Genomic DNA, 81,196 nt, shown 5'->3' with positions numbered 1-81,196 from the left:
ATTCGTCCGTCCGTTTCAGTCCCATAGTTCGTCTCCTTTGCTGCAATAAATGCTATCAAAGGAGCGGCAGCAAACCGCGACACGTCCAATGCAAAAGGCGTACCGATGGGTGCCGACCTTATGACCCCCTCCGAAGGTGCACAGGCACCAAGGTTCATGGTGGCAGCCCTTCGTGATCCAATTGGCGCTAACCTCGACCGCGTGCAAATCGTGAAAGGTTGGCTCAATGAGGACGGGACGACCGATGAGAAAGTCTTTGACGTCGCCTGGTCAGACGAACGCGAAACTGGCAGCGACGGAAAGGTTCCGCCCGTTGGTGACACTGTGGATGTTGCTTCCGCAACCTGGACCAACACCATTGGTGCCGCGGAACTTGCGACAATCTGGATTGATCCTGAATTCGACCCGGCGCGCCCGGCTTTCTATTACGCGCGTGTGCTCGAGATTCCGACACCACCCTGGTACGTCTACGACGCATACCGCTACGGTATCGACATCCCTGAAGGCGCTCCTACTTCGCAGCAGGAGCGTGCCTACACGTCTCCAATCTGGTACACGCCGCAAGGCTGACTGATTGCCAAGTTTGGGTTGAAAATAACGCGATCGACTGTTCGATGGTGCGGTTGAGAGTGGTACCGCCTCTCGTGCGAAAACAGGTCTCGGTGGAAAGACACGACACAACCTGAACAATATGCTGGCGGCGGCGCTCGGAAAGGGCCATTTGGAAAGCGTCGGACCTGTCTCACTTTTGGTGATCAACCCGAACTAATCCTTAGCAAAGTTGACGCCACTCGGACATTGATGTGCCAAAACGCGCAGCGGTGTCAGAGCGAATGGCGGCTAAGCGCAAAGTCTGCGACTGCGGTTCGATAGACAGAACCTCCGAGCTTCTGAACAGCGAATGTTGCCCCTTTTACAGGCGGCTTGCGCGCCCGATTAATTAAAAATCAGAAGAAAACAAGCGCCTTGGTTGCTTGGCACAACACTGAGTTGCCCACCAATTGCTTCCATGGTCGCTTTGACAATATTCAGGCCCATACCTGTGCCACCGGCCTCTCTTTTTGTCGTAAAGAAGGGCTGCAAAACCTTGTCCTTGTTCCCTTCACTGATACCGGCGCCATTATCCGCAATTTTCAGACATACGACACCGTCGTTTTGATAGGCTGTCAGCACGGCATTCTGCGCGCCGTGTTGCTGAGCGTTCTCGAGCATATGTGTCAATATGATGTGCAGGGTGGGTGCCGCGACGGGCAAGGGCAGGTGATCGTTCTCAGTCTTGATCGCAAGCGCGGGGAAAGTCTGGACGACCTGATCAGTGATGTCGTTCAGACAGCATGTACCGTTAATGGCGCTCTGATCGGCCAGGCTGAAGGCGCGCATGTTGGCCAGCAGATCCTCCATCCGCTTTCCGCCCTTGTCCACAGTGTCCAGCAGGCGGTGTTTCTGCGCTGGTGACAAATCATCGTCGCGCAGCAGCTCTGCCGCGCCTTTCAAGGCGGTGAGGGGTGACTTCAGCTCGTGGGTGACATGGGCGGTGTACGTTTTCAATCCGTCCTGCTTGTCCTGCAAGCGTTCCGTCAGCGATTGAAAACTCTGGCTCAGATCCGCAATTTCCCGCGTGCCAAGCTGGTCTGGTGGTTCCCATGCCTGACCACCATGGCCCGCCATCTGGCTGCGCTGGATCAACAGGTGGATCGGCCGGGTGATGAACCGCCAGAACACGTACCCGATTAGCGCCGCGGACAAAGCAACAAATGCCGCGGCTTTGGCAAGGTTGAAACGTTCGCCGTACAGAAAGCGGAAAATATGGTTCGGGGTACGGCTCAGGTAAACCGCCCCGATAAGGGTCTGATCCACGAACACTGGCATCGCCACGAAAACGCGCACGCGGGCACCGCGGCTGAGGGTATAAAGTGCAGGTGTTGCATCCTCGCGCACGCGGGTGCGCGCGACCGAGACGGTTTTCCCTGAAAGGGCCTCGCGAACCTCGTCAACATGACCCAGCTTTTGGCTGATTTCCGCAGTACCGGCAAACACGTTCCCATCGAGGTCCAGCATCCGGTAACCCGCAAGGGTTTGCGCCTGTGCGGCGTTGGCGATGCGGTTTAGCGGGGCGGCGATGGCCTGATAAACCGAACCGGGTCGGACGGTTGCCGGTCGCGCGTCCGGGCGCGGCGGCAGAACCGTTTCGCGATTGACCGACAGCGATGGAAACACCGCGTGCTCGGTTGAGATTGCACTCGGGCGGGGCGGCTTGATCCCGGCTGCATCTGCATAAAGCTCGGCATACGCCGCTGACATGACCGCAGCCTGTGTCAGCAGGCTTTCTTCGGTCTGTTGCACCAGTTGACTGTCGTAAAAACGGAACAGGATCAGCCCGGCAAAGGGCAGGCACAGGACAATGCCCAGCACCAGCAGAACGATGGTCCACAATCTGGGGCGCCATTTGCGGTTCAGCCGGGCGTGCATGCACCCATCCTGAGGCCGACACCGTGAATGGTCACGATCCCTTCGGCACAGCCGGCCTGGGCCAGCTTGGCACGGACATTGCGTATATGGCTGTCAATGGTGCGGTCCGAGACGTGGATGTTGTAGCCGTAAAGCGCATCGATCAGCTGCGCCCTTGACAGAACACGGTCGGGACGGGCCATCAGAGTTGCCAGCAGCCGAAATTCCGAACCGGTCAGCGTCACGGGCGTTGAAGCGAACCTGCACAGGTGACGCTCTGCATCCAGGTGCAGGCTGCCTTGCGACAACACCGGATCGGGCTGGGCAGGTGTCGGAGCGCTGCGTTTCAGAATGGCCTTGATCCGGGCCACCAATTCGCGTGGGGAAAAGGGTTTCGTCAGATAATCATCGGCGCCCAGCTCCAGCCCGACGATACGGTCGACCTCGTCATCGCGGGCGGTCAGGAACAGGATCGGCACGTCCGAGGATTTGCGGATGTCCCTGCATACTTCCAGACCATCCTTTTCGGGCAACCCGATATCCAGCACGATCAGATCGGGGCTTTCCTGACGGTTTGTATCAAGCGCGGTCAGGCCGTCGCTGGCCAGAAGTGGCGCATAGCCTGCCTTTTCAATCGCGAACCTTGTTACCTCAAGGATATCCGGATCATCGTCGACAACAAGAATGCGTGCAGGCATCAAATGGGGTCCTTCAACTCTGCTGCCGATAATAGGCTTGGATTCGCCATCTCCGAAAGCCCCATTCGCGCCAGTTGGTGATTGCATCCTTTTTCAGATCATATCGCATCCATACGTCACAGACTTGCTGTCCGGTTCTGGTTTCATGATCGCGGATAGCGGGGTAAGCATCAGCACCAAGGCTGCATATGTAACCGGTATCCTGTTGCGTCAGAGCGCTGCCGTGGCTCAGATTGTAGCTGGCAATGACTGATGCGAAATTCACAAAGTTGCAGATATACAAGACCACCAGAAGCGCTGCAAAACAACGCCGCAGAAGCCAGGTTGTACCAAAGCCGCGTTGGATTTGCACCACGATCAGCAGCAAACCGGTGAAAACCAGCGCCATCCATATGAAGGCGGCCACCCGCAAATAGGTAAGCGCATAGGCGTCGACGTAATGATGCAGCCGGATGGCAGCTGTCAGCACCAGGAACACGTTTTGCGCCAACCACATATAGATCAGAATGCGCAACGTCCGGTCCGCGCCGATCATGCTGTGAGTGACCAGAGTGAATACGCCCGCCATCAGGGCCGTCGCCACCAGCGGATAAGCGCCCCGATGGGCATAAGCGGCATAGCTCATCCCTTGAGGCAGGGATACACCGCCGGTCAGGATACCAAGGTCCATCACGGTTTGTACAAGGAACATCAGGTTGAACAGCAACAGCGAATTGCGCACCGATATTGGATTGATCAGAAATGCAGCCCGGCTTGGGCCTGTCTTCGGCATGGTGGCTGGGCGGGCAATGCCGCCCAGCCATGGATCGCTGAGGTTTAGGAACGGCCACAGCAGCGAGGCCATAACACCCCAGAACAGAAGCCGCAGCCAAAAGTACCCTTCGAACAGAAGACTTGGGTCCAGCTCTGCCAGAAGATCTTCCAGCACCGGATTGGCGGCGGCCAGTAAGGCAAGGAAGACCGTACCCAATAGCAGCGGCAAGGCCAGCGAGGCTGCGTGGCGGCGGCTGTCGGACCCAAGATCGGCGGCCACTGCGGTGCGACATGTGTCGCGCAGCAAAAGCGTCGCGCCGATGGAAGGCAGGCGCAGGGCGGAGCGCAGCAGCAGACGTTCGTTTACGGCCTGACCGAATAGCGCCCAGGTGGCCAGACTGACCAAACCAGCAAGGCTGAACAATAACGATAGAAGCTGCAAATCGATGGCCACCGGCAGGTTGGTGAACAAGGCAAATGCGGCGGCTATGAGCCATTCCGTTGCAGTCGCCCGCCGGGGTTTCATCGCCATGATCGCGGCGGACAAGACCAGCGCGAAGACTGAGACAGAAATGCCTAGCGGTTGTTCCCAAAACAACCAATCAGCAAGCGCTACCAGCGATGCAAGAAGCGGGATCGCATGGCGCATTTTCAGCGCGGACATCAGAGAGCCACTCTGCTGTCGTCTGTTGCCTCCCCATCGGGGGGCCTCGTCCATCTTTCCCAGCCACCACGCGTCCAGCACGATGCTGTCCGGCACGCCGCGAATTGTCAGTTCCTGCCTCATGTCCTGTCTCCTGCTTGCAGGTTTCCTTTCCCGGCAGATTGCCTGCGGCGCTTGCATCTTTGGCGCGACGTATCCGCAGCCTTCATGGGGCTTTCGTGCAGAAAATGTGCAGAGGCGGTGAAAGGCATTACCCACCACGGGTTCCGAGCTGCAACTCGCGCCGGGCAATAAAAGCGACGCGATCAGGCATTGAACTGCAAGCAAAAGCGCAGTGTGACACAGTTGAACCTTCCCCTAAGAAGCGGTTCGCCGTTATGGCTGGGGAAACGGAGGATCGAACATGGCTAACCCTCTCTATGATGATTTGTTTGGCATTCACGCCGACAAAGATACGGCTTTCCTGCACCTGACAGACGGGACGACCGTCACCTATCGAAACTTTCTGAGTACAGCCGCCCGGATCGCCCATGTGGCCACGCAACTGGGCCTAAAACCCGGGGACCGGGTTGCGGCTCAGGTCGATAAATCGCCTGAGGCGCTGGCGCTATACGCGGCATGCGCGCAGGCAGGCCTGGTTTTCCTGCCGCTGAACACCGCCTATACCGTGGACGAACTGACGTATTTCATCGAAAACAGCGGCGCGTCACTTGTTGTCTGCGATGGCCGAAGCAAAGACCAACTGACCCTGATTGCCGTGCGTTTTGGGGGCAGGGTGGAAACGCTGAATGCGGATGGCTCGGGCTCGCTGATGGATCTGGCGGTTGCAATGCCAGACAGCTTTGCGACCGTGGATCGGGACGGTGAGGATCTGGCGGCGTTTCTTTACACGTCGGGCACCACCGGACGTTCAAAAGGCGCGATGCTGACCCAGAACAACCTGTTGTCCAATGCGCGGACACTGGTCGAAGAGTGGCGGTTCACGTCGGAAGACGTTCTGTTGCACGCGCTGCCGATCTTTCACACGCATGGGCTGTTTGTGGCCACCAATATCATTCTGGCTGTCGGCGGAAGCATGATCTGGCTGCCAAAATTCGACCCGGATCAGATCATTAACAGAATGCCCGGAGCCACGTCGATGATGGGCGTTCCGACCTTCTATACGCGCCTACTGGCAGACGCGCGTTTTACCAGCGAGCTGACCGAACACATGCGCCTGTTCGTTTCGGGTTCGGCCCCATTGCTGGCGGATACCCATGCACAATTCCAGGAGCGTACCGGGCATCGTATCCTAGAACGCTATGGCATGACTGAAACCAATATGAACACCTCAAACCCCTATGACGGCGAACGTCGCGCGGGTACGGTCGGGTTTCCCTTGCCAGGGGTCGAACTGAAGATATGCGATGCAGACGGCAACCCTTTGCCGCAGGGTGAAGTCGGTGAGATCGAAGTGCGTGGCCCGAACGTGTTCAAGGGATATTGGCAGATGCCGGAAAAGACGGCTGCCGAGCTGCGCGAAAACGGGTTTTTCATCACCGGTGATCTGGGACGGGTCGACGAAGATGGGTATGTCCATATCGTCGGGCGCAACAAGGACCTGATCATCTCGGGTGGCTACAATATCTACCCCAAGGAAATTGAGCTGGTTTTGGACAGCCACCCCGGTGTTCTGGAGAGCGCAGTGATCGGCGTGCCGCATCCCGACTTCGGTGAAACCGTGCTGGGCCTGATTGTTGCCGAACCCGGGCAGTCTCCGGATCTCGACGCGGTCATGGAAGTAGTGCGCGACAGCCTGGCGCGGTTCAAACATCCCCGCACGCTTATTCAACTGGATGAATTGCCCCGCAATACAATGGGAAAAGTCCAAAAGAACATCTTGCGTGACCAGTTCAGGGACATGTTCAAAGCCGGGTCACAAGGCACATAATGGCAGAGCCTAGATAAGCGTCGGAAACTTGATATAGTCCTCAAAACCAATGGGGACAGAAGAATATGAACAATCGTTTGCGCAAAATCACCATCGTAGGTGGCGGCACGGCAGGCTGGATGACCGCGTTGATCCTGGACATGGTGTTTTCACGCACTTCAGCAACAAAAGACCGACCACATATCTGCCTGATCGAAAGCCCCAATATCTCGACTGTAGGTGTGGGTGAGGCTACGGTGCCGCGCATGCCGGTCACGCTCCGTCAGGCGGGCATTTCCGAACGGGATTTTTTCCGCGAGACAAACGCGTCCTTCAAGCTGGGTGTGAAGTTCTGCAACTGGAACAAAGACCCCAAAGGAAAACGCATCGATTACGTGAACCCCTTTGCCCATGGCCAGATGCTGGAAGGGTTGGACGCCGCCGAGTATTTCCTGCGCTTTGGCAATGGAGAGAGGGACTTTACACAGTCCATCTCGCCCCACGATCATCTGGGACGTCTGTGCAAAGGCGCGCGGCAGCTGGGTCAGCCCGAGTTTGAACAGCGTTTTGGCTATGCCTATCATCTGGATGCGGTGAAGTTTGCGGGTATGCTTACCACGGTCTGCAAAAAGCGCGGCGTCGAGCATATCCAGGACGAGGTACAGAAGGTCGAGCTGGATGAACAAGGCAACGTCAGCCATCTGATGCTGGAGCGGGCAGGACGTCATGACATCGAAATGGTCATCGATTGCACCGGGTTCCGCGGCCTGATCATCAATCAGGCACTGGGCGAGCCGTTTTTGGATTATTCGGACTATTTGCCCAATGACCGCGCCATGGCGTTGCAGGTCGAACACCGCAATCCCAATAAAATCGAAAGCCTCACGCGGTCGACCGCGCTGGGCGCAGGGTGGACGTGGCGGGTGCCGCTCTACAATCGTGTGGGTACAGGCTATGTGTTCTCCTCGGCGCATCGAACGGATGATCAGGCGGCCGACGAATATCTTGAATGGCTGGGTGACAGCGGCAAGGGTTTGACGCCGCGGATCATCCCGATGCGCGTCGGGCGCGTGCGCAATGCCTGGGTCAAGAATTGTGTGGCAATCGGTCTGTCAGGCGGGTTTATCGAGCCGTTGGAAAGTACCGCGATCCACATGATTGACCACGCAGTACGCTGGTTTGCAGAACACTTGCCGACGCGCGACGTCGCCCCTTCACTGCGGGCAAGATACAACCGGCAGATGGACAAGCTTTATAACGAGGTTCTGGAATTCATCTGCCTGCACTACCGATTGGGCAACCGAAAGGATGATCCCTATTGGATCGACGCGCGGACAGAGATGAAGATACCGGATCGGCTGGCCGAGAATCTGGAGTTGTGGCAGCACCGTCTGCCGATGGATCACGATGTGGAATTTGCCACGCTGTTTGACCATCGCGTTTATCAGACGGTTCTGTTGGGCAAACAGGTCTATGATACGGGTTACGGTTCCGGCATCCGAGATCGTTTGCGGCCGATGAAGAAGGTGATCTGGTTCCAGGGCATGCAGCGTGCGAAAGAGGATCTTGCGCAGATCGTCAAAGTGATGCCGGATCATAAAACGCTGCTGCGCGATATCCGGGGGGAGCTGGAAAAACCGGTCTTTGGAATGGCGAACGTGGCGAAACCGACGGTTGCGATGCCGGGCACGAAACCCGCACCTGTTACGATTCAGAACATGCCGAATTTTGCTGAAATCCAAAGCGGCGCGAAGGATTTGCAACTGTTCTAACGGTTCTCTGCCCTTACGAAGGAAATTTAAGAAACTGAAGGACGAGGCATTCAGCCCCGGCCTTTAGGGCGGTTTAACGCCAGCTCATACCCCGGTCAGACAAGTGCCTTTGAACCCGACCCGGATAATCAGAAACAATGGCATCCACACGCAGGTCGATCATCCTGGCAATATCTTCAGGGTCATTGACCGTCCAGACCGCAACGCAAAGGTCCAAATCCTTGGCCAGTTCGACGTTTTCAGCAGTTACATCCGCATAATACGGGCACCACAGTGAGCCACCCGCTTGCTTGACCAATCGCGGAATATCGCCTTCGCGGCCGCGAAAATCCGGGCAGACTGCCTTGGACGAATCCTCCCCTACATCCTCGGCGTTTTCGGGAAGCTGGGTCAGATAAGAAGATGGTATATCCGGCGCTTGCCGCTGACATTCTTCTAACAGATTCCAGTCGAAACTGTGCAGCACCACACGCGACGACAGGGCCTTGGAACGAACCTCTTGCAGGACAAGACTGACAAACTTCTCTCTGTAGCGCGCGTCATGGGCCAAATCGGGGTCCGATTTCAGCTCGAGCATCAGACAGGCATCGCTATGTTGGGGGTCACTCACCAGATCCAGCAGGTCAAGCAGTCTTGGAACGCGAACGCCATCTATTAGCGCCTGATCTGGAAATCGCCGACCATAGGCAGAATTCCCATCCAACCGCCCGATATCGAACTTCTGAATCTGCTCAAACGTCAGAGTTGAAACCTTCGGCTCTTCCCCGGTCAAAAACTGGCCGTCAGCATCGCGAAAACTGGGGGCGTGCAGCCGGTGATTATGGGTTATGACGGGGATGTCGTCAGCCGTGAGGACAACATCAAACTCCAGCAGCGGCACGCCAATGGACAGCGAAAAGTCAAAACCAATCATGCTGTTTTCAGGCAATACGCCTCGCGCACCCCGGTGGCCTACGATGCGGATCAGGTTGTCGCCCCCCCGGAAAGCCTCGACCTGTGGGAATGCCATCAGCCTTCCAGCCTTTCACCGGTGGATCGGTCAAACAGATGCATATGGTCTGAGGACACAGAAAACCGCATGTTCGGATGTCGGCCTTCGATCGGGTGCACACCCGGAAGGCTGATCGTGATCGGATCGCCCAAGCCGGTCAGTTGACCGTGCAACAGCGTGTTTGCCCCCAGTGGCTCTGCCATCTGAATCGTAGCCTCAATCGGGCCATTGTCATCCAGCAATAGATGCTCGGGTCGTACCCCCAGCTTGAAGGCAATATCAGGGCCCTGCGACGAACCAACCGCGACCCCACCAATCATGACGGTTCCGTTTTCGCGTTGGGCCTCAAAGACATTCATCGCGGGGCTGCCGATGAACTGCGCCGCAAACAGGGTTCTTGGTGTTTCGTATACCTCTAGCGGTGTGCCTACCTGTTCGGCGATACCGCCGTTCATGACGATCATCCTGTCGGCCATTGTCATGGCTTCAACCTGATCGTGGGTTACATAAAGCGACGTGATCCCCAGTTTTTCCTGAAGCTCACGAATCTCAAGCCGCATCTGCACGCGAAGCTTGGCATCCAGGTTCGAAAGAGGCTCGTCAAACAGGAACACAGCAGGTTCGCGGACAATCGCGCGACCCATAGCCACTCTCTGTCGTTGGCCGCCTGACAGTTGCCTGGGTTTGCGATCCAGCAATGGTTCAAGCTGCAATAGCCTGGCCGCCTCGGTCACTTTTTGATCGATCTGAGCCTTGGGCAACCCTGCGATCTTAAGGCCATAACCCATGTTCTGCCGGACCGACATATGCGGGTAGAGCGCATAGTTCTGGAACACCATGGCAATGTCGCGATCCATCGGCTCTTTTTCGTTGGCCCGTTCCGCACCAATCCGGATTTCACCCGCGGTCACGGTCTCAAGCCCTGCCACCATCCGCAACAGCGTGGATTTTCCGCAGCCCGAAGGGCCAACGATGACAATGAACTCGCCATCTTCGATGTGGATGTCGATGCCATGTATGACATCTGTCGGGCCAAAGCTCTTTTTGACATTCTCCAGGGTTACTGTTGCCATTTTCTATTTCTCGCTATCGACAAGGCCGCGGACAAAAAGCTTTTGCATCGACACCACCACGATGACCGGCGGGATCATCGCCAGAATGGAGGTTGCCATGATGACCGGCCAATCAGCTACATCATCGCCAGACGGGAACATCTGCTTGATGCCCATCACAATGGTGTTCATTTCAGGGTCGGTGGTGATAAGCAGCGGCCACAGATACTGGTTCCACCCATAGATAAACAGGATGACGAACAGTGCCGCGATGTTTGTCCGGCTCATCGGTACGACGATATCGATGAAAAACCGCATAGGCCGGGCACCATCCACACGCGCAGCTTCGGCAAGCTCGTCCGGGATTGTCAGAAAGAACTGACGGAACAGGAAGGTCGCCGTGGCCGAGGCGATCAGCGGAAAGATCAGCCCGTAATAGCTGTTGAGCATGCCGAACCCGGCCACGACCTCAAATGTCGGAACGATGCGCACTTCGACCGGCAACATAAGGGTCAGGAAGATCAGCCAAAAGAACGTTGTTCGACCGGGAAAGCGGAAATAGACGATTGCAAATGCCGACAGCAGTGAAATGACGATCTTGCCCACTGCGATCCCGATGGCCATCACAAGGCTGTTGAACAGCATCGTTGCGACGGGGACATTCACGCCGGAAAACAGGGCTGCCTTGTAGTTCTCCCAGAACTGATCACCCGGCAAAAGCGGCATGGGTGGTGATACAACTTCCGGCTGGGTAACGGTTGAGGCGACAAACGCCAGCCAAATCGGAAAGAAGATGACCAGGACGCCAAGGATCATCAGGGCATGTGTCAGCCAGATACCTGCTCCGCGCTTTTCGACCATTCCGTGCTGTTGGGCTGCCATCAGTAATGCACCCTCTTTTCCACGTACTTGAACTGAATGACGGTCAGCAGGCCGACGACAATCAGCAAAATGACCGATTGCGCCGAAGACGAGCCCAGATCCTGACCGACGAACCCGTCTGAAAAGACTTTGTAAACCAGAATGGTCGTGGCCTGCTGCGGACCGCCACCGGTGATTGTGTGGATTACGCCGAAAGTTTCAAAGAACGCATAGACCACATTCACTACAAGCAGGAAAAACGCTGTCGGTGACAGCAACGGCAGGACAATCGTGAAAAACCTGCGCCAGAACCGTGCGCCATCGATCGCTGCGGCCTCGATGACCGACCGCGGAACCGACTGGAGTGCGGCGAAGAAGAACAAAAAGTTATAACTGATGCGCCCCCAGGCCGAAGCGACGACCACAAGCCCCATCGCCTCGGTGCCATTCAAGACGTGGTTCCAGTCATAGCCCAGCTGTCCAAGATACCACGACACGACACCGACGCGCGTGTTGAACATGAACAGCCATAGCACACCCGCAACCGCCGGTGCGACTGCATAAGGCCAAATCAGCAGCGTCCGATAAGCTCCGGATCCTTTGATCAGCCGATCTGCAATGACTGCCAGAAACAGGGCCGGGATCATGGAGCAGAGCGTAACAAGCGTCGAAAACACGGCCGTGGTTACAAAGGATGCGCGATAAAACTTGTCGCTTAGCAGAAATTCAAAATTGCCCAGACCGACGAACTTGGACGACAACCCGAACGGATCTGGGATGAACAGCGACTGCCACACAGCTTGTGCAGCGGGATAAAAGAAGAATACGGCAGAAATGACGACCTGTGGGGCGATCAGCGCCAATGGCAACAGCCAGCCGCGGAATGTGACGCGTTTTTCCATCCTGATGACCCGCCGGGAAAAGTGGATGCGGGCTCTGCCGAGCCCGCACCGGATTTCAGAGGTTTATTGATTCGCCGATTCGAACCTGCGCAGAAGCGCGTCACCGCGTTCTTTTGCGCTGTCCATGGCTTCCTGGGCAGTTTTCTCACCGGACCAGATGGCCTCAAGCTCCTCATCGATTATACCGCGAATTTGATCGAACGATCCCAGACGCAGACCTTTCGAATTTGCTGTCGGCTCTTTCGCGGTCATCTGGATCACAGCGATATCGGTGCCCGGGTTTTCATCATAGAAACCGGCCGCACGAGTCGCTTCACCGGCTTCTGCGGTAATCGGAAGATAGCCGGTATTCTGGTGCCATGCCGCCTGAACGTCGGACGAGGACAAGAAGCTAAGGAACTCGCCAACGCCTTTGTATTCTTCGGGATCATGACCTTCCATCACCCATAGGGATGCACCGCCGATGATGGTGTTTTGAGGCTCGCTTGTGACCGCTTCCCAATACGGCAGCGGGCGCACATCAAAGTCGAACTCGGCCTCGGCTTTGATCCCGGCATACCCGGCCGAGCTTTCGGTGAACAAGGCACATTCTCCGGCCCTGAAGTTTGCGCCGCCTTCATTTCTGCGACCGGTATAGATGAATTTCCCATCCTTGGCCCAGTCACCCATGGCGCTCAGGTGCGCGACCTGTACCGGGCCGTTCAGCATCAGTTCTGTGTCCAGACCGGCAAAACCATTGTCCTGCGATGCAAACGGAACGTTGTGATAGGCTGACAGGTTTTCCAGGTGAATCCAGCTTTGCCATGCCGTCACCAGCGGGCAGTCCTCGCCTCCGGCTTTGAGTTGCTCCAGCACATCGCCGACTTTTTCCCAAGTTGACAGGTCAGTATCAGGATCAACACCTGCCGCCTGCATGGCGTCGCGGTTGACCCACAAGACCGGCGTGGACGAGTTGAACGGCAGCGACAACATATCACCGTCGGTGGTGGTGTAGTAACCCTTCACCGCGCCGATATAGGCATCGGGATCAAAAGACGCGCCACTTTCAGCCATGACTTCGTAGACCGGCTTGATCGCGCCTTTTGCTGACATCATCGTTGCGGTGCCAACCTCGAAAACCATCAGGATGTGTGGCTGTTCGCCAGCACGGAAAGCGGCAATGCCAGCGTTCAGGGTTTCTGAATAGTTGCCCTTGTGGCTTTCGACCACGACAAACTCATCCTGACCGGCGTTGAATTCTTCAACCTGCGCTTTGACAAGTTCGCCAAGGCGGCCGGTAAAGGCATGCCAGAATTGAACTTCGGTTTGTGCCATTGCCGCCAAGGGGGACAAGGCAGTTGTAACGGCAAGAGCGCCAAGCAAATTCTTTTTCATGATTCCTCCCATGCATCAGGTTTGATGCTTCGTTGAGTACCGACTGCAACGCGTATTCGACACACATGACGATTTCACGACGTTACCGTTACAGAAATATAATTCAAGCCCTACTTATTGGCAAAAAACATAATGCAATGTTATAGATCGTGAATGAAAAAGCGGAACTGGGTCTGCAATGAGACAAACTTTGAGAATTCGGCAATTGGAAGCACTCATGGCGGTGACCACCAATGGTTCGGTCACAGCAGCGGCCGCCGATTTGGGGGTGAGCCAACCAGCTGTCAGCAGGTTGCTGTCGGATCTTGAAAAATCGTTTGGATTTCAACTTTTTGATCGCCGCAAAGGGCGATTGGTGCCAACCCAGGAAGTTCGCTATCTGCAACCCAGCGTGGACCGTGTCCTGGAATTAATGAAGCAGATATCGGACGCGAGTCAGAATATCACACAGCGTAAAGCCGGGCATATCCGCGTCGCCTGCCTGCCCGGTTTCGCCACCAGCCATCTGCCGGATGTTGTGGCAAGTTTTCTGAAAGACCGGCCAGGTGTCACCATGACGATCGAACCGGACAGGCCGGAACGGATATTGGAATGGATGGTTGGCGAACAATACGACTTTGGAATCACCGATGGCTTCAACGGTCATCCGGGGGTCGAAAGCAGAAATGTCGATGTGCGCACGGTTTGCGTATTCCCGAAAAATCACGCGCTTGAGAACCTCTCGGAGGTGACGCCATCCGATCTTGCAGATGAGAACATCATACATACGCGGCGCGACAGCGACTTTTTCGGACGGCTATCGAAGGCATTTCAGCAGGCCAATGTTACACTCAACTCTCATATCGAAGTCCGGCAATTCACGGCGGCATGTGAATTGGCCATAAAAGGCGTTGGTGTCTCAATCGTCAGCGAACTGGACGCTGTCCATTACACAGACCGGGGGCTAAGCTACAGGCCATTCAAGCCGTTTTTGCCGCATACACTTTCGCTGGTACGCCCGGTTCTGAAGCAGCCGTCTTTGATAACACTGGAGTTCATCGAGCATTTCAGCGAAAGTCTGAATGCGTTCAGAACACTTGCGTGAGGCTGCGGTCACCGGGACGAAGGATACCTGCCCGCGTTTCCAGCCAACACTCTCCAGAAAAAGCAGGAGCCAAGGGATCGAATACGCCCAAAGTCGTCGTTATTGTGAGGCTCCGCGTATCTGTTCAATGGCTCGGGCGGCAAATCTACCCGACAAAGACCCGTCTGCGGCTGCTTCCAATGCAGGCAAAGCGGGGGATGCTTTCCCGCCGATTTCACCCAATGCGTTGGCGGCTTCTTTTCTGACAAAAACCGAAGGGCTGCCCAACAGCATGATCAGTTCCGGAACGGCTGGGGCTGCGTCAGCTCCAAAGAGCGCCAAAGACTGAGCCGCGTCACGTTGTTCCTTGGCATCTCCGCGCATCAGATCATCTTTGAGGCTCGCAACTGTCGTGCTCGGCGGAAGCGCGGCCAATTGAAGGCCGTTTTTCAAGCGATTGTTCAAATGCTGATGCTCGCCGATCCATCGCACGATAAAGAAATAATCGCGCACCGCTTCGCCCAGAACCTTCTCGTTTTTTCCATTCTGCCATTGTTCGATCATTGCACGCGCGCTGCTTCGATCGCCATTCAAGGCCAGAACCGACGCTGCAAATGGCATCAACTCAACTGCCTGCGGGTTTCGGTCCAGCTCAGACCTAATAACGGCCTCTGCACCTTTCAGATCATTCATCGCAAACAGCGCAGCACCTTGAAATAGCGCGTAGTGGCTGGGGTATTCCGGGTCGAGGCGCATTGCAGCCTGTACAAATGCCAGCCCTTCTTCTGGCTCGCCACCCGCGATCAAGGCCCATCCCATTGTCACATGCGCTTCAGGGTCGCTTGGTTGCAGGGCAATGGCTTTCGCGGCTTCTTGTCTCGCTTCTTCTGTTCCCCGACTTACACCCTCGGCGCTGTCCCAGTCCGGAAGGTTGAGAGCGACTATTGCCCTGATGACGTGGATAAGCGAGGTGTCCTGATGCGTCAGTTCACGGTAGTATTTATAGAACAGCCCGATATGCATCTGCTCTTCAGCATTCGCAAAGCCTGACCAGTGGTGGAAGATGTGCGGTCGCAAATGTACCATAGCTAACATCGCCCAGGCGCGCGCATAATTCGGGTCCAACTCGACAGCCCGCTCAAAATGCGGAATTGCGGCCAGATTGTCCTGTTCATTGAAGCGTGAATAAAGCGCCCACCCGCGCTGGAACGCTTCGCGCGCCTCGATCTTTTCAGTCTCTATGTTTTCGATAGCAATCCGGCTTTGCGTGTCGAGCGGGACATCCAACTCGCGCGCAATCGCCAGTACAATGTTGTTTTGCAGGTCGAAGATCTCATCGATTTCACCGTCGAAACGTTCCGCCCAGATCAATCTGCCGTTCAACGTGTCCGTCAGGCGGATGTTGACCCGAAAACCTTCTCCGCTACGTCTAAGGCTTCCATCAACGACATAGCGAACGCCCAGTTTCTCGGCAAAACCTGCCACATCAATGTCGCGGTCCTGAAATGCAAAGGATGTGTTTCCGGCGATGACAAATAACCCTGATATGCGGGACAAGTCCGTTATCAGATCCTCGGAAACGCCATCTATCAACATCTTGTTGGACGCGTCGCTGGTGAAATTCGTCAAGGGAAGCACGGCGATCGAGGGCAGGTCCGGCAGAGGGTAAGCCATCTGTGCTTCAGAAGCGCGCAACTGACCCTTTTCCCATGTCTTTGTCCCGATATACCCGGTCGCGCCCAACACGATCAGGATTGCAGCTAGCTTCATTAAACGCGGCGCTTTCTTCGTTTTTTGCTTTACCGCCGGGGTCAACGCATCTGTTTCGACGCGGAACGCCTCAATGGGGTCCGCGATATTCTTGACGGATTGCGGGCCAATTGGCGTAAAGGCGAAGGGCACCTTGTTGCGCGCGTATCCGACAATCGCCTGCGAGGCGATAATCCCCCCGGGTTCTGCCAGCGCCTCAAGCCGTGCGGCAACGTTGACACCATCACCCAGGATGTCATCGGCGTTCGAGACGACATCGCCGACATTCAAACCGATCCGAAAAACGATTGCGCGATCAGGTTCGGTATCCGAGTTTCTTTTCGACAGTTCGGCCTGTATCTCGACTGCAGCGCGAACCGCATCGACTGCGCTGGGGAATTCGATCAGAAAACTATCACCGGCTGTGTTCGCAATGCGCCCTGAATACCCGGCGATCAAGGGCTCGATAACTTCAGCGCGGATCCGGCGCAGCTTGTCGATGGTGCCTTCTTCATCCAAGCCAACCAATCTTGAATAGCCTGCGATATCGGCGGCTAAGATGGCTGCTAATCGACGATTTGGCCGGCTTTCCATAGTCTCGCAGCCTACCATTTAGCCATTTTTCTGGGAACCGGTTTTCAAGGTACCGGTTTTGCTCCGGTTTTTGAAATCCCCCGACCTGTTATCTGGATGGCAATGGAAGCCCGGACTGCTGGGTTTTTAGACAAAAGCGGTCTGGGCAATCTGTCGGCTCTGCGTGTTGTCGGATTTGCATGGCGTCGCGCGTCCTTGCACAATGCGACCAACGCATGGAGGCGAAAATGATCTACGCAATCACAATTTATGGGGAACCGGGCGTGTTCGAGGCATTGCCGAAAGATCGCCAGGACGAAGTGATGTCAGGCCATCGCGCCCTGCAAGCGGTTTTGTCGGAACGCGGAGAGTTTGTGTCGATAAAACTGATGCCGCCAACGTCAGCGGTAATGGTCGAACCGGCGGCGTCCGAAGGTGCTGCCCCCCTGATCACCGATGGCCCGTTTTCCGAGACCAAGGAAAACTTCCTTGGGTTTTACGCCGCTGATTTCAAAGATCTTGAAGAAGCGTTGGAACATGCAAAACTGATCTCTTCACCGGTCGCGCGGCTGGAAGTTCGGCCTGTGGCCTGGGCCGGGGGTGCCATATCGTCGGAATAGATCATGTCAGACTGGCTGGAGGCCACATTTGCTGAACAACGCCCGCGCGCCATTGCTGCCCTGACGCGGGCTTTTCGGGATCTGGACACCGCAGAGGAGGCCTTTGCCGACGCCTGCCTGAAAGCCTTGGCGGTTTGGCCTCAGGACGGGGCGCCTCGTGATCCATTGGCATGGCTTCTGGCCACGGCCCGGAATGCGGGTCTGGATGATTTACGCAAATCCCGGCGGCGCGCGGCAATCCTGTCGCGCCACGCAGAGGAGTTTCAACCGATGCCGGCGGAAACACCCGACCCTGACGAGATGCGGGATGATGTCCTGCGCTTGCTGTTCATCTGTTGTCACCCGGAACTGGACCGGCGGGATCAGATCGCCATCGCCTTGCGGGTGGTCGCGGGGCTGAGCGTCGATGAGATCGCCAGCGGATTTCTGGTCAAGTCCAAGACCATGGAACAGCGCATTACCCGCGCCAAAAAGAAAATAGCAAATAACCCGGTCGCCTTTGAAACGCCAAGCCCGGCTGAAAGACAAGCCCGGTTGGGCGAAGTCTCGACAATGGTTTATCTGATGTTCAGCGAAGGGTGGTCGACCTCGGCCGGGCCGCAGCAAATCAAGCTCACGCTGTGCAAAGAAGCGATCCGGCTTGCCCGCCTTCTTGCCGCATTGTTCCCTGCAATGGGCGAGCAGGCCGCATTGCTGGCGCTGTTGTTGTTTCAACACGCCCGGCGCCGGGCCCGGATTGACGCGGAAGGCAAGCTCGTCGCACTCGACGATCAGAACCGCGATCTTTGGGATCGCTCGAATATCGCTGAGGCTACATCCCTGTTGCAAAAAGCCCAGCGGATTGGCCACCGCGGGGTCTATGTCATCCAGGCTGCAATCGCCCAGGCACATGCCTGTTCAACCTCGTCCGAAGAAACCAACTGGGCGTTAATCGAAAGCCACTACGCCGCCCTTTACGCATTGCAGCCGACACCTGTGATCCGGCTCAACCAGATTGCCGCACAGGCCAAGCTACACGGCGCACAATATGCTTTGAAGGCAATGGATCCTCTGTCACAGGAGCTGTCCAACTATCGTTGGTTTCACGCGATGCGAGGTGGCCTTTTGCAAGAAGCGGGGGATCATAAAGACGCCATTTCCGCCTTTGAAACCGTGTTGGCGCTTTCTCCCACCGCGTTGGAATGCGACGTGATCAACGAAAAAATCAAAATTAGCAAAGAAGAATTGGAGGGCCTGTAGGAAAACACACTCCTCATACGTCCTTGGGTCAGACCCGTATGTGGCGGGCGTAACCAACGGAGGTACCCATGAGTATACTTGAGATGACGGCTGTCGGAAATTCAGGATGGATCGGGCATTCCGGGCCGGATCAGAGCAAGGCCAAATCCTTTTATCAGGATGTGCTGGGCTGGACGATCAGCGATATGCCGATGCAGGATGGGTCAAGTTATTCGGCCGCAGTTGTGGGCGAGACCGCTATCGGAGGCTTTTCACCAATGCCGGAAGAGCGTGGAAGCTGGACGATCTTCTTCACAGTGGCCGACCTGGATGCGAGTGTTGCAAAGGCCGAAGCCAAAGGCGCCACAGTTCTTCAACCCGCGATGGATATGCCGGGTGTCGGGCGCATGGCCACGCTGAACGACCCGCAAGGTGCCCGCTTTGCATTGATCACTTATGAAAGCATGAGACCCTGAGAACTGCCTGAAAGGAGGGCGCAGATGGAACAATATTCGCACATCGTGCAGGTTATTGCGGCGGTATTGGTCTGGGTAACCGTTCCACTGGCGACTGCTTTTGGCCTGCGTCGGTCCAGGGCGGGTATCCATCCGTTATGGGATGGGGGCAACAGGCTCTTGCGCGTAATGCGGTCACATGGAAACTTCGTCGAATATGTTTCGTTCACGCCGTCGATCCACCGGCAGCCTGAGGCATCCAGCTGATGCCGGTGGATGAAACCCTCAACGCACGCATTCGTGACGCTTTGGCCGCGCATGTGGGCATTTCAGAAAAGCGCATGATGGGTGGCAATTGCTTTTTCTTGAACGGCAACATGCTGTGCGGGGCGCGGCGGCATAACGACGGGCTGGGCCGTTTCATGTTCCGGGTGGGCAAGGACAACGAAAGCATTGCGCTGGCGGACCCTGCGGCTCAGGAAGTGATTCACGGTGCACGCAAACTGGGTGGTTTTATCCGCGTGGATGAGAGTGATTGCGATGACGCCGCTTTGCTGCGCTGGTTACACCTTTGTCTCGAACACGCCGCAGCCCTTCCCGCGAAAGACTGAACGGAGAAATCAATGGCCAAATTTGACAGTTTCTCACCCGCAGCGCTTGGTTTTCTCAGGCACTTGCGGGCCAATAACACGAAGGAATGGTTTGCAGCCAACAAAGCAATTTACGAGACCCATTTGAAGGAGGCCAGCAGGCACTTCGCGGATAACATGGCGGATGCATTGCTTGATCTGACTGGCCAGAACCACAGCAGCAAGATTTTTCGGATTCATCGGGATGTCCGATTTTCCAAGGACAAAACACCTTACAACGCACACCTGCATATTGCGTTTATCCCTGACGGGAATGCGGATCAGCCACCGATGTGGTTCTTTGGGCTCTCACCCGATGATCTGGCGCTTGGCTGCGGGGTGTTTCAGTACGAAAAGGAAGCGTTGGATGCCTTTCGAACAGAGATGGCAGGCCCCAAAGGGGCAGAGATGATACAGCTTGCCGCTGAGATGCGAAAGCGTGGATTCCGGGTCGGGGATCCTGAATTGAAACGTGTTCCCTCCGGTTTTGACAAAGATCATCCAAATGATGAAGCATTGCGCCGCAAAGGCTTTACCGTCTGGATGGATCTGGGAAATCCCGCCTTTGCAATCGAACCAAACCTCATTGAAAGAACTATAGAATTGTTCGACGACCTCTTACCTGTTTTTCTGCTGCTTTCTCGGGTCGAGTAACCCCATCTTTCCATATGCCGGGAACATAGGCTCGATGGATATCGCCAAGGTGCCGACCTTAATCGTTCAACGCTGTGTCTGAAAAGTGAGAGATAAGTATGCAGCTTCATTTTGGGTCGCACCTGTGTGCCACGCCGCTCCAGTGTTTGCCCTCTGTTTTTTTGTTTGGATATGGTGGAGCCTGCGGGAAACGCCGCCGAACGCCTGATACACTGATCGTAAATACTATTGTAGATTTCTTGTTTGCACTGTGGCTTCTCTTTAAGTCACACTTGATGTTGCACAACCCGCTACGGTGTACTGTGTACGTCCAAACCTTTACGAGGCCAGCTGTCTTTTACTGGTGGGGAAGGTTGCGGCTGGCCTGCATTTGCTGAACATCGTCGGGCCATGTGGAGCGTATGTAACCCAACACGTCCAAAATATCTTCGTTAGTCAGCGTGCCCTCGAAACCCGGCATACCAATGTTGAAGTCTTTAATGCCGCGTGCTGCCAATGCGTCTGCCCCACCTAGTCTGGTGTACTCGAACAGTAGCTGGTTGTCGTGGTGCCAAGTGTGCCCTGTCACGTCATGTGGTGGCGCGGGCAACACCCCGTCATCGTTGGGTGTTTGCCAGTCAGGTTGTCCTTCCAGATTCACTCCATGGCATGAGGCACAGTGCACTGCGTAGAGTTCCTGCCCATTCGCTAGGTCTCTATCTATCAACTCATGATCTGCAGCAAGGCTCGTACCAATGCTGCATATAGCCAGTGCGCAAAGGTGATTGTTCATCTCTACCTACCTTAACTCGGAAGCGTTAGTACGCTCGTGAGTGTCGCCGTTGTCGCCAGCACCACTAATACGATTATTGCCTCAACCTCGATGGATCGGGCGAGGCGTTGCGCTGCTATTGCCTCTCCACTTTGCATGGCCGGAACAAATCGGAGCTTGTTGGCAGCGGCGAGGATCAACAGCAGTGCCACAAGAAACACCTTGATCAACAGCGCCTGCCCGTAGCCAGTGAACAAGAGCCCTTGGAGATTGCCGACAAGCAACCAAGCCATCCACAGACCCGCCGCGACTAGCGTTGGCACAATAAGTGCAGCAGCCTGTCCAAACCTGTGCCCTAACACTGCTGCATCTGTCAGGTGTTCAGGCATGAGAGCCATACTCCGCAGCGGGCCAAATATACCCACCCAAAAGGCCACACACAGCAGGTGCAACAGCAGCAAGAGTTGGACGCCAACACTCTCCAGTTCCGGCACATGTCCGATCTGTGCAAAGGACCAAATGGCCAATGTGCCACCCAACAGCGCGATCCATAGACCAAAGCGAGGAACAGACAGTCCCACAAGGATCAAAACTGCGCCTGAAAGGCGATAAGCAAGTACGTCGCCTACGGAGGTCTGCCAAAGCAAGCCAAGCATCTCTGGATCGACCATGCCGTCAACTCCGCCCGTTAAGGCGGCTCCTCGGAGCATGAAACCAAATACCGTTGCTGCGAGGGAAAGCCACGCCAAGACCAAGGCTTGGCGCTTCATCGCAAGGCTTACCGGCGCGACTAGTTCGGAATAAAGGCACTTAACGGCGACAAGCCCGGTGGACCCAGCAAAGCCGATGTAGAGCACCAGCTTTGCGAGGATTGCGACAACTCCCCAAATGTCTGGCATGCTCATTCCACGGAAAAGGAAAACTCGCCCTGCATCGCATGGCCGTCTTTACCTAAACCACGCCACTCGATGACATAGGTGCCGGTTCCATTGCCCGGCAGTGGGATCGTGAACTCCTGACTAAAACTTGTCTGGTCCCCCAAATCTAGGCTTACTGCCGAGTGTTCTTCATGGGCCATCTCTATCCGCGTCAGCCGGATGTCCTTGGTGAAGCTGAGGCCAATTTCAGCGGGCACAGAGGTTACAGTCGCCCCATTGGCAGGTGTCGTTTCTTCGGCCTTGGAATGCGCCAGTACCCCGCTGGGAATAGCAGCCATGATTACGAGAGTTACGATCTTTTTCATGGTCCTGTCCTCAATTTATTCCGTTGGCACGTTGAATTTCACGAATGTACGCGATCACCATGGCAACGTCACCTCGCGTCAATCCCTCGACCGGCGGCATGTCACCAAACTGCCAATGATGGCTTCTTACACCTTGTGAAACCGCCCTCTGAAAGGCTTCGTCAGCGTGGTGGCTGGGCTCGTATATCTTGTGGATCAGAGGCGGTCCCGCGCCTTCTACACCGACCGCATTGACGCCGTGGCAAGCAGCGCAAGAGACATCAAAGACACGCTGACCGATTACTGCGTTGCCCTCGATTGGCGGCATCTGAATTGCGACTATGGCGCCGCCTGTGCCTGTCTCTGGCGATGTGGCCTCTTCGATTGGGCCGGGCCGAAGGGTTATGAAAGCGGCGACGGCTGCGACGGTGCCTGCGCCGATGAATAAGAGACTTTTTCTCATGAGTTGATCCTGACTTTTGGAAGCTGGTAGTGCTGCGATTCACTGCGAACAGCGGCACGCGCAGGTCGCAGATGTTCGCAAGGATTTACGCTGCTTCAAAGGTCAGGGGGCTTGTATGGGTTATCCGGTTCAATCGGCTTGGCTTGAGTTCCAATCTGAAACTCTGGATCAATTTCACGTTGATCCTGCGCGGCTTCTCCGTTCTGGGCGAGCAAAACAATGGCTTGGCAGATAGAGGGATTACACTCGCCGGTTCCTGAACTGTCCGGGTCATGGTGGCTGTTTGGGGACGACTTATCGATGCTATTTTTAGCCACGGAAGCGTGTTCTGTTGATTGCATGTGGCTTTCACAGTGAAGGCCGATGCAGCCATCTGATAGCGCATGAACAACGGTGCCAAAACCGGTCAGGGTGACCAGAACGCTGACTAGTAGCACAATTGAGTATCGTCGGATGACCATGGTTCAGGACGCTACTGCAGCAGACCAAGCATGACAACGCCAGCCCTTTGGTTTTTCGGATCACGACCAGTTTTTTGTTCGGACAATTGATTGAAGCTTCCCCTTTTCCTAGACAGCAACACGAGAAGGTCCTTCGTACTAAACCCCTAACTGCAGTGATTTGGGCGACGCTGTGGTTGAGTGTTGACATGTGTCAAAGCGTAGTTTGCCAAGTTGTTGGCAAAGTGCTTCGCAAATGGGTCAGAGCTTCAGCATAAAAGCAACCCGGGGAACGGTGGCGTTTTTGGCTATACTCATAGCTATGGCCGCATGCACGGACAGGCATCACCACGGTGACTGGCATGGCCATGGTGCAGAGGGTTGCTATGGACCTCACCATGACGCTATCGGCGAAGCTCGTTGTGGGGGGTTTGAGTAAGCTACTTAGCAAAGGCGCACTCGCAAACAACCAGTTTAGCCAGTTTATGTTTGGTGATCACGAGGCCGCTGTTGATAGTGAACAGCCTCATCTGACTGGTCCAGTTTGATTGTTAGTGCATCGTCGGCCTCTGATCCGTTGGAATGATGTTTTCCGGGGCTGGTGGGCGACAGATCAATGCACTGCCCGACATTTGGTGCTTGGTCTTGTGTCGGGCAAGGGCCAACGGAAGTAGTAGATGCCGTGTCGGGACAGAGAGAGATATGCATACAGCTTCATTTTGTGTCACACCTGTGTGTCACACCGCTCTAATGCTTGCTATCTGGTTGTATTGTTAGGTTTTGGTGGAGCCTAGGGGAGTCGAACCCCTGACCTCTTGCATGCCATGCAAGCGCTCTCCCAACTGAGCTAAGGCCCCATCATTGTACCATCGGTACGGTGGACGGACGTTTAGGAGACAGCGGCAGCGAGTGCAAGTCCAAAGTTTGAATCGGGCGCGAATTTTCACCCGGGCTGCTCCTCAGGTGAAAAAGGCGACCCTGGGGATCGCCTTTTACTTGGTCAGTTGTCGTCGTCTGATGACATGTCGGTGATGTCGTCCAGAGAAACATCATCATTGTCGTCATCATCATCGTCCAGCAGATCGTCATCCAAATCCACGTCGACGTTGTCATCATCGTCCAGAACCAGATCGTCATCCGCCGTGTTTTCACGTGCTTTGACCGAAGCTGCGTCTTCTGCATCCGCCGAGATCATACGGCTTTTGGATGTTTCAAGCTCCACGATCTCGCCAGTGTAGGGGCTGATGATCGGGTCCTTGTTCAGGTCGTAAAACCGCTTACCGGTTGTCGGGCAAACACGCTTTACGCCCCATTCTTCCTTGGGCATGTCAAATCCCCTTGATATCAGGTGAGTCGTCTAAATGATTCAGCTCACCTGCCACAGGCAGAGGGCACTGTCAAAGTCTTTGCGCAAGAGAGGTCGCGATATGGGAGAGCACGCATTGCCAGGGACACCGCCGGTGCCACTGAGATTGCGCAAATCGGCCCGGGCGCGGCGTATCAGCCTGCGAATCTCCCAGCTGGATGGGCGCGTCACGTTGACTTACCCGAATGGCGTGCCGGAATCTGAGGCCTTGAGTTTTGCGCGCACCAAAGAAGGGTGGATCCGGCAGCATCTTCAGGGTCGGCCCGATATGACCACCGTGCAGTTTGGGCAAGTGATCCCGATCGAAGGGAAAGCGCGCCGAATCGTTCCTGCAACCGGGCGGCGGGTTCTGCTGAATGCAGATGAGGTTGCCGTGCCCACAGGAGCCGAGGCCCGCAGGTTGGGCCGGTTCCTGAAGGAACTGGCGCGGGACCGGTTGACCGGAGCCTGTGATGATTATGCAGCCATGCTGGGGCGTTCGTACACGACACTCAGCCTGCGTGACACGCGGTCGCGTTGGGGGTCGTGCAGCTCGCATGGCGGATTGATGTTTTCGTGGCGCCTTATTCTGGCGCCTCCTGATGTGTTGCACTATGTTGCGGCGCATGAGGTGGCACATCTTGCCGAGATGAACCACTCACCTGCCTTCTGGGCGCAGGTCGAAAAGATATTTGGCCCGTATAAGCCGCCCCGCCGCTGGTTGCGCGACAACGGGTCCGAGTTGCATCGCTACAGATTTGATACCGAGCCGAGTTGACGTGGCGCCTTTTTGTGATCACATGAGCATATGTTGACCGCGCGCCCTTCCGAAACCCAGACCGCAACACATGACCGGGTGTACCGGGCACTGCGATCCCGGATCATGCATGGTGAGATGGCACCGGGGCAGGCCCTGACCCTGCGGGGCATCGGCAAGGAGTTCGGCGTCTCAATGACCCCGGCGCGAGAGGCGGTGCGCCGCCTGGCCGCAGAAGGGGCATTGTTCCTGTCTACATCGGGCCGGGTATCGACCCCGGAGCTGACGAATGACCGGATTGAGGAACTGGCTGCCTTGCGCGCCTTGCTTGAGGTCGAACTGGCAAGCCGGGCCTTGCCCAGGGCACACATGGCCCTGATCGATAGGTTGCAGAGCATCAACATGACAGTTGCCGAGATGGTGACCAAACGGGATGCGGTTGGCTATATCCGTTCGAACCTGGAATTTCACAGAACCCTGTATCTGCGCGCTCAGGCTCCTGCGATGCTGGCCATTGCCGAAACTGTCTGGCTGCAGCTTGGGCCGACGATGCGGGCTCTTTACGGACGCCTCAGACGCGCAGAGCCGCCACATTACCACAAGCTGATCATCGCCGCGCTTAAGGCCGGGGACGAGCCGGGATTGCGGCTGGCAGTGCGCTCGGATGTGACACAAGGGCTGCGTTTGCTGGTCAGCTGAGCGGCTTCCTGCCGACATCGTCAAAGCGCCCTTCCAAGGTGTCACTGTTCTGGCCTGTGCAACCCGGCTGGGTTACTCTTGCGGCAAATCACAAACAAGAGCAGACCCAAACCATGATCACTCGCCGGACCTTTTCCATTTGCCTCGGATCAACGCTTTTGGCCGCCTGCACGGGCGGTGCCGCTCCGTCCGGCACGCCTGCAACCCGGATGCGGGCTGTTCCCAATGCCGGGTGGGATGCCTGGGTTGCCGGTTTCAAGGGCAGGGCAGTGTCGCAGGGGATTTCCCGGACAACCGTTGACCGCGCCTTTCAGGGGGCCGGGTATTTGCCCGACGTAATCGAACGCGATCGAAATCAGGTCGAATTCAAGCGCAGCCTCGAAGATTACCTAGCCATCGCGGCGTCGGACGAGCGGATCAGCACCGGCCAGCAGATGCTGCGGCAACATAACGGCACTCTGTCGCGGATCGAGGCGCAATATGGCGTTGATAAGGAAATCGTCGTGGCCGTCTGGGGGCTGGAAAGCCGCTATGGCGCGCGCCGCGGTGATGTGCCCGTTGTATCGGCGCTGTCTACGCTGGCTTATGATGGCCGGCGCGGGCAGTTCTTTGAAAGCCAGCTGATCGCGGCGATGAAGATCCTCCAGAACGGCGATACCACGCCTGCCAACATGACCGGCAGTTGGGCCGGGGCGATGGGGCACACGCAGTTCATTCCGACCTCGTATCTTGCCTATGCCGTGGATTTCACCGGCGACGGGCGGCGCGACATCTGGTCAGATGATCCGACAGATTCGCTGGCTTCGACCGCTGCTTATCTTTCGCGTGCAGGTTGGGTGCGGGGCCAACCCTGGGGCGGAGAGGCCGGAACCGTTTCCGGTACTTCGGTGGCCGTATTGCAGCCGCAAAAACCTGGCCCCCGCATCGCCGTGTTCCGCAATTTCCAGGTGATCAAACGCTACAACAACTCGGACAGCTACGCGATTGGTGTCGGTCATCTGGCGGACAGGATCGCGGGCGGCGCGCCGTTTCAGGCCTCGTTTGGGCCGGACGCAAGTGGGCTGACGCTGGACGACCGCAAGGAATTGCAGCGCCGCCTGACATCTGCGGGGTATGACACGCAAGGCGCAGATGGCGTGATCGGAAACAACACCACCACAGCCATCAGCGCTTATCAAAGCGCCAACGGTCTGCCCGTGACAGGTGAGCCTTCGGTTGCTTTGCTGCGCAGGTTGGGTGGCTGACGGTTACGCCGCCAGCCCTTTCGACCCGATATCAAGGAATTTCTGACGGCGGTCTTTTATCAGGGCCGCCCCATCCTTGCCGTCCAATTCCGCCAACATGGCGGTGATGGCCGCGCGCACCGACTCAACCGTAGACGGGCGATCGCGATGTGCGCCACCCTTGGGTTCCGGGATGATCCGGTCACATACGCCCAGCTTGTGTAAATCCTGAGCGGTTAAACGCAGCGCCTCGGCCGCTTCACGCATCTTTTCGGCATCTTTCCACAGGATCGATGCGCAGCCTTCTGGCGAGATCACCGAATAGACCGAATGCTCCAGCATCGCCACACGGTTAGCGGTCGCAAACGCCACAGCGCCGCCCGAGCCGCCTTCGCCGATGATGACCGAAACCAGCGGCACGCCGATTTTCAGGCACATCTCGGTCGACCGGGCAATCGCCTCGGATTGACCGCGCTCCTCGGCTCCTTTGCCAGGATAGGCACCAGCGGTGTCGATCAGGGTAATGACGGGCAGGCCAAAACGCCCCGCCATCTCCATCAGGCGCACGGCCTTGCGATAGCCCTCGGGGCGGGCCATCCCGAAATTGCGTTCGATCCGCGACTTGGTATCGCTGCCCTTTTCGTGGCCGATCACCATCACCGGCTGATCGTTAAAGCGCGCAAGACCACCGATAACGGCCAGATCGTCGGCAAAGTTCCGGTCACCAGCCAGCGGTGTGAACTCGGTGAACAATGCGTCCACGTAATCCTTGCAATGCGGGCGTTCCGGGTGACGCGCCACCTGGCACTTCCGCCAGGGTGTCAGGTCGCGATAGAGTTCATCCAGCAGCTTGGAGGCTTTGGCATCCAGCGCGGCGGCTTCTTCGGCCACATCCATTTCTTCGTTGGCACGGGCCAGCGCGCGCAGCTCTTCAGCTTTGCCTTCGATCTCGGCCAGCGGTTTTTCGAAATCCAGATACTGGGTCATGACGCCTCATCTGCGTGAATTTTCCTAGCTATATGCCGCTGGCTGGCCTCAGATGCAACTAGATGACACGGAAGCGGCATCTTTCATGTCAAAAGCCGTTGATCAGATTAAGAGATTCGTTTGCTTGCCAGCACATTCCCGACATGCCCAGCAAAACAATCACTGAAATCGACCATTGAGGAAACTCACCCCGGCCAAAGCACGGGATAGAGCGAAACCACAAGCAGCACAGCCATTGTCCAGTTGAATACGACCAATCGGCGCGGGTTCGTCAGCATCCGGGCCATCTGCTGTCCCAGAACGGTCCATGTGCTGACGGACGGTAAGTTGACGGCTCCGAAGACAAACGCAACGATGGCAATCGCATACATCGTCCGATCTGGTGTATAGGCCGTGGTGGCGGTCAGGGCCATGGCCCAGGCTTTTGGGTTTACCCATTGAAACGCTGCGGCTTGCAGAAATGTCATGGGCACGCCGGTGGCTTCGGCGCTGTTTGCCGGCGCGGCATGCGCGATCTTCCAGGCCAGATAGAGCAGATAGATCACCGACAGGACTTTCAACACCGTATAGCTGACGGGATACCGGTCAAAGACCTGCACCAGACCGGCCCCGACAAGCAGCACCATGAAGGTAAAGCCAAGCCCAATGCCCAACATATGCGGGATCGAGCGTCGGAAGCCGAAATTCGCCCCCGAAGCCATCAGCATCAGGTTGTTCGGCCCCGGTGTGATCGAGGTTACGAAGGCAAAGGCGATCAGGGCCATCAGGATGTCATAAGTCATGGAGCGAAGTATTGTCCGCGCTGCGGCAAATGAAATTGCTTTTTTGTGCGTGTTTCCTGTAATTGTGCAATCAATGATGAAGAATGACCGGATAAACCGCCAGATATTGCAAGAGCTATCTCGCGACGGACGGATCAGCAATCTGGATCTGGCCGAGCGTGTGGGCCTTTCCCCTTCTGCTTGTCTGCGCCGCGTGCAAGAGCTTGAAAAGACCGGGGTGATCACGGGGTATCGCGCAGTTCTGGACCCGGCGGCGATGGGTATCGGCTTTGTCGCCTACATCGGTGTAGGGCTGGGCGAGCATACGAAGGCCGCGCAGGAGGGGTTTGAACGCGCGCTCCAACAAGCGCCGGAAGTTGTTGAGTGCCACAACATCACGGGAACAATCGAATACTTGCTGCGGGTCGAATGTGCAGACCTGCCGTCTTACAAGACCTTCCATACCGAGGTGTTGGGAACGCTGCCGCATGTCACCTCGATCACATCCTATGTGGTTATGGGTTCGCCCAAGAATTTACGGGCGTGACGTCTTGAATTGTGAAGGCACACTCACTTGCAGGGCGAAAACTCACGGCCTAATGTCGTGGAAATGACGTTGCCAGTGGATATGCACAGCCATAACGGCACGCAAACAGGGAGATTACGATGAAACGCGTTCGAACAGTGGCGGCCGCAGTTGCCTTGTCAGTGGTTGCCGGGGCCGCCTTGTCTGCCCCGCTGAAACTGCAACCTGCCAACCCGCAGCCTTCTCCGAAGGCGGGGCTGAATGTGAAATACATTGGCACGGGCAATCAACACAAGAAGATCCGCGATCTGAGTCAGGCAAAAAGCATGCTGTCCAAAGCACAGCCTGGGCAACCGTTGCAGGGATTGGATTACAGGGACACCAATCAGGGTGACAATGTCATGACATTCGACGGAGCTTACAATGTTGCCGCCGAGATTACGGGATATATGCGGTTCGACTCGCCTGGGGTTTACGAGTTGGAAACCTGGTCGAATGACGGGATAGAAGCATTCGTCGGAGGCCAGAATATCGGCTATGTCACGGGTATTCAGGGCTGCGAGGCCAACCAGCGGACCGAAGTCGAAGTGCCCAAGGCCGGGTGGTACCCGCTCAAGATCATCTATTTCCAGAAGCTTGGAACATCCTGCCTGATGATGAAGTCGGGTAAAAAGGGCGAAAGGTTCACCTGGACGCCGAATGCTGTCTTTGGGCGGTGACGCCAGAAAACACCTGAAAAAGGCGCCAGGGCAGGCGCCTTTTTTTGGTTCTCAGCCGTTGGCCGCGATCAGTTCGGCCTGTGCCACGATTACCTCGGCCTGCTTGATCGACGCGATGTCGACCAGACGTCCTTTGTAAACTGTCGCACCTTCGCCATTGGCTTTGGCCTGTTCCATCGCGGTGAGAATTTCTCGGGCCTCTGACACGGCTTCTTCTGATGGGGTGAACACCTGATTGGCCAGCGCGATCTGCTTGGGGTGGATCGCCCATTTACCGACCATGCCCAGCGTGGCCGAGCGTTTGGCCTGCGCAATGTACCCCTCGTCATCGCTGAAATCACCGAAGGGCCCGTCGACTGGCAGCACGCCATGGGTGCGGCACGCGGCAACGATGGCGGCCTGTGCCCAATGCCATGGGTCGGACCAGTGTTTCGCACCCGCGTGCAGCATATAGTAATTTTCCTGCGTGCCACCGATGCCGGTTGTCTGCATCCCCATCGAGGCAGCAAAATCCGCAGCTCCCAGGCTCATAGCCTGCAAACGGGGCGAGGAGGCCGCGATTTCTTCGACATGGGCGATGCCAGCTGCGGATTCGATGATAACCTCGAAGCTGATCGGTTTGGCACGACCTTTGGCGCGTTCAATGGCAGTGACCAGTGCGTCTACCGCATAGACATCCGCCGCGCAGCCGACTTTGGGGATCATGATCTGATCCAGACGGTCGCCCGCCTGTTCCAGTACATCGACAACGTCGCGATACCAGTACGGGGTGTCCAATCCGTTGATGCGAACGGACATGTATTTGTTGCCCCAATCCACGGTGTTCAGTGCTTCGATGACATTGGCGCGGGCCGCATCCTTGTCCGAAGGTGCAACCGAGTCTTCAAGATCGAGGTTGATCACATCTGCGGCGGATGCTGCCATCTTCTGGAACAGTTTGGTGTTCGATCCCGGGCCAAACAGCTGACAGCGATTGGGGCGCGCCGGTGCGGCAGGTTGGATGCGAAAGCTCATCTGGACCTCGTCTGAGTAATGAAATTACGATTTTTCTGCTCAATGAGGTATTAAATTGCGTGGTGCGGCGCAAGAGCGATTGTGCATCTGCGGCAATGCGGTTGCAGAAAGCGGCTTCAAAACTGCCCGACCGGGGCGATTAAAGTTTAATCATTTTGAAAACTTCGAAGATTTTTGCGCATATTGCGAATATTGCACAAGAAACTCGCGCATAGGTCGTGGTTGACGGGCCAAAACGCGAAGCGCTCGTTTTGCCGCTTCTCTAGCCTGCCCCGGAATCAAAGGAGTGACCGCAATGATCGAGACACCGTACCTGCTGTTCCTGGGCGATGCGCCCGACCAATTAGCGGCCAAAGTGGCTGTTGGGATCAAGGACTGGCGTCCGGAAAACGCCGTGGGCCAGTATCGAATGGATGGCTGCAAGGCCGATCTGGGCCTGACTGACATGACCCTGACCGAAGCGAAAGAAGCCGGAGCCAAGACGCTGGTGATCGGCGTGGCAAACCGCGGCGGTGTGATCAGCCAGGACTGGAAAAAGGTTCTGGTTATGGCGCTTGAGGAAGGGTTCGACCTGGCCTCGGGGTTGCATAATCTGCTGCGGGATGAGCCCGACCTGGTAGCGGTTGCCGAAGCAACAGGACGAAAACTGCACGATGTACGGGTGCCCGAGATCGATTACCCGATCGCAAACGGGATCAAACGCAAGGGCAAGCGGTGTCTGGCCGTCGGAACAGACTGTTCGGTTGGCAAGATGTACACCGCGCTGGCGATGGACGCCGAGATGCGTGAGCGCGGGATGAAATCGACCTTCCGCGCGACCGGCCAGACCGGCATCCTGATCACCGGTGACGGTGTGCCGCTGGACGCAGTCATTGCCGATTTCATGGCTGGTTCGGTCGAATGGCTGACACCGGACAATGACGAGGATCACTGGGATCTGATCGAAGGGCAGGGATCATTGTTCCACGTATCCTATTCCGGCGTGACCATGGCACTGATCCATGGCGGCCAGCCGGACGCCCTGATCCTGAGCCATGAACCGACCCGTGCGCATATGCGCGGCTTGCCAACCTATCAACTGCCGACATTGGAAGCCCTGCGCGACACCGCGCTGGCACTGGCCAAAGTGGCAAACCCGGATTGTCAGGTTGTTGGCGTTTCGGTCAACACGCAGCACATGTCCGAGGCTGAGGCGACCGCCTACCTGGCCAAGATCGAAGCGGATATGGGCCTGCCTGCGACCGACCCGTTCCGCTTTGGTTCGGGCAAGCTGGTGGACGCGCTGGCCGCAATGTGATCTGAACAACGCGCCGGTGGCGGGGCTGTTTCACCTCCGGCGTGAGTATTTGGGAAAAGATGAAGGAACGGGTGCGTGCAGATTGAGGTTTCTCGCGATGTGTTCCGGCTGGCGCAGGTCTTCACCATCTCGCGCGGGTCGCGGACCGAAGCAAAGGTGCTGACGGTTCGGGTGTCGGACGGAACTCATCAGGGCTGGGGCGAATGCGTTCCTTATGCGCGTTATGACGAAACGCTGGAGTCCGTTGAGGCCGAGATTGCCGGTCTGCCCGCGGATGTCACCCGCCGGTCGCTGATGGATCTGCTGCCAGCAGGTGCCGCGCGGAACGCCGTGGATTGCGCCCTGTGGGATCTGGAGTGCAAACGAACCGGCAAACGCGCCTGGGACCTGGCAGGTCTGCCCAAGCCCGGCCCCGAGATCACCGCCTACACATTGTCGTTGGACACCCCCGAGGCAATGCAGGCGCAGGCCGCCGGGAACGCGCATCGCCCGCTTCTGAAGATCAAGCTGGGCACACCTGATGATATGCCCCGGCTTGAGGCAGTGCGAGCCGGTGCTCCGGTCTCCAAGATCATTGTGGATGCAAACGAAGGCTGGTCGGCCGAAGTTTACGCCGACCTCGCCCCGCATCTGGTGCGGCTGGGCGTGGCGTTGGTGGAACAGCCATTGCCCGCAGGAGATGACGACGCATTGATCGGTATGAAGCGCCCGGTGCCAGTCTGTGCTGACGAATCCTGCCATGACCGCGCCAGCCTGCCCAAGTTGAAGGGCAAATATGATGTCATCAACATCAAACTCGACAAGACCGGAGGCCTGACCGAGGCGCTGGAGTTGCGCAAGGCGGCGATTGCCGAAGGCTATGACATTATGGTGGGATGTATGGTCGGCAGCTCGCTTGCCATGGCACCTGCGACATTGCTGGCGCAGGGTGCGATGGTAACGGACCTTGACGGCCCGCTTCTGTTGGCCGAAGACCGCGACACCCCGCTGGATTTTGACGACGCCGGAGTGCACCCGCCTGCGGCCGCACTTTGGGGTTGAGGAGACGAACATGACCCGCACCGTTTACGTAAATGGCGAATATCTGCCGGAGACCGAGGCCAAGGTTTCCATTTTTGACCGTGGCTTCCTGTTTGCGGACGCGGTCTACGAAGTCACCAGTGTGCTGGACGGCAAGCTGATCGACTTCGAAGGTCACTCAGTCCGTCTGAAGCGCTCGCTGGACGAGCTGGAGATGGCCGAGCCCTGCACCAAGGATGAACTGTTGGAAATCCACCGTAAGCTGATTGAGCTGAACGGTATCGAGGAAGGTTTGGTCTATCTGCAGGTTTCGCGCGGCAGCGATGGCGACCGGGATTTTGTGTTTCCGTCGGCAGATACCCAGCCCAGCCTCGTTCTGTTCACGCAGAACAAGCCGGGGCTGGCTGACAGCCCGGCGGCAAGGAAAGGCGCCAAGATCATCTCGATCGAAGACATCCGCTGGGGCCGCCGCGACATCAAAACGGTGCAATTGCTCTACCCGTCGATGGGCAAGATGATGGCCAAGAAGGCAGGTTGCGACGACGCATGGCTGGTCGAGGAAGGCTTTGTGACCGAGGGCACCAGCAACAACGCCTATTTCGTCAAAAACGGCAAGATTGTCACCCGCCCGCTGTCCAACGATATCCTGCACGGCATCACCCGAAAGGCCGTGCTGCGCATGGCGGCTGAGGCGCAGATGGAAATCGAAGAGCGTCTGTTCACCATCGACGAAGCCAAAGAGGCGGACGAAGCATTCACCACCTCGGCCAGTGCCTTTGTAATGCCGGTGGTTGAAATCGACGGAGTTGCGCTGGGTGACGGTACGCCGGGGCCGATTGCAAAACGCTTGCGCGAGATTTATCTGGACGAAAGCCGCAAGGCGGCGATCTAAAGAAAAAGGCCCGCCAATCTGGCGGGCCTTTTTCGTATTGGGCCTAGCCCTTTTTCGTTACATTCTCTTCAAACGCGACCTTGAAGGCGGCCTGTTTTTCAGCGCTGGCCTCGGTTTGATAATTGGCTTTCCATTCATCCATGGTCATGCCGTAGAAAAGTTCTCGGGCCTCGTCCTTGCCCATCTCGATGCCTTTTTCAATGGCCGCTTCCTGATACCACCGTGACAGGCAGTTTCGGCAGAACCCGGCCAGATTCATCATGTCGATGTTCTGCACATCGGTGCGGTCTTCCATCAGGTGCTTTTGCAGCCGACGAAAGGCGGCAGCCTGAAGTTCGATTTCGGTTTGCTTGTCCATCTTGTGGCTCCGGAAGGCAGTGTGTGTTGCGTCTGACCTAACAATCCTGCCGTGTCGTTACAACAACGGCGCTTGTGGTCAGCGCTACCTACATCAGTTTCAAGGCCAGCCAGGGCACGATGCAAAAGATCAGTGTCAGGATCTTGTAGTTGGCAAGGTATCTGAAATAGGCACGTTTCACGTCGGCGCGATCCATCTGAAACATCCTGCCGTGAATGCCAGCGATCCAGTCCTGCAAAAGCAGAATCATGACGGTGGTGAACAGCAAAACCGCGATATTAAGCGTGGCCATCCAACCGAAAAACGTTGTCAGAAACTCATGTGTCATGACGATCCCCTTTCCCGCATTATATGGGGATCAGAGGCATTGCTCACAATGGCGTGAGGGGTGGAACGTCCCTGAAAACCTTGCGGTCAAAGGTCGCTGGCGTCCAGCGCTTCTTGCAGGATTACCGCCAGCCGCTCGGCCCAATGCCGTTGTCCGGCATGATCGGCGATCAGATCATTGCGTAGCTCGATCAATGCATTGGGACGGCCAAAAGCGGTGCAGTGCTTGTCAATCGCATCACCCGGCAAAACGCCGGTATAGGGTTCATTAACACCAACGCACAGGTCATCTTCCTGTTGCAGCCGTTCGATCAAAGGACGCGAGAACCGCTCGTCCGGCGTGTGCAGCACACCAATGTGCCACGGACGCGGATCACGTCCGCGCAGCTGACGCGTGAAGGAATGCATCGAAACAATTACCGCATGTGGCAGTGCTGCCATCTCGGACAACGCTGTGTGGTAGGGGCGATAACACATGTTCAGGCGGTGTTCGCGCTCGGCGGCATCGGCATGGCGGTTGCCGGGAATGATCGACCCGTCATACAGTTTCATCAACAACGTGGGGTCATCTTCCCCTCGGTTCGGGTCAATTACGAGGCGCGAGAAATTGGCGGCAATCACTGGCGCGTTCAGAATCTCGCCCAGATGTTTTGATACCTCATACGCGCCGACATCATAGGCGATATGGCGCTCCATATCCTCGCGCGGCAGGCCAAGGTCTCCGTCATTGACCTCGGGGGGGACGATGTTGGTTGCGTGGTCGCATGTGATCAGCCATCGGGACGGGCGATCCGCGCCGTGAACAAAAAACGGGGTGTAAGTCATAAGCCTGTCATCTAGTTTGTCGCAGGTGTAGGGCAGTTGCTTTAAAAAGGGAATTGCGCAATAAGCGCCACAGCAGTGTTTGCGGTAACATTTTGCAAAAGCTGATCTGCGCAATCTGAACCGGCATGAGGAGGTCAAGACCAATGCGACGCCTGAGGAATGTAAAAATCGTGGCGACGCTGGGACCGGCGTCCAGTGACTATGACACCATTCGCGCCCTGCACGAGGCCGGGGCGGATGTGTTCCGTCTGAACATGAGCCACGGCAGCCATGACGAGATACGTGAACGCCACAAGATCATTCGGCAGGTTGAAAAGGATCTGGACAGCCCGATTGCCATTCTGGCTGACCTTCAGGGTCCCAAGCTGCGGGTTGGTGTTTTTGCAAATGATGCGGAGGATCTGGAAGAGGGCGCGGCGTTCCGTCTGGACCTTGATCCAGCTCCCGGCGACACCACCCGCGTGTGCCTGCCGCACCCCGAGATCTTCGCGGCCCTTGAACCGGGCGCGCGCCTTCTGGTCAATGATGGCAAGATCCGTCTGATCGTTCAAGATTGTGGTCAGGACTTTGCCAATTGCACAGTTGAGGTCGGCGGTGCGATCTCGAACCGCAAGGGTGTGAACGTCCCGGATGTGGTACTGCCGCTTGCGGCCTTGTCGGAGAAGGACCGTGGTGATCTTGAGTTTGTCTGCCAGTTGGGCGTTGACTGGCTGGCGCTGAGTTTCGTGCAACGCGCCAAGGATGTGTTCGAGGCCAGGGCGCTGGCTGATGGACGCGCTGCGATCCTGTCGAAGATCGAAAAGCCGGCGGCGGTCGAGGCGTTCGACGACATCCTTGATGCGTCGGACGGGATTATGGTGGCGCGGGGCGATCTGGGTGTGGAACTGCCGGTATCTGCGGTGCCGCCCATTCAAAAGAGGCTGGTCCGCAAGTGCCGTAGTGCCGCCAAGCCGGTCATTGTCGCCACCCAGATGCTGGAAAGCATGATCGAAAGCCCGATGCCCACCCGCGCCGAAGTGTCGGATGTGGCCACCGCGATCTATGAGGGCACGGACGCCATTATGCTCAGCGCGGAATCGGCGGCAGGTGCTTATCCGGTTGAGGCTGTGCAGACCATGAATAAGGTCGCCATCGAGGTCGAGGCCGACCCGACCTATTCCCAGATTATCGCCGCGTCCCGCACGGCAAAAGGAAGCACTGTGGCCGATGCCATTGTTGCGGCTGCCCGCGAGATTGCTGAAAAGACCGATATCAAGGCCATCTGCTGCTTTACGCAAAGTGGAACCACCGCCTCATTGACAGCCCGTGAACGTCCCGGTGTTCCGATCATTGCGATGACATCGCTGATGGGAACTGCGCGAAGGCTTTGCCTGAGCTGGGGTTGCAATTGCGTCATGACGCCAGAACTCCAGCGGTTCAAAAGCGCCGTGGTCAACGCGGCCCGCGCGGCGCGGGCAGGGGGGTTTGCAACCGAAACCGATCAGATCGTGGTTACGGCCGGTGTCCCGTTCAACGTACCGGGCACGACTAACATTCTGCGCGTGGCCCCGTGTGATGAACGGCTGATCTACAGCACGGATCCGGAATAACCGAAGGCCGACACTCGGGCCCGAGTGTCGTGTCAGCCAACCGGCTCTTTTACAATCTCCATAACTGTAAAAGAGCTGGTCTGGTGTATGCCCGGCAGCTTGTTGATCTTCTCGCCCAGCACCAGCCGGAAATGCGCAATATCGCGCGTTCGAACGGTCAGAAGATAATCAAACGAGCCCGCCACCATCAGGCAGCTTTCGATTTCCTGAACACTCCGAACGGCTTCATTGAATTTCACAAGGGATTGTTCCGCAGTTGCGACCAAGGATACCTGCACCACGGTCAGCAGTGCCAGCCCCATTCTTTCTTTGTCGACAACGGCTCTGTACCCTTTGATATAGCCATTCTTCTCAAGTCGTTTTACACGCTCGGAACAGGGCGTATTGGTCAGGTTCACACGCGCCGCCAACTCAACTATCGAGAGCCTGCCATTGGCCTCCAGCTCGTGCAGGATGCGTTGATCGATATTGTCTAAATCTCTGCTAATCAGTAAAATTCCCTGTATTTTTGGCGTAATACGATAAATTACACTGAAATTGGCCCAAAAAAATCTCCAATTCCTAGTGAAATTTCCTAATACTTACCAAAGGGCGGTCTTGTTGAAAAGTTCCAAGTTCCGGCCGCCCTGCCGGGGGCGTGGGCCCCGGCCTTAACAACAAAAACGGAGGAACGAAATGACAACAAAGATTGTCATAGGACTCGACGGGACTGAAACCGGCGAGCGTGCGATTGCCTTTGCCAAGGATTTGGCAAAGCTGATCGGAACGTGCGATTTGCTGGTCGCTTATGTGATCGAATGGTCACCTTACACATTCCAGACACCTGAAGAAAACGCCCAGCGCCACAAGCGCCGCGAAGAAGAGGTTGATCTGGCAATGTCGCGTGTCGTGACACCTGCTGTTGAGGCCCTCAGGGCTGCGGGATTCGAAGCGCAGGGCATTGTGCGCCATGGCGATGTTGCGGAAACGCTGAACGCCATCACGGTCGAAAACGGAGGCTCGCAAATCGTCGTGGGTCGGGCATCTGCGGACGGGATCAAGAAACGCCTGTTCGGCAGTTCGACGCAATATCTGGTAATGCATGCCGACGTTCCGGTTACGGTCGTGAACTGAGGGGAGGGCTAAAATGAGAACGCTAAAAACACTTGGCGCCGTAACGGCCGCCACCATTGCCGCCAGCCCTGCCCTTGCACAAGAGGCGCCGGGACTGGATGAAAAAATCAATCAGGCCTTTGCGAACCTGACCGGACCGTTTGTCAGCTTCATCTTTGCGCCGCTGCCCGGAACCAGCTTTCCGTGGATCGTTATGTGGCTGGTGATCGCTGCAACGGTTTTCACGTTGTATTTTGCCTTTGTGCAGATGCGGTTCTTTAGCCACGCGATCAGCCTTGTCAAAGGTGATTACTCCGATCCCAACGATGCGGGCGAGGTCAGCCACTTTCAGGCATTGGCCACGGCGCTGTCCGGAACTGTGGGCTTGGGGAATATCGCGGGCGTGGCCGTTGCCGTTGGCATCGGCGGCCCGGGCGCAACCTTCTGGATGATCCTTGCGGGCCTTCTTGGCATGGCGTCGAAATTCACCGAATGTACGCTGGGCGTGAAGTACCGCAATGAATACGAAGACGGTACAGTATCCGGTGGCCCGATGTATTACATGTCCAAGGGCTTTGACGAGCTGGGCCTGCCGGGCGGCAAGATCCTGGCGGTACTGTTCTCGATCTTCTGTATTCTGGGCGCATTGGGCGGCGGGAACATGTTCCAGGCCAACCAGGCACATCAACAGATCGCGGGTATCGTTGGCGACTATCCGGGCTGGATTACCGGCATTGTTTTTGCTGGTGTCGTGTTCATGGTCATTGTTGGCGGCCTGAAATCCATTGCACGGGTGACCGAAAAGGTCGTGCCGTTCATGGGTGTGCTGTATGTCGCCACCGCACTGGTCATCATCGCGATGAATGCGGACATGATCGGCTGGGCCTTTGGTCAGATCTTTGCCGGTGCCTTCACGGGGCTGGGTGTTGCAGGGGGCATGGTCGGTGCGCTGATCCAAGGCTTCAAGCGCGCGGCATTCTCGAACGAGGCGGGCGTGGGCTCTGCAGCTATCGCGCACTCGGCGGTTCGGACCAAGGAGCCGATCACCGAGGGTTTTGTATCGCTGCTTGAACCCTTCATCGATACCGTCGTGATCTGTACCATGACGGCGCTGGTGATCATCATCACGCAACAGCTGATCATCGATCCTGAAACCGGCAACTACATGCTGAACGAAGCGGGTTCCGCCATCGCAACAGTGGATGGAAATTCCGGTGTCAGCCTGACTTCTGCCGCGTTTGGCAGCGCGTTCAGCTGGTTCCCGTACATCCTTGCGATTGCGGTGATCCTGTTTGCCTTCTCGACCATGATCAGCTGGTCCTACTATGGCCTCAAGGCCTGGACCTACCTGTTCGGAGAAGGACACACAAAAGAGCTGATCTTCAAGGTCATCTTCTGTGTCTTCGTGGTGATCGGCGCTGCGGCCAACCTCGGCCCCGTTATCGACTTCTCGGATGCGGCGATCTTTGCGATGGCGGTTGTGAACGTCTTTGCTCTCTACTTCCTGATGAAAGTGGTGCGGCAGGAACTGGCGTCCTACTCCGCAAGGCTGAAGAGCGGTGAAATCCGCAAATTCGAACACTAAATCCAATCACCGGGGCGGCTTGTGTCGCCCCGGTGCCTGACCAGGCTGCAAAAAGCACAGATTCTGGTCCAAACCCCCTTGCCAGTATGACCGAACTTGCGTAAACGGCGCTTCTGATCGCGTGACCGGCCGAGATGGCATGCCGAGTCGCGTCTGAAACCGAACCCGAAAAAGGAGACGGAAATGCCTAAGATGAAGACCAAATCAAGCGCCAAGAAGCGCTTCAAGGTGACTGCGACCGGTAAGGTCCTTGCTGGCCAGGCCGGCAAACGGCACGGCATGATCAAGCGGACCAAGAAATTCATCCGCGACGCCCGTGGCAACACCACCCTGTCCGCCCCCGACGCAAAGATCGTCAAGGGCTACATGCCCTACGACCGCTAAGAGGAGATGTAAGAGATGTCCCGCGTTAAAGGTGGAACCGTAACTCACGCCCGTCACAAGAAGATCATCAAGGCCGCAAAAGGCTATTATGGTCGTCGCAAGAGCAACTTCAAAGTCGCAACTCAGGCCGTCGACAAGGCCAACCAGTACGCGACCCGTGACCGCAAGAACCGCAAGCGCAACTTCCGCGCGCTGTGGATCCAGCGGATCAACGCTGCTGTGCGCAGCCATGACGAGGCTCTGACATATTCCCGCTTCATCAACGGTCTGAACCTGGCCGGTATCGAAGTGGACCGCAAAGTTCTGGCCGACCTGGCCGTGCACGAACCGGAAGCGTTCGGCGCGATCGTCGCCAAAGCTCAGGCTGCTCTGGCTGCCTGAACCTCTGAAAAGAGACAGTGAAAGAAAGGCCGTCCCTTTGGGGCGGTCTTTTTTGTTGCAACATGCGGTGCATTCCAAGCGCTTCTTGGATCAGGGCATCCATCCCTTCTGCATTGGGATGACGCCAACCAGTTTCAGGCATGACCGGTTTGATCTAGATCATGTAACAGCCCTCGGATCATATTATATATGATTTTATGAATATAAATGAAAAGGGTGAAATCATGACACTAAACTGGAAAGTTGGAGGTGTTTTGCTAGGGCTCGTGTTCTTCGGGGCGGTTCTTCTGGTGAAGCCGATCGGTGTTTCGACCCAATTCGTCATCCTTGACGGAATTATCGCGGACACCGTCAATTCAGAATTCGTAACGCAGACGGATGACGGTTACAGTTCAACCAACGCATACATGGCGAAATCCAATGGCAAATACGCCAAATACGTATCCAATCCGTTGAACTACAGCTTTGTCTTCGTTTTGGCTATGGCCGCGGGCGCGTACTTGTCGGTCAAGGCGCGAGGTGGTCTGGAACGCGGCGAGGGCAAGCTGCCCATGATCTGGCGCGAAAACTATGGCGATACGCCCTTGGCCCGAAACCTGGTCGCGCTATTGGGCGGCTTTGTCGTCCTCTATGGCGCCAGGTTGGCAGGTGGGTGCACATCCGGTCACATGATGTCCGGTATGATGCAGACTGCCCTGTCAGGCTACATCTTTGCAGCCGGGGCATTTGCAGCGGCAATTCCTACGGCAATGCTGATCTACCGGAAAGGATAAGGCGATGGAAATCATTCTTGCGATCATCATTGGCGCCGCTTTCGGAGCCGTACTTGACCGGATTGGCGCAGCGAATCCAAATTGGATTGTGGGCATGCTGACACTGCGTCGACTCCAGCTGATGAAAACGATCCTCCTGGCAATCGGAACCGGTTCGATCCTCATGTTCGGCGGGCAGATGCTGGGGTTTGTGGATGTCGGCCATATGTCGGTGAAATCGGCCTATGTTGGTGTCTTCATTGGCGGATTGTTACTGGGTGCGGGCTGGGCTGCATCGGGCTACTGTCCGGGAACAGGGGTCTGCGCCGCTGCGTCCGGTCGCCGTGACGCCTTGTTCTTCATCGTCGGCGGTTTGTTAGGCGCTGCGGCCTATATGGCGACATATCCGGCCTGGAAGGCCACGGGCCTGCTCGATGAAATTGCTGGCGGCAAAGTCACCTTGGGTACAGTTCCGGGATCCACTTACGAAGGTGTTTTGTCACTGTCCGGCGATATCCTCGGTATCGCACTGGGTGCCGTCTTTGTTCTGGTTGCATTCGTTCTTCCGGACAGCCTGATCGCAACTGGCGAAAAGGTTGGTGTTGCGGCCGAATAATCACGGCTGAGCGTACACATTCACGACCGGCATCCCGACAAAAAAACCGGCGCAACACGCGCCGGTTTCTTTTTAGCCAATATCGGTGATCTTACCCGAACACACGCCCCAGCGCGCCGTCAACCGCGTCGGTGATCTGGTCGATGTCGTCGGCCGTAGCGATCAGCGCAGGCGAGAAGCACAGCGTGTTGTTGCGACCGGGGATCGAGCGGTTGGTCACGCCGATGATCACGCCCTGCGCCATACAGTCGGCGGTAACGGCCTGCGCCAGTTTCTCGTCCACCGGCTCTTTGGTGCCACGATCCACAACCAGTTCGGCCCCCAGGAACAGGCCTTTGCCGCGCACATCGCCGATGACCTTGTGCTTGTCCATCAGCGCCAGAAGGTTGTTCGTCATACGCGCGCCCATGTCCGTGCAGTTCTGCAACAGGTTTTCATCCTGAATGATGCGCATGTTCTCGATGGCCGCTGCCGGACCAGCGGTGCACCCACCAAAGGTCGAGATATCGCGGAAATAGTTCATCGGGTCCGCGGCATCGTCTTTGAACAAGTCAAAGACTTCCTCGGTGGTAACCATGCAGGCAATCGCGGCATAACCCGATGCAACGCCCTTGGCCATGGTCACGAAATCGGGTTTGATACCGTATTGCTGGTACCCGAACCATGTGCCGGTGCGGCCCACGCCACAGACAACCTCGTCGATATGCAGCAGCACATCGTATTTCTTGCAGATCTCCTGCACGCGCTGCCAGTATCCTTCAGGCGCTTCGATTACACCACCACCCGCTGTTACAGGCTCAAGGCACAGCGCACCTACGGTATCGGGGCCTTCGCGCAGGATGACGGCTTCAATCTGATCTGCGGCCCATTCGCCGAAATTCTCTTCGGGTGCGCCATCCAGCTCATGCTTGCGATATTCCATGCAATGCGGCACGCGCACGAAATCAGGTGCGAAGGGGCCGTATTGCGCCGTGCGCTCGTCCTGACCGCCTGCCGACATGGTCGCCAGCGTCGAGCCGTGATAGTCCCGATCGCGGTACAGGATCTTGGTTTTCTTGCCGCCATATTTCTTGTGCGCGATCTGGCGCACCATCTTGAACGCCTTCTCGTTCGCCTCGGAACCTGAGTTGGTGTAATAGACCCGGCTCATGCCCGGCATCTTGTCGATCAGTTGCTCGGCAAACAGCGCACCCGGGATCGAACCGGCCGAATTGGCGAAATAGCACAGCTTCATCAGTTGGTCGTAAACCGCCTTGCAGATCGATTCGCGGCCATAGCCGACGTTGACGGTCCAGACGCCGCCGGAAACCGCATCCAGATGCTCTTTGCCTTTCTGGTCCCAGACACGCATGCCCTTGCCCTCGACAATGATGCGTGGGTCATTGGTTTCAAAGGGTTTATGCTGGATCAGATGGTGCCAGATATGGGCGCGGTCGGCCTCGACCACGCGGGAAAGATCGTTTTCGTTGAACGTGCCGTCCATGACATGTCCTTTCAGTGAGGAAGCGGTGCACGGGATATGGAAATGCCTCATCCCGGCATGTGTTTAAGATGCTTCAGATCACCGCGAAAGCCCGGATGTAGATAGGGCCAGATCGTATCATCCCGTATCGCCAGTCAGTTTTGCCGCCGTATTTCTACGGGTTTGTCAGAACGCGAACTTTGTGCTCAATTCGCCCAAACTGCGTTTCGGGAGGACAGCGGATGGCAGCGACACATATCTACGAGCGTCATTTGGACAAATGCCGGGCAAATTACACACCCCTGTCGCCCCTTACGTTCATTGAACGGACGGCGCAGGTCTACCCGGATTATCCATCCGTGGTTTATGGGGATCGCCGGTATTCCTGGGCTGAAACCTATGCCCGTTGCCGGCGTCTGGCGAGTGCGTTGACAGCGCGTGGGATTGGACGGGGCGATACCGTTTCGATAATCGCGGCCAACATCCCGGAAATGTACGAGGCGCATTTTGGCGTGCCCATGACGGGCGCTGTTCTGAACGCAATCAACACACGGCTGGATGCGCCGATTGTCGCATTCATCCTGAGCCATGCCGAAGCCAAGGCGCTGCTGGTCGACCCCGAGTTTTCGGATGTGGTGAAAGATGCGCTGCAACAGGTCGATCATGACATTCTGGTCATCGATATCGAAGACCCCACCTTCGACGGCGGTGAAAAGCTGGGCCGCCTGACCTATGATGCCCTGCTGGCCGAAGGCGACCCCGCGTTTGACTGGTCACTGCCAGCGGACGAATGGGACGCGATCACCCTGAATTATACCTCGGGCACCACGGGCAACCCCAAGGGCGTGGTTTACCACCATCGCGGCGCGACCCTGAATGCGCAGTCCGATTTGCTGGACTGGGATATGCCCAAGCATTCGGTCTATTTGTGGACCCTGCCGATGTTCCACTGCAACGGCTGGTGCTTCCCGTGGGCCATGGCAGCCAATGCAGGTGTTTCCGTTTGCTTGCGCGCGGTGCGAGCCGAACCGATCTATGCTGCTTTCCGGGACGAGAAAGTGACCCATTTCTGCGGTGCGCCGATCGTTCTGAACATGCTGGCCCACGCTCCGGATGAGTTGAAGGACTTTGACCACCAGATCAAGGTGATGACGGCAGGTGCCCCGCCGCCTGCGGCCGTGATCGAAGCGATGGAGGCGATGGGTGTCGAGGTCACGCATGTCTATGGCCTGACCGAAACCTATGGGCCTTCGGTTGTCTGCGCATGGAAAGACGAATGGAACAGCAAAGGACCTGAAGACCGCGCCGCGCTTAAGGTGCGGCAAGGCGTGCGCTATACCGCGTTGTCCGGACTGATGGTGGCCGACCCGGAAACTCTGGAACCGGTTCCGGCGGATGGCGAAACCATGGGTGAGATATTCATGCAGGGCAACGTGGTGATGAAAGGATACCTCAAGAATCCCGAGGCCACCAACAAGGCCTTTCACGGCGGCTGGTTCGCGTCCGGTGATCTGGGTGTCATGCACCCCGATGGCTATATCGCGCTCAAGGATCGTTCAAAGGACATCATCATCTCGGGCGGCGAGAATATTTCATCTGTCGAGGTCGAAGGCATCCTCTACAAGCATCCGGCGGTGATGGAGGCTGCTGTGGTGGCCCGTCCCGATGAGAAATGGGGCGAAACGCCCTGCGCCTTTGTCGAGTTGAAACCCGGCGCGGCCGTAACCGAGGCAGAGCTTATCGCCTTCTGTCGCGACCGGATGGCCCATTTCAAGGCACCCAAAACGGTTGTGTTCGGCACTCTGCCCAAGACATCTACCGGCAAGGTGCAGAAATTCGTTCTGCGGGATCAGGCACGGGCGCTGGGTTAAAGATTGTCGAAGATCGACAGGTCCAACGCCAGCATCTCACCCATCCAGAGCGCGCGGTCGCGGTGATCCTCCAGATGTTCACCGGTTTCCGGGTGCGTGAAGACCGTCAGGCCCTGCCGGTTCAGCATCAGCCATGGGATGACTTGGTCGAATGCGCTTGCAGCAAAGCCCAGCTGGCAGCTCCAGCGCGAATGGGGGCCGACGTTTCGGGCGTGCATCCGGCCCATTTGAACAGGGAACAGGCGGGCCGCCTCTTCACAGACCTGTCGCGCGGTGTCCTGCGTGTCGGCGTCGAAATAGACATGGGCGTGATAGCCGGTGATCTCGGGCATAGGAACCTCGTCTGCTTTGTTGGCTCAAAGCTAAGGCCTAAAAGGAAAAAAACCTAGCTGCGCATGCACACAGGGTCTGTGCAATGTTAACCCTGCGCATGTGCGTCGGGATGTGCCGCGACAAAGGCCGGGTGATTGGCGCAGGCCTCTTCAACCCGCAGCAGGCGGGGCATATCCGACAAATCAACCTGCCACCGGCGCGCGTTATAGATCTGCGGGATCAGGCAGAGGTCGGCGAGACCGGGCTTTGACCCAACACAGTAGGGGGCCTGTTCGAAATCACCCAACATGGTTTCGAACGCCTGCAACCCGGGTTTGATGAAATTCCGCATCCAGTCGCCGGGCATGTCGGGGGCGTTATGGCTCAGGGTCGTGGCATAGCGCGCAACCGACAGGTTGCAGACTGGGTGGATGTCGACGGCGATCGCATAAGCCAGCGCCTGAACACGCGCGCGTTCCGCCGGATCATCAGGCAGAAGGTTCAACTGCCGGGTCCGGTCCAGATAGTCGAGGATGGCCAGCGATTGCGTCAACCGCAGCCCGTCAATATCCAGAACCGGCACAAAGCCCTGCGGGTTTCGCGCGATATGTTCATCGCCCTTTTGTGCGCCGCCCACCAGATCGACAACAACCGGGCGATACGCGATCCCGGCCAGATTCAGGGCGATCCGCACCCGGTAACTGGCCGAGGATCGCCAATAGTCATAAAGGACGACGTCGCTCACGTCCGGGCCTGTCAACTGTCAGTCAAAGCGGCAGCGCGAAGGGCGTCCGTCAGCACCGTACTGTCACCGATGTGGTTGGCCAACACCAGTACCAGCCGCGCATTCAGCGCGTCGCTGTCTGCTTTTTCCAGGCCTTCATGCGCGGCCAGAAGTTCGGCATAGAAGTCATCGGCGTTTTTGATGTTCGGGGTTAGGATCAGGTCTGACATGGGGCTTACTCCTTACCGCAGGCTCTGCGGATCGCGTGCCGGAAGGTGTTTTCTTCGTAACTGTCACGCCGGGCGGCCACATGCTGGTCCGGGCGGATCAGGTAGACTGCGCTGGTCGCGTCGCCCAGATAGCGGCGTTTGAGGGCCAGCGTCATATCATCCTTGACCGACAGCGCCAGTCGCGTGACCTCGATCCCATCTTCTTCCAGGGTATCTGGGGCGTCTGCATCGATAGTCAAAAGCGTGAACTTGCCTGCAAGCTTGGGCAGCAGAAACTCGTCACCAAGCGGAGCGTCTGGACAGGCCGAACCCGGGCGCGTTCCGGCGGGGCCGTTCAGCGCGTCCGCAGAATTCAGCGAAGATCCATCATAGGTGCAGGGCTGGCTCAGGCGGCCAGAATTCACCAGCGGGCGCGCGAAGTCATAATGCTCGCTCAGGTCCAGTACCGCATCGCGCAGGATCCGCGACATCTCGGATTTCGGGGTGATGAAATCGGTCGACCGGCTGGAATTCAGGATGTTCTCGTCCGCCCCGTACACGCGTTCGGCGTTGTAGCTGTCCAGCAGAGTTTCAGGTGCTTTCCCGTCCAGAACCAGCTTCAGTTTCCAACACAGGTTGTCGGTGTCCTGAAGGCCGGAATTGGCCCCGCGCGCGCCAAAGGGGCTGACCTGATGCGCGCTGTCGCCCGCAAACAGGACACGGCCCTTGCGGAAGCTTTCCATGCGACGGCACTGGAACGTATAGATCGAGACCCATTCCAGCTCAAATTCGACATCATCCCCAAGCATCGCCTTGAGGCGGGGGATCACGTTCTCGGGGCGCTTTTCGCGTTCCTTGTCGATGTCCCAACCCAGCTGCAAGTCGATGCGCCACACATTGTCGGGCTGTTTGTGCAACAACGCGGATTGCCCGCGATTGAACGGCGGATCGAACCAGAACCAGCGTTCAGACGGAAAATCCGCATCCATGATCACGTCTGCAATCAGGAAGTTGTCTTCAAATATCCGTCCTTCGAAATCAATGCCCAACATCCGCCGGGCAGGGGATGTCGCGCCATCACAGGCAATCAGCCATTCGGCTTCGATTGTGTAAGGTCCTTCTGGTGTCTCGACCTCCAGCCGCACGTGATCGTCATGCGTGCCAATCGCCTCGACCTTGTTGCGCCCGCGTATCTCAATCGGTGCGCCTTCTGCCTGCAACTCGCGGACCCGTTCAACGAAATAGTTCTCAAAATGGTATTGCTGAAGGTTGATGAAGGCAGGGTTGGCATAACCTTCATCCGGTTGCAGGTTGAAGTCATAGACCTGCCGATCATCGAAGAAGACCTTGCCCCGGTCCCACAGGACGCCCTTGTCGACCAGTCGGCCCCCGCATCCCAGCCGGTCGGCAATTTCCAGCGTGCGTTGCGAGAAACAGATGGCGCGGCTGCCGAAACTGACCTTGTCATTCTCGTCCAGAACCACGACGTCGACCCCTTGCTGCGCCAGATCAATCGCCGCGGCCAGACCAACCGGGCCCGCGCCGATCACGATAACCTTGCGCCGAACTGGCGTCGGGCTGTCCTGATCCGGACTGCGTTCATAGCCGTAAAGCGGAGTTTCAAAGATCTTGTTCATGGGCTTCCCCCCAAGCAGATGGGCCAAAGTGCTGCATGTCCTGTGCTCCGGCAACATGTGCCGAAGCCTTTGGCATATGGTTTCATTGAATCCCGCCGCCTAAAACGATCTGGATCAAACTGGGTCGTTTTTCCTTACCCCTGCAGGGCCTCCCACATCTCAAGATCGCGCTGGGCGGTCCAGATGCGAGGCGTGTCGATACCACGGGCTTCGTCGTAGGCGCGGGCGACGTTGAACGGCAGGCAGTGTTCGTAGATCGCGTAATTGGCGAATTTCGGGTCACATTCGGCGCGGACTGCATCCCATGCCTCTTTCAGGCTGCCACCGCGCGCCGCAACCCTGGCCGCCGGGCGGTAGGTGCTTTCGACGAAATCGCGAGTGTTTTCGATGGCGGCATTGACCATGTCCTTGCCAACCAGCGCATCGCCGCGTCCCGGTGCGATGGCGTCGACATCGAACCACTTGATCTCGTCCAGCGTGTCGCCCCAGTCGTTGAAATGCCCGTCACCGCAATAGCAGGCCGAGTGATATTCGACGATGTCGCCGGTGAACATCACGTTCTGGTCTGGCACGTGGATGACGATATCGCCGGCGGTATGGGCGCGCCCCAGATGCATCAGGTCGATCCGGCGATTGCCCAGATAAACGGTCATCGTGTCGCTGAATGTGGTGGTGGGCCAGGTCAGGCCGGGGATGCTTTCATGCCCTTCGAACAGGCGCGGGAAGCGCTGGAATTCGCTGTCCCAGTCTTCCTGACCGCGTTCCACCACCATGGCGCGGGCCATGTCGGACATCAGGATCTGTTGCGCGCCAAAAGCGCTGGCACCCAAAACCCGCACTGCGTGGTAATGGGTCAGCGCCACATGGGTGATCGGCTTGTCGGTCACAGACCGCACGCATTCGATCACCTTGTTGGCCAGGCGCGGGGTCGCCTGTGCCTCGACGATCATCACGCTGTCATCGCCAATGATCACGCCCGAGTTCGGGTCACCCTCGGCGGTGAAAGCATAAAGCCCTTCGCCCACTTCAGTGAACGAGATTTTCTTTTCCGACATGTCCCCCTGGGACGCGAATGCTTTGGCCATCTTGGTTTTGTCCTTTTGCGGTTGCGCGGAAGGCAGAGGTTGGATGCCTCCGGCGGGAGTATTTGGAAAAAGATGAAGCTCAGTGCGTCATCGCCCGAATGGGGAATTGAGTGCAGGCAGAACGGTGCCGGTGCAATCGCCAAAGCCAATGGTATAGCCATCGCCCCTGGCAGCGCCGGTCAGGGTCATTGTGTCGCCGTCTTCGATAAAGCTGCGGGTCTCGCCGGTCTCAAGCGTAAATGGCTCGCGCCCGGCCCAGCTGAGTTCCATAAGCGAGCCGAATTCGCTGCGTTCCGGCCCCGAGATGGTGCCCGAGCCCAACAGATCGCCCGGGTTCATCGCGCAGCCGCCAATGGCGTGATGGCACAGCTGCTCAGCCGCCGAATAATACATGCGGTTATAGTTGGTCCTGGCGATGACCGAGGCGCGGTCGGCGCCTTCGGGCTGCATCAGAACCTCAAGCTCGATGTCGTATAGCCCGTCCTTGCTGCCCTTGAGATAGGGCAAAAGCTCTTTCTCACGCGGGGGGGTGGGCGCGCGGAACGGCTCCAACGCGGCAGCCGTCACGATCCACGGAGAGATCGAGGTGCCGAATGCCTTGCCCTGGAACGGCCCCAGCGGTTGATACTCCCAGCCCTGGATATCGCGCGCCGACCAGTCGTTCAGCAGCACATAGCCAAAGATCATCGCATCGGCCTCGTCCACCGTGATCGGCTGGCCGAACTCCGACCCGGTGCCGACGATGGCGCCCATCTCCAGCTCGATATCGAGCCGTTTCGAGGGGCCAAAGGACGGCATCTCGGCATCGGGGGCCTTGGTCTGGCCATTGGGGCGGTGGATCGGCGTGCCCGACACCACGACCGAGGAGGCTCGTCCATTGTACCCGATCGGGATATGCAGCCAGTTTGCCGGCAGATCGGGCGAGCCGCGCAGGATGGCGCCCATGTTCTGGGCGTGTTGCTTGCCGGCGTAAAAGTCTGTGTATTCGCTGACAACCAGCGGCATATGCAGCGTGGCTTTGGCCATCGGCACCAGCAGCGGTTCAACAGTCTCCTGCTCTTTCGACCCTTTGGACAGAAGCGCGGTCAGCCGCTCGCGCAGGGCGGCCCAGACGGCGGGGCCTTCTTCCATCAGATCGTTCCAATAGGGCACGTCGAACAGCGGATAGTCGTTCAGCGCGACAAGACCCTCGGCCTCGGCCGCGGCCATGTCGAGGATCATGTCGCCAATGGCCACGCCGCAGCGCGGATCATCTCCTTCGGTCGAGAAAACACCGTAAGGCAGGTTATTCAGTGGAAACGGATGCGCCGCGTCGTTGGCCGAGGCCACCCAGGATTTCATCAAAGGCATATTTTGCCCCTATATTGTTGTATTTGGTACGTGGTTCGAAACGATCATAACCCCGAATAGACAGGCGCCAAAGCCCAGAGCGGGCGCGGTTGCAGCAGGTTGGCTGCCGAGGCTCCGTCTTTGTTTTCCGGTTGCAGCGACGGTACGCCTGCAACCGGAATGGGAATGCTTATCGCCATCAGGACGGGTGCCGTCTGGGGAGCCCAGTCTGAGGGTCATTTCTTGCCCGGTGTGCCGTCGAACTTCTTCTCAAGCGATGTCCAGCAGTCGATATAGTCGTCCTGCAACGGTGCCTCATTGGCGGCAAACGGTGTCAGGTGCTGGGGGAACCGGGTTTCGAACATGAACGACATCGTCTGGTCCAGCTTTTCCGGCCCCAAATTGGAATAGGACGCCTTGTCAAAGGCTTCCCTATCGGGGCCATGCGGGATCATCATGTTGTGCAGACTGGTGCCACCGGGAACGAAGCCCTGCGGTTTCGCATCGTATTGACCGTAGATGTTGCCCATCAGTTCCGACATGATGTTCTTGTGATACCACGGTGGGCGGAACGTGTCTTCCATCACCATCCAGCGTTCGCGGAACAGGACAAAGTCAATATTTGCAGTACCAGGCTGGCCGGAAGGCGCCGTCAGAACGGTAAAGATCGACGGGTCGGGATGGTCAAACAGGATGGCGCCGACCGGGCAATAATTGCGCAGATCGTATTTGTAGGGTGCATAATTGCCGTGCCACGCCACCACATCCAGCGGGCTGTGTCCGATTTTCGTGGTGTGAAACTGGCCACACCATTTGATCGTCACGGTCGACGGGGTTTCACGATCCTCATAGGCAGCGACCGGAGCCTTGAAATCGCGCGGGTTGGCCATGCAGTTGGCCCCGATCGGACCACGACCCGGCAGTTCGAATTTCTGGCCGTAATTCTCGCACACAAAGCCACGTGCCGGGCCTTCCAGAACTTCAACCCGGTAGAGCAGTCCACGCGGGATGATCGCGATTTCCTTGGGCTCAAGGTCAATGATTCCCAGTTCAGTCGCAAAGCGCAGGCGCCCTTCCTGTGGCACCACCAGCAACTCGGAATCGGCCGAGAAGAAATAGTCGTCGACCATGGATTCGGTGACCAGATAGATATGGCAGGCCATGCCAACCTGGGTGTTCACGTCCCCCGCCGTCGTCATGGTCCGCATCCCGGTCATCCAGTTAAGACCTTCGTCGGAATGCGGCACCGGATCCCAGCGATACTGACCCAGGCTGATCACATCCGGGTCGATGCAGGGGGCCGATTTCCAATAGGGCAGGTCGATTTTTTCGTAACGGTGCGAATGCTTTACCGACGGGCGAATACGATAGCACCAGGTGCGTTCAGGCGGGTTGGCGGTAAAGGCCGTGCCGCTCAGCTGTTCACCGTAAAGCCCGTAGTTGCACCTTTGCGGGCTGTTCATCCCCTGCGGCAGCGCATCGGGCAGCGCCTCGGTTTCAAAGTCGTTGCCAAAGCCGGGCATGTAACCGGCGTGGGTACCAACAGGCGTTGCTGCTTGCGTCAATGAATGCGGATCCGTCGGACGGTTCATTACGTATTCCTCCGTTTGCTGCTTGTCGGTTAATAGTTGATTTTGTAACTAACAAGCATGACACATGACGAATCTGAAAAAAATGATGACTTTTTCCTGCAGAATTTTCTGCCGTTCCTGCTGAACCAGGCGGCCGAGCGCGCCTCGTTGGAATTTCAGGCTGTCTACAAGGGGCGGTACGGAATGCTCAGAACCGAATGGCGAGTGCTGTTCCATCTGGGGCTGTTTGGCGAAATGACCGCCAAGGAAATTGGTGAACGGGCCAGAATGCACAAGACCAAGATCAGCCGTGCAGTTGCCAAGCTCGAGGAGCGCCGATACCTGAAACGCACACGGGACGAGGCTGATCGTCGGGCGGAATGGCTGACACTGACACCCGCCGGGCAAGCCGTGTATCGTGACTTGTACGGGGTGGCTGCAAGCTATGACGCAAGGCTGTCGGACCTGTTCAGCGAAAAAGAGGCCGCCTTGCTGCGCCAGATGTTGCGACGGTTGGCTGGCGTGGATTGACCACTGGTAATTAGCACCTGCCGTCCCCAGATGTGTTTCATGCTTGATACGGAATTTGAAATGACGTCATTCGAACCTGCCAAGGTATCCACACACACCCTGATTGACTGGTTGGTCCAGAAGGGGCTTGAGGGTGCCGGGCAGGAAGAGTTGCTGGAAGGCTTCTGCACCAGCCTGGTCGATATGGGCATTCCGCTGATGCGGTTTCATGCGGCGCAGTCGACCTTGCACCCGGTTTATGGCGGAACCGGATATAGCTGGTACAAAAGCACCGGCGGTGAGTCCGAGAAGTTTGAAAACACGGATACGCCCAGCCCGATGTGGCAACAAAGCCCGCTCTATGCGCTGCTGAACGAGGATCTGGATGAAATCCGGGTCAAACTGGTGGACCATAATGAACCCAGCCGATTTCCGTTGTTGAACGACCTGAGAGAGGTTGGGGCGACCGATTATTATGCCACCGGCATCTCGTATGAGGGGTCGGGGAAGATGCACCCCGACGGTACCAAAAAAGTCAGTGATGGCGTCCTGATGTCCTGGGCCAGCGATGCGCCGTCCGGGTTTGATGACAGCGATCTCAGGCACATTCATGCGGTATTGCCGCATCTGGGGCTGGCGCTTAAATCCGCCAAGAACCAGAACCTGACCGAAGACCTGATGCGGGTCTATCTGGGTCGTGATGCCGGGCGCCGCGTCCTGTCGGGTGAGATTCGTCGCGGATCATTGCAGCAGATCGATGCGGTGATCTGGAATTTCGACCTGGAAGGGTTCACCAACCTGTCAGAAGACCTGCCGGGTCACGAAATCATCGACATGCTCAATGATTACCTGGCCGTGGCCGTGGGCGTTGTGCACGACAAGGGTGGGAATATCCTGAAATTCATGGGCGATGGGCTGATGGCCATGTTCGATGTCGGCGAAATCGACGAGGACGCCCGTGCCGCGCTCAGCGCGGTGCCCTTGCTGCAAGCCCGTATGGATGAATTGAACGCCAGACGTCAGGCGCAGGGGCTGCCGGTTGCGAATTTCACGCTGGCCCTGCATTCCGGCGAAATCCTGTATGGCAATATCGGGTCCGAAACACGGCTGGATTTCACGGTGATCGGCCCCGCCGTCAATCAGGCCGCCCGCATCGCGGGAATGCACCGGTCGCTGGGTCAGAGAATCCTGATCTCGGACGACGTCGCGGTCGCGGCACGCCCCTGCGCGCAAGACCTCATCTCGGTCGGGCGTTACATGCTGCGCGGGGTGAACGAACCCAAAGAGCTGTTCACGGTATACAGTTCCGGCGGGCCATCAGATTCCGGGTGAAACCGAGGCTATTCTGTTCAGCGATTCCGAAACTGAAAGTCGTGAAGGAACACCTTTGTTTAGCTGGGTACGAGCGGCGGGTTGGAGCGAATGTTCGAGAATGGTGAGGATTTGAACGAATAACTGGTTTGAGGCCATTGCCGACAATGCGGTTTTAAGCAGGGTAATCAGGGAAACCTTCATATTGACCTGATCCGGCGTCCTGTATTTGCATTGAGCTCGAATTGGAGTGCGGCCTTTGAAAAACAACTACATACTAATCGACTTTGAAAATGTTCAACCCAAGAACCTCGAACTCCTTCGGGGACATGTTTGCACCTTGATTGTTTTCGTAGGAGCCAATCAAAAAAGCATACCTTATGACTTTGCACAAGCACTGCAAAGCTTGGGAGAAAATGCTGTTTATCAGAAGATAGCAGGGAATGGCTCGAACGCCTTGGACTTTCATATTGCGTTCTACTTAGGAGAACTCTCTGCTAAAGACGCCAATGCGTACTTCCATGTTATTTCTCGTGACAAAGGCTTCGACCCATTGATTGCACATCTGCGACAAAGGAAGCTCCCCGCTTTCCGTCATGCAGACCTATCCGAGATTCCATTCGTCAAAATCTCGAATGCAAGCTCGCTGGATCAAAAAATTGATGCGATTGTTGACAGCTTGAAGTCTAGAGGAACTTCGCGTCCTAGGAAGATCAAAACCCTTAAGGGAACGATGAACGCCCTTTTTTTAAAGACCTTGGAGCAGGAAGAGCTGGAAAGGCTGGTTGATGAGTTGAAAAGACGTGGTCACGTAGTCTTTTCGGACCAATCAGTCAGTTATGGCCCCGACATTACCCAGCACTGACTGGCTTAGGGGCTGAGAGTTTCGCGTTTTGAATTGCCCGTTTTCCCCTCAGACCTGCCTCCAATACAACTGATCAGAAATCGACTTCGACACCCGGCAGGTTCAGCTCTCGCATCATGTCGCGCAGTTCCTGCCGTGCTGCGATGTTCGAGATGTTCAGCTGTTTGACGCCAATATCCTTGAGGTCCAGCAGGGTCAGGCCGCGCGGAAACAGTTCGCGAAAGATCACCCGTTCGGAAAAGCCCGAAGCGACGCGGAAGCCGATGCGCTGCGACAGCATTTCGATCGCGCGCTGCATCTTTTCCTTGTTGACCATGCGCTGGGTACCGACGCGGTTGCGCACAACGACCCAGTCGATGGGCTTCAGCCCGGCCTGTGCCCGCAATTGCCGGGCGTTCCAGACCATCTCGGAATAGACGGACGGGCCAAGGATTTTCTCACCCTTTGAATCAATCCGCGCCAGCAGGTCAAAATCGATGAAACTGTCGTTCAAAGGGGTGATCAGCGTGTCGGCCAGCGAATGGGCCACCTGGCTCAGCCGGGTATGAGAGCCGGGGCAGTCGATCAGGATAAAGTCACTGTCGCTTTCCAGTTGCGACACGGCAGCAGACAGGCGGTGGTCATAGATATTCTCGCCCGGCTTCAGCGTGCTGGCATCGATCTCGGGCAGGTCGTGATGGCGGGGGCCGGGCAGCGTCAGGCCTGCGCTTTTCAGAAAGTTGTTCCGGTTCTCGAAATACCGTCCAAGGCTGCGTTGCCGCAGATCCAGATCAAGCGTGCTGACCTTGTGCCCCAGTCGGGCCAATGCGGTTGCCACATGCATCGACACGGTCGATTTGCCAGCGCCGCCTTTTTCGTTCCCGACCACAATGATATGTGCCATGCTTGTATTCCCAAGTCTTGCCGTGTTTGACTACACGTTGTTGGCACCCACTATATGTTGTGTCGCCTGCGATGAAAAGAACCTCAAGCGGCGCTTTTGGGCATTATCGGACTCTATTTTGGAAAACACAGCGCCCTGCGCGGGTTACGCGAAGGTGCCTGTCTGGTGATCTGCCACGATCTGCCATCTGATCACGGGTTTGGCAGCGAAATCGCCGCGTCAGTGCGTGTTTCCGAACGCATACACCAACCGCTGCCTGCAACGATCCGCGTCGGAATCAATCGCGCCTTTAGCCTGATTCATACACGCACAGATCGCCCGCCCAATGGGTCCTTTCGCGGTAGCGCCGGTTGGGCCGGATCGTGAAAACTATGCGGGGGACGGAAAATTTGATTAAATACCAAACAGATTTACATCGAACGGTCTTGCAGGTTTTGCAGGGGTCCTCTTCGGTTCATCTTCAAGGCAGGTGAAAGGGGCATTGGCATGCCGGACACTGCTGCGGAAAGTTCAGGCGGTTCACGCGTTGTTCTTGCAATGACGGCCATTTGCATGATGGTCGTTGGCTTCAACACAACCGCTGTTGCGACCATCCTTCCATATCTGAAGGCCGAGTTCGACCTGACACCTTCGGGCCTGCAATGGGTGATGGCGATCTATACGGTGGCCAGCGCGGCCCTTGTGACGATTGTAAGTCGGCTTGGGGATATCACGGGCAAGATGGGTGTCTTTTTCTTTGGCATGATCGTGTTTGCCTGCGGCTCTGCTTCTGTGTTGTTTTCACAGAATGCGTCGATGCTGCTGATTGGGCGTGGCGCGCAAGGGGCAGGGGCTGCGGCCCTGTTCGGCACCTCATTGTCCCTGCTGACCGCCGCAACGCCCGAGGAAGAACGGGCCAGCGTGACCGGTATGTGGGGCGCGATCGTGGGCCTTGCGATAGGCGTCGGGCCCATAGTCGGAGGAAGCTTTGCCAATTTCCTAAGCTGGCGCGGGGTATTCGCCACAGACCTTGTGTTACTTGCCATTGCGTTTGTGATCGGCCTGCAGGTCAGCAGGAAGAACTATGTCCCGGATACGCGCCTTCGGGGTGCGAAATTCGATACCGCAGGGGCGATAGCCATTGTCTTGCTTCTGGGTCCATTGTCATTCGCACTCAGCAACGGTGAAGCGCGCGGATGGGACAATGCCCTGACCATTGTTCCTTTGGGGGTCGCCGCTTTGGCGGCTGTCGGTCTGGTTTATACCTCGCGGCGCAGCGACGATCCGCTGGTCGAGTTCCGCTATTTCCGGCACCCGCGCTACCTTATGGCGGCAACAGGGATGTTCTTTGTGGGATTTGCGTTGTTTTGTTTCTTTATCTATTTCAACGTGTTCGTCCAATCCCCGGACGCGTTCGGCTATTCACCGGTTGAGGCAGGCGTCGCGATACTGCCGCTAAGCCTGAGCATGTTTGTCATTTCCGTCACCGCTCCGCGCCTGCTTGCGCCATACAGTTTTCAATGGCCGGTGACCGTCGCAATGGGATTGATGGCCAGCGGCTTCCTGCTTTTGACAACAACCTCGAACATCGACAGCTATGCTGAAGTCTGGTGGAAGCTGATCATTGTGGGGGTTGGCATCGGCATTTGTTTTTCGTTGCTGCCCCGTCTCGGGCTTCGGTTGCTGCCCGACGAACATGTCGGACAGGGGTCCGGGGTGATCAACACATTCCTGTATTTCGGGGCCACGATGGGATCGGTTGTCGGCGGTCTGGCCGCATCCCTGACCATCCGCTCCGGCCTGTCCGAAGTCATCGCGGCGCTACCCGACGGGTCGGCACAGCGCGGCGACCTTGCGCGCGCCCTGACGCATGGCACGGCAACACAGGTGGAACAGTTGATTGCCGGACTTGACCCGTCAACAGGCTCAACACTGGCCAAAGCACTGCGTGACCTGCAGGATAATGCATTTGATGCGGCGATGCTCATGGCTGCTATCGCGGCCTGTATCGGGCTGGTGATCGCGCTGCTGTTGCTGCGCGGTCCGGTTCCGCCATTGCACGACGCGGCCGAACTCACGAAACCCAAGGATCAGATACCGGGGAAAGCAAGGGCCTGAAACGAAAGAAGGCCGCCCGCTGGCGACCTTCCTTTGAAAGACTGTGGCAAAGGTTTAGAAACCCAGGCCTTCGTATTTCTTCTTGAACTTCGACACGCGGCCGCCAGCGTCCAACAGGCGCGACGAACCACCGGTCCATGCAGGGTGAACCGAAGGGTCGATTTCCAGTGCCAGCTGGTCGCCTTCGCTGCCCCAGGTGGATTTCATCTGAACGACGGTGCCATCGGTCATCTTGACGTCGATGACGTGATAATCGGGATGGATGTCTTTTTTCATCTTTCCGCTCCTTACGCTTCGGCGCCAGCTTTAGGCTTGTAGTTGGTGACCTCTGCGATACGTGCGGATTTACCGCGACGCGAGCGCAGATAGTACAGTTTGGCGCGGCGAACGCGACCACGGCGGACAACGGTGATGCTGTCGATATTGGTCGAATACAGCGGGAACACACGCTCCACGCCTTCGCCAAACGAGATTTTGCGAACGGTGAACGAACCGGCAATGCCGCTGCCGTTGTTGCGCGCGATGCAGACGCCTTCGTAGTTCTGCACACGGGTGCGCGACCCTTCGGTCACCTTATAGCCGACACGGATAGTGTCACCGGCTTTGAAATCGGGGATGTCTTTCCCCAGGGCGGCAATCTGTTCCGCCTCAAGCTGTGCGATCAGGTCCATCGCAGTTTCTCCTATCTGCTCGTGGTTGGTCCACGAAGTTGGGCACGGCCTGAGAGCTCTTGGTCTTCACCGGGTCCTGCGTACAGCCCGCCAGAGGTCAGATCGAATGTTCCTTTGGTCTGGCCTGACCCGACGCATCCCTGCCGAAGAAAGCGGGACGTCACGCCATGGTGCAAACCAAAACACCGGAGTCGCAAAACGCGGCACCGGATTGCGGTCGTTTAAGGGTATTGCAGGCAGGGATCAAGGGAAAAACGCCCTGTCTTGCCCAACGGGCCGGTAGGAATCCGCCAGCCTTAAACTAAGGCGTTGCCAAGCGACCCAGATCAGGCATTCTGAGGCAAATAATATGAGCAGATATTTCAGACAGGACCCTATGATGCGATTGGCATTCATGCTGGCCATAACGGCCGTTGCGCTGATGTCTTGCGGGCGCGGCGGCCCAAAACCTCAGACCGTTGAACCCGTTCCGGGCGTGGACAGGACAGCACCGCTTGTGATCTACCCCGATTTCGGCGACGCGGATCCCCATGACTGGGAAGGGCGTCACCCCGGACAATACCCGATCCATGGCCTTGACGTGTCACGCTGGCAAGGGCCGATTGACTGGCGCACGGCCCGGGCATCAGGTGTCAGCTTTGTGTTTCTGAAAGCGACCGAAGGCGGCGACGTGGCCGATCCCCTGTTCGACGATCACCGCCGCGGCGCGCAGTCGGCCGGTGTGCCCTGGGGCGCCTATCACTATTATTATTTCTGCCGGTCGGCCCGGGAACAGGCCCGCTGGTTCATCCAGAACGTGCCCAAAGGGGCAGACCTGCCGCATGTGCTGGATATGGAATGGACACCGCATTCCAAGACCTGCACGCTGCGCCCCGATGGCAGAACCGTCCGCGCCGAGGCGCAGCGTTTCCTGGACATTCTCGAACGACACTATGGCCGCCGCCCGATCGTCTATACCACGGTGGATTTCTATGAAGACACCGATATCGGACGCCTGCCCAAGACCGAGTTCTGGCTGAGGTCGGTTGCAGGCCATCCCCGCAATGTCTATCCCCGCGCGGTCTGGCGGTTCTGGCAATATACCGGCACCGGTCTGGTTCCGGGCGTTCAGGGCCGGGTGGACATCAACACCTTCAACGGCACGCCAGACGTCTGGGCCAGATGGAAGGCCGGAGGTTAGGTCTTTGGTGCGCCGTAGGTTTCAATGGTGCCGCCGCCAACCTGATGGTCCAACCGGCGCTCCCGCTCTTCCCCAAAGGCGTTGCGCACCCAGAACGATTCACCTGCGCTCAGTTCCCGGCGTTCGAAGCCGCGCTCTTGCAGGCAACGGTCCACCTGATCGATTTCGCCCTGCGTGCGCAGTTCGTCCTGGATCGGGGCGGTAATCGCAGGGCCGATGAGGATACCCCACAGCAGGATATTCGTTGCATATCCCCCGATGACGGCGCTGTTTCCACCTTCGTCAGCTTCCTGAGAGCAGGAATCGACCGCAACCCGCGCCGAATGCAGATTGTGACCGGCTTGCGTTGGAACGGACATCCCCAGTGGTTTGGTCGTGCAGGCAGAGGCAACCAGAAAAGCGCCAAGCAATAACTTCTTCATTATGCAATTAGTCTTTCGTTTTAAGGTCCTGAAAACGCAGGGCTTTCAAACGTGCATATTTTGGAGGACGATCAACTGCAAATAGAATTCCGGCAAACACAGAACCTAAGGCATGTCTGCAACATTCGGGCGTTCTAATCAGACGAATCCGATCGGGATTTTGCATAGTCGGCCCAGATATCCGGGCGCCGCTCGCGGGTAATGTCCTCAGCCATCTTGTGACGCCATTCGGCGATGCGGCCGTGGTGGCCCGACATCAGAACCTCGGGTATCGGGCGGCCTTTCCAATCCGCAGGGCGGGTGTATTGCGGATGCTCCAGCAAGCCCGAGGAAAAGCTTTCCTCTTCGGTCGAGGCCTGATTGCCCAGAACGCCGGGGATCAGGCGCACTGTGGCATCGATCAGGGCCTGTGCCGCAATCTCACCACCGGTCATCACGAAATCACCCAAAGAGACCTCCTGCACACCGTAATGCTCCAGCACGCGCTCATCCACGCCTTCGAACCGCCCACACAACAGGGTCATGCCATCGCAGCGCGCAAGGGTCTGCATCATGCGCTGGTCCATGCGCCGCCCGCGCGGGCTGAGGTAAATCAGTGGCCAGTTGCCCTGAATGCCCGCCATGGTGTGCTCAATGGCTTCGCCCAACACATCGGGCCGCAAAACCATACCCGCGCCGCCCCCGGCAGGCGTGTCATCCACGTTGCGATGCCTGCCGACGCCGAATTGCCGCAAGTCCACGGTTTCCAGCTGCCACAACCCTTCCTGCAGCGCCTTGCCGGTCAGGCTTTCTCCCAGAACGCCCGGAAAAGCGGTTGGAAACAGGGTGATGATCTTCGCCTTCCAGACGCCGTGCAGGTCCGGGGTGGGTGTCATCAGCTCACGCGGTTTCAGCGTGGCCCGGATCGCCTTGCGACCATGGGATTTGCCGGGTTTGTCAGTCATTTCTGGCGGGCCAGTTCATGTTGGGCGGTTCGAATCAGGACCTTTTTCTGAGTGATCAATGCCGCTTCGTCCAGCGATGATCGATTCAGAGCCAGCAGTTCTCTCAGGACGTCGTCGGAAAGCTGTGGGCTTTCATGCGCGGGCTTCACAAGCTGCGCAGATTTCCCGGGTGGCAGATCGAGAAATTCGGCAAATGGTGCGCCCAATCCAAGGTGGTGGCCTTTCAGCGCTTCCATCCACGCGGTCTGTACCGTGACAGTTGGCAACCGGTCTCTGATCCGGTCTGCCGTATCCTGTAGCGATGGCAGATGCGCAAGATCGGCGCTAAATCCGTCCAGGTCCTGAACCATGCGCGACAGTTGCAGATCATGCGCCCAAAGGCTGCGCAGCCACGCATCGCGATTGCGCAACGACAGGTAGACGGTGATGTCGGTTTCCTCGCCCATCAGACGGCGGCGCAGCACGCTGACGACCGTTTCCGCCAGTTCGGGTGCCGCCCCGTATCCTTCGCTTTTGTTCCTGCTGGGGCGCAGGCCCAGAAAATTCTCTTCGCTCAGGATCAATCCCCGGCGTACTCCGAAATCCAGACCGTCGAAAAAACTGTGCAACTGACCGCCAAAACCCGCCAGCGTGTCATCCAGTCGATAGATCGAATGGCGCGTGGCCGCTTCGTTCAACCCGGCCTTGCGGGTCTTATACGGAAGAACCAGAGCGAAATGCGGCCAGATCAGCTCGCGGTTTTCGTGCAGAAAGGACTGTGCTGCCGTCATGCCGGTCTTGTGAAAACCCAGATGCAGCAGAACACGTCGCATCAGATCAGGCCTTCGGGCGGGTCGGCCACGATGCGGCCCTGTTCCAGATCGACGGTTGGCACCACCTGCATCGTGAACGGCAGAAGAACCGTCGCCTTCAGGCCCGGCCCGTGTAGTTCCAGCAGGTCCGTGGCCCCGTGGTTCTGCACGGATTTGACCTTGCCCAGAAGGGTGCCGCCGGTGTCATAGACCTCAAGCCCAATCAGGTCTGTGTGGTAGAACTCGTCATCGGGCAACGAGGGCAACTGATCGCGCCGCGCAAACAGGCGCAAACCGTTCAGGGCATCTGCCTGTTCCTTGGTTTCGACCCCGCCAAGACGGGCGGCAAAACCGTTCTTGATCGTACGCGTCAGAACCACCGGATAACGTTCCTTGCCGGTTTCATCCGTCAGTGGCGAATACGTCTCGATATCTTCGGGAACGGCGCAGAAGCTTTTCAGGCGCACTTCACCGCGTACACCATAAGACCCCGCGACGCTGCCGACGCAGATCAGATCATTCATTGGCAGCCCCCGTCGTCAAACAGATCCCGTTTCTCCACTCGCCAAGCCCTTCGCAGGCTTCGCGCTGATTGTTGCGCTCAAAGAACACGCCCACAATAAAGGCGATCAGCAGCAGAATGGGAAGGCGTATCAATCCGAACATGCGGCCCTACCTTGTTTCGATCTTCAGGCTGTCGGCCCGGTTTTCCCAGCCAACCTGCTCAAGTTCGGGGGTGTCAGATATCTGTTCCGGCCATCCGACACAGAAATACCCGATCAGACGCCAGTTGCCCGGCACATCCAGATCGCGCGCCATCTGTTCGGGGTCCAGAATGGATACCCAGCCCAGCCCCAGCCCCTCGGCCCGCAGGGCCAGCCAGAACAGGGTGATGGCAGAGACCACGGAATAGCGCCGCATCTCGGGCATCGAGCCCGCGCCAAGACCCAATCCCTTGCCGGTGCTGTCGTCGCAGAAGATGGCCAGTTGCACCGGCGCTTCCTGCATTCCCGACAGTTTCAGGCGGCTGTAAAGCTGCGCCCTGTCGCCGGAATAGCCCGCCAGGGCGTCATCGTTCGCGGTTTGGAAATTCCTTAGCGCCGCAGCCCGGGCCGCTGCGCTTTCGACGCGGATCACGCGCCAGGGTTCGCTCAGCCCCACGGACGGGGCCAGCCGAAACGCGTCGAGGCAGCGCGCAAGCACTGCCTCGTCTACCGCGTCGCCGCGGAACCGGCGCACATCGCGCCGGAGCCGCAACAACAGATCGAACTGCGTGCGAAATGCGTCAGTAAAGGTCTGATCCCGCACGCTTCGGCCTGCTTATTCTTCTGCAGCCGCTTCTTCAGCCGGTGCAGCAGCCGCTTCGGCAGCTTCCGCAGCCTTTGCAGCTTTCTCTTCCGCGCGTTCCTGAGCTTTCTTGCCCGGGGTACCCTTGTTGGGGTTGTTGCGCTCGGCCTTGTCACGGGTGCCGGCAGCTTCCAGCATACGTGCGATACGGTCGGTGGGTTGGGCGCCCTGATCCAGCCAGTGCTGAACGCGTTCCATGTCCATTTTCACACGCTCTTCGCTGTCTTTCGGCAGCAGCGGGTTGTAGGTGCCCAGTTTCTCGATGAAACGGCCGTCGCGCGGCATCCGGCTGTCAGCCGCCACGATGCGGTAAAACGGACGTTTTTTCGAGCCTGCGCGGGCGAGACGAATTTTCATTGCCATGGTGGTATCTCCTTTGAATGGCATCACGCCGGAGGCGTGTATTTGATTGGCCGGTGTCTTTTCCGGTTAATTCTGGTGTTTGTTGAACCTCTGGTTCACTTCTAACTTGCTGAACCTCTGGTTCACCCTTGGTGTTTCCTGTGGTGTCGGATGACTTCCTGAATGATGAAATTCAGAAAAGCCTTGGCGAAATCGGGGTCCAGATCGGCCTCTTTCGCCAGGTCTTCAAGCCGTGCGATCTGCGTGGCCTCACGCGAGGGATCGGACGGGGGAAGGTTGTGTTCGGCCTTGAGCTTGCCAACGGCCTGTGTGTGTTTGAACCGCTCGCCCAGCGTATAGACAAGGATCGCATCCAGCCGGTCGATGCTTTCGCGATGCTCTTTCAGCAATGCAGCCGCGCGTGTCACGGGGTTGTTCATTGGCCGGTCCTTTCGGCTGTCGAAACGTCAATCTTGGGGTGCCGCCACACCTGGCAGGACTGGCCCAGCAGTTCGGCATTGTCACGCTCCAGCGTTGCACCCAACCGCTCGGCCAAAGCGCGCGAACGGTCGTTTTTGTGGGCGATATACGAAATCACCCCGTTCAGGCCCTGATGCCGCGCCGCATAGGACCGGGCGGCAAGCGCCGCCTCGTAGGCAAAGCCTTTGCCTTCGAAATCTTCCATCACGGTCCAGCCCAGTTCAGGCTCGTCCCAGCCGGGGGCGTCAATCAGGCCGACGTTGCCTGCGAACCGACCGCTGGATTTCTCGGTCAGGTGCCAAAGGCCAAATCCTTTCAACGCCCAGTGCCCAAGGCGTCTGGCCAACATGCCCCAGCTTTCCAGCGCGTCCCGGGGGCCGCCTACCATATGGCTGCGCTCGGTTGCAAAGAATGCGGTCAGCGCAGGCAGATCATCCAGATGCGGGGCACGCAGGATCAGACGTTCGGTTTCAACGGTGGGGATGGTGAACGCGGTCATGCGTAGGCCTCCATCCCGCCATTCACCAGATCGGCAGGCGCGGGGTGCCGCCAGATTTCGGACCTGCCGAATTTGGGGTGGTCATAGTGATACTCGAACTGCGCGCCCAGCCGTTTCGCCACCGCCTTGCTGGCATGATTGTCCAGATCAATCAGCGAGATCGCCGTCTCCCACCCCAGAACATCATACGCATAAGACCGCGCGGCCAGTGCCGCCTCGGTCGCGTACCCCTTGCCGGTGGCATGGTTCATCAGCGTCCAGCCGATCTCGGGTTCGGGCCAGCCTTCGGGGCACCAAAGCCCGATCCGCCCGACATAAGTGCCCGAGGCTTTTTCCTCAGCGCTCCAGAACCCGTAACCGCGCAGGGACCAGTGGCCCAGCAGCGAAGCGATCAGTCGCCAGACCTCATCCCGGCGCAGTGGCCCGCCGACGAATTTTGCCGCATCGCTGGCAAAGAACGCGGTATCGGCGTCCAGATCAGCCTCGGACGGCGCGCGCAGGATCAGGCGCTCGGTTTCAAGCCGGGGGATATGTTGGGCGACGGCGTTCATTACTTCTTCTTGCCAAACCCGCTCAGGCCCTGAGGCAGCCCCATGCCGCCGCCCAGGCCGGGCAGTCCGCCGGGCATTTTGCCGCCCATTGCCTTGGCCGCCTGTTCCAGTGCCTTGGGGTCCATGCCGGCTGCCATGTCTTCGGGGCTGGGGCCGCCTTTGCCGAACATGCCCTTCATGGCCTGTTTCAGCATCTTGCCTTTGCCCATCTTGCCCATCTTCTTCATCATGTCCGACATCTGCCGGTGCATCTTGAGCAGCTTGTTGAGGTCGCTGACCTCCATCCCCGAACCGGCTGCAATCCGTTTCTTGCGGCTGGCTTGCAGCAGCTGCGGGTTGGCGCGCTCGCGTTTGGTCATGGACTGGATCAAGGCGATCTGCTGGCGCAGGATCTTGTCGTCCAGACCGGCCTGATCCATCTGCTTGGCCATTTTGCCCATGCCCGGCATCATGCCCATCATGCCCTGCATGCCACCCATCTGGATCATCTGTTCCAGCTGCATTTTCAGGTCGTTCATGTTGAACTGACCTTTGACCATGCGCTTCATCATGCGCTCGGTCTGTTCCATCTCCATCGTTTCCTGGGCCTTTTCGACCAGGGCAACGATGTCGCCCATGCCCAGAATACGTCCGGCGATCCGGTCCGGCTCGAAGGTCTCCAGCGCGTCCATCTTCTCGCCCAGACCGACAAAGCGAATGGGCTTGCCAGTCACTGCGCGCATCGACAGCGCCGCACCACCGCGCCCGTCCCCGTCCATCCGGGTCAGGACCACGCCCGAGATACCGACCTTGGCGTCGAATTCTTCGGCCACTTCAACGGCGACCTGACCGGTCAGGCCGTCAACAACCAGCAGGGTCTCGCGCGGGTCAACCGCATTGCGGACCTGCTCGACCTCGTCCATCAGCACTTCGTCGATATGCAGGCGACCGGCGGTATCCAGCATATAGACGTCATAGCCGCCCAATGTGGCTTGCTGCTTGGCGCGCTTGGCGATGTCGACGGGTTTCTGGCCCGGTACAATCGGCAGCGTATCAACGCCGACCTGCGCGCCCAGAACCGCCAGCTGGTCCATCGCCGCCGGGCGATAAACGTCGAGCGAGGCCATCAGGACCTTCTTGCCCTCTTTCTCTTTCAGGCGCTTGGCCAGTTTACCAGTGGTGGTGGTCTTACCCGAACCCTGCAAACCGACCATCAGGATCGGGGCAGGCGGGTTGTCGATCTTCAGCTTGCCGGGGTCTTCCTCGCCACGCAGGGTATCGACCAGCGCGTCATGCACGATCTTGACGACCTGCTGGCCGGGGGTGATCGACTTGGTCACCGCCTGACCGGTTGCCTGGTCCTGCACCTTCTTGACGAATTCACGCGCCACCGGCAGCGAGACGTCGGCCTCAAGCAGGGCAACACGGACCTCGCGCAGGGCGGTCTTGACGTCTTCTTCAGACAGAGCACCCTGTTTGGTCAACCGGTCAAAGACGCCGGAAAGGCGTTCGGATAGATTTTCAAACATGCCTTCGGCCTCCTTAGCCGGTTATCTGATGGCGCGCCCTAGATAGGATGCGTCGGTTAAATGCACAAACGCCCCCACGGGCGAAACTCGCTGGTGGGGGGCGATCCCTGAACGACTCAAGGGACCGGAAGATCAAGACGCTTCCGGATGTTTGGCGGTCATCTACGCCTCTGGGCTCTGCGAGTCAAGGCAAACGCTTTGAGCATCTGGCCACTTGGTGTAGCGTCCAAAGGTCGGGGTCAGTTTTGGAGTTTGGTCATGAGTCAACCATTGCCGCAGCGCACCAAGGATTATGTCGGTGAAGTCACGAATACCGATATCTGGTCCGACTTCGTAATCCGTCCCGACGACATCTTTGTCTGCACGCCTCCCAAATGCGGCACCACGTGGACACAGACGCTGGTACGAATGCTGATCACCAAAACCGCGGATCCAGTCGTGTACAACAACGCGGTCTCCCCCTGGCTCGATTGCGGGTTCAGAGATCGTGAGGAGCAGGACAGAATACTTGCCGCACAGACGCACAGACGGTGCATCAAGACCCACACGCCATTGGACGGGATCACCTATTCCCCGGATGCGACCTATCTGGTGGTGCATCGCCATCCGGTTGACGTGCATTTCTCGCTGCGCCGCCATGTGGAAAACATGAAAGACGACTGGCTGGACTACCTGTTTCCCGATGATCTTTCCGAAGCCTTCGCGATGTTTCTGGACCGGCCCGCCTCGTCAAAGGGCACTGACGATCTGACGCTGGCCTCATACGTCCACCATTACCGTTCATTCCGCGCGTTCCGGCATCTGCCAAACATCCATTTCCTGCATTACGCCGAACTCAGCCGCGATTTGCCGGGACAGGTGGCGCGGATCGCAAACATCTTGGGGACCGAGATCGCACCAGAAATGATCGACGATATCGCTGAGGCCGCAAGCTTTGGTTCAATGAAGGAAAACGCCCGGCGCGCTTCGCAGCAGCCTGGTTTCAAAAGCGCGTTTCAGGACTACGCGCAGTTCTTCTCGTCCGGGACCAGCAACAAATGGGAGGGCAAGCTGACCGCCGATGACATGGCCCGATACGACGCGCGCCTGTCCGAAATGGTCACACCGGCTGACCGAGCCTGGCTGGAGCACGGACAAGTCCTGTAATCGTCAGGCCTGTTCCTTCGTGTCTTCCTGCTGCGCGGGCAGCCATGCGTTGACCGCGTCAACCAGTTTATGCGCGCCGCGCCCGTTCGAGTACGCATCGACAATCGGATGACGCCCTTCGCTCATTCCCTTGTCCAGCACAAGAACCGGGCGATACAGCGTCGAACTGCTGCTGTCGCTGCGGAAAGTCGAGCTTTCAACTTCGGCATGGGACAGGCTGGACAGCTGATGCTCGACCGCTTCATAGCCAAAGACAGACTGCCTGCGGATCAGAATGCGGTTCTTTGTGCGGTCCAGAATGACCTGAACCCGCCGCACGAAAACGCAGAACGCTCCGACACCTAGCCCGCCGCCGATTAGTGCAAAGAACAGCCCGAACCAGATATTCTCGCCGCCGTCACTGACCATGACCAGCCCTGCGCCGACAAAGGTCAATATGAAAAAGACCAGCATGATTCCAATGAACCAGGGCGTGTCGGCAAGGATCAGTTGGGTCGGAGTGTTTCGTGTGACTTTCATGGCGGCACGCTAGCACCGTTTTCTGCTCTGCCCCAGCTTGAATTCGCTGCCATGTTGCGCGATGAGCGCTACAAACAGGAGGGCCTCATGGACGCATCATCCACATTTCAGGATACATTGCCGCTCAGTTCTGACGTGCTGTTGGCGCAGCTGGATGATTGGGGGCTGCCCTACCGCCTGCATACCCATGTTCCCTTGCGCACGGTCGAGGACTCCAAGGCCGTAGAAGGCCAGTTCATGGTGCCGGGCGAGAACGCGTTGCGGGTCAAGAACCTGTATCTGCGCGACAAGAAAAAGCGCAACTACCTGGTGACGCTGGAACAAAGCCGCGAGATTGACCTCAAGGCGCTGGGCGCAGAACTGGGTGTCGGCGCCCTGTCCTTTGGGTCGGCAGACCGGCTGTTGCAGAACCTAGGTATTCGCCCCGGCGCGGTCAGCCCGCTGGCGATGATCAACGGTGTGCAGAACGATGTGCAGTTCTTCATGGACGCCGCCGCCCAAGGGGCCGAGATGATTTATATGCACCCGTTGGTCAATGACCGTACCGTTCTGATGAATCAATCCGACGTGATGGCGTTCTTCGATCGCATCGGTTGCACCGTTATGTGGCTGCCCTGATCACTCTAGCGCCAGTTTCAGCGCGGCGGCGACATGCGCGGCGGACGGGTTGATGAACAGGTGCCCGTCGGCCTCGAATACCGGGTCATCCAGATGCTTTGGAAAGGCAAGCGGCAGTTCGGTACAGGCCAGCAGGATGGCGGTTCCGGGACGGGCATGTTTGTTGCAAAAGGCCAGCAGTCTTGCGCGCGCCGCATCAGAGGCACCACCGTAGAAATCACTGTCGATCATCGCCTGCATCTCGGAAATCTCGGGGTCGGGCAGCCGCGCATTTGCGGTGATGCCCTCGGCCGCCAGACGATCCGCATAGTTGGTGGCCTGCATTGTCACGGTTGTTCCCAGCACCAATGCGTTTGACACGCCTGTGCTGGCCGTGGCCTCTGCCGTTGCATCGAAAATGCTGAGGATGGGCATGGAAACACCCTGTCTGATCGCGTGCAGCCGCGCGTGCGGGGTGTTGGACGCTATGATGCCAAAATCGCATCCTGCGCGCTCCAGCGTCAGCAGCGCGTCGCGAAACACCGCATCAAACGCCGCCCAGCTGGCTTCGTCCCCGGCGACACCCCGCAAGGCGCGGGTCTTGGCCTGTGTGACGGACTCGATGGTCATGGCAGGGATCGGCAGGGGCGCGCCGTGGCCGCGCGCCGCAAAGTGACGCCCGGCACCCTCGGCAATGGCACGGTAATAGTCCACGGTCGAGGCCCAACCCACACCGCCCAGAATTCCGATCTTTTTCATGCGCGCCATCCAGTCCGCCAGTTCCATCTGACCAGCAGACTGGACGTTTCAGGGCTCAATGACCAGAGGCGATCAGGCCGCCAGTTCTGTCACCGCCTTTTTGGCGCTTTCCAACGCGGCTTCGGGGTTCACCGCCATCTGATCCGCAGCGATGACCGCTACATCATGGATGCCGATAAAGCCCAGAACGTGACGCACATAGTTGGTGGCAAAGTCGATCTCGGATCCGACGGCAGTACCGCCCGACGCGATTGCCAGAATGGCGCGTTTCCCCTCCAGCAACCCTTTTGGGCCGTTCTCCGAATAGGAAAAGGTCAGGCCCGCGCGGGCGACCAGGTCGATCCAGGCCTTGAATGCAGCGGGGACCGAGAAGTTGTAGATCGGCAGGCCGATAACGATGGTATCGGCCTCTTGCAATTCGGTCACCAGCGCGTCCGAAAGGGCCAGCCGGTCGCGCTGCAGGTCGTCGCGCTGCTCGGCAGGGGTAAAGTTGGCGGCGATCCAGTCTTCGGTCAGCAGGGGCAGGGGGGTAGCCAGGTCGCGGCGGATGATGCGGTCCGCACCCAACTGCCGGACGATGCTGTCAGACAGGTCGCGGGTGGTCGAAGCAACGCGGCGGGCAGAGGCGTCGATATGCAGGATGGTTTTAGCCATTTTCTGGGTCCTTAAGGTCAGGGTAATCTTGTTCTGATCCCAATATGGCTGTTGCGTTTGCGAACAAAACTCGGATACATCAACAGTTATTGTTGGAAATTGCACAGAACGGTGTGACGATGGACAATTGGGATGAGGTGAGGACCGCCTATCAGGTGGCACGCATGGGAACCGTCAGCGGTGCGGCCGAGGTTCTGGGCGTGCACCACGCCACGGTGATCCGCCACATCGACGCGATCGAGGCCCGGTTGGGTGTCAAACTGTTCCAGCGCCACGCGCGGGGATACACCCCGACCGAAGCGGGCGACGATTTGCTGCGCGTGGCGCAGGCTACCGAAGACCAGTTCAACCAGCTTGTCGGCCGGATGAAGGGGCGCGGTGACGATGTATCGGGCGAACTGGTGGTGACGTCGCTGGGCTCCATCGCGCCATTGGTGGTGCCGACGCTGACCGAATTTCAAAAGATGCACCCCGAGCTGATCGTGCGCTACCTGACCGGAGACCGCCTGTTCCGGCTGGAATATGGCGAGGCGCATGTTGCAATCCGTGCGGGATCGGCCCCGGATCAGCCCGACAACGTTGTGCAACCTTTCCGGCAGGAAGAAGTCGGCCTCTATGCCAGTACTTCGTATATCGAACGGCACGGCAAACCTTCGGGCATCGAGGATTTCGGAAACCACCACTTCGTCAGCTCTGACGATGAAAGCAGCCGTGCGCCGTTCACCCGGTGGCTGCGCAACACGGTATCCGCCGACCGCATCACCTTTCGCTGCACCAACAATTTCTGTATGCGCGAGGCCGTTCTGGCCGGGGCCGGTATCGGCTTTATGGCCCGTTGGGAGGCCGCCCGTCATGACACTCTGGTCGAAGTGATCGACCCGCTTCCGGAATGGTTCGGCAACCTGTGGCTGGTGACCCATGTGGACCTGCACCGAACGACCAAGGTGCAAGCGTTCCTGAGTTTTCTGAAAGAAGCCTCCAAAGGCTGGTGTCCATGAACCCGCAGATGCGTGGCCATCTGGCCATGCTGGCCTTTTCGGCCCTTGTCGCAGGCAGCTTCTCGCTTGGGTCGATGATTGCCAACGAAATTGCTCCGGCGGCCTTGAATGCGGTGCGCTTTGCCATTGCGGCTGTGGTGATTGGTGTGGCGGCATTGGCGACAACCGGTCTGCCCCGCAGTGCCGCGCAGGCGCCCTGGAGGTATCTGGTGCTGGGCGGGTTGTTCGCCACCTATTTCGTCCTGATGTTTTACGGGCTGAAAACCGCCCCGCCGGTCAGCGCTGCCGCGGTTTTCACCCTGACCCCCGTTGTCTCGGCCATTGCGGGCTGGGTCCTGCTGCGCCAGATCACCACGCTGCGCATGGCAATGGCCCTGTCCATCGGTGCGATTGGGGCGCTGTGGGTGATCTTTCGGGCCGACTGGCAGATGTTCCGCGCCTTCCAGATCGGCGGGGGCGAGATCATCTATTTCTGGGGATGCGTCGCGCACGCGATCTACACCCCCATGATCCGCAGGCTGAACCGCGGAGAACCTGCCGTCGTGTTCACGTTCGGAACGCTGGTTGCCGGGTGCCTGTTATTGGTCCTGTTCGGCTGGTCCGACCTGAAAGCGACCGAATGGGCAGCCCTTCCCGCCATCGTCTGGATCGGGTTGTTCTATATCTCATTCTTCGCAACAGCAGCCAGTTTTGTTCTGGTGCAATTCTCCTCGCTCCGGCTGCCGTCGGCCAAGGTCATGGCCTATACCTATCTGGTGCCAAGCTGGGTGATCCTGTGGGAAATCGCGCTGGGCAAACCTGTCCCGACGGGATTGATCCTGGGCGGTGTGGCGCTGACGGTCATTGCCCTGCTGATGCTGCTGAAGGAAGAAGCCCCGCGCAACAGCCCCCAACGCCGGGCAGCTGAATAAAGCCACTCCCGGTCTGAAACCGGTACAGATTGCCCACGAATTCCAAAAGCAGAATCTGTTGAGCCAGATCAAGGTAGGCCCTTGGTCTCAGGACTACCTTGGAAAGCGGACAAAAGGAGGAGATTATGTTCAAACATATCATGCTGCCGATTGACCGCCATCTGCCGCCCGAGGTTCGCAAGGCCGCAGATGTCGCCGCGCAGGTGGCGAAATGGCAAGGCGCCAAGATCACTCTGGTCAGTGTCAGCGGGGCCCATATGGGTGCATCCTCGGAAACCGAGGCCGAGATAGACAAGCAACTGGCCGACTTCACCGAACAGCTTGCATCAGAAGGCGCGGCCGAAGTTGCGGTGCGCAAGATACACTCGGTCGATGTTGCTGCCGAAGTGGACAGCGATCTGACCCGCGCGGCAGAAGAGATCGGTGCAGACCTGATCATCGTGGGCACCCATGCGCCCCGGATCACCGATTACATCTTTTCCAGCCACGCCGGATATCTGGCCAAACATGCCAGCATGTCGGTCTTTGTGGTGCGCTAGGTCTCGTCCGAGGTCGGAAGCTCGACTTCCAGAAACCGTTCGAACGCATCCAGGTTGATGGGTTCGAACTGACCGAACCCCTGCATCCAGACCGAAGCGGTGCGCAGCGCGTCGGGTTCCAGCTTGCACCATTTCACCCGGCCGCGCTTTTCCTGTGATATCAGCCCGGCCTTGGTCAGGATGACCAGATGTTTCGAGATCGCCGCCAGCGACATCTCGAACGGCTCGGCCACATCAGTCACGGCCATATCGTCCTCTAGCAGCATCGCCAGAATAGCGCGGCGGGTGGGGTCGGCAAGGGCTGCAAACACGGTGTCGAGATCGTTGGACATGGGTCTTTCCTAATGGGCGAGAACCCGTTTGACAATTTCCCCCATCACGTCACTGTGCAGCGGTGATGCGCAAAGGGGGCGGCTATGGCGCTGAAATACTGGCTGGTGATCTGCGTCCTTGGCATCGGGTGGGGCATGTCTTTCATGTTCAACGCCATATTGCTGCGCGAACTTGGACCGCTATCCGTGTCATTGGGGCGTGTTGCATTTGGGGCGCTGGGCTGTTGGATCTATGTGATTGCCGCCCGCATGCCGGTTCACCTGACACTCGGGCGCGCCATCGGTCTGCTGGGGTTCGGGGCGCTCAGCTATGCCGCACCATTTGCGTTCTATGCGCTTGGGCAGCAGCATATCGCGTCCGGCGTGGCGGGGATCGTGAATGCGACAACACCGGCCTTTGCCGTCATCGTTTCGCATTTCTGGCCGGGAAGCGAGCGTGCGACGCTGTTGAAATCCCTTGGCGTGTTGTGCGGCTTCATTGGGATTGTCGTGTTGTCCGTTCCGATTTTGCGTAATGGCGAAACCTCTCAGTTCTGGGCGGTTCTGCTGACCCTGTGCGCGCCGATCTGTTACGCGTTTTCCGTCAACATTGCGCGGGCCTTCCGTGACATGCAGCCGGTGGTGCTGGTCGCCCTGGCCCTGACGGGGGCGGCCTTGGCAATATTACCCCTGGCGCTTTGGCGTGAAGGCCTGCCGATGATCGAGCACACTGAAACCTGGCTTTCGTTGCTGATGATCGGTTTTGTGCTGACCTCGGCCGCTTTCATTGCCTTCTACTGGTTGCTGCCCAGAGTCGGGCCAACCAACATTTCGACAGTCACGCTGATCGCGCCGGTTTCCGCCCTGATACTTGGAACCTGGGTTCTGGGGGAAACTCTGCAACCCGAACATTTGATGGGCATGGCGGCGATTTTTGCCGGGCTCTTGCTGATCGACGGACGCCTTGTTCGACGCCTTTGGCCTCAGCGCACGCACAAAGATCAACCAAAAGGTTGAATATGGGTTTTTGGGAGATTGTTGCCGTTCAGGGCATGGGCAAGCAATCTGGCTGGACGAGTTAACCAGTAATAACAGTTTAAAAACAACACACTAGCCTGCGTCATTTCACGCCATCAACGCCGTTGACTCTGCGCCTTTCGCGCCTTAGCACCATGCGCAAGACAGCGCGAGGATTCCGTCCGTGACCGATGACGACCAAAAGCAGCGTATGGCGCAGCTTGAGGCCAAGATCGACGCGGCGAAAAAGGCCAGACAACCGGCTGCCCGCGCTGACAGTGACATATCCGGGGGCGAGCTTGCCTGGAGGATGGTCATCGAAATGGTTTCCGGTCTTGGGATCGGATTTGGCATCGGATACGGGCTGGACAGCCTGCTCGGGACGATCCCGATCTTTCTGGTGTTGTTCACATTGCTGGGCCTTGTCGCGGGCGTGAAGGTTATGTTCCGCAGCGCGAAAGAGGTTCAAGATAAACAAGCGGCCCATATGCAGGCCGAAAAGGACGAGAGGGACTGAACGTGGCAAGCGAGACCACCGCAGCACACGGCGCCGAAGGCGCAGACCACGCAGCAGAAGCCAGCAGCCTGGTGTTTCACCCGATGGACCAGTTCATCGTCAAGCCGCTGTTCGGTGGCGAGATTGCCTGGTACACCCCCACCAACGTGACCCTGTGGCTGTTCCTGGCCATCGTGGCGATCTTTGGCCTGCTGGTTCTCAGCACAACAAAGCGCGCGATCGTCCCGACCCGGATGCAGTCGATTGCGGAACTGGCCTATGGCTTCATCTACAAGATGCTGGAAGACATCTGCGGCAAGGACGGCGTCAAGTTCTTCCCCTATGTCATGACCCTGTTCATGTTCATTGTGACCGCGAATTTCCTGGGCCTGATCCCGACCTCGTTCACCACCACATCACATTTCGCCGTGACCATCCCGCTGGCGCTGGCCGTGTTCCTGACCGTGACCATTCTGGGTTTCGTCAAGAACGGTGCCGCGTTCCTGGGCCTGTTTTGGGTCTCCAGCGCGCCGCTGGCGCTGCGCCCGATCCTGGCGATCATCGAACTGATCTCGTACTTCGTACGCCCGGTCAGCCACTCCATTCGTCTTGCCGGTAACGTCATGGCTGGCCACGCGGTGATCAAGGTGTTTGCAGGCTTTGCCGCAATTTCCCTGATTTCGCCCGTGTCGGTTCTGGCGATCACCGCAATGTACGGTCTCGAGGTCCTGGTGGCCTTCATTCAGGCCTACGTATTCACCATTCTGACCTGTGTTTATCTGAAAGATGCGCTGCATCCTTCGCACTAAGGTCCGATAACCCAACATCGAAACTTCCAATTCGTAAGGAGATACATCATGGAAGGCGATCTCGCACACATCGGCGCAGGCCTGGCAGCAATCGGTTCCGGCGCAGCCGCAATCGGGGTGGGCAACGTTGCAGGCAACTTCCTGGCCGGCGCCCTGCGCAACCCTTCGGCGGCTGCTTCGCAGACCGCAACCCTGTTCATCGGTATCGCATTCGCAGAAGCCCTGGGGATCTTCGCATTCCTGGTCTCGCTGCTGCTGATGTTCGCCGTCTAATCTGCGGAACCTGATCCTTACGCGCAGGTGGGTCCAAGCCATAGCGGCCCACCTGTTGTAAAGACAACGTTTCGACGGAGGACATCATGGCGACTGAACCCATTAGCGAAGAAGTAGTTGGCGCGTGCGTTGACTCGCATGGCTCTGCCATCGGGATGCCGCAGCTCTGCTTCGATTGGTTCCCCAACCAGATTTTCTGGCTGGTCATTACGCTGGTCGTCATCTTTCTGGTCCTGTCTCGCGTGGCTCTGCCCCGCATCGCGGCAATCCTGGCCGAGCGCCGGGGGACCATTACAAATGACCTGGCTGCGGCCGAAGATCTGAAGGCCAAAGCGGTCGAGGCCGAAGAGGCCTATAACAAGGCGCTGGCCGATGCCCGTGCCGAAGCGCAGCGTATCGCGGCAGAAGCACGCGCAGAAATCCAGGCTGGTCTGGATGATGCGATTGCCAGAGCGGACGCGGAAATCGCTGCAAAGGCGGCTGAATCGGAAAAGGCAATTGCCGAAATCCGTGCCGGTGCGCTGGAAAGCATTCAAGTGGTCGCCAAGGATACGGCGGCTGAACTGGTCACCGCGCTGGGCGGCGAGGCGGATGCCAAAGCCATCGACAGTGCCATTGACGCGCAGATGAAAGGATAAGTGACATGCGGAACACTCTTGCCCTTATCCTGACCGTTGGTGCCGCCAGCCCCGCGCTGGCTGCAAGCGGCCCGTTCTTCTCGCTTGGCAACACCGACTTTGTCGTCCTTCTGGGCTTCATCGTTTTCATCGCGGTCCTGTTCTACTTCAAGGTGCCGGGCATGATCGGCGGTGCGTTGGACAACCGTGCCGAAGGCATCAAGGCCGAGCTGGACGAAGCCCGCGCCCTGCATGAAGAAGCACGCAGCCTGCTGGCCTCGTACGAGCGCAAGCAGCGTGAAGTGCAGGCACAGGCTGATGCGATTGTCGAGGCGGCCAAACAGGACGCGGTTCTGGCTGCGGACCAGGCGAAAGTCGATCTCGAAAAGTCGATCGAACGCCGTCTGGCTGCTGCGCAGGACCAGATTGCCTCGGCCGAAGCCTCGGCTGTGAAAGACGTGCGCGATCAGGCCGTTTCGGTTGCGATTGCCGCTGCCAGCTCGGTTCTGGCCAAGCAAATGACAGCCGCGCAGGCGAACAAGCTGATCGAGGCCTCGATCGCAGATGTGGGCGCCAAGCTGCACTGACGGGGACACCGACAGGTAAAAAACGCAGATGACCCGAGAGCATTGCGCTGTCGGGTCTTTTGTTTTGGTGACGGGGCTGATTGTATTAACCGCAACATCGCCCGGATTCTGTACCCTTCTGAGGGTCTGAAGGTCCCCTTCGGGATCCACGGGTGCAAAAAGAGCAGGGAAAGACGGGCCGTGGCAGGCGAAGACGTTTCGATGAATATTGTTGGAGTGGTCAGGAACGGCGGGGCCGCGCTGATCGAAAGCATCAACAGGATCGAAGACCTGACCACCCGCTTGCACCGCTATTCCGTGACCATCGCGACAAACGACAACACTGATCGCACAGATCGGGTTCTGTCCGAATTCACGCGCCGCGACCCGAATGTGGACCTTGTCCGCATGGATGGTCTGGCCTCCAGACTGCCAGCCCGGGTCGAGCGGATCACGGCGGCCAGAAACGCTGTCCTCAACAGGCTGGAAGAACGCGACAGCGGTCACGACCTGACATTGGTGCTAGATCTGAACGGGCCGAATGTCTGTCTGGACGTTCAGACGGTTCTGACGGCCGCACATCGGTCTGTACCACGCTGGGAAGGTGTCTTCGCGAATTCCCAACCGGCCTATTACGATATTTACGCCCTGCGTTGCGCGGGCTGGTGTGACGAAGACGTCTGGCAAAGAATTCGGACAACGCGCAAGCCCCTGTTCGGGCGCCGTAAGTGGCGGAAAGTTCTGCTGAAATCGGCGGTTTTTGACCGCCAGTACCACATTCCGTCCGATATGCCCCTGATACCGGTCGACAGCGCCTTTGGCGGCGCAGGATTGTACAAGACCCGCGCCTTGCGTGGCCTGCGCTATTCTTGCCGGGATGAAAAGGGCGACCTCGTGTGCGAGCATGTGATGCTGCATAAACACCTCAGGGACCGGGGCGCGCGGCTGTTCATCGACCCGGCCCTGACAACCATCGCCCCGAATGACGATCTGGGCGAAGGCAGCGGCGCACCTTTCCCGTCCCATCTGATCCAGCCCGAGACCGGGGCCGCCTGATCCCTGAGGGCACTTGGAAAGCGCTAGGCCTGACGGGTTTCGTGCTGCAACCTTTGCTGCGCAACAGCCTCGTTCCGCTCGGCCTTCTGCTGATCGATCATGCAGCGTTCGACAAAGCTCAGATGCGTTTCGACGGCCTGACGTGCGGCTGCCGGATCGCGGGCCTGAAGGGCTGCGTTGATAGTGCTGTGCTGGTCCAGAATGGCCTCGCGGGTCGCGCGCTGCCGGAACATTGTCCGCCGGTTATAGAACACACCCTGCACCAGCAGGTCATACATTGACCGCATCATATGCAGCATCACCACATTGTGGCTGGCTTCGATGATGGCCATATGAAACTCGGCATCCAGCTGCGCCTCTTGGTCCGCAGCGTTCCGGTCATGGGCCGCCCGCATCTTGTCATAGATCGCCTGAACAACCTTCAGGTCGCTTTCTGATCCCAGCCGCGCGGCCCGTTCCGCCGCCAGCCCCTCCATGTCGCGGCGAAAGGACAGGTAATCGAATACGGCTTCGTCATGGCTGCTGAACAACCGGATCAGCGCAGGTGAAAAGGCCGAGCCCAAAACCTCGGCCACATAGATCCCGGAGCCGGCTTTTGTTGTCAGCAACCCCTGTTCCTGAAGCTCGGACACCGCATCGCGCAGGGACGGGCGCGACACACCCATCCGTTCGGCCAACTCACGCTCGGGCGGCAGGCGCTCCCCGGGGCGCAGGATGCCGCGCAGGATCAACAGCTCGATCTGGCGAACGACCGCAAGTGACAGTTTTTCCGTCTGAACTTTCTGAAATGGCATGGTCCGTTCCGAAATTGGTCAACTCATTTGACCATGGACAGGGGGGCTGTTCAAGAATACCCGGTCACATCCGCTGAAATATTAGGTCAGAAGTGTTGACTTTAATTTGAGAAAGCATAGGCTGCGCCGAAATGAGATCGGAGGAGCCTCATGTCCCAACACCCTTTGTTTGCCACCCGGGCCTCCCGGATGAAGGCATCAGAAATCCGCGAGCTGCTGAAACTGCTCGATCAGCCCGGTATCATTTCCTTTGCAGGTGGCATTCCGGACCCCGCGCTTTTCCCGGCTGAGGCTTTCGCTCAGGCGTTTCAGCAGGCATTGGGGCCGGACATGCAGGCGCAGGCGCTGCAATATTCCGTCAGCGAAGGCTATGCGCCCCTGCGCCGGTGGCTGGTGCAGCACATGCGCGAAATCGGGGTGGAATGTGACATGGACAACGTCCTGATCACCTCGGGCTCGCAGCAGGCGCTGGATTATCTGGGCAAGCTGTTCCTGTCCCCCGGCGACACGGCTTTGGTCGGGTGGCCCACCTATCTGGGCGCGCTTGCCGCGTTCAACGCGTATGAGCCGCGCTTTGACCGGCTCAATGGCAACAAGGGGGCCGATGAATTCAGGGTTGCGGCAGGGGATGGCGCTGTGAAATTCGCCTATCTGTCGCCCGATTTTGCCAATCCGACAGGCGAAACCCTGACCCGCCCGGGTCGTGAGGCATTGCTGGACCTGACCGACGAACTGGACTGCGCGTTGATCGAAGACGGCGCCTATCAGGCACTGCGCTATGACGGTGATCCGATCCCGCCAATCCTGGCTCTGGAACAGGAGCGCAAGGGATCGATCGAAAACTGCCGGACGATCTACTGTGGCAGCTTCTCGAAAACCCTGTCACCGGGTCTGCGCATGGGGTGGGTTGTTGCGGCCAAGCCGATCATCTCGCAGATGGTTCTGCTGAAACAGGCGGCGGATCTGCATTCGGCGACCATCAACCAGATGGCCGTGCATCAGGTGGCGGAAGCGTGCTTTGACACCCATATCCCGAAAGTGCGCGACACTTACCGCGCGCGCCGTGATGCGATGCTGGGTGCGCTGCAACAGCACATGCCCGACGGGGTGGCTTGGACGCGCCCCGAAGGCGGCATGTTCGTCTGGGTGACACTCCCGTCGGGAATCAGCGGGTCTGACCTGCTGGCGCAGGCGCTGGATACGGTGAAAGTGGCCTTTGTGCCGGGGCAGGCGTTTTTCCCCGACGGCAGCGGGGCGAACACGATCCGGCTCAGCTTCTCGAACTCGGACGAGGCGACGATCCGCGAAGGTATCCGCCGGTTAGGCGAAGTTCTGCGCGCCTGACGTCCAGAAAGGTTCTGTTAACCAAATTGCTGCAACTCTGCGGCATGATCCGGTTTCTCGCTCCGCTCCTGCTGGCCGCCTGCGCCGCCGGGACCCCGCATTTCCGCGACGTTCCGGCCACCCGCGTGGCGGTGAACGGTAGTGTGTTCGACGTGCGCGTGCGCGGCGATCTGGCCGAGGCGGTGCGGATCAACGCGCAATACGCCCCGCGGCTTGGCCCTGTTCGGGATCGCGCCGCGCTGGCCATGGCGCAGGTTTCAGGCTGCCCGATCCTCGACGTGCTGGGTGACGCGGCTGTCACGGTTGGTGTACTGGGGTGTGACCGCGAGGCGGGGGAACGGCTGTTGCTGACCGCTGTCTCGACGCCCCGGTATGAATGTATCGACTATGGTATCTATGAAAATGTCGGGGGCGACAGCGGCTATCAGGTCTTCGAATGCAGCCCATACTGACATACGCGTGTTCCTGCGCATTTCGGCAAGATGTTGTGGATAACTTGCACTGATCTCCCATATCCTGCGCAACTGCGTTGACTCGGACCCCATCCCTTGCGCAGACTTTCAATTCATAGGAATCACGGGACACGCGGCCATTGCGTTTCAGCAAGCTCAAACTGACCGGCTTCAAAAGCTTTGTTGATCCGACCGATCTGATCATCGCGGACGGGTTGACCGGTGTGGTGGGTCCGAACGGCTGTGGCAAGTCCAACCTTCTGGAAGCCTTGCGCTGGGTGATGGGTGAAAACCGCCCCAAATCCATGCGCGGCGGCGCGATGGAGG

General features: G+C 57.9%; 97 protein-coding genes and 1 tRNA gene (1 of these 98 cut by a window edge). 47 read left to right on the top strand and 51 right to left on the bottom strand.

Annotated features, from left to right (window positions below; all coding sequences use genetic code 11):
* Window positions 1-45 precede the first annotated feature (45 nt).
* A complete protein-coding gene (locus ACR0J7_RS13785) occupies window positions 46-570 on the top strand; it encodes a DUF3604 domain-containing protein (protein ID WP_480914613.1) in 525 nt (174 codons plus the stop codon).
* 366 nt (window positions 571-936) lie between these two features.
* On the opposite strand, the gene ACR0J7_RS13780 is transcribed toward ACR0J7_RS13785, so the two are convergent.
* Genes ACR0J7_RS13780 through ACR0J7_RS13770 form a run of 3 tightly spaced genes read right to left on the bottom strand, consistent with a single transcriptional unit; the run spans window position 937 to window position 4,686 of the window.
* The gene (locus ACR0J7_RS13780; protein ID WP_480914611.1) at window positions 937-2,469 is read right to left on the bottom strand and encodes a sensor histidine kinase; all 1,533 of its coding nucleotides are present in this window, start codon (window positions 2,467-2,469) and stop codon (window positions 937-939) included.
* Window positions 2,454-3,146 (bottom strand): response regulator, encoded by a 693-nt coding sequence (locus ACR0J7_RS13775; protein ID WP_480487262.1) that lies wholly within the window; start codon window positions 3,144-3,146, stop codon window positions 2,454-2,456. Before ACR0J7_RS13775 ends, ACR0J7_RS13780 begins: the two co-directional genes overlap by 16 nt.
* A gap of 13 nt (window positions 3,147-3,159) precedes the next feature.
* Window positions 3,160-4,686, bottom strand: coding sequence for a DUF4153 domain-containing protein (locus ACR0J7_RS13770; RefSeq protein ID WP_480914609.1), 1,527 nt, complete (start codon window positions 4,684-4,686; stop codon window positions 3,160-3,162).
* A gap of 280 nt (window positions 4,687-4,966) precedes the next feature.
* Between ACR0J7_RS13770 and ACR0J7_RS13765 the strand changes: the two genes are divergently transcribed.
* On the top strand, window positions 4,967-6,493 hold the full coding sequence (locus tag ACR0J7_RS13765; RefSeq protein WP_480914607.1) for a malonate--CoA ligase: 1,527 nt from the start codon (window positions 4,967-4,969) through the stop codon (window positions 6,491-6,493).
* 65 nt (window positions 6,494-6,558) lie between these two features.
* The gene (locus tag ACR0J7_RS13760; protein WP_480914605.1) at window positions 6,559-8,244 is read left to right on the top strand and encodes a tryptophan halogenase family protein; all 1,686 of its coding nucleotides are present in this window, start codon (window positions 6,559-6,561) and stop codon (window positions 8,242-8,244) included.
* 73 nt (window positions 8,245-8,317) lie between these two features.
* Here ACR0J7_RS13760 and ACR0J7_RS13755 read toward each other — a convergent pair whose 3' ends face one another.
* The 5 genes from ACR0J7_RS13755 to ugpB form a co-directional block, all read right to left on the bottom strand.
* Entirely contained in the window at window positions 8,318-9,253 is a 936-nt protein-coding gene (locus ACR0J7_RS13755; protein WP_480911244.1) for a glycerophosphodiester phosphodiesterase family protein, read from the bottom strand.
* The gene (gene ugpC, locus ACR0J7_RS13750) at window positions 9,253-10,308 is read right to left on the bottom strand and encodes a sn-glycerol-3-phosphate ABC transporter ATP-binding protein UgpC (protein ID WP_480900330.1); all 1,056 of its coding nucleotides are present in this window, start codon (window positions 10,306-10,308) and stop codon (window positions 9,253-9,255) included. Before ugpC ends, ACR0J7_RS13755 begins: the two co-directional genes overlap by 1 nt.
* A gap of 3 nt (window positions 10,309-10,311) precedes the next feature.
* Entirely contained in the window at window positions 10,312-11,148 is an 837-nt protein-coding gene (ugpE, locus tag ACR0J7_RS13745) for a sn-glycerol-3-phosphate ABC transporter permease UgpE (protein WP_267365578.1), read from the bottom strand.
* 20 nt (window positions 11,149-11,168) lie between these two features.
* Complete coding sequence (gene ugpA, locus ACR0J7_RS13740; RefSeq protein WP_209505975.1) at window positions 11,169-12,050, bottom strand: sn-glycerol-3-phosphate ABC transporter permease UgpA; 882 nt, start codon at window positions 12,048-12,050, stop codon at window positions 11,169-11,171.
* A gap of 63 nt (window positions 12,051-12,113) precedes the next feature.
* Entirely contained in the window at window positions 12,114-13,424 is a 1,311-nt protein-coding gene (ugpB, locus tag ACR0J7_RS13735) for a sn-glycerol-3-phosphate ABC transporter substrate-binding protein UgpB (protein WP_480914603.1), read from the bottom strand.
* Between the two features lie 178 nt (window positions 13,425-13,602).
* Between ugpB and ACR0J7_RS13730 the strand changes: the two genes are divergently transcribed.
* Entirely contained in the window at window positions 13,603-14,508 is a 906-nt protein-coding gene (locus tag ACR0J7_RS13730) for a LysR substrate-binding domain-containing protein (RefSeq protein WP_209598847.1), read from the top strand.
* A 99-nt stretch (window positions 14,509-14,607) separates the two neighbouring features.
* Here ACR0J7_RS13730 and ACR0J7_RS13725 read toward each other — a convergent pair whose 3' ends face one another.
* Window positions 14,608-16,830, bottom strand: coding sequence for a HEAT repeat domain-containing protein (locus ACR0J7_RS13725; RefSeq protein WP_480914602.1), 2,223 nt, complete (start codon window positions 16,828-16,830; stop codon window positions 14,608-14,610).
* Between the two features lie 227 nt (window positions 16,831-17,057).
* On the opposite strand from ACR0J7_RS13725, the gene ACR0J7_RS13720 reads away from it, so the two are divergent.
* From ACR0J7_RS13720 to ACR0J7_RS13695, 6 genes are all read left to right on the top strand, one after another.
* Window positions 17,058-17,429 carry a YciI family protein gene (locus ACR0J7_RS13720; RefSeq protein WP_480483831.1) on the top strand — a complete coding sequence of 124 codons (372 nt, stop codon included), beginning with the start codon at window positions 17,058-17,060 and terminating at the stop codon, window positions 17,427-17,429.
* A 3-nt stretch (window positions 17,430-17,432) separates the two neighbouring features.
* Window positions 17,433-18,668 (top strand): RNA polymerase sigma factor, encoded by a 1,236-nt coding sequence (locus tag ACR0J7_RS13715; RefSeq protein ID WP_480487247.1) that lies wholly within the window; start codon window positions 17,433-17,435, stop codon window positions 18,666-18,668.
* 68 nt (window positions 18,669-18,736) lie between these two features.
* A complete protein-coding gene (locus ACR0J7_RS13710) occupies window positions 18,737-19,123 on the top strand; it encodes a VOC family protein (RefSeq protein WP_480900336.1) in 387 nt (128 codons plus the stop codon).
* Between the two features lie 24 nt (window positions 19,124-19,147).
* Entirely contained in the window at window positions 19,148-19,369 is a 222-nt protein-coding gene (locus tag ACR0J7_RS13705; RefSeq protein ID WP_480483828.1) for an MAPEG family protein, read from the top strand.
* Window positions 19,369-19,713, top strand: a complete 345-nt coding sequence (locus tag ACR0J7_RS13700) for a TfoX/Sxy family protein (RefSeq protein ID WP_480900337.1) — start codon at window positions 19,369-19,371, stop codon at window positions 19,711-19,713. Before ACR0J7_RS13705 ends, ACR0J7_RS13700 begins: the two co-directional genes overlap by 1 nt.
* Before the next feature lie 12 nt (window positions 19,714-19,725).
* Window positions 19,726-20,385 (top strand): DUF2461 domain-containing protein, encoded by a 660-nt coding sequence (locus ACR0J7_RS13695; RefSeq protein WP_480900339.1) that lies wholly within the window; start codon window positions 19,726-19,728, stop codon window positions 20,383-20,385.
* Between the two features lie 337 nt (window positions 20,386-20,722).
* On the opposite strand, the gene ACR0J7_RS13690 is transcribed toward ACR0J7_RS13695, so the two are convergent.
* From ACR0J7_RS13690 to ACR0J7_RS13660, 7 genes are all read right to left on the bottom strand, one after another.
* Window positions 20,723-21,157, bottom strand: coding sequence for a c-type cytochrome (locus tag ACR0J7_RS13690; protein ID WP_480914599.1), 435 nt, complete (start codon window positions 21,155-21,157; stop codon window positions 20,723-20,725).
* 11 nt (window positions 21,158-21,168) lie between these two features.
* Window positions 21,169-22,041: a copper resistance D family protein gene (locus ACR0J7_RS13685; protein ID WP_480914597.1), complete on the bottom strand. Its 873-nt coding sequence runs from the start codon at window positions 22,039-22,041 to the stop codon at window positions 21,169-21,171.
* A complete protein-coding gene (locus ACR0J7_RS13680) occupies window positions 22,038-22,379 on the bottom strand; it encodes a copper resistance CopC family protein (protein WP_480559583.1) in 342 nt (113 codons plus the stop codon). Before ACR0J7_RS13680 ends, ACR0J7_RS13685 begins: the two co-directional genes overlap by 4 nt.
* 10 nt (window positions 22,380-22,389) lie before the next feature.
* Window positions 22,390-22,821 carry a c-type cytochrome gene (locus ACR0J7_RS13675; RefSeq protein ID WP_480483822.1) on the bottom strand — a complete coding sequence of 144 codons (432 nt, stop codon included), beginning with the start codon at window positions 22,819-22,821 and terminating at the stop codon, window positions 22,390-22,392.
* A gap of 95 nt (window positions 22,822-22,916) precedes the next feature.
* Window positions 22,917-23,258, bottom strand: a complete 342-nt coding sequence (locus ACR0J7_RS13670) for a hypothetical protein (protein ID WP_480473967.1) — start codon at window positions 23,256-23,258, stop codon at window positions 22,917-22,919.
* 784 nt (window positions 23,259-24,042) lie between these two features.
* Window positions 24,043-24,118 (bottom strand) — tRNA-Ala (locus tag ACR0J7_RS13665).
* 143 nt (window positions 24,119-24,261) lie between these two features.
* Window positions 24,262-24,588, bottom strand: a complete 327-nt coding sequence (locus ACR0J7_RS13660) for a TIGR02300 family protein (protein WP_267366159.1) — start codon at window positions 24,586-24,588, stop codon at window positions 24,262-24,264.
* A gap of 100 nt (window positions 24,589-24,688) precedes the next feature.
* Between ACR0J7_RS13660 and ACR0J7_RS13655 the strand changes: the two genes are divergently transcribed.
* The 3 genes from ACR0J7_RS13655 (at window position 24,689) to ACR0J7_RS13645 (ending at window position 27,306) form a co-directional block, all read left to right on the top strand.
* Window positions 24,689-25,384, top strand: a complete 696-nt coding sequence (locus ACR0J7_RS13655) for a M48 family metallopeptidase (protein ID WP_480914595.1) — start codon at window positions 24,689-24,691, stop codon at window positions 25,382-25,384.
* A gap of 30 nt (window positions 25,385-25,414) precedes the next feature.
* Window positions 25,415-26,062: a GntR family transcriptional regulator gene (locus tag ACR0J7_RS13650; protein WP_480473964.1), complete on the top strand. Its 648-nt coding sequence runs from the start codon at window positions 25,415-25,417 to the stop codon at window positions 26,060-26,062.
* 113 nt (window positions 26,063-26,175) lie between these two features.
* Complete coding sequence (locus ACR0J7_RS13645) at window positions 26,176-27,306, top strand: lytic murein transglycosylase (protein ID WP_480914593.1); 1,131 nt, start codon at window positions 26,176-26,178, stop codon at window positions 27,304-27,306.
* Between the two features lie 3 nt (window positions 27,307-27,309).
* On the opposite strand, the gene ACR0J7_RS13640 is transcribed toward ACR0J7_RS13645, so the two are convergent.
* Together ACR0J7_RS13640 and ACR0J7_RS13635 are read right to left on the bottom strand one after the other, a co-directional pair.
* Window positions 27,310-28,272 carry an acetyl-CoA carboxylase carboxyltransferase subunit alpha gene (locus tag ACR0J7_RS13640; protein WP_267366162.1) on the bottom strand — a complete coding sequence of 321 codons (963 nt, stop codon included), beginning with the start codon at window positions 28,270-28,272 and terminating at the stop codon, window positions 27,310-27,312.
* Between the two features lie 185 nt (window positions 28,273-28,457).
* On the bottom strand, window positions 28,458-29,054 hold the full coding sequence (locus ACR0J7_RS13635; RefSeq protein ID WP_267366163.1) for a LysE family translocator: 597 nt from the start codon (window positions 29,052-29,054) through the stop codon (window positions 28,458-28,460).
* A 73-nt stretch (window positions 29,055-29,127) separates the two neighbouring features.
* Here ACR0J7_RS13635 and ACR0J7_RS13630 point away from each other — a divergent pair, with 73 nt between their 5' ends.
* Both ACR0J7_RS13630 and ACR0J7_RS13625 read left to right on the top strand, forming a co-directional pair.
* Complete coding sequence (locus ACR0J7_RS13630) at window positions 29,128-29,580, top strand: Lrp/AsnC family transcriptional regulator (RefSeq protein ID WP_480774195.1); 453 nt, start codon at window positions 29,128-29,130, stop codon at window positions 29,578-29,580.
* Window positions 29,581-29,699: 119 nt separating this feature from the next.
* Window positions 29,700-30,278: a PA14 domain-containing protein gene (locus tag ACR0J7_RS13625; protein ID WP_480487229.1), complete on the top strand. Its 579-nt coding sequence runs from the start codon at window positions 29,700-29,702 to the stop codon at window positions 30,276-30,278.
* A gap of 51 nt (window positions 30,279-30,329) precedes the next feature.
* Here ACR0J7_RS13625 and ACR0J7_RS13620 read toward each other — a convergent pair whose 3' ends face one another.
* Complete coding sequence (locus ACR0J7_RS13620; RefSeq protein WP_480900350.1) at window positions 30,330-31,292, bottom strand: L-malyl-CoA/beta-methylmalyl-CoA lyase; 963 nt, start codon at window positions 31,290-31,292, stop codon at window positions 30,330-30,332.
* A 295-nt stretch (window positions 31,293-31,587) separates the two neighbouring features.
* Between ACR0J7_RS13620 and dgcN the strand changes: the two genes are divergently transcribed.
* The 3 genes from dgcN (at window position 31,588) to ACR0J7_RS13605 (ending at window position 34,501) form a co-directional block, all read left to right on the top strand.
* Window positions 31,588-32,589, top strand: a complete 1,002-nt coding sequence (dgcN, locus tag ACR0J7_RS13615) for an N-acetyltransferase DgcN (protein ID WP_480586519.1) — start codon at window positions 31,588-31,590, stop codon at window positions 32,587-32,589.
* 75 nt (window positions 32,590-32,664) lie between these two features.
* A complete protein-coding gene (gene dgcA / locus ACR0J7_RS13610; RefSeq protein WP_480911259.1) occupies window positions 32,665-33,630 on the top strand; it encodes an N-acetyl-D-Glu racemase DgcA in 966 nt (321 codons plus the stop codon).
* A 10-nt stretch (window positions 33,631-33,640) separates the two neighbouring features.
* A complete protein-coding gene (locus ACR0J7_RS13605) occupies window positions 33,641-34,501 on the top strand; it encodes a D-amino-acid transaminase (protein WP_480914590.1) in 861 nt (286 codons plus the stop codon).
* Between the two features lie 43 nt (window positions 34,502-34,544).
* Here the strand turns inward: ACR0J7_RS13605 and ACR0J7_RS13600 are convergent, their stop codons facing one another.
* From ACR0J7_RS13600 to ACR0J7_RS13590, 3 genes are all read right to left on the bottom strand, one after another.
* Window positions 34,545-34,859: a DUF1244 domain-containing protein gene (locus tag ACR0J7_RS13600; RefSeq protein WP_480900351.1), complete on the bottom strand. Its 315-nt coding sequence runs from the start codon at window positions 34,857-34,859 to the stop codon at window positions 34,545-34,547.
* Between the two features lie 88 nt (window positions 34,860-34,947).
* Window positions 34,948-35,187, bottom strand: a complete 240-nt coding sequence (locus ACR0J7_RS13595; RefSeq protein WP_480554763.1) for a DUF6868 family protein — start codon at window positions 35,185-35,187, stop codon at window positions 34,948-34,950.
* Between the two features lie 86 nt (window positions 35,188-35,273).
* Complete coding sequence (locus ACR0J7_RS13590; protein ID WP_480900352.1) at window positions 35,274-36,011, bottom strand: N-formylglutamate amidohydrolase; 738 nt, start codon at window positions 36,009-36,011, stop codon at window positions 35,274-35,276.
* Window positions 36,012-36,154: 143 nt separating this feature from the next.
* On the opposite strand from ACR0J7_RS13590, the gene pyk reads away from it, so the two are divergent.
* Window positions 36,155-37,600: a pyruvate kinase gene (gene pyk / locus ACR0J7_RS13585; protein WP_267365133.1), complete on the top strand. Its 1,446-nt coding sequence runs from the start codon at window positions 36,155-36,157 to the stop codon at window positions 37,598-37,600.
* Between the two features lie 32 nt (window positions 37,601-37,632).
* Here pyk and ACR0J7_RS13580 read toward each other — a convergent pair whose 3' ends face one another.
* On the bottom strand, window positions 37,633-38,067 hold the full coding sequence (locus ACR0J7_RS13580; RefSeq protein WP_480483856.1) for an Lrp/AsnC ligand binding domain-containing protein: 435 nt from the start codon (window positions 38,065-38,067) through the stop codon (window positions 37,633-37,635).
* A gap of 208 nt (window positions 38,068-38,275) precedes the next feature.
* On the opposite strand from ACR0J7_RS13580, the gene ACR0J7_RS13575 reads away from it, so the two are divergent.
* From ACR0J7_RS13575 to ACR0J7_RS13550, 6 genes are all read left to right on the top strand, one after another.
* Window positions 38,276-38,713: a universal stress protein gene (locus ACR0J7_RS13575; RefSeq protein WP_209506060.1), complete on the top strand. Its 438-nt coding sequence runs from the start codon at window positions 38,276-38,278 to the stop codon at window positions 38,711-38,713.
* 13 nt (window positions 38,714-38,726) lie between these two features.
* Window positions 38,727-40,277, top strand: coding sequence for an alanine/glycine:cation symporter family protein (locus tag ACR0J7_RS13570; RefSeq protein ID WP_480507300.1), 1,551 nt, complete (start codon window positions 38,727-38,729; stop codon window positions 40,275-40,277).
* Window positions 40,278-40,460: 183 nt separating this feature from the next.
* Window positions 40,461-40,661 carry a 50S ribosomal protein L35 gene (rpmI, locus tag ACR0J7_RS13565; protein ID WP_010443552.1) on the top strand — a complete coding sequence of 67 codons (201 nt, stop codon included), beginning with the start codon at window positions 40,461-40,463 and terminating at the stop codon, window positions 40,659-40,661.
* A gap of 15 nt (window positions 40,662-40,676) precedes the next feature.
* Window positions 40,677-41,042: a 50S ribosomal protein L20 gene (gene rplT, locus ACR0J7_RS13560; protein ID WP_039523695.1), complete on the top strand. Its 366-nt coding sequence runs from the start codon at window positions 40,677-40,679 to the stop codon at window positions 41,040-41,042.
* A 224-nt stretch (window positions 41,043-41,266) separates the two neighbouring features.
* Window positions 41,267-41,815: a YeeE/YedE thiosulfate transporter family protein gene (locus ACR0J7_RS13555; RefSeq protein WP_480494733.1), complete on the top strand. Its 549-nt coding sequence runs from the start codon at window positions 41,267-41,269 to the stop codon at window positions 41,813-41,815.
* Between the two features lie 4 nt (window positions 41,816-41,819).
* Window positions 41,820-42,410 carry a YeeE/YedE thiosulfate transporter family protein gene (locus tag ACR0J7_RS13550; RefSeq protein ID WP_480494731.1) on the top strand — a complete coding sequence of 197 codons (591 nt, stop codon included), beginning with the start codon at window positions 41,820-41,822 and terminating at the stop codon, window positions 42,408-42,410.
* Between the two features lie 91 nt (window positions 42,411-42,501).
* On the opposite strand, the gene ACR0J7_RS13545 is transcribed toward ACR0J7_RS13550, so the two are convergent.
* Entirely contained in the window at window positions 42,502-43,893 is a 1,392-nt protein-coding gene (locus ACR0J7_RS13545; protein WP_209506068.1) for an aminotransferase family protein, read from the bottom strand.
* Between the two features lie 221 nt (window positions 43,894-44,114).
* On the opposite strand from ACR0J7_RS13545, the gene ACR0J7_RS13540 reads away from it, so the two are divergent.
* Window positions 44,115-45,743 carry an acyl-CoA synthetase gene (locus tag ACR0J7_RS13540; protein WP_480914587.1) on the top strand — a complete coding sequence of 543 codons (1,629 nt, stop codon included), beginning with the start codon at window positions 44,115-44,117 and terminating at the stop codon, window positions 45,741-45,743.
* Here ACR0J7_RS13540 and ACR0J7_RS13535 read toward each other — a convergent pair.
* The 8 genes from ACR0J7_RS13535 to hmgA all read right to left on the bottom strand — a co-directional run bounded on the left by ACR0J7_RS13535 (window position 45,740) and on the right by hmgA (window position 52,631).
* Window positions 45,740-46,075, bottom strand: coding sequence for a DOPA 4,5-dioxygenase family protein (locus ACR0J7_RS13535; protein WP_480494725.1), 336 nt, complete (start codon window positions 46,073-46,075; stop codon window positions 45,740-45,742). The two genes, ACR0J7_RS13540 and ACR0J7_RS13535, sit on opposite strands and share 4 nt — an antisense overlap.
* Before the next feature lie 86 nt (window positions 46,076-46,161).
* Entirely contained in the window at window positions 46,162-46,800 is a 639-nt protein-coding gene (gene maiA / locus ACR0J7_RS13530; RefSeq protein WP_480473945.1) for a maleylacetoacetate isomerase, read from the bottom strand.
* A gap of 11 nt (window positions 46,801-46,811) precedes the next feature.
* A complete protein-coding gene (locus ACR0J7_RS13525) occupies window positions 46,812-47,009 on the bottom strand; it encodes a DUF2783 domain-containing protein (RefSeq protein ID WP_209506076.1) in 198 nt (65 codons plus the stop codon).
* 5 nt (window positions 47,010-47,014) lie between these two features.
* Complete coding sequence (locus tag ACR0J7_RS13520) at window positions 47,015-48,625, bottom strand: FAD-dependent oxidoreductase (RefSeq protein ID WP_480900353.1); 1,611 nt, start codon at window positions 48,623-48,625, stop codon at window positions 47,015-47,017.
* A gap of 134 nt (window positions 48,626-48,759) precedes the next feature.
* Entirely contained in the window at window positions 48,760-49,710 is a 951-nt protein-coding gene (locus ACR0J7_RS13515; RefSeq protein WP_480507312.1) for an MBL fold metallo-hydrolase, read from the bottom strand.
* Window positions 49,711-49,797: 87 nt separating this feature from the next.
* Window positions 49,798-51,060: a fumarylacetoacetase gene (fahA, locus tag ACR0J7_RS13510; RefSeq protein WP_480507314.1), complete on the bottom strand. Its 1,263-nt coding sequence runs from the start codon at window positions 51,058-51,060 to the stop codon at window positions 49,798-49,800.
* 44 nt (window positions 51,061-51,104) lie between these two features.
* Window positions 51,105-51,239, bottom strand: a complete 135-nt coding sequence (locus ACR0J7_RS13505) for a hypothetical protein (RefSeq protein ID WP_480900354.1) — start codon at window positions 51,237-51,239, stop codon at window positions 51,105-51,107.
* A gap of 36 nt (window positions 51,240-51,275) precedes the next feature.
* A complete protein-coding gene (gene hmgA, locus ACR0J7_RS13500) occupies window positions 51,276-52,631 on the bottom strand; it encodes a homogentisate 1,2-dioxygenase (RefSeq protein WP_267365046.1) in 1,356 nt (451 codons plus the stop codon).
* A gap of 57 nt (window positions 52,632-52,688) precedes the next feature.
* Between hmgA and ACR0J7_RS13495 the strand changes: the two genes are divergently transcribed.
* The 3 genes from ACR0J7_RS13495 (at window position 52,689) to ACR0J7_RS13485 (ending at window position 55,296) form a co-directional block, all read left to right on the top strand.
* Window positions 52,689-53,141, top strand: coding sequence for a MarR family winged helix-turn-helix transcriptional regulator (locus ACR0J7_RS13495; RefSeq protein WP_480507318.1), 453 nt, complete (start codon window positions 52,689-52,691; stop codon window positions 53,139-53,141).
* Between the two features lie 60 nt (window positions 53,142-53,201).
* Window positions 53,202-54,452 carry an adenylate/guanylate cyclase domain-containing protein gene (locus tag ACR0J7_RS13490; protein ID WP_480914584.1) on the top strand — a complete coding sequence of 417 codons (1,251 nt, stop codon included), beginning with the start codon at window positions 53,202-53,204 and terminating at the stop codon, window positions 54,450-54,452.
* 238 nt (window positions 54,453-54,690) lie between these two features.
* Window positions 54,691-55,296, top strand: coding sequence for a PIN domain-containing protein (locus ACR0J7_RS13485; protein WP_480886846.1), 606 nt, complete (start codon window positions 54,691-54,693; stop codon window positions 55,294-55,296).
* Window positions 55,297-55,369: 73 nt separating this feature from the next.
* Here ACR0J7_RS13485 and ACR0J7_RS13480 read toward each other — a convergent pair whose 3' ends face one another.
* Window positions 55,370-56,179 (bottom strand): division plane positioning ATPase MipZ, encoded by an 810-nt coding sequence (locus ACR0J7_RS13480; RefSeq protein ID WP_480483795.1) that lies wholly within the window; start codon window positions 56,177-56,179, stop codon window positions 55,370-55,372.
* A gap of 96 nt (window positions 56,180-56,275) precedes the next feature.
* Between ACR0J7_RS13480 and ACR0J7_RS13475 the strand changes: the two genes are divergently transcribed.
* Together ACR0J7_RS13475 and ACR0J7_RS13470 are read left to right on the top strand one after the other, a co-directional pair.
* Window positions 56,276-56,545, top strand: coding sequence for a hypothetical protein (locus tag ACR0J7_RS13475; RefSeq protein ID WP_480507324.1), 270 nt, complete (start codon window positions 56,276-56,278; stop codon window positions 56,543-56,545).
* 120 nt (window positions 56,546-56,665) lie between these two features.
* On the top strand, window positions 56,666-58,276 hold the full coding sequence (locus ACR0J7_RS13470; protein ID WP_480914583.1) for an MFS transporter: 1,611 nt from the start codon (window positions 56,666-56,668) through the stop codon (window positions 58,274-58,276).
* Between the two features lie 54 nt (window positions 58,277-58,330).
* Here the strand turns inward: ACR0J7_RS13470 and rpmE are convergent, their stop codons facing one another.
* Together rpmE and rplS are read right to left on the bottom strand one after the other, a co-directional pair.
* Complete coding sequence (rpmE, locus tag ACR0J7_RS13465) at window positions 58,331-58,552, bottom strand: 50S ribosomal protein L31 (protein WP_267366773.1); 222 nt, start codon at window positions 58,550-58,552, stop codon at window positions 58,331-58,333.
* A gap of 11 nt (window positions 58,553-58,563) precedes the next feature.
* A complete protein-coding gene (gene rplS, locus ACR0J7_RS13460; protein ID WP_267366771.1) occupies window positions 58,564-58,947 on the bottom strand; it encodes a 50S ribosomal protein L19 in 384 nt (127 codons plus the stop codon).
* 379 nt (window positions 58,948-59,326) lie between these two features.
* Here rplS and ACR0J7_RS13455 point away from each other — a divergent pair, with 379 nt between their 5' ends.
* The gene (locus tag ACR0J7_RS13455) at window positions 59,327-60,127 is read left to right on the top strand and encodes a glycoside hydrolase family 25 protein (protein WP_480914581.1); all 801 of its coding nucleotides are present in this window, start codon (window positions 59,327-59,329) and stop codon (window positions 60,125-60,127) included.
* Here the strand turns inward: ACR0J7_RS13455 and ACR0J7_RS13450 are convergent.
* The 11 genes from ACR0J7_RS13450 to ffh all read right to left on the bottom strand — a co-directional run bounded on the left by ACR0J7_RS13450 (window position 60,124) and on the right by ffh (window position 67,011).
* Entirely contained in the window at window positions 60,124-60,549 is a 426-nt protein-coding gene (locus ACR0J7_RS13450) for a hypothetical protein (RefSeq protein ID WP_480914579.1), read from the bottom strand. The genes ACR0J7_RS13455 and ACR0J7_RS13450 overlap by 4 nt on opposite strands.
* A 134-nt stretch (window positions 60,550-60,683) precedes the next feature.
* On the bottom strand, window positions 60,684-61,493 hold the full coding sequence (trmD, locus tag ACR0J7_RS13445) for a tRNA (guanosine(37)-N1)-methyltransferase TrmD (RefSeq protein ID WP_480914577.1): 810 nt from the start codon (window positions 61,491-61,493) through the stop codon (window positions 60,684-60,686).
* Window positions 61,490-62,305 carry a hypothetical protein gene (locus ACR0J7_RS13440; RefSeq protein ID WP_480914576.1) on the bottom strand — a complete coding sequence of 272 codons (816 nt, stop codon included), beginning with the start codon at window positions 62,303-62,305 and terminating at the stop codon, window positions 61,490-61,492. The genes trmD and ACR0J7_RS13440 overlap by 4 nt, the downstream gene beginning before the upstream one ends.
* Entirely contained in the window at window positions 62,305-62,808 is a 504-nt protein-coding gene (gene rimM / locus ACR0J7_RS13435) for a ribosome maturation factor RimM (protein WP_267365325.1), read from the bottom strand. Before rimM ends, ACR0J7_RS13440 begins: the two co-directional genes overlap by 1 nt.
* Window positions 62,801-62,950, bottom strand: coding sequence for a hypothetical protein (locus tag ACR0J7_RS13430; RefSeq protein ID WP_209506115.1), 150 nt, complete (start codon window positions 62,948-62,950; stop codon window positions 62,801-62,803). Before ACR0J7_RS13430 ends, rimM begins: the two co-directional genes overlap by 8 nt.
* A gap of 6 nt (window positions 62,951-62,956) precedes the next feature.
* Window positions 62,957-63,592 (bottom strand): 5,6-dimethylbenzimidazole synthase, encoded by a 636-nt coding sequence (gene bluB / locus ACR0J7_RS13425; protein ID WP_480914573.1) that lies wholly within the window; start codon window positions 63,590-63,592, stop codon window positions 62,957-62,959.
* A 12-nt stretch (window positions 63,593-63,604) separates the two neighbouring features.
* Window positions 63,605-63,994, bottom strand: a complete 390-nt coding sequence (rpsP, locus tag ACR0J7_RS13420) for a 30S ribosomal protein S16 (RefSeq protein WP_209506119.1) — start codon at window positions 63,992-63,994, stop codon at window positions 63,605-63,607.
* A gap of 122 nt (window positions 63,995-64,116) precedes the next feature.
* Window positions 64,117-64,413: a chorismate mutase gene (locus ACR0J7_RS13415; protein WP_209506121.1), complete on the bottom strand. Its 297-nt coding sequence runs from the start codon at window positions 64,411-64,413 to the stop codon at window positions 64,117-64,119.
* On the bottom strand, window positions 64,410-64,952 hold the full coding sequence (locus ACR0J7_RS13410; RefSeq protein WP_480832571.1) for a GNAT family N-acetyltransferase: 543 nt from the start codon (window positions 64,950-64,952) through the stop codon (window positions 64,410-64,412). Before ACR0J7_RS13410 ends, ACR0J7_RS13415 begins: the two co-directional genes overlap by 4 nt.
* Window positions 64,949-65,503: a GNAT family N-acetyltransferase gene (locus ACR0J7_RS13405; protein ID WP_480914571.1), complete on the bottom strand. Its 555-nt coding sequence runs from the start codon at window positions 65,501-65,503 to the stop codon at window positions 64,949-64,951. Before ACR0J7_RS13405 ends, ACR0J7_RS13410 begins: the two co-directional genes overlap by 4 nt.
* Window positions 65,503-67,011, bottom strand: coding sequence for a signal recognition particle protein (ffh, locus tag ACR0J7_RS13400; RefSeq protein WP_209506127.1), 1,509 nt, complete (start codon window positions 67,009-67,011; stop codon window positions 65,503-65,505). Before ffh ends, ACR0J7_RS13405 begins: the two co-directional genes overlap by 1 nt.
* 258 nt (window positions 67,012-67,269) lie before the next feature.
* On the opposite strand from ffh, the gene ACR0J7_RS13395 reads away from it, so the two are divergent.
* The gene (locus tag ACR0J7_RS13395) at window positions 67,270-68,157 is read left to right on the top strand and encodes a sulfotransferase domain-containing protein (RefSeq protein ID WP_480483789.1); all 888 of its coding nucleotides are present in this window, start codon (window positions 67,270-67,272) and stop codon (window positions 68,155-68,157) included.
* 3 nt (window positions 68,158-68,160) lie between these two features.
* Here ACR0J7_RS13395 and ACR0J7_RS13390 read toward each other — a convergent pair whose 3' ends face one another.
* Window positions 68,161-68,676 (bottom strand): hypothetical protein, encoded by a 516-nt coding sequence (locus tag ACR0J7_RS13390; protein ID WP_480900362.1) that lies wholly within the window; start codon window positions 68,674-68,676, stop codon window positions 68,161-68,163.
* An 87-nt stretch (window positions 68,677-68,763) separates the two neighbouring features.
* Here ACR0J7_RS13390 and ACR0J7_RS13385 point away from each other — a divergent pair, with 87 nt between their 5' ends.
* On the top strand, window positions 68,764-69,294 hold the full coding sequence (locus ACR0J7_RS13385) for a prolyl-tRNA synthetase associated domain-containing protein (RefSeq protein WP_480914570.1): 531 nt from the start codon (window positions 68,764-68,766) through the stop codon (window positions 69,292-69,294).
* On the opposite strand, the gene ACR0J7_RS13380 is transcribed toward ACR0J7_RS13385, so the two are convergent.
* Window positions 69,295-70,032, bottom strand: a complete 738-nt coding sequence (locus ACR0J7_RS13380; RefSeq protein WP_480538732.1) for an aspartate/glutamate racemase family protein — start codon at window positions 70,030-70,032, stop codon at window positions 69,295-69,297.
* 72 nt (window positions 70,033-70,104) lie between these two features.
* Window positions 70,105-70,686, bottom strand: a complete 582-nt coding sequence (locus ACR0J7_RS13375; protein ID WP_480487184.1) for an FMN-dependent NADH-azoreductase — start codon at window positions 70,684-70,686, stop codon at window positions 70,105-70,107.
* Between the two features lie 119 nt (window positions 70,687-70,805).
* Here ACR0J7_RS13375 and ACR0J7_RS13370 point away from each other — a divergent pair, with 119 nt between their 5' ends.
* The 3 genes from ACR0J7_RS13370 (at window position 70,806) to ACR0J7_RS13360 (ending at window position 73,134) form a co-directional block, all read left to right on the top strand.
* Window positions 70,806-71,684: a LysR family transcriptional regulator gene (locus ACR0J7_RS13370; protein WP_209506137.1), complete on the top strand. Its 879-nt coding sequence runs from the start codon at window positions 70,806-70,808 to the stop codon at window positions 71,682-71,684.
* Entirely contained in the window at window positions 71,681-72,595 is a 915-nt protein-coding gene (locus ACR0J7_RS13365) for a DMT family transporter (protein ID WP_480914569.1), read from the top strand. Before ACR0J7_RS13370 ends, ACR0J7_RS13365 begins: the two co-directional genes overlap by 4 nt.
* Window positions 72,596-72,720: 125 nt before the next feature.
* The gene (locus ACR0J7_RS13360; protein WP_267367733.1) at window positions 72,721-73,134 is read left to right on the top strand and encodes a universal stress protein; all 414 of its coding nucleotides are present in this window, start codon (window positions 72,721-72,723) and stop codon (window positions 73,132-73,134) included.
* Here the strand turns inward: ACR0J7_RS13360 and ACR0J7_RS13355 are convergent.
* Complete coding sequence (locus tag ACR0J7_RS13355) at window positions 73,131-73,466, bottom strand: ArsR/SmtB family transcription factor (protein WP_480914567.1); 336 nt, start codon at window positions 73,464-73,466, stop codon at window positions 73,131-73,133. The two genes, ACR0J7_RS13360 and ACR0J7_RS13355, sit on opposite strands and share 4 nt — an antisense overlap.
* Window positions 73,467-73,550: 84 nt before the next feature.
* Here ACR0J7_RS13355 and ACR0J7_RS13350 point away from each other — a divergent pair, with 84 nt between their 5' ends.
* The 7 genes from ACR0J7_RS13350 to ACR0J7_RS13320 all read left to right on the top strand — a co-directional run bounded on the left by ACR0J7_RS13350 (window position 73,551) and on the right by ACR0J7_RS13320 (window position 78,279).
* Entirely contained in the window at window positions 73,551-74,462 is a 912-nt protein-coding gene (locus ACR0J7_RS13350; protein WP_480914565.1) for a DMT family transporter, read from the top strand.
* Between the two features lie 184 nt (window positions 74,463-74,646).
* Complete coding sequence (locus ACR0J7_RS13345) at window positions 74,647-74,979, top strand: AtpZ/AtpI family protein (protein WP_480914563.1); 333 nt, start codon at window positions 74,647-74,649, stop codon at window positions 74,977-74,979.
* Between the two features lie 2 nt (window positions 74,980-74,981).
* Window positions 74,982-75,767 (top strand): F0F1 ATP synthase subunit A, encoded by a 786-nt coding sequence (locus ACR0J7_RS13340; RefSeq protein WP_480559647.1) that lies wholly within the window; start codon window positions 74,982-74,984, stop codon window positions 75,765-75,767.
* Window positions 75,768-75,815: 48 nt separating this feature from the next.
* The gene (locus ACR0J7_RS13335; RefSeq protein WP_005981269.1) at window positions 75,816-76,040 is read left to right on the top strand and encodes a F0F1 ATP synthase subunit C; all 225 of its coding nucleotides are present in this window, start codon (window positions 75,816-75,818) and stop codon (window positions 76,038-76,040) included.
* 86 nt (window positions 76,041-76,126) lie between these two features.
* Window positions 76,127-76,678 (top strand): F0F1 ATP synthase subunit B', encoded by a 552-nt coding sequence (locus ACR0J7_RS13330; protein ID WP_209506152.1) that lies wholly within the window; start codon window positions 76,127-76,129, stop codon window positions 76,676-76,678.
* A 5-nt stretch (window positions 76,679-76,683) separates the two neighbouring features.
* Window positions 76,684-77,244 (top strand): F0F1 ATP synthase subunit B, encoded by a 561-nt coding sequence (locus ACR0J7_RS13325; protein WP_480586452.1) that lies wholly within the window; start codon window positions 76,684-76,686, stop codon window positions 77,242-77,244.
* 201 nt (window positions 77,245-77,445) lie between these two features.
* Window positions 77,446-78,279: a hypothetical protein gene (locus ACR0J7_RS13320; RefSeq protein WP_480914562.1), complete on the top strand. Its 834-nt coding sequence runs from the start codon at window positions 77,446-77,448 to the stop codon at window positions 78,277-78,279.
* Window positions 78,280-78,302: 23 nt separating this feature from the next.
* On the opposite strand, the gene ACR0J7_RS13315 is transcribed toward ACR0J7_RS13320, so the two are convergent.
* Window positions 78,303-79,073, bottom strand: a complete 771-nt coding sequence (locus tag ACR0J7_RS13315; protein WP_267365974.1) for an FCD domain-containing protein — start codon at window positions 79,071-79,073, stop codon at window positions 78,303-78,305.
* Between the two features lie 150 nt (window positions 79,074-79,223).
* Here ACR0J7_RS13315 and ACR0J7_RS13310 point away from each other — a divergent pair, with 150 nt between their 5' ends.
* The 3 genes from ACR0J7_RS13310 to ACR0J7_RS13300 all read left to right on the top strand — a co-directional run.
* Window positions 79,224-80,417 carry an aminotransferase-like domain-containing protein gene (locus ACR0J7_RS13310; RefSeq protein WP_480559653.1) on the top strand — a complete coding sequence of 398 codons (1,194 nt, stop codon included), beginning with the start codon at window positions 79,224-79,226 and terminating at the stop codon, window positions 80,415-80,417.
* A gap of 44 nt (window positions 80,418-80,461) precedes the next feature.
* The gene (locus ACR0J7_RS13305; RefSeq protein WP_480483776.1) at window positions 80,462-80,869 is read left to right on the top strand and encodes a hypothetical protein; all 408 of its coding nucleotides are present in this window, start codon (window positions 80,462-80,464) and stop codon (window positions 80,867-80,869) included.
* A 140-nt stretch (window positions 80,870-81,009) separates the two neighbouring features.
* Window positions 81,010-81,196: the 5' end (the start) of a chromosome segregation SMC family protein gene (locus tag ACR0J7_RS13300; protein ID WP_480914560.1), read on the top strand. It continues 3,269 nt past the right edge of the window; the window shows 187 of its 3,456 coding nt (coding positions 1-187); it begins with the start codon at window positions 81,010-81,012; its stop codon lies off the right edge, out of view.

It is taken from the genome of Ruegeria sp. O4, from assembly GCF_056535125.1.
Note: the sequence above shows the minus strand (reverse complement) of the source record. Positions and strands in the feature narration are given on the sequence as shown.

What these genes read in the sequence shown, in the direction of transcription:
- ACR0J7_RS13630 (WP_480774195.1), top strand. Translation starts at nt 29,128, where the DNA reads ATGATGAAGAATGACCGGATAAACCGCCAGATATTGCAAGAGCTATCT.
- ACR0J7_RS13715 (WP_480487247.1), top strand. Translation starts at nt 17,433, where the DNA reads ATGTCAGACTGGCTGGAGGCCACATTTGCTGAACAACGCCCGCGCGCC.
- ACR0J7_RS13575 (WP_209506060.1), top strand. Translation starts at nt 38,276, where the DNA reads ATGACAACAAAGATTGTCATAGGACTCGACGGGACTGAAACCGGCGAG.
- ACR0J7_RS13310 (WP_480559653.1), top strand. Translation starts at nt 79,224, where the DNA reads ATGTCCCAACACCCTTTGTTTGCCACCCGGGCCTCCCGGATGAAGGCA.
- ACR0J7_RS13555 (WP_480494733.1), top strand. Translation starts at nt 41,267, where the DNA reads ATGACACTAAACTGGAAAGTTGGAGGTGTTTTGCTAGGGCTCGTGTTC.
- ACR0J7_RS13330 (WP_209506152.1), top strand. Translation starts at nt 76,127, where the DNA reads ATGGCGACTGAACCCATTAGCGAAGAAGTAGTTGGCGCGTGCGTTGAC.
- ACR0J7_RS13625 (WP_480487229.1), top strand. Translation starts at nt 29,700, where the DNA reads ATGAAACGCGTTCGAACAGTGGCGGCCGCAGTTGCCTTGTCAGTGGTT.
- ACR0J7_RS13385 (WP_480914570.1), top strand. Translation starts at nt 68,764, where the DNA reads ATGGACGCATCATCCACATTTCAGGATACATTGCCGCTCAGTTCTGAC.
- ACR0J7_RS13725 (WP_480914602.1), bottom strand. Translation starts at nt 16,830, where the DNA reads ATGGAAAGCCGGCCAAATCGTCGATTAGCAGCCATCTTAGCCGCCGAT.
- ACR0J7_RS13350 (WP_480914565.1), top strand. Translation starts at nt 73,551, where the DNA reads ATGGCGCTGAAATACTGGCTGGTGATCTGCGTCCTTGGCATCGGGTGG.
- ACR0J7_RS13650 (WP_480473964.1), top strand. Translation starts at nt 25,415, where the DNA reads ATGTTGACCGCGCGCCCTTCCGAAACCCAGACCGCAACACATGACCGG.
- ACR0J7_RS13730 (WP_209598847.1), top strand. Translation starts at nt 13,603, where the DNA reads ATGAGACAAACTTTGAGAATTCGGCAATTGGAAGCACTCATGGCGGTG.
- rpsP (WP_209506119.1), bottom strand. Translation starts at nt 63,994, where the DNA reads ATGGCAATGAAAATTCGTCTCGCCCGCGCAGGCTCGAAAAAACGTCCG.
- ACR0J7_RS13495 (WP_480507318.1), top strand. Translation starts at nt 52,689, where the DNA reads ATGACACATGACGAATCTGAAAAAAATGATGACTTTTTCCTGCAGAAT.
- ACR0J7_RS13590 (WP_480900352.1), bottom strand. Translation starts at nt 36,011, where the DNA reads ATGACTTACACCCCGTTTTTTGTTCACGGCGCGGATCGCCCGTCCCGA.
- ACR0J7_RS13535 (WP_480494725.1), bottom strand. Translation starts at nt 46,075, where the DNA reads ATGCCCGAGATCACCGGCTATCACGCCCATGTCTATTTCGACGCCGAC.
- ACR0J7_RS13505 (WP_480900354.1), bottom strand. Translation starts at nt 51,239, where the DNA reads ATGGCGATAAGCATTCCCATTCCGGTTGCAGGCGTACCGTCGCTGCAA.
- ACR0J7_RS13640 (WP_267366162.1), bottom strand. Translation starts at nt 28,272, where the DNA reads ATGACCCAGTATCTGGATTTCGAAAAACCGCTGGCCGAGATCGAAGGC.
- ACR0J7_RS13320 (WP_480914562.1), top strand. Translation starts at nt 77,446, where the DNA reads ATGAATATTGTTGGAGTGGTCAGGAACGGCGGGGCCGCGCTGATCGAA.
- ugpC (WP_480900330.1), bottom strand. Translation starts at nt 10,308, where the DNA reads ATGGCAACAGTAACCCTGGAGAATGTCAAAAAGAGCTTTGGCCCGACA.
- ACR0J7_RS13680 (WP_480559583.1), bottom strand. Translation starts at nt 22,379, where the DNA reads ATGAAAAAGATCGTAACTCTCGTAATCATGGCTGCTATTCCCAGCGGG.
- rplT (WP_039523695.1), top strand. Translation starts at nt 40,677, where the DNA reads ATGTCCCGCGTTAAAGGTGGAACCGTAACTCACGCCCGTCACAAGAAG.
- ACR0J7_RS13360 (WP_267367733.1), top strand. Translation starts at nt 72,721, where the DNA reads ATGTTCAAACATATCATGCTGCCGATTGACCGCCATCTGCCGCCCGAG.
- ACR0J7_RS13620 (WP_480900350.1), bottom strand. Translation starts at nt 31,292, where the DNA reads ATGAGCTTTCGCATCCAACCTGCCGCACCGGCGCGCCCCAATCGCTGT.
- ACR0J7_RS13515 (WP_480507312.1), bottom strand. Translation starts at nt 49,710, where the DNA reads ATGGCCAAAGCATTCGCGTCCCAGGGGGACATGTCGGAAAAGAAAATC.
- ACR0J7_RS13395 (WP_480483789.1), top strand. Translation starts at nt 67,270, where the DNA reads ATGAGTCAACCATTGCCGCAGCGCACCAAGGATTATGTCGGTGAAGTC.
- ACR0J7_RS13550 (WP_480494731.1), top strand. Translation starts at nt 41,820, where the DNA reads ATGGAAATCATTCTTGCGATCATCATTGGCGCCGCTTTCGGAGCCGTA.
- ugpE (WP_267365578.1), bottom strand. Translation starts at nt 11,148, where the DNA reads ATGGTCGAAAAGCGCGGAGCAGGTATCTGGCTGACACATGCCCTGATG.
- ACR0J7_RS13540 (WP_480914587.1), top strand. Translation starts at nt 44,115, where the DNA reads ATGGCAGCGACACATATCTACGAGCGTCATTTGGACAAATGCCGGGCA.
- ACR0J7_RS13470 (WP_480914583.1), top strand. Translation starts at nt 56,666, where the DNA reads ATGCCGGACACTGCTGCGGAAAGTTCAGGCGGTTCACGCGTTGTTCTT.
- ACR0J7_RS13520 (WP_480900353.1), bottom strand. Translation starts at nt 48,625, where the DNA reads ATGAACAAGATCTTTGAAACTCCGCTTTACGGCTATGAACGCAGTCCG.
- ACR0J7_RS13775 (WP_480487262.1), bottom strand. Translation starts at nt 3,146, where the DNA reads ATGCCTGCACGCATTCTTGTTGTCGACGATGATCCGGATATCCTTGAG.
- dgcN (WP_480586519.1), top strand. Translation starts at nt 31,588, where the DNA reads ATGATCGAGACACCGTACCTGCTGTTCCTGGGCGATGCGCCCGACCAA.
- rplS (WP_267366771.1), bottom strand. Translation starts at nt 58,947, where the DNA reads ATGGACCTGATCGCACAGCTTGAGGCGGAACAGATTGCCGCCCTGGGG.
- ACR0J7_RS13390 (WP_480900362.1), bottom strand. Translation starts at nt 68,676, where the DNA reads ATGAAAGTCACACGAAACACTCCGACCCAACTGATCCTTGCCGACACG.
- ACR0J7_RS13770 (WP_480914609.1), bottom strand. Translation starts at nt 4,686, where the DNA reads ATGAGGCAGGAACTGACAATTCGCGGCGTGCCGGACAGCATCGTGCTG.
- ACR0J7_RS13545 (WP_209506068.1), bottom strand. Translation starts at nt 43,893, where the DNA reads ATGGACGGCACGTTCAACGAAAACGATCTTTCCCGCGTGGTCGAGGCC.
- ACR0J7_RS13675 (WP_480483822.1), bottom strand. Translation starts at nt 22,821, where the DNA reads ATGAGAAAAAGTCTCTTATTCATCGGCGCAGGCACCGTCGCAGCCGTC.
- ACR0J7_RS13455 (WP_480914581.1), top strand. Translation starts at nt 59,327, where the DNA reads ATGCGATTGGCATTCATGCTGGCCATAACGGCCGTTGCGCTGATGTCT.
- ACR0J7_RS13525 (WP_209506076.1), bottom strand. Translation starts at nt 47,009, where the DNA reads ATGTCAGACCTGATCCTAACCCCGAACATCAAAAACGCCGATGACTTC.
- ACR0J7_RS13660 (WP_267366159.1), bottom strand. Translation starts at nt 24,588, where the DNA reads ATGCCCAAGGAAGAATGGGGCGTAAAGCGTGTTTGCCCGACAACCGGT.
- rpmE (WP_267366773.1), bottom strand. Translation starts at nt 58,552, where the DNA reads ATGAAAAAAGACATCCATCCCGATTATCACGTCATCGACGTCAAGATG.
- ACR0J7_RS13440 (WP_480914576.1), bottom strand. Translation starts at nt 62,305, where the DNA reads ATGCGACGTGTTCTGCTGCATCTGGGTTTTCACAAGACCGGCATGACG.
- ACR0J7_RS13695 (WP_480900339.1), top strand. Translation starts at nt 19,726, where the DNA reads ATGGCCAAATTTGACAGTTTCTCACCCGCAGCGCTTGGTTTTCTCAGG.
- rimM (WP_267365325.1), bottom strand. Translation starts at nt 62,808, where the DNA reads ATGAATGATCTGATCTGCGTCGGCAGCGTCGCGGGGTCTTATGGTGTA.
- ACR0J7_RS13570 (WP_480507300.1), top strand. Translation starts at nt 38,727, where the DNA reads ATGAGAACGCTAAAAACACTTGGCGCCGTAACGGCCGCCACCATTGCC.
- ACR0J7_RS13415 (WP_209506121.1), bottom strand. Translation starts at nt 64,413, where the DNA reads ATGAACAACCCCGTGACACGCGCGGCTGCATTGCTGAAAGAGCATCGC.
- ACR0J7_RS13405 (WP_480914571.1), bottom strand. Translation starts at nt 65,503, where the DNA reads ATGAACGCCGTCGCCCAACATATCCCCCGGCTTGAAACCGAGCGCCTG.
- ACR0J7_RS13645 (WP_480914593.1), top strand. Translation starts at nt 26,176, where the DNA reads ATGATCACTCGCCGGACCTTTTCCATTTGCCTCGGATCAACGCTTTTG.
- ugpB (WP_480914603.1), bottom strand. Translation starts at nt 13,424, where the DNA reads ATGAAAAAGAATTTGCTTGGCGCTCTTGCCGTTACAACTGCCTTGTCC.
- ACR0J7_RS13365 (WP_480914569.1), top strand. Translation starts at nt 71,681, where the DNA reads ATGAACCCGCAGATGCGTGGCCATCTGGCCATGCTGGCCTTTTCGGCC.
- ACR0J7_RS13490 (WP_480914584.1), top strand. Translation starts at nt 53,202, where the DNA reads ATGACGTCATTCGAACCTGCCAAGGTATCCACACACACCCTGATTGAC.
- ACR0J7_RS13375 (WP_480487184.1), bottom strand. Translation starts at nt 70,686, where the DNA reads ATGGCTAAAACCATCCTGCATATCGACGCCTCTGCCCGCCGCGTTGCT.
- ACR0J7_RS13720 (WP_480483831.1), top strand. Translation starts at nt 17,058, where the DNA reads ATGATCTACGCAATCACAATTTATGGGGAACCGGGCGTGTTCGAGGCA.
- ugpA (WP_209505975.1), bottom strand. Translation starts at nt 12,050, where the DNA reads ATGGAAAAACGCGTCACATTCCGCGGCTGGCTGTTGCCATTGGCGCTG.
- ACR0J7_RS13765 (WP_480914607.1), top strand. Translation starts at nt 4,967, where the DNA reads ATGGCTAACCCTCTCTATGATGATTTGTTTGGCATTCACGCCGACAAA.
- ACR0J7_RS13600 (WP_480900351.1), bottom strand. Translation starts at nt 34,859, where the DNA reads ATGGACAAGCAAACCGAAATCGAACTTCAGGCTGCCGCCTTTCGTCGG.
- ACR0J7_RS13335 (WP_005981269.1), top strand. Translation starts at nt 75,816, where the DNA reads ATGGAAGGCGATCTCGCACACATCGGCGCAGGCCTGGCAGCAATCGGT.
- ACR0J7_RS13380 (WP_480538732.1), bottom strand. Translation starts at nt 70,032, where the DNA reads ATGAAAAAGATCGGAATTCTGGGCGGTGTGGGTTGGGCCTCGACCGTG.
- ACR0J7_RS13760 (WP_480914605.1), top strand. Translation starts at nt 6,559, where the DNA reads ATGAACAATCGTTTGCGCAAAATCACCATCGTAGGTGGCGGCACGGCA.
- ACR0J7_RS13655 (WP_480914595.1), top strand. Translation starts at nt 24,689, where the DNA reads ATGGGAGAGCACGCATTGCCAGGGACACCGCCGGTGCCACTGAGATTG.
- ACR0J7_RS13605 (WP_480914590.1), top strand. Translation starts at nt 33,641, where the DNA reads ATGACCCGCACCGTTTACGTAAATGGCGAATATCTGCCGGAGACCGAG.
- ACR0J7_RS13325 (WP_480586452.1), top strand. Translation starts at nt 76,684, where the DNA reads ATGCGGAACACTCTTGCCCTTATCCTGACCGTTGGTGCCGCCAGCCCC.
- hmgA (WP_267365046.1), bottom strand. Translation starts at nt 52,631, where the DNA reads ATGAACCGTCCGACGGATCCGCATTCATTGACGCAAGCAGCAACGCCT.
- rpmI (WP_010443552.1), top strand. Translation starts at nt 40,461, where the DNA reads ATGCCTAAGATGAAGACCAAATCAAGCGCCAAGAAGCGCTTCAAGGTG.
- ACR0J7_RS13370 (WP_209506137.1), top strand. Translation starts at nt 70,806, where the DNA reads ATGGACAATTGGGATGAGGTGAGGACCGCCTATCAGGTGGCACGCATG.
- ACR0J7_RS13410 (WP_480832571.1), bottom strand. Translation starts at nt 64,952, where the DNA reads ATGACCGCGTTCACCATCCCCACCGTTGAAACCGAACGTCTGATCCTG.
- ACR0J7_RS13315 (WP_267365974.1), bottom strand. Translation starts at nt 79,073, where the DNA reads ATGCCATTTCAGAAAGTTCAGACGGAAAAACTGTCACTTGCGGTCGTT.
- ACR0J7_RS13305 (WP_480483776.1), top strand. Translation starts at nt 80,462, where the DNA reads ATGATCCGGTTTCTCGCTCCGCTCCTGCTGGCCGCCTGCGCCGCCGGG.
- fahA (WP_480507314.1), bottom strand. Translation starts at nt 51,060, where the DNA reads ATGCCTTTGATGAAATCCTGGGTGGCCTCGGCCAACGACGCGGCGCAT.
- ACR0J7_RS13635 (WP_267366163.1), bottom strand. Translation starts at nt 29,054, where the DNA reads ATGACTTATGACATCCTGATGGCCCTGATCGCCTTTGCCTTCGTAACC.
- ACR0J7_RS13705 (WP_480483828.1), top strand. Translation starts at nt 19,148, where the DNA reads ATGGAACAATATTCGCACATCGTGCAGGTTATTGCGGCGGTATTGGTC.
- ACR0J7_RS13355 (WP_480914567.1), bottom strand. Translation starts at nt 73,466, where the DNA reads ATGTCCAACGATCTCGACACCGTGTTTGCAGCCCTTGCCGACCCCACC.
- trmD (WP_480914577.1), bottom strand. Translation starts at nt 61,493, where the DNA reads ATGACTGACAAACCCGGCAAATCCCATGGTCGCAAGGCGATCCGGGCC.
- ACR0J7_RS13700 (WP_480900337.1), top strand. Translation starts at nt 19,369, where the DNA reads ATGCCGGTGGATGAAACCCTCAACGCACGCATTCGTGACGCTTTGGCC.
- ACR0J7_RS13685 (WP_480914597.1), bottom strand. Translation starts at nt 22,041, where the DNA reads ATGAGCATGCCAGACATTTGGGGAGTTGTCGCAATCCTCGCAAAGCTG.
- ACR0J7_RS13480 (WP_480483795.1), bottom strand. Translation starts at nt 56,179, where the DNA reads ATGGCACATATCATTGTGGTCGGGAACGAAAAAGGCGGCGCTGGCAAA.
- ffh (WP_209506127.1), bottom strand. Translation starts at nt 67,011, where the DNA reads ATGTTTGAAAATCTATCCGAACGCCTTTCCGGCGTCTTTGACCGGTTG.
- ACR0J7_RS13780 (WP_480914611.1), bottom strand. Translation starts at nt 2,469, where the DNA reads ATGCACGCCCGGCTGAACCGCAAATGGCGCCCCAGATTGTGGACCATC.
- ACR0J7_RS13450 (WP_480914579.1), bottom strand. Translation starts at nt 60,549, where the DNA reads ATGAAGAAGTTATTGCTTGGCGCTTTTCTGGTTGCCTCTGCCTGCACG.
- pyk (WP_267365133.1), top strand. Translation starts at nt 36,155, where the DNA reads ATGCGACGCCTGAGGAATGTAAAAATCGTGGCGACGCTGGGACCGGCG.
- ACR0J7_RS13690 (WP_480914599.1), bottom strand. Translation starts at nt 21,157, where the DNA reads ATGAACAATCACCTTTGCGCACTGGCTATATGCAGCATTGGTACGAGC.
- ACR0J7_RS13595 (WP_480554763.1), bottom strand. Translation starts at nt 35,187, where the DNA reads ATGACACATGAGTTTCTGACAACGTTTTTCGGTTGGATGGCCACGCTT.
- ACR0J7_RS13755 (WP_480911244.1), bottom strand. Translation starts at nt 9,253, where the DNA reads ATGGCATTCCCACAGGTCGAGGCTTTCCGGGGGGGCGACAACCTGATC.
- ACR0J7_RS13430 (WP_209506115.1), bottom strand. Translation starts at nt 62,950, where the DNA reads ATGTTCGGATTGATACGCCTTCCCATTCTGCTGCTGATCGCCTTTATT.
- ACR0J7_RS13710 (WP_480900336.1), top strand. Translation starts at nt 18,737, where the DNA reads ATGAGTATACTTGAGATGACGGCTGTCGGAAATTCAGGATGGATCGGG.